This window comes from Saccharothrix sp. CCNWYY140 (assembly GCF_037401995.1).
Classification (GTDB): domain Bacteria; phylum Actinomycetota; class Actinomycetes; order Mycobacteriales; family Pseudonocardiaceae; genus Actinosynnema.
In genome coordinates this window covers 113,822-227,080 of record NZ_JBBEGC010000002.1, presented here as the reverse complement: position 1 = coordinate 227,080, position 113,259 = coordinate 113,822, and the positions used below count along the sequence as shown (strand labels likewise).

General features: G+C 71.6%; 105 protein-coding genes and 2 pseudogenes (2 of these 107 only partly in view). 62 read left to right on the top strand and 45 right to left on the bottom strand.

Translation table 11 applies throughout. The features are described from left to right. The 3 genes in view from WBN91_RS02330 to WBN91_RS02320 are tightly spaced (at most 19 nt apart) and all read right to left on the bottom strand, a layout consistent with a single transcriptional unit that may run on beyond the window. Positions 1-89, bottom strand: the 5' portion of a protein-coding gene (locus WBN91_RS02330; protein ID WP_337722906.1) for a DUF6343 family protein. It extends 145 nt beyond the left edge of the window; only the first 89 of its 234 coding nucleotides appear in the window; the start codon lies at positions 87-89; its stop codon lies beyond the left edge, outside the window. A gap of 19 nt (positions 90-108) precedes the next feature. Then, entirely contained in the window at positions 109-948 is an 840-nt protein-coding gene (gene surE, locus WBN91_RS02325; protein ID WP_337722905.1) for a 5'/3'-nucleotidase SurE, read from the bottom strand. 13 nt (positions 949-961) lie between these two features. Continuing rightward, the gene (locus tag WBN91_RS02320; protein WP_337722904.1) at positions 962-1,690 is read right to left on the bottom strand and encodes a DUF6292 family protein; all 729 of its coding nucleotides are present in this window, start codon (positions 1,688-1,690) and stop codon (positions 962-964) included. 110 nt (positions 1,691-1,800) lie between these two features. Here WBN91_RS02320 and WBN91_RS02315 point away from each other — a divergent pair. The 3 genes and pseudogenes from WBN91_RS02315 to WBN91_RS02305 form a co-directional block, all read left to right on the top strand. After that, positions 1,801-2,211 (top strand): annotated as a pseudogene (locus WBN91_RS02315) (MBL fold metallo-hydrolase); the annotation flags it as partial. Positions 2,212-2,275: 64 nt separating this feature from the next. Beyond that, complete coding sequence (locus tag WBN91_RS02310) at positions 2,276-2,563, top strand: MBL fold metallo-hydrolase (protein WP_337722925.1); 288 nt, start codon at positions 2,276-2,278, stop codon at positions 2,561-2,563. A gap of 151 nt (positions 2,564-2,714) precedes the next feature. Beyond that, a complete protein-coding gene (locus WBN91_RS02305) occupies positions 2,715-3,182 on the top strand; it encodes a PaaI family thioesterase (RefSeq protein WP_337722903.1) in 468 nt (155 codons plus the stop codon). A 141-nt stretch (positions 3,183-3,323) separates the two neighbouring features. Here WBN91_RS02305 and WBN91_RS02300 read toward each other — a convergent pair whose 3' ends face one another. The 4 genes from WBN91_RS02300 to WBN91_RS02285 form a co-directional block, all read right to left on the bottom strand. After that, entirely contained in the window at positions 3,324-7,274 is a 3,951-nt protein-coding gene (locus WBN91_RS02300) for an NPCBM/NEW2 domain-containing protein (RefSeq protein ID WP_337722902.1), read from the bottom strand. Positions 7,275-7,924: 650 nt separating this feature from the next. After that, positions 7,925-8,281: an MmcQ/YjbR family DNA-binding protein gene (locus tag WBN91_RS02295; RefSeq protein WP_337722901.1), complete on the bottom strand. Its 357-nt coding sequence runs from the start codon at positions 8,279-8,281 to the stop codon at positions 7,925-7,927. A gap of 121 nt (positions 8,282-8,402) precedes the next feature. After that, positions 8,403-9,632 (bottom strand): SGNH/GDSL hydrolase family protein, encoded by a 1,230-nt coding sequence (locus tag WBN91_RS02290; RefSeq protein ID WP_337722900.1) that lies wholly within the window; start codon positions 9,630-9,632, stop codon positions 8,403-8,405. Then, on the bottom strand, positions 9,629-10,297 hold the full coding sequence (locus WBN91_RS02285; protein ID WP_337722899.1) for a polysaccharide deacetylase family protein: 669 nt from the start codon (positions 10,295-10,297) through the stop codon (positions 9,629-9,631). The genes WBN91_RS02290 and WBN91_RS02285 overlap by 4 nt, the downstream gene beginning before the upstream one ends. Before the next feature lie 150 nt (positions 10,298-10,447). Between WBN91_RS02285 and WBN91_RS02280 the strand changes: the two genes are divergently transcribed. Together WBN91_RS02280 and WBN91_RS02275 are read left to right on the top strand one after the other, a co-directional pair. Then, complete coding sequence (locus tag WBN91_RS02280) at positions 10,448-11,380, top strand: YihY/virulence factor BrkB family protein (protein WP_337722898.1); 933 nt, start codon at positions 10,448-10,450, stop codon at positions 11,378-11,380. Between the two features lie 60 nt (positions 11,381-11,440). Further along, positions 11,441-11,713: a GlsB/YeaQ/YmgE family stress response membrane protein gene (locus WBN91_RS02275; RefSeq protein ID WP_337722897.1), complete on the top strand. Its 273-nt coding sequence runs from the start codon at positions 11,441-11,443 to the stop codon at positions 11,711-11,713. 78 nt (positions 11,714-11,791) lie between these two features. Here WBN91_RS02275 and WBN91_RS02270 read toward each other — a convergent pair whose 3' ends face one another. Next, complete coding sequence (locus WBN91_RS02270) at positions 11,792-13,504, bottom strand: glycoside hydrolase family 13 protein (RefSeq protein ID WP_337722896.1); 1,713 nt, start codon at positions 13,502-13,504, stop codon at positions 11,792-11,794. An 84-nt stretch (positions 13,505-13,588) separates the two neighbouring features. Between WBN91_RS02270 and WBN91_RS02260 the strand changes: the two are divergent. Beyond that, positions 13,589-14,397, top strand: a pseudogene (locus WBN91_RS02260) (SAM-dependent methyltransferase). Positions 14,398-14,605: 208 nt separating this feature from the next. Here the strand turns inward: WBN91_RS02260 and WBN91_RS02255 are convergent. Then, positions 14,606-15,721, bottom strand: coding sequence for a YbfB/YjiJ family MFS transporter (locus WBN91_RS02255; protein ID WP_337722894.1), 1,116 nt, complete (start codon positions 15,719-15,721; stop codon positions 14,606-14,608). A 74-nt stretch (positions 15,722-15,795) separates the two neighbouring features. Between WBN91_RS02255 and WBN91_RS02250 the strand changes: the two genes are divergently transcribed. The 5 genes from WBN91_RS02250 (at position 15,796) to WBN91_RS02230 (ending at position 20,049) form a co-directional block, all read left to right on the top strand. Further along, positions 15,796-16,374: a TetR/AcrR family transcriptional regulator gene (locus WBN91_RS02250; protein WP_337722893.1), complete on the top strand. Its 579-nt coding sequence runs from the start codon at positions 15,796-15,798 to the stop codon at positions 16,372-16,374. Positions 16,375-16,422: 48 nt separating this feature from the next. Further along, positions 16,423-16,845, top strand: coding sequence for a hypothetical protein (locus WBN91_RS02245; RefSeq protein WP_337722892.1), 423 nt, complete (start codon positions 16,423-16,425; stop codon positions 16,843-16,845). A 151-nt stretch (positions 16,846-16,996) separates the two neighbouring features. Beyond that, complete coding sequence (locus WBN91_RS02240; RefSeq protein ID WP_337722891.1) at positions 16,997-18,406, top strand: hypothetical protein; 1,410 nt, start codon at positions 16,997-16,999, stop codon at positions 18,404-18,406. Beyond that, positions 18,406-19,542, top strand: coding sequence for an ARPP-2 domain-containing protein (locus WBN91_RS02235; RefSeq protein ID WP_337722890.1), 1,137 nt, complete (start codon positions 18,406-18,408; stop codon positions 19,540-19,542). Before WBN91_RS02240 ends, WBN91_RS02235 begins: the two co-directional genes overlap by 1 nt. A gap of 243 nt (positions 19,543-19,785) precedes the next feature. Beyond that, positions 19,786-20,049, top strand: coding sequence for a hypothetical protein (locus tag WBN91_RS02230; protein WP_337729354.1), 264 nt, complete (start codon positions 19,786-19,788; stop codon positions 20,047-20,049). A gap of 588 nt (positions 20,050-20,637) precedes the next feature. Here WBN91_RS02230 and WBN91_RS02225 read toward each other — a convergent pair. Then, positions 20,638-21,894, bottom strand: a complete 1,257-nt coding sequence (locus tag WBN91_RS02225; RefSeq protein WP_337722888.1) for an extracellular catalytic domain type 1 short-chain-length polyhydroxyalkanoate depolymerase — start codon at positions 21,892-21,894, stop codon at positions 20,638-20,640. Between the two features lie 140 nt (positions 21,895-22,034). Between WBN91_RS02225 and WBN91_RS02220 the strand changes: the two genes are divergently transcribed. From WBN91_RS02220 to WBN91_RS02175, 10 genes are all read left to right on the top strand, one after another. Then, positions 22,035-23,282 carry an SGNH/GDSL hydrolase family protein gene (locus tag WBN91_RS02220; protein WP_337722887.1) on the top strand — a complete coding sequence of 416 codons (1,248 nt, stop codon included), beginning with the start codon at positions 22,035-22,037 and terminating at the stop codon, positions 23,280-23,282. Between the two features lie 114 nt (positions 23,283-23,396). Next, positions 23,397-23,774, top strand: a complete 378-nt coding sequence (locus WBN91_RS02215) for an STAS domain-containing protein (RefSeq protein ID WP_337722886.1) — start codon at positions 23,397-23,399, stop codon at positions 23,772-23,774. A 27-nt stretch (positions 23,775-23,801) separates the two neighbouring features. After that, positions 23,802-24,356 (top strand): helix-turn-helix domain-containing protein, encoded by a 555-nt coding sequence (locus WBN91_RS02210; RefSeq protein ID WP_337722885.1) that lies wholly within the window; start codon positions 23,802-23,804, stop codon positions 24,354-24,356. Between the two features lie 62 nt (positions 24,357-24,418). Continuing rightward, a complete protein-coding gene (locus tag WBN91_RS02205) occupies positions 24,419-25,558 on the top strand; it encodes an NAD(P)/FAD-dependent oxidoreductase (protein WP_337722884.1) in 1,140 nt (379 codons plus the stop codon). Next, positions 25,555-25,812: a (2Fe-2S)-binding protein gene (locus tag WBN91_RS02200; RefSeq protein WP_337722883.1), complete on the top strand. Its 258-nt coding sequence runs from the start codon at positions 25,555-25,557 to the stop codon at positions 25,810-25,812. The genes WBN91_RS02205 and WBN91_RS02200 overlap by 4 nt, the downstream gene beginning before the upstream one ends. Further along, on the top strand, positions 25,809-27,179 hold the full coding sequence (locus WBN91_RS02195) for an FAD/NAD(P)-binding oxidoreductase (RefSeq protein ID WP_337722882.1): 1,371 nt from the start codon (positions 25,809-25,811) through the stop codon (positions 27,177-27,179). The genes WBN91_RS02200 and WBN91_RS02195 overlap by 4 nt, the downstream gene beginning before the upstream one ends. 1 nt (position 27,180) lies before the next feature. Then, positions 27,181-28,083: a dihydrodipicolinate synthase family protein gene (locus WBN91_RS02190; protein ID WP_337722881.1), complete on the top strand. Its 903-nt coding sequence runs from the start codon at positions 27,181-27,183 to the stop codon at positions 28,081-28,083. Then, positions 28,080-29,081, top strand: coding sequence for a proline racemase family protein (locus WBN91_RS02185; protein ID WP_337722880.1), 1,002 nt, complete (start codon positions 28,080-28,082; stop codon positions 29,079-29,081). The genes WBN91_RS02190 and WBN91_RS02185 overlap by 4 nt, the downstream gene beginning before the upstream one ends. Beyond that, positions 29,078-30,475, top strand: a complete 1,398-nt coding sequence (locus WBN91_RS02180; protein ID WP_337722878.1) for an aminopeptidase P family protein — start codon at positions 29,078-29,080, stop codon at positions 30,473-30,475. Before WBN91_RS02185 ends, WBN91_RS02180 begins: the two co-directional genes overlap by 4 nt. A 577-nt stretch (positions 30,476-31,052) precedes the next feature. Continuing rightward, entirely contained in the window at positions 31,053-31,937 is an 885-nt protein-coding gene (locus WBN91_RS02175; protein ID WP_337722877.1) for a Gfo/Idh/MocA family protein, read from the top strand. On the opposite strand, the gene WBN91_RS02170 is transcribed toward WBN91_RS02175, so the two are convergent. After that, a complete protein-coding gene (locus WBN91_RS02170) occupies positions 31,934-33,145 on the bottom strand; it encodes a serine/threonine-protein kinase (protein WP_337722876.1) in 1,212 nt (403 codons plus the stop codon). The two genes, WBN91_RS02175 and WBN91_RS02170, sit on opposite strands and share 4 nt — an antisense overlap. A gap of 44 nt (positions 33,146-33,189) precedes the next feature. Continuing rightward, positions 33,190-34,836, bottom strand: a complete 1,647-nt coding sequence (locus WBN91_RS02165) for an acyl-CoA dehydrogenase family protein (RefSeq protein WP_337722875.1) — start codon at positions 34,834-34,836, stop codon at positions 33,190-33,192. An 82-nt stretch (positions 34,837-34,918) separates the two neighbouring features. Here WBN91_RS02165 and WBN91_RS02160 point away from each other — a divergent pair, with 82 nt between their 5' ends. Next, on the top strand, positions 34,919-35,641 hold the full coding sequence (locus WBN91_RS02160; RefSeq protein WP_337722874.1) for a PaaX family transcriptional regulator C-terminal domain-containing protein: 723 nt from the start codon (positions 34,919-34,921) through the stop codon (positions 35,639-35,641). A gap of 30 nt (positions 35,642-35,671) precedes the next feature. Here WBN91_RS02160 and WBN91_RS02155 read toward each other — a convergent pair whose 3' ends face one another. The 5 genes from WBN91_RS02155 to WBN91_RS02135 form a co-directional block, all read right to left on the bottom strand. After that, positions 35,672-37,573 (bottom strand): family 20 glycosylhydrolase, encoded by a 1,902-nt coding sequence (locus WBN91_RS02155; RefSeq protein WP_337722873.1) that lies wholly within the window; start codon positions 37,571-37,573, stop codon positions 35,672-35,674. A gap of 168 nt (positions 37,574-37,741) precedes the next feature. Next, a complete protein-coding gene (locus WBN91_RS02150) occupies positions 37,742-40,006 on the bottom strand; it encodes a heavy metal translocating P-type ATPase (protein ID WP_337722872.1) in 2,265 nt (754 codons plus the stop codon). Beyond that, positions 39,996-40,904, bottom strand: coding sequence for a hypothetical protein (locus WBN91_RS02145; RefSeq protein WP_337722871.1), 909 nt, complete (start codon positions 40,902-40,904; stop codon positions 39,996-39,998). The genes WBN91_RS02150 and WBN91_RS02145 overlap by 11 nt, the downstream gene beginning before the upstream one ends. Positions 40,905-40,929: 25 nt before the next feature. Beyond that, positions 40,930-41,133: a heavy-metal-associated domain-containing protein gene (locus tag WBN91_RS02140; protein WP_337722870.1), complete on the bottom strand. Its 204-nt coding sequence runs from the start codon at positions 41,131-41,133 to the stop codon at positions 40,930-40,932. Positions 41,134-41,150: 17 nt separating this feature from the next. Beyond that, positions 41,151-41,432, bottom strand: a complete 282-nt coding sequence (locus WBN91_RS02135; protein ID WP_337722869.1) for a metal-sensitive transcriptional regulator — start codon at positions 41,430-41,432, stop codon at positions 41,151-41,153. A gap of 149 nt (positions 41,433-41,581) precedes the next feature. Here WBN91_RS02135 and WBN91_RS02130 point away from each other — a divergent pair, with 149 nt between their 5' ends. The 4 genes from WBN91_RS02130 (at position 41,582) to WBN91_RS02115 (ending at position 45,257) form a co-directional block, all read left to right on the top strand. Continuing rightward, the gene (locus tag WBN91_RS02130) at positions 41,582-42,772 is read left to right on the top strand and encodes a cysteine desulfurase-like protein (protein ID WP_337722868.1); all 1,191 of its coding nucleotides are present in this window, start codon (positions 41,582-41,584) and stop codon (positions 42,770-42,772) included. A gap of 138 nt (positions 42,773-42,910) precedes the next feature. Then, positions 42,911-43,930, top strand: a complete 1,020-nt coding sequence (locus WBN91_RS02125; RefSeq protein WP_337722867.1) for a family 2 encapsulin nanocompartment cargo protein polyprenyl transferase — start codon at positions 42,911-42,913, stop codon at positions 43,928-43,930. A gap of 440 nt (positions 43,931-44,370) precedes the next feature. Continuing rightward, a complete protein-coding gene (locus WBN91_RS02120) occupies positions 44,371-44,823 on the top strand; it encodes a DUF4383 domain-containing protein (protein WP_337722866.1) in 453 nt (150 codons plus the stop codon). Positions 44,824-44,924: 101 nt separating this feature from the next. Further along, on the top strand, positions 44,925-45,257 hold the full coding sequence (locus tag WBN91_RS02115) for a helix-turn-helix domain-containing protein (RefSeq protein ID WP_337722865.1): 333 nt from the start codon (positions 44,925-44,927) through the stop codon (positions 45,255-45,257). Positions 45,258-45,466: 209 nt separating this feature from the next. Here WBN91_RS02115 and WBN91_RS02110 read toward each other — a convergent pair whose 3' ends face one another. After that, positions 45,467-45,943 carry an SRPBCC family protein gene (locus WBN91_RS02110; protein ID WP_337722864.1) on the bottom strand — a complete coding sequence of 159 codons (477 nt, stop codon included), beginning with the start codon at positions 45,941-45,943 and terminating at the stop codon, positions 45,467-45,469. Positions 45,944-46,056: 113 nt separating this feature from the next. On the opposite strand from WBN91_RS02110, the gene WBN91_RS02105 reads away from it, so the two are divergent. The 4 genes from WBN91_RS02105 (at position 46,057) to WBN91_RS02090 (ending at position 49,707) form a co-directional block, all read left to right on the top strand. After that, a complete protein-coding gene (locus tag WBN91_RS02105; protein ID WP_337722863.1) occupies positions 46,057-46,866 on the top strand; it encodes a CoA transferase subunit A in 810 nt (269 codons plus the stop codon). Positions 46,867-46,985: 119 nt separating this feature from the next. After that, on the top strand, positions 46,986-47,711 hold the full coding sequence (locus WBN91_RS02100) for a CoA-transferase subunit beta (protein ID WP_337722924.1): 726 nt from the start codon (positions 46,986-46,988) through the stop codon (positions 47,709-47,711). Continuing rightward, positions 47,708-48,883, top strand: coding sequence for a thiolase family protein (locus tag WBN91_RS02095; RefSeq protein ID WP_337722862.1), 1,176 nt, complete (start codon positions 47,708-47,710; stop codon positions 48,881-48,883). The genes WBN91_RS02100 and WBN91_RS02095 overlap by 4 nt, the downstream gene beginning before the upstream one ends. A 32-nt stretch (positions 48,884-48,915) precedes the next feature. After that, entirely contained in the window at positions 48,916-49,707 is a 792-nt protein-coding gene (locus tag WBN91_RS02090) for an IclR family transcriptional regulator domain-containing protein (protein WP_337722861.1), read from the top strand. A gap of 23 nt (positions 49,708-49,730) precedes the next feature. On the opposite strand, the gene WBN91_RS02085 is transcribed toward WBN91_RS02090, so the two are convergent. After that, positions 49,731-50,735 (bottom strand): aldo/keto reductase, encoded by a 1,005-nt coding sequence (locus WBN91_RS02085; RefSeq protein ID WP_337722860.1) that lies wholly within the window; start codon positions 50,733-50,735, stop codon positions 49,731-49,733. A gap of 92 nt (positions 50,736-50,827) precedes the next feature. On the opposite strand from WBN91_RS02085, the gene WBN91_RS02080 reads away from it, so the two are divergent. Continuing rightward, a complete protein-coding gene (locus tag WBN91_RS02080; protein WP_337722859.1) occupies positions 50,828-51,520 on the top strand; it encodes a TetR/AcrR family transcriptional regulator in 693 nt (230 codons plus the stop codon). On the opposite strand, the gene WBN91_RS02075 is transcribed toward WBN91_RS02080, so the two are convergent. The 5 genes from WBN91_RS02075 to WBN91_RS02055 form a co-directional block, all read right to left on the bottom strand. After that, a complete protein-coding gene (locus tag WBN91_RS02075; RefSeq protein WP_337722858.1) occupies positions 51,485-53,929 on the bottom strand; it encodes a DUF2156 domain-containing protein in 2,445 nt (814 codons plus the stop codon). The genes WBN91_RS02080 and WBN91_RS02075 overlap by 36 nt on opposite strands. Beyond that, positions 53,896-55,170: an alpha/beta hydrolase gene (locus WBN91_RS02070; protein WP_337722857.1), complete on the bottom strand. Its 1,275-nt coding sequence runs from the start codon at positions 55,168-55,170 to the stop codon at positions 53,896-53,898. Before WBN91_RS02070 ends, WBN91_RS02075 begins: the two co-directional genes overlap by 34 nt. Positions 55,171-55,304: 134 nt before the next feature. Continuing rightward, positions 55,305-55,745: a group II truncated hemoglobin gene (locus tag WBN91_RS02065; RefSeq protein WP_337722856.1), complete on the bottom strand. Its 441-nt coding sequence runs from the start codon at positions 55,743-55,745 to the stop codon at positions 55,305-55,307. A gap of 59 nt (positions 55,746-55,804) precedes the next feature. Beyond that, positions 55,805-56,950 (bottom strand): alpha/beta hydrolase family protein, encoded by a 1,146-nt coding sequence (locus tag WBN91_RS02060; protein ID WP_337722855.1) that lies wholly within the window; start codon positions 56,948-56,950, stop codon positions 55,805-55,807. A gap of 86 nt (positions 56,951-57,036) precedes the next feature. Next, positions 57,037-57,801 carry a MerR family transcriptional regulator gene (locus WBN91_RS02055; RefSeq protein WP_337722854.1) on the bottom strand — a complete coding sequence of 255 codons (765 nt, stop codon included), beginning with the start codon at positions 57,799-57,801 and terminating at the stop codon, positions 57,037-57,039. Between the two features lie 135 nt (positions 57,802-57,936). Between WBN91_RS02055 and WBN91_RS02050 the strand changes: the two genes are divergently transcribed. Next, positions 57,937-58,257 (top strand): YciI family protein, encoded by a 321-nt coding sequence (locus tag WBN91_RS02050; RefSeq protein ID WP_337722853.1) that lies wholly within the window; start codon positions 57,937-57,939, stop codon positions 58,255-58,257. A gap of 81 nt (positions 58,258-58,338) precedes the next feature. Continuing rightward, positions 58,339-59,541 (top strand): RNA polymerase sigma factor, encoded by a 1,203-nt coding sequence (locus WBN91_RS02045; protein ID WP_337722852.1) that lies wholly within the window; start codon positions 58,339-58,341, stop codon positions 59,539-59,541. Positions 59,542-59,604: 63 nt separating this feature from the next. Here the strand turns inward: WBN91_RS02045 and WBN91_RS02040 are convergent, their stop codons facing one another. Next, the gene (locus tag WBN91_RS02040; protein ID WP_337722851.1) at positions 59,605-60,528 is read right to left on the bottom strand and encodes a helix-turn-helix domain-containing protein; all 924 of its coding nucleotides are present in this window, start codon (positions 60,526-60,528) and stop codon (positions 59,605-59,607) included. A 225-nt stretch (positions 60,529-60,753) separates the two neighbouring features. On the opposite strand from WBN91_RS02040, the gene WBN91_RS02035 reads away from it, so the two are divergent. Beyond that, on the top strand, positions 60,754-61,941 hold the full coding sequence (locus WBN91_RS02035) for a peptidoglycan DD-metalloendopeptidase family protein (RefSeq protein WP_337722850.1): 1,188 nt from the start codon (positions 60,754-60,756) through the stop codon (positions 61,939-61,941). 117 nt (positions 61,942-62,058) lie between these two features. Further along, positions 62,059-62,646 (top strand): TetR/AcrR family transcriptional regulator, encoded by a 588-nt coding sequence (locus tag WBN91_RS02030; protein WP_443217639.1) that lies wholly within the window; start codon positions 62,059-62,061, stop codon positions 62,644-62,646. On the opposite strand, the gene WBN91_RS02025 is transcribed toward WBN91_RS02030, so the two are convergent. After that, positions 62,639-63,778, bottom strand: coding sequence for an MFS transporter (locus tag WBN91_RS02025; RefSeq protein WP_337722922.1), 1,140 nt, complete (start codon positions 63,776-63,778; stop codon positions 62,639-62,641). The genes WBN91_RS02030 and WBN91_RS02025 overlap by 8 nt on opposite strands. A gap of 61 nt (positions 63,779-63,839) precedes the next feature. Between WBN91_RS02025 and WBN91_RS02020 the strand changes: the two genes are divergently transcribed. After that, complete coding sequence (locus WBN91_RS02020; RefSeq protein WP_337722849.1) at positions 63,840-64,211, top strand: MerR family transcriptional regulator; 372 nt, start codon at positions 63,840-63,842, stop codon at positions 64,209-64,211. Between the two features lie 65 nt (positions 64,212-64,276). Here the strand turns inward: WBN91_RS02020 and WBN91_RS02015 are convergent, their stop codons facing one another. The 4 genes from WBN91_RS02015 to cysS form a co-directional block, all read right to left on the bottom strand. Beyond that, the gene (locus tag WBN91_RS02015) at positions 64,277-64,453 is read right to left on the bottom strand and encodes a hypothetical protein (RefSeq protein ID WP_337722848.1); all 177 of its coding nucleotides are present in this window, start codon (positions 64,451-64,453) and stop codon (positions 64,277-64,279) included. 109 nt (positions 64,454-64,562) lie between these two features. Next, positions 64,563-65,468 (bottom strand): NAD-dependent protein deacetylase, encoded by a 906-nt coding sequence (locus WBN91_RS02010; protein ID WP_337722847.1) that lies wholly within the window; start codon positions 65,466-65,468, stop codon positions 64,563-64,565. Positions 65,469-65,528: 60 nt separating this feature from the next. Next, the gene (locus WBN91_RS02005; RefSeq protein WP_337722846.1) at positions 65,529-66,095 is read right to left on the bottom strand and encodes a superoxide dismutase; all 567 of its coding nucleotides are present in this window, start codon (positions 66,093-66,095) and stop codon (positions 65,529-65,531) included. A gap of 104 nt (positions 66,096-66,199) precedes the next feature. Beyond that, positions 66,200-67,573, bottom strand: coding sequence for a cysteine--tRNA ligase (cysS, locus tag WBN91_RS02000; protein ID WP_337722845.1), 1,374 nt, complete (start codon positions 67,571-67,573; stop codon positions 66,200-66,202). 232 nt (positions 67,574-67,805) lie between these two features. Here cysS and WBN91_RS01995 point away from each other — a divergent pair, with 232 nt between their 5' ends. Together WBN91_RS01995 and WBN91_RS01990 are read left to right on the top strand one after the other, a co-directional pair. Further along, the gene (locus WBN91_RS01995) at positions 67,806-70,133 is read left to right on the top strand and encodes an immune inhibitor A domain-containing protein (protein ID WP_337722844.1); all 2,328 of its coding nucleotides are present in this window, start codon (positions 67,806-67,808) and stop codon (positions 70,131-70,133) included. 68 nt (positions 70,134-70,201) lie between these two features. Beyond that, positions 70,202-70,771 carry a hypothetical protein gene (locus WBN91_RS01990; RefSeq protein ID WP_337722843.1) on the top strand — a complete coding sequence of 190 codons (570 nt, stop codon included), beginning with the start codon at positions 70,202-70,204 and terminating at the stop codon, positions 70,769-70,771. A 732-nt stretch (positions 70,772-71,503) separates the two neighbouring features. Here the strand turns inward: WBN91_RS01990 and WBN91_RS01985 are convergent. The 3 genes from WBN91_RS01985 to WBN91_RS01975 form a co-directional block, all read right to left on the bottom strand. Next, positions 71,504-71,665 (bottom strand): hypothetical protein, encoded by a 162-nt coding sequence (locus WBN91_RS01985; protein WP_337722842.1) that lies wholly within the window; start codon positions 71,663-71,665, stop codon positions 71,504-71,506. Positions 71,666-71,730: 65 nt separating this feature from the next. Then, complete coding sequence (locus WBN91_RS01980; RefSeq protein ID WP_337722841.1) at positions 71,731-72,345, bottom strand: cysteine hydrolase; 615 nt, start codon at positions 72,343-72,345, stop codon at positions 71,731-71,733. A gap of 86 nt (positions 72,346-72,431) precedes the next feature. Next, positions 72,432-73,352: an SDR family NAD(P)-dependent oxidoreductase gene (locus tag WBN91_RS01975; RefSeq protein ID WP_337722840.1), complete on the bottom strand. Its 921-nt coding sequence runs from the start codon at positions 73,350-73,352 to the stop codon at positions 72,432-72,434. Between the two features lie 107 nt (positions 73,353-73,459). Here WBN91_RS01975 and WBN91_RS01970 point away from each other — a divergent pair, with 107 nt between their 5' ends. Beyond that, a complete protein-coding gene (locus WBN91_RS01970) occupies positions 73,460-74,035 on the top strand; it encodes a TetR/AcrR family transcriptional regulator (protein ID WP_337722839.1) in 576 nt (191 codons plus the stop codon). Here WBN91_RS01970 and WBN91_RS01965 read toward each other — a convergent pair. Continuing rightward, positions 73,999-74,526, bottom strand: coding sequence for an ArsR/SmtB family transcription factor (locus WBN91_RS01965; protein ID WP_337722838.1), 528 nt, complete (start codon positions 74,524-74,526; stop codon positions 73,999-74,001). The genes WBN91_RS01970 and WBN91_RS01965 overlap by 37 nt on opposite strands. Before the next feature lie 89 nt (positions 74,527-74,615). On the opposite strand from WBN91_RS01965, the gene WBN91_RS01960 reads away from it, so the two are divergent. The 4 genes from WBN91_RS01960 (at position 74,616) to WBN91_RS01945 (ending at position 80,004) form a co-directional block, all read left to right on the top strand. Continuing rightward, positions 74,616-75,959, top strand: coding sequence for a M20/M25/M40 family metallo-hydrolase (locus tag WBN91_RS01960; protein ID WP_337722837.1), 1,344 nt, complete (start codon positions 74,616-74,618; stop codon positions 75,957-75,959). Further along, a complete protein-coding gene (locus WBN91_RS01955) occupies positions 75,956-77,716 on the top strand; it encodes a S9 family peptidase (RefSeq protein WP_337722836.1) in 1,761 nt (586 codons plus the stop codon). The genes WBN91_RS01960 and WBN91_RS01955 overlap by 4 nt, the downstream gene beginning before the upstream one ends. A gap of 163 nt (positions 77,717-77,879) precedes the next feature. Beyond that, positions 77,880-79,535, top strand: a complete 1,656-nt coding sequence (locus tag WBN91_RS01950; protein ID WP_337722835.1) for a peroxidase family protein — start codon at positions 77,880-77,882, stop codon at positions 79,533-79,535. A gap of 1 nt (position 79,536) precedes the next feature. Further along, positions 79,537-80,004: a DoxX family protein gene (locus tag WBN91_RS01945; RefSeq protein ID WP_337722834.1), complete on the top strand. Its 468-nt coding sequence runs from the start codon at positions 79,537-79,539 to the stop codon at positions 80,002-80,004. Between the two features lie 61 nt (positions 80,005-80,065). Here WBN91_RS01945 and WBN91_RS01940 read toward each other — a convergent pair whose 3' ends face one another. Next, the gene (locus WBN91_RS01940) at positions 80,066-80,860 is read right to left on the bottom strand and encodes a DUF3152 domain-containing protein (RefSeq protein WP_337722833.1); all 795 of its coding nucleotides are present in this window, start codon (positions 80,858-80,860) and stop codon (positions 80,066-80,068) included. A gap of 80 nt (positions 80,861-80,940) precedes the next feature. Between WBN91_RS01940 and WBN91_RS01935 the strand changes: the two genes are divergently transcribed. Further along, positions 80,941-81,630: a response regulator transcription factor gene (locus tag WBN91_RS01935; protein WP_337722832.1), complete on the top strand. Its 690-nt coding sequence runs from the start codon at positions 80,941-80,943 to the stop codon at positions 81,628-81,630. Further along, positions 81,630-83,387 (top strand): sensor histidine kinase, encoded by a 1,758-nt coding sequence (locus WBN91_RS01930; RefSeq protein ID WP_337722921.1) that lies wholly within the window; start codon positions 81,630-81,632, stop codon positions 83,385-83,387. The genes WBN91_RS01935 and WBN91_RS01930 overlap by 1 nt, the downstream gene beginning before the upstream one ends. Here the strand turns inward: WBN91_RS01930 and WBN91_RS01925 are convergent. Beyond that, positions 83,384-85,327 (bottom strand): MDR family MFS transporter, encoded by a 1,944-nt coding sequence (locus WBN91_RS01925; RefSeq protein WP_443217645.1) that lies wholly within the window; start codon positions 85,325-85,327, stop codon positions 83,384-83,386. The two genes, WBN91_RS01930 and WBN91_RS01925, sit on opposite strands and share 4 nt — an antisense overlap. A 160-nt stretch (positions 85,328-85,487) precedes the next feature. Between WBN91_RS01925 and WBN91_RS01920 the strand changes: the two genes are divergently transcribed. The 3 genes from WBN91_RS01920 to WBN91_RS01910 all read left to right on the top strand — a co-directional run bounded on the left by WBN91_RS01920 (position 85,488) and on the right by WBN91_RS01910 (position 88,503). Then, positions 85,488-85,769, top strand: coding sequence for a hypothetical protein (locus WBN91_RS01920; RefSeq protein WP_443217644.1), 282 nt, complete (start codon positions 85,488-85,490; stop codon positions 85,767-85,769). An 11-nt stretch (positions 85,770-85,780) separates the two neighbouring features. Beyond that, complete coding sequence (glmS, locus tag WBN91_RS01915) at positions 85,781-87,589, top strand: glutamine--fructose-6-phosphate transaminase (isomerizing) (RefSeq protein ID WP_337722830.1); 1,809 nt, start codon at positions 85,781-85,783, stop codon at positions 87,587-87,589. A 200-nt stretch (positions 87,590-87,789) separates the two neighbouring features. Next, on the top strand, positions 87,790-88,503 hold the full coding sequence (locus WBN91_RS01910; protein ID WP_337722829.1) for an MgtC/SapB family protein: 714 nt from the start codon (positions 87,790-87,792) through the stop codon (positions 88,501-88,503). A gap of 461 nt (positions 88,504-88,964) precedes the next feature. On the opposite strand, the gene WBN91_RS01905 is transcribed toward WBN91_RS01910, so the two are convergent. Next, positions 88,965-90,251 (bottom strand): sensor histidine kinase, encoded by a 1,287-nt coding sequence (locus WBN91_RS01905; protein ID WP_337722828.1) that lies wholly within the window; start codon positions 90,249-90,251, stop codon positions 88,965-88,967. Beyond that, complete coding sequence (locus WBN91_RS01900) at positions 90,248-90,937, bottom strand: response regulator transcription factor (protein ID WP_337722827.1); 690 nt, start codon at positions 90,935-90,937, stop codon at positions 90,248-90,250. Before WBN91_RS01900 ends, WBN91_RS01905 begins: the two co-directional genes overlap by 4 nt. 205 nt (positions 90,938-91,142) lie before the next feature. Between WBN91_RS01900 and WBN91_RS01895 the strand changes: the two genes are divergently transcribed. From WBN91_RS01895 to WBN91_RS01880, 4 genes are read left to right on the top strand one after another with little or no spacing between them, the layout of a single operon-like run. Next, positions 91,143-92,354 carry an ABC transporter ATP-binding protein gene (locus WBN91_RS01895; RefSeq protein WP_337722826.1) on the top strand — a complete coding sequence of 404 codons (1,212 nt, stop codon included), beginning with the start codon at positions 91,143-91,145 and terminating at the stop codon, positions 92,352-92,354. Then, entirely contained in the window at positions 92,351-93,655 is a 1,305-nt protein-coding gene (locus WBN91_RS01890) for an ABC transporter substrate-binding protein (protein WP_337722825.1), read from the top strand. The genes WBN91_RS01895 and WBN91_RS01890 overlap by 4 nt, the downstream gene beginning before the upstream one ends. Before the next feature lie 2 nt (positions 93,656-93,657). Continuing rightward, positions 93,658-95,001, top strand: a complete 1,344-nt coding sequence (locus WBN91_RS01885; protein ID WP_337722824.1) for a carbohydrate ABC transporter permease — start codon at positions 93,658-93,660, stop codon at positions 94,999-95,001. After that, complete coding sequence (locus WBN91_RS01880; RefSeq protein ID WP_337722823.1) at positions 94,998-95,885, top strand: carbohydrate ABC transporter permease; 888 nt, start codon at positions 94,998-95,000, stop codon at positions 95,883-95,885. The genes WBN91_RS01885 and WBN91_RS01880 overlap by 4 nt, the downstream gene beginning before the upstream one ends. 137 nt (positions 95,886-96,022) lie before the next feature. Here WBN91_RS01880 and WBN91_RS01875 read toward each other — a convergent pair whose 3' ends face one another. Then, a complete protein-coding gene (locus WBN91_RS01875; RefSeq protein WP_337729353.1) occupies positions 96,023-96,556 on the bottom strand; it encodes a TetR/AcrR family transcriptional regulator in 534 nt (177 codons plus the stop codon). Between the two features lie 109 nt (positions 96,557-96,665). Between WBN91_RS01875 and WBN91_RS01870 the strand changes: the two genes are divergently transcribed. After that, positions 96,666-97,853, top strand: coding sequence for an FAD-dependent monooxygenase (locus WBN91_RS01870; RefSeq protein WP_337722820.1), 1,188 nt, complete (start codon positions 96,666-96,668; stop codon positions 97,851-97,853). A gap of 150 nt (positions 97,854-98,003) precedes the next feature. Here the strand turns inward: WBN91_RS01870 and WBN91_RS01865 are convergent, their stop codons facing one another. The 3 genes from WBN91_RS01865 to WBN91_RS01855 form a co-directional block, all read right to left on the bottom strand. Next, positions 98,004-99,854, bottom strand: a complete 1,851-nt coding sequence (locus WBN91_RS01865) for a DNA/RNA non-specific endonuclease (protein ID WP_337722819.1) — start codon at positions 99,852-99,854, stop codon at positions 98,004-98,006. A 162-nt stretch (positions 99,855-100,016) separates the two neighbouring features. Next, positions 100,017-100,646, bottom strand: coding sequence for a response regulator transcription factor (locus tag WBN91_RS01860; RefSeq protein ID WP_337722818.1), 630 nt, complete (start codon positions 100,644-100,646; stop codon positions 100,017-100,019). Next, on the bottom strand, positions 100,643-101,689 hold the full coding sequence (locus WBN91_RS01855; protein ID WP_337722817.1) for a sensor histidine kinase: 1,047 nt from the start codon (positions 101,687-101,689) through the stop codon (positions 100,643-100,645). The genes WBN91_RS01860 and WBN91_RS01855 overlap by 4 nt, the downstream gene beginning before the upstream one ends. Before the next feature lie 124 nt (positions 101,690-101,813). On the opposite strand from WBN91_RS01855, the gene WBN91_RS01850 reads away from it, so the two are divergent. From WBN91_RS01850 to WBN91_RS01835, 4 genes are all read left to right on the top strand, one after another. Then, a complete protein-coding gene (locus WBN91_RS01850) occupies positions 101,814-102,404 on the top strand; it encodes a hypothetical protein (RefSeq protein ID WP_337722816.1) in 591 nt (196 codons plus the stop codon). 65 nt (positions 102,405-102,469) lie between these two features. Beyond that, positions 102,470-103,549, top strand: coding sequence for a galactokinase (gene galK / locus WBN91_RS01845; protein ID WP_337722814.1), 1,080 nt, complete (start codon positions 102,470-102,472; stop codon positions 103,547-103,549). A 107-nt stretch (positions 103,550-103,656) separates the two neighbouring features. Then, complete coding sequence (locus tag WBN91_RS01840) at positions 103,657-105,168, top strand: alkaline phosphatase D family protein (RefSeq protein ID WP_337722813.1); 1,512 nt, start codon at positions 103,657-103,659, stop codon at positions 105,166-105,168. Next, on the top strand, positions 105,165-106,358 hold the full coding sequence (locus WBN91_RS01835; RefSeq protein WP_337722812.1) for a hypothetical protein: 1,194 nt from the start codon (positions 105,165-105,167) through the stop codon (positions 106,356-106,358). The genes WBN91_RS01840 and WBN91_RS01835 overlap by 4 nt, the downstream gene beginning before the upstream one ends. 28 nt (positions 106,359-106,386) lie before the next feature. Here WBN91_RS01835 and WBN91_RS01830 read toward each other — a convergent pair whose 3' ends face one another. Continuing rightward, entirely contained in the window at positions 106,387-106,782 is a 396-nt protein-coding gene (locus WBN91_RS01830) for an MmcQ/YjbR family DNA-binding protein (RefSeq protein ID WP_337722811.1), read from the bottom strand. 94 nt (positions 106,783-106,876) lie between these two features. Between WBN91_RS01830 and WBN91_RS01825 the strand changes: the two genes are divergently transcribed. Next, positions 106,877-107,950: an epoxide hydrolase family protein gene (locus WBN91_RS01825; RefSeq protein WP_337722810.1), complete on the top strand. Its 1,074-nt coding sequence runs from the start codon at positions 106,877-106,879 to the stop codon at positions 107,948-107,950. Here WBN91_RS01825 and WBN91_RS01820 read toward each other — a convergent pair. Further along, entirely contained in the window at positions 107,947-108,522 is a 576-nt protein-coding gene (locus WBN91_RS01820; protein ID WP_337722919.1) for a LysE/ArgO family amino acid transporter, read from the bottom strand. The two genes, WBN91_RS01825 and WBN91_RS01820, sit on opposite strands and share 4 nt — an antisense overlap. A 73-nt stretch (positions 108,523-108,595) precedes the next feature. Between WBN91_RS01820 and WBN91_RS01815 the strand changes: the two genes are divergently transcribed. Continuing rightward, on the top strand, positions 108,596-109,450 hold the full coding sequence (locus WBN91_RS01815) for a LysR family transcriptional regulator ArgP (protein ID WP_337722918.1): 855 nt from the start codon (positions 108,596-108,598) through the stop codon (positions 109,448-109,450). A gap of 17 nt (positions 109,451-109,467) precedes the next feature. After that, on the top strand, positions 109,468-110,106 hold the full coding sequence (locus tag WBN91_RS01810; RefSeq protein WP_337722809.1) for a VOC family protein: 639 nt from the start codon (positions 109,468-109,470) through the stop codon (positions 110,104-110,106). 1 nt (position 110,107) lies between these two features. On the opposite strand, the gene WBN91_RS01805 is transcribed toward WBN91_RS01810, so the two are convergent. After that, complete coding sequence (locus tag WBN91_RS01805) at positions 110,108-111,271, bottom strand: saccharopine dehydrogenase family protein (protein ID WP_337722917.1); 1,164 nt, start codon at positions 111,269-111,271, stop codon at positions 110,108-110,110. A gap of 172 nt (positions 111,272-111,443) precedes the next feature. Between WBN91_RS01805 and WBN91_RS01800 the strand changes: the two genes are divergently transcribed. Both WBN91_RS01800 and WBN91_RS01795 read left to right on the top strand, forming a co-directional pair. Then, complete coding sequence (locus tag WBN91_RS01800; RefSeq protein ID WP_337722808.1) at positions 111,444-112,844, top strand: CBM96 family carbohydrate-binding protein; 1,401 nt, start codon at positions 111,444-111,446, stop codon at positions 112,842-112,844. Between the two features lie 69 nt (positions 112,845-112,913). Next, positions 112,914-113,259 carry the 5' end (the start) of an MFS transporter gene (locus tag WBN91_RS01795; RefSeq protein WP_337722807.1) on the top strand. 866 nt of this gene lie beyond the right edge of the window, so only the first 346 of its 1,212 coding nucleotides appear in the window; it begins with the start codon at positions 112,914-112,916; its stop codon lies beyond the right edge, outside the window.

Below are 113,259 nucleotides of genomic sequence, written 5' to 3'. Positions count from 1 at the left end.
CCGAACCCGGCCAGCCACAGGCGCAAGGTCAGCGCGCTGCGGGGCGGGGCCGGTGGGGGCAGTTCGTCCACCTCGACGGGGTTCCCCACCGGCCTCCCGGTAACCGGCTCACAGCTCGATACCGGGGTCTTCGGTCACCGACCGCAGCGGGGTGAGGGTGGCGTGGCCCTGGGCCAGCAGGGCGGCGTCGCTGCCCGGCGGCAGGTCGCCCTCCACGACGACGGCGGTCAGGCGGATCGAGCCGTCGTCGCTCTCCTTGACCCGGCTGCGCACCAGCCCGAACTCGGCCAGCGCGGCCCGGCGCGGAGGACCGGCGTGCGGTCGGTCGGGCACGTTGAGGTTGAGCGTCGAGCCCGGTGGGAGGGCGGCGAGCCGGTCGAACAGCTCGGCGGCCACGGCGACGGCGGTGTCCCAGTGCGGTTCGCCGTTCGGCTCCAGCCCCACGTCCAGGGAGACGGCCATCGCCCGAGCACCGTTGACGGCCGCCGTCAGCGCCGCGCCGACGGTGCCCGAGTGCAGGATCGCCCGTCCGACGTTCGCGCCCCGGTTCACCCCCGAGAGCACGACGTGCGGCGGGTCGCCGAACGCACCTTGCGCCGCCACGAGGGCGATCAGCGCGGGGTGCGCGGCGACAGCGTACGCGGGCACCCCGTCCAACCCCACCAACGACCTCCGCCACACCGCCACCCGCTGCCCGTCCTCGGCGACGGGTTGAGGTGCGGACTCCCGCCCGTCCTCTGCGCGTCGGGGCGTGGACGCCCGCGTGTCCTCGGATCGCGGGGCGGAATCGCTCCCGTCTTCGACGGCGGTCAGGCCGGCGCCCGTGCCACTGGCTTCCCGCGCGGGCGCGGCGACCACGGCCCGCCAGCCGTGCGCCACCGCAGCCCTCGCCAGTGCCGCGAGCCCCGGCGAGTCGATGCCGTCGTCGTTGGTGATCAGCACGTCCACCCAGCCGCCTCCTTCACGCACCCTCGCGCAGCTCCGACGGGCACACGTGCAGCACGAGGTGCGCCCCGGTGGCCTGCAACGGCTTGAGCACCCGGCTCGTCGGCGCCACCACCGTCATCGGCACGTGCGCACGCCGCGCCCGCCGGTCCACGTCCACCAGCACCGCGATCCCCCGCGCGCCGATGAAATCCACGTCCGCGAGGTCCACCACGAACCGCGCCGGCCGGTTCGCCAGCTGCGCCACCAATTCCGCCCGCACCACGTCCGCGGTCGCCGCGTCGATCTCGCCGGAGATCATGGTCACGATCGCGTCCCGCCGCCGGGTGCTGTGCACCGACACCAGCGCGGTCTCGATCCGGTTGGCCTCCCGCAGGCGGGCGAGCAGGCTGGGCCCGTGGCAGTCCGGCGCCGGATCGGGTGGCGGCTGACCGCGCAACAGGCGCGCGGCGAACCGGGCCACCACCTCCGGCCGCGGCACGAGCCCCGGCAACCCGGCCACGACCAGCAGGTCCTCCCCGCACCCGGTCTCCACGGCCACCGACCACCCCTGCCGCTCGTCCCACACCAGGGCGACGTCGCGGTCCGGACGGGACGGCAGCCGGCCTTCCAGGGCCAGGTAGGCGGTGGCGGGCGGGCCGGCGTCACAGCACCAGGACTCGCCGGACAGGTCCAGCGCGTCCCCGATCCGCTCCACGTAGCGCCGCAGCTCCCGGGCCGTCGTGTCGTCGAAGTCCACGTCCACCGCAACCTCCGCACAGCACCGGGACTCACCGCTAGAAGTACCCCTGTGCGGCGTCCGGCGAATCGGCCGAAAGCGGCTGTTCCGATCCAGTGGTCGGGCATCCTGGGGGTATGCGTGGGGTGAGGGTGCTCGGGGGCTGTGGCGCGTACCCGGAACCGGGGCGGGCGTGCAGCGGTTTCCTTGTCGAGTGGGACGGATTCCGACTGGTGCTGGACCTGGGTTACGCGACCCTCCCCCGCTTGCTGCGCCACTGCCCGGACGGAGCCGTGGACGCGGTCGTGGTGACGCACGAACACCCCGACCACTGCGTCGACCTGCACGGCTTGTTCCGCATGCGCCACTACGGCGGCGCGGTCGGCAGGTTGCCGCTGTACTGCCCGCCCGGGGTGCTGACCAGGTTGGGCGCGCTGGAGCCCGAGGTGGCCCTGACCGAGGTGTTCGACGTGCATGACCTCCCAGGCCACCACCGCGTCGGCCCGTTCGAACTGACCGGCGTGCCACTGCCGCACTACGTGCCCAACGCGGGCGTCCGCCTGGAGGCCGAGGGCACCGTCCTCGCCTACACCGGCGACCCCGGACCCGGCGTTGGCGGACCTGGGCCGAGACGCCGACCTCTACATCGTCGAGGCCACCGACCGCGCAGGCGAGACCACCCGCCCGTGCCGCAACCTGCTGACCTCCACCGAAGCCGGCCACTGGGCGACCCAAGCCGGCGCCCGCAAACTCATGCTGACCCACTTCTGGCCGGGCAACGACCGCTCCGCCGCCGTGTCCAACGCCCGCGCCGCCGGGTTCAGCGGCGAGATCCTCACCGCGGAGGAGGACTTGCTGGTCCCCCTAGCAGCCTCTCTCGCACCCTCCCCACCCCGCTAAACCCCTCCCAGCCCGCCGGCACGCCTCCCCGCTCCCCCAGCACGCCGCCCAGCCCGCCGGCACGCCTCCCCGCTCGCCCAGCACGCCTCCCCCGCCCCGCTACCGGACGTCCCAGGCCGATGACGCTGCGACGTCCGCCTACATTGGACCCGTGACCAGCACCGCCCTGATCAGCATCCAGGAACGCCTGTACCCGACCCTGCCGTGCTTCGGCTGCGGCCACGCCAACGAGAAGGGCCTGCGGCTGCGCAGCTACCCGGGCGAGGACGGGGTGGTGACCGCGTCGTTCACGCCGTGGCCCGAGCACGACAACGGCCTGGGATTCCTCAACGGCGGCATCATCTGCACGGTCCTCGACTGCCACAGCGCCGCCGCCGTGATGCTGGAAGCCGAACAGCAGGGCTGGCCACCACTGGGCGACGCGGCCCTGTCGTACGTGACCGCCGGCCTGGACGTGCGCTACCTGCGACCGTCACCGCTCTCGGACGCGGTCGAGTTGCGCGCCGTGGTCAAGGAGGCGACCGAGCCCCAGATCACCGTGGACGTGTCCCTGGTGTGGGAGGGCAAGACCCGCGCCGAAGCCACCGCCGTGTGGAAGCGCTGGCGTCCCCGCGCCTGATCACCACACAAACGATCGTTCTGCGAACGATCGTTTCACATACGATAGTTCCGCGCGCGAACACCCCGCGCCCCGGAGACGAGAACGGGGGCCGCGCGATCCGCGACCCCCGTCATATCTCATATATGATGTACCCAGCGCCTAAGGCGCGCAGGACAGCTTCGCCTCCGCCCAGTCGCCGTGGTCGCTGCCGATGCCGTTGCCGCCGTCCGCGAGGACCAGGTCGAGCACCTTGCCACCGGTGACGTCCACGTCCACGGATACCGTCGCGGAAGTGCCGGTCAGCACGGGCGAGGCGTACTTCTCCACCCCGTCCACCACGACCTTGAACACCACCGAACCGCGGTCGGCCATCTCGTCGTCCACCCCCACCTTCGCGGTGAACTTCGAGCACGTCCCGCCGACGTTGACCTTCACGTCCGACACGGCGTGCGCGCCAAGGCCCTTCGCGTACACGATCCCGTTGAGCGTCAACGGTTTCCCGTCACCCCCGGCACTCTCGTTGTTGCTGCGGTCGCGTTCCACCGGACCCCAGCCGTTGACCGCGTTGATCCACTCCAGGTCACTGACCCACGCCTCACCCTTCGGCGCGGGCGGGAGCGGGCGGTCGTGCACGGTTGCCGCGAAGAAGCCGATCGACGTGCCGGAGGGCAGCTTCACCGCCCGCGCGGTCTTGCCGGGCGTCAGCTCGACGGTGTTGTAGAACATCCGGTAGTCGACGTCGGTGTTGGCCAGACCCGTTGGCGTGTAACGACCCTTGACCGACACGGCGAGCTTCGCACCGCCCGTGCCCGCGTCCTGGAACGACCAGTTGGGCACCTGGAGGCTGTGCCGCGACTCGGTGCCGTCGGTGTAGAGCACGGTGACCGAGCCGGTCGCATTGGTGCTCGCTCCCGAGGCCAGCAACGCCAGGTGGCTGCCCTTGCCGGACACCAGGATCGGCAGGCTGGTGTTCTTGACCATGTTCGGCGTCCCGGACGCGCCGGACGGGAGCGTGAACTCCGCCCCGTTCACGGTGACCTTCGCGCCGGGCGTGAAACCCTTCTCCGCCAACAACTCCGCCGCGAAGCTGTTGCCATCGGGGTCGAACCTGCCGGACGCGAAGGTCGCGGAGTCGGTGATGCCCACGGTGTCCGCCGCCTCGCCCACGGACCCGAAGGGCACCAACGCGCTCGCCACCGCCGTGCTCTCGTACCGCGCGCCCCGGGCGGTGTAGTCGGCCCGCACGCCGATGGTGAACCGGCCGGCCTTGCCGCTCGGCGTGACCGCGATCGTGCGCCGCACGGTCTGCCCCGGCACCGCCCAGGGGAACTTCGCGTCGCCCTGCGCGGTCCAGCCATCGGGGAGGGTCAGGCCGAGGGTAACGTCCCGCATGACGGAGGTGGAGTCGTTGCGGAAGCTCGCGGTGACCTCGGTGGCCTGGCCGGGCGCGTTCCACAGGTCCGGCGCGGACACCTCGGCGACACCGAACGAGTCGGACGCGTGCCCGCCGCCGACCGCGCTCGCGCCGGACAGCACGACCGTGGCCTGCGCGGACGTGGCCACCGGCGCGGTCTTGACCAGGACGACGCCGCCCCGGTCGGACTCGTCGTAGAACCAGCCGGTGTCGGCCGCGTCGTAGTCCTGCTGGGACGCGACCGGCTTGAGCGCCTTGCCGTCGACGACGACCGCGCCGGGCTTGGTGCCGGTGTGCGCGGTCAGCTCGTAGGGGCGTTGGGCCGGCTTGCCCGCGTAGTCGCCCTCGCTGCGGCCGATGCGCACGACGACGTCGCCGCGGCCGGTGGTCGGCGCGGTCACCTCGAACTTCTGGGTGGCCGACGCGCCGTCGCGGTGGGCGCGGGTGACGCGGTCGTCCTCGTACAGCTCGAAGGACGAGCGGCCCTTCGGGTAGACGTCGAGCGTCACGCGGTCGCCGGGCTGCTGCTCGGCGTGCCCGTTGATGCCGTCCCGCCACATCGGCACGACCGCGCCCGCCTTGACGAACAGCGGCAGCCGGTCCAGCGGGGCGTGGTAGCCGTTGAGCGTGGTCGGACCGCGGTGCAGGCGGCCGGTCCAGTAGTCGATCCAGGTGCCCTCGGGCAGGTAGATGCCGTTCTTGACCTCGCTGTCGGTGAAGACCGGCGCGATCAGGAACTCCTTGCCCGCCAGGAACTCGTACTTGGTGGTGTCGTCCCAGGTCTTGGGGTCGCTCGGGTACTCCAGGATCAGCGACCGGTTGATCGGCGCACCGGTGCGGTGCGCTTCGGCCGCGTAGCTGTAGAAGTAGGGCAGGAGCCGTTCGCGCAGCTTGAGGTACTGGCGGTTGATCGCCGTGTACGGCTCGCCGTAGGCCCACGGCTGCTTGAACTTCGGCGTCGACCAGCCCGACATCGTCATCAGGGCGGGGTTGAACGCCTTCCACTGGAGGTCGCGCACGTAGCTGGTGGCGCTGCCGCCGAAGATGCCGTCGATGTCGCCGGCCGCGTAGGCGATGCCGGAGTTGCCGGAGCCGTGGATCGCCGGGATCTGCCACTTGATGTTGTCCAACGTGCCGCTGTGGTCACCGGTCCACTGCACGGCACACCGCTGTGCGCCCGCCCAACCTTCGACCATCCAGCTGTAACCGCGGGCGTCGCTGTGCTGCTCGATGCCGCGGTGGGCGGTGTCGCAGGCGGACAGGGCGTGCCGGTAGCCGGGTCCGACCCAGGCGACGTCGAGCTTGCGCACCCGCACCCCGGCCTGGCCGACCTCCTCGGGCTGCCGGTCCAGCGCGGCTTCGGTCCACAGCCCCATCTGCACGCCCCGCTGCCGCAGGCCTTCGCCGGTGGCCGTGAGGGCGTCGATGTCCCGGGTGCCGACGTACTTCTCCACGCCGCCCTGGTTGGGGTTGGGGATGAAGGCGTCGCGGTCGGCGCTGTAGCCGCAGCCGTAGTCGTCGTTGACGAGCATCCAGCCGCGGGGCATGTCGTGGTCGACGAACTTCTGGGCGACCTTGACCGCGTCCGGCGTGACTTCCTTGTCCGGGTGGTACTTCCAGTCGTTGGCGGGGTCGGGGTCGAGGCCGGGGCGGTAGGGGCCGCGGTTGTAGCAGTCGGAGTCGCCGTACTCCATGCCGTAGAGGGGCGGGAGGAAGGGGCGTCCGGTGAGTTCGGTGTAGCGGTCGAGCGAGGTCTTGAGGTCGCCGACGAAGTAGTAGGCGTCGAAGCGCTTCTCGTCGTGCTTGGTGCTGAGCGGTTCGTTGAACGCGTAGGTGCCCGGGGCGAACGTGTTGCGCAGGACGCCGTAGCCGGCGGTGCTCATGTAGTAGGGCGAGGCGTTGGGGTTGCCGCCGTCGGTCCAGTTGAAGTCGCGCGAGATCCGGATGGTCTGCCCGCGGTGGGAGAACCGCCCGTTCTGCATGCCACCGCCGACGAACTGCTCGTTCGCGGCACGGCTCAGGGTCTGGGTGGTGGCGGTGTCGGTCCAGCTCAGAGGCTTGACCTCCGACCATATGGTCTGACCATCCGGCCGGTGCAGGGAGAACCGCAGCGGGTTCTTCTGCGCCCGGACTTCGGCTTTCGCGGTGCGCAGGGAGTAGTAGGAGCCCTGGTCCGACCACCGCGTGGCAGGCGCGGCGTAGTCCGTCTTGACCACGATGTTCGAGGAGGGCTGGCCCGGGTCGGAGGGCGCGGTGTTAGCCGGGTCGGTGAACGAGCCGTCCGGGGCAAGCCAAATCCGAAAAACGTCGTCGGCAAGAAACGAAACCCGAACCTTGGCCCGCCCAGCATCCAACGTGAAGCCCGAGCCCCCCGCCTCGAACCCCGTAACACCCCCCAACTGCTCCCCCTCAGCCGCCGCCGAGGCCGGCCACAGGGGAGCCAACGAAACCACCAAGGCCGCAGCGACCCCGACCCTCCGCAGCTTTCTGCGCGAGCGACGTTCAGAGTTGCTCACTACAACCCCTTTCTGCGCAACATTGGGCACCACGGCATTCCTACTGCATGCAGCCCTCAAAGTCACCAGCCAACCGCCCCGAACTTCCTCCGCCAGCACCACGCACACAGACCCCGACGGACCCCTTAAGCTGACCCCCGACCACCCCGCACACCGAGGTTGACCAGCCCAAACAGGCATCACCCGATCGTGTGAATGGCAGATTCCGCGACCAACCGCCGACTCGCGCGTCCCGTAAAACAAGGAGCGCGGTCAACGGCCCCCGTGGCGGGTAGGGCTCCAAGGCACCCGGCAAGCCCGCTCGGCAGGAGCGCTCGGTAGGGGATACGACGACGGGCGAAGGCAGCAGCAGCCCGACAACGACACCGCCACCAGCGGCCACCGGCAGCAGCGGCCAGCAGGCCGCCGGGGTCAGGCAGCGGCTGGCAGGCAGCCGGGCAGCGGCGGGCAGGCGGGCGGCGGCAGTAGGCGGCGACAAGCGGGCGGTGGCGGGCCGGTGGCGGGCTGGCGGGCCAGCGGCAGGGGGCGAGCGGCAACCGGGCAGCAGCCGGGCAGCAGCGGGCGAGCGGCAAGCGAGCGGCAGCAGCGGCGGGCGGCGGAAGGCGGGGCGGCCATGCGGCGGCGGGCGGCAGTGCGCGGGGCGAGGCAGCGGAGCGGCGGCGGCGCGCGGGGCGGAGCGGCGGCGGCGGTGGGGCGGAGCGGTGGCTGCGGTGGGGCGTGGGTTTCGTGCGGTGGGGTGGCTCGAAGTCGGCGGGTGTGGCGCGGGTGGCGGAGGGTGGGGGCGGTGAGGGTGGTGGGGGTGGCGGAGGGAGGGTTGGGGGTGTGAGGGGTTAGGGGTGGGCGTGGGCTGGGTCTTGGGCTTCGGATACCAGGTCTTCTGGGGCCGTCAGGCGCCAGGCCTCGAAGACCAGTTCGGTCAGCTCGTCCAGCTCGATTTTGTCCAGGTACACGACGACCCAACCGAACCCGCCGGCCGTGAACTGCTCCTCGAACACGTCCGGCCGCTCGGCCACCAGGGCCAACTGCTCGGACAGCGTCTGCTTCAGCCCGACCGTCTGCGTCCGCGGCCAGTAGTACCCGAACTTCTTGCCCCGCACGCTGAACGAGCTGTAAGTCCCGCTCTCCGACCGCTTGACCTCGCCGAGCCGGTTCACGACCCGGAAGAACTCGTCACTCCGCACGCCCACGCCATCCCCCGCACTGTCCCCGGAGCATCGGAGTATAGGACCCCAGTGCGGGGTCCCGGAAAAGTCCAGGACCCCGCCACGGCACCAGAAGCAACAGCGCCAGAAGCCAACAGCACTAGCGCTAGAACAGGTGCAAAGGCACCGCGCCGGCCATCGCGACCATGCCGGCGTCGTTGGGGTGCAGGTGGTCGCCGCTGTCGTACTCCGCGCGTAGGCGTTGGGGGTCCGCCGGGTCGCGTAGTGCGCGGTCGAAGTCGACTACCCCGTCGTACTCACCCGACGTCCGGATCCAGCGGTTGACGGTCTGCCGCGCCGCCTCGTGCTCGGGGGTGTAGAAGCCGAACGTGTCGCCCTTGAACGGCGTGATGGTCCCGCCCACGATCCGCAGCCCGGCCGCGTGCGCCCTGGCGATGAGCTGCCGGTGCGCGGCGATGATGTCCTCCGCCGTCACCTCCTCCTCCACGGGCGCGACGGTGCCGGGGTGTCCTAGGTCGTTCACGCCCAGCAGGACCACCACGTGCCGCACGCCTGGCTGGGCCAGCACGTCCCGGTCGAAACGCCGCAGTGCCGACTCGCCGAAGTACTCCGCGAACGCCTCCGCCGGGTGCCCCGCGGGTGGATTGGGGTCGTGGAGGAGGCGGTTGCCGCTGATGCCGGCGTTCACCACGCCCAGTCGACCGTGCAAGCGCCGTGCGAGCACGTCCGGCCACCGGCGGTTCGCGCCGCGCGTGGTCTCGGCGCCGTCGGTGATGGAGTCGCCGAACGCCACCACGGTCGCCCTGCCGCCGGACACGCTCACCCCGGTCAGGAAGTGCCACTTGCCCAGCACGCCCGTCGGGGTGATGGTCGGCTGCGCGGTCACGTTGCCCGACGCCACATACCCGTCCTGGTAAGGGAACGCGTGCACAGTTGTCGCCGGGGTCGCCACCGGCAGGTACACGCTGACCACCAGGTCGGAGTCCGCGGTGACACCCAACGGCACCGGGTCGCTCACCACCGGCACCCCCGCAGGCACGGTCACCGAACCCCGCCCGCCGAACGTCAGCCGCCGGTCAGTACCGGGAACCACCGAGGAACCGCCGGCACCCCGCCCGACACGCGCCTCACCGATCACCAACGGCTGCGACCCGAACTCGTTCGACAACCGCACCCGCACCTCGCGCCCACCGGTGGACAGGTGCACGACCTGCCGCAACGTCTGGTCCGCGAACGCCGTGGTGTCCGAAGCGGGCACGCCGGTGGGCGACGTCGCCCACGCCCCGACCCAGGACCGGCCGCCGGACGCGGTCGCCGCGCCCGCCGGGACCAGGAGCAGCAGGACCGCCAGCAGCGCCAACCGGGGGAGCTTCATCGCGCCGGCCGGTCGAAGCGGTAGCCGGAGCGCCGCAGTTCGGGCACGATCCGGTCGACGGCGTCCACGGTGTTGGCACGACTGGCCGGCCCGTCGTGCATCAGCACCACCGCGCCCTCGGTGATGCCGTCGCGCAGCCGCTGCACCAACTCGTCCGTGCTGGGCGGCGGGTCCCAGTCGCCGATGGCGAGTCGCCAGCCCAGCGGCGTCTTGCCCAGCGACGCCGCGACCTCGGGCGTCTGACCCCAGCTGCCGAAGGGCGCGCGGAAGTACCGCACCGGCACCCCGGGCACCGCCCGGTGGATCGCCGCGTCGGTGCGCTCCAGGTCGGCCTTGATCTGCTCGGGCGTCCACGTGCTCATGTCGGCGTGGGACCAGCTGTGGTTGCACAGCAGGTGCCCGCCGGCGACGATCGCCCGCACGACCTCCGGGTACTGCTCGACCCGCTCACCCCACAGGCAGAACGTGGCCTTGATGTGGTGCTTGCGCAGGATCCGCAGCAACCTGGGCGTGTCGACCGGGTTCGGCCCGTCGTCGAAGGTGAAGGCGACCGTGCGCCCGCCGTGCCGGGTCGAGTCCACGATCGCCGCGCCCTCGGCGCCGGCCGTGCCGGTCGTCAGGCCCAGCAGCAACCCCGTGGTCAGCAGGACGGTTCTCCACCGCATCCGTGCACCCCTTCTCGTCGGTCGGGAAACGCGGCCCACTATCCGTCGGCGATTCGACCGCCAGCCAGGGGTTTCGCGGATGTTTCGCGTCTTGACTGGCAGATGCGCGGCACGCGTGTACACCAGGGCCCAGCGGGTAACCCGGCTCGCATGGCGCACGCACCCGACGCTCCGACCGACCTGCCCAAGCGGTCCTGGTGGGCCGTGCTGAAGCGGACGGTCAAGGAGTTCAACGACGACAACCTCACCGACTGGGCCGCCGCGCTCACCTACTACGCGGTGCTGTCGCTGTTCCCCGGCATCCTGCTGCTGACCTCGCTCCTCGGCCTCCTTGGCCCGGACGCGACACAATCCATTAAGGACAGTCTGAACCTGCTGGGTCCGGGGGAGGCCAAGGACCTCATCATCAGCGCCATCGACAACCTCCAGCAGTCCAGCGCCATCGCCGGACCGCTGGCGATCATCGGTCTGGTCACCGCGCTGTGGTCGGCTTCCGGGTACGTGGGCGCGTTCATGCGCGCGGCGAACTCGATCTACGACGTCGAGGAGGGCCGCCCGTTCTGGAAGGTGATCCCGCTGCGGCTCGTCCTGACCGTCGGCGTCGTGGTGCTGCTGGCCCTGACCGGGCTCGGGGTCACGCTCACCGGCGGCGTCGCCGAGTGGCTGGGCGAGGCGCTGGGCGTGGGCTCGACGTTCGTGACGGTGTGGGACATCGCGAAGTGGCCGGTGCTGTTCCTGTTGGCGAGCCTGGCGATCGGGCTGCTGTTCTGGGCCTCGCCGAACGTCCGCCAACCGTCGTGGCTGTGGATCACGCCGGGCGGGGTGCTGGCGGTGCTGGCGTGGGCGGTGGCCTCGACAGGGTTCGCGCTGTACGTGGCCAACGCGGCGTCGTACAACAAGACGTACGGGTCGCTGGCGGGCGTGATCATCTTCCTGGTGTGGCTGTGGATCTCCAACCTGGCCCTGCTGCTCGGCGCGGAACTGGACGCCGAACTGGAGCGGGGCCGCCGGATGCACGCCGGGCAGTCCGACGGGAGTGACCCCGTGGCTCCGCCCCGTGACACCCGGGCGATGGAGGGTTGAACGGACCCCTGACGGGGTACAGGCGGCTGGACACCAACGCTCGGAGGAAGGAGTCGGACCATGACGGTGACCGGGATCATCAGCGCGCTGGTAGTGGGTCTCATCATCGGCGCGCTCGGCAGACTGGTCCTGCCCGGACGGCAGAGCATCCCGATCTGGCTGACCATCCTGGTCGGCATCGTCGCCGCGTTCATCGGCACGTTCATCGCCAACGCGATGGGCGTCGGCAGCACCGCCGGCATCGACTGGATCGAAGTCATCATCCAGGTGGCGCTGGCGGCGGTGGGTGTGAGCATCGTGGCCGGTATGTACGGGCGACGACGAGTGGGCTAACCGCACAGGACTGAACGCGCTGGGCCGTCCCATCAGGGGCGGCCCAGCGCGGCTTTTCATGGACGTCCGGAAGCTGACCTACACCTGAAGTCCATTGTGGACGAGCACGTGCGCTTCCCACGGACCCAGCGTGATCTTCCCGTCCTCACGGCGGAGTTCACCCGTGTTGGACAGCGCCACCTCCGCCTCCGGCCAGTCCAGTTCCGCTGATTGCTCGCTGCCGCACAGGTTCGCCACCACGATCAAGCGCGTTCCGTCCAGTTCCCGTTGGTAAGCATAGATGTGCGGATGCTCGGCGAGAAGCATGCGGAAGTCGCCCAGCGCCACCACGGGCAGGGTGTGGCGCAGCTCGACGAGCCGCCGGTAGTGGTTGAACACCGAGTTCGGGTCGTCGTACTGCGCCTGGGCGTTGAGCCAGGTGTGGTTGGGGTTCACCGCGATCCACGGCGTGCCCGTGGTGAACCCGGCCTGCGGGCTCGCGTCCCACTGGACGGGGGTGCGGGCGTTGTCGCGGCCCATGCGGTGGATGCCGTCGAGGACGACCTCGGGCGGCGTGCCGGCGGCCACCGCGTGGCGGTAGTGGTTGAGCGACTCGACGTCACGCAGGTCGGACAAGTCGGTGAACCCGGCGTTGGTCATGCCGAGCTCTTCCCCTTGGTACACATACGGTGTGCCGCGTTGCAGGTGCAGCACGGTGGCCAGCGCGGTCGCGGACTCGCGCCAGAACCGGCCGTCGTCGCCGAACCTCGACACCACCCGCGCCTGGTCGTGGTTGTTCCAGTACAACGAGTTCCAGCCGACGTCCCGCAACGCGGTCTGCCAGCGGCCCAGCGACGCCTTGAGGTCGCGCAGGTCCAGCGGTTTCGGGTCGAACTTGCCGCCGGGGCCGTGGTCGAGGGACACGTGCTCGAACTGGAACACCATGTCCACCTCGTGCCGCGCCGGGTCGGTGAACAGCCGCGCCTGCTCCCACGTCACGCCCGGCATCTCCCCCACCGTGAGGTACTCGCCGTCGCGGCCCTCGAAGACCTCGCGGTGCATCTCCTGGAGGAAGTCGTGCACGCGCGGCCGGGTCCCGTAGTGCGGGTAGCCGTTGCCCAGGCCGCTGGTGCCGGTGAGCGCGCCATCGGGCAGGTCCGGGTCCTTGGCGATCACGTTGATGACGTCCATGCGGAAGCCGTCGACACCGCGGTCCAGCCACCAGCGCATCATGGCGTACACCGCGTGCCGGACCTCGGGGTTCTCCCAGTTCAGGTCCGGTTGCTTGCGGTCGAACAGGTGCAGGTAGTACTCGCCGGTCGCCTCGTCCAGGGTCCAGGTCGGGCCGGAGAAGAAGGACTCCCAGTTCGTCGGCTCGGCGCCCGGCTCGCCCGCGCGGAACCCCTCGCGCGGCGGACGCCACCAGTACCAGTCGCGCTTCGGGTTGTCCTGGGAGGACCGGGACTCCACGAACCACGGGTGCTCGTCGGAGGTGTGGTTCACGACCAGGTCCATGATCAGCTTCATGCCCCGGGCGTGGACCTGGGACAGCAGCTCGTCGAAGTCGTCCAACGTCCCGAACACCGGGTCGATGGCCTGGTAGTCGGAGATGTCGTAGCCGTTGTCCGCCTGCGGGGACGCGTACACCGGGGACAGCCACACCACGTCCACACCCAGCCGGGCCAGGTGGTCGAGCCGGGAGGTGATCCCGTTCAGGTCGCCGATGCCGTCGCCGTTCGAGTCGGCGAAGCTGCGCGGATATATCTGATATACGACAGCGGAGGTCCACCAGGGCGTCTGGTCAGCAGTCACGGGGTCCAGGATGGCCTTCGGAGCGGGCGTGCGCAGCCGGGCCGCTAGGGTAGTCGCCGCCGTGATCGATCCGAGGGGGACGACGTGACCGACACCAGCACCTGGGTTCCCGCCGAGACCGACACCACCCGGCCCTCGGCCGCTCGGGTGTACGACTTCCTGCTCGGCGGCGGCCACAACTTCGCCGCCGACCGCGCCGCCGCCGCCGCATCGAGCAGGTGCTGCCCAACGCACGCCGGGTGGCCCGCTCCAACCGGGCTTTCCTGCGCCGGGCCGTGCGCTACATGGCGGCGCAGGGCGTCACCCGGTTCCTCGACCTGGGTTCGGGCATCCCCACGGTCGGCAACGTGCACGAGATCGCCCGCGACGCCAACCCCGACAGCCGGGTCGTCTACGTGGACTTCGAGTCGGTCGCGGTCGCGCACAGCCGCCTGCTGCTCGACGGCGACGAGCGGACGGCCGTGGTGGAGGCGGACCTGACCGACCCGGCCACCGTCCTGGCCGACGAGGACGTGCGGGCCCTGCTGGCCACCGACGAACCGGTCGGACTGCTGCTGGTGGCGGTGTTCCACTTCGTGCCGGACCACAAGGACCCGGCGGGCCTGGTCGACCGGTACCTGTCGGCACTGCCCGCGGGCAGCCTGGCGGCGATCTCACACTTGACGGCCGACCACGACGCCGAGGGCATGGCACAGGTCGCCGAGACGATGGCCAACAGCCCGAACCCCATGTTCTTCCGGCCGTTCGAGCAGATCACACCGCTGTTCGCGGGCTTGGACCTGGTCGAGCCGGGCCTGGTGGACGCGGACCTGTGGCGCCCGGAGCCGGGTGTGAGCGACCCGGACGGCCCGGCACGCGGCGTCTACGCGGGCGTCGGCCGGGTCCGCCGCTAACAGCAGGCTCCGGCGCCAACCGCAGGCTCCGGCGCCAACCGCAGTGCTCGACCGGCGGACCAGGCAGATTGTCGTACCCCTCTGGGACAATGGTGACCGGGGGCCGGAGGCCAAAGCCGTGCTGAAGTCGAGTGCACCCGCGGCGGGCTCTGGGCTGGTGGCGGTTCTGGAGCCGGCGGCGGCCCTCGGCTAGCGGTGAAGGTCTGGTCTAGCGGTGAAGGCCTGGGGTGGCGGCTGGCTCGGGAACCGGCGCGGCTACCCGCAGGGCGACCAGCGCGCCCGCCCAGCACAACACGGCCGTCCACAGCACGGTCGCGTCGGTCGACGTCCGGTCCGCGACCAGCCCGGCGAGCCACGGCCCGACCGTCTGCCCCGCCGCGAACAGCGTGGTGAACGCGGCGAGGGTCGCGGTCGGGTCGGCCACGCGCGCCTTGATCAACGCCGTCACCGCCGCCGGCACGCACATGAACGTCAGCCCGTACAGCACAGCCGACGGCACCACCGCCCCGGCCAACGCCACCACGGCACTCCCGCCGAGCAACGCGAGGATCGCCGCCAACGGCCGCCCACCTCGCCACGTCCGCAACGGCCGCTCCCACAACACCGGCGACAACACCACCGCCAGCCCGAGCGCGGTCCACGTCAAGGCGACCTGCACGACCGGCGTGTCGCGGTCGGCGAGGTAGGCGGACAAGAAGGTGATGTAGGTGATGTACCCGACCGCGAACAGCGTGTACGCCACGGCGACCGGTGCCAGCGGACGGATCACGGCCCGGCCCCCGGACCCGCGGGGCAGGTCGTTGGTGCGGGCGGCGGTCCAGGAGATGGCGGTCGCCAGGGCGGCGGCGAGTCCCATGCCGAGCCAGACCGCGCGCCAGTGCCCGCCCAGCGCGGGGATCGTCGCGCCGCTGACCGCGATCCCCAGCCCGGCGCCCGCGAAGTAGACGGTGAGCACGTTCAGCCGCGCCGCGATCACCCCGCCGGTCACGAACACCACCGCACCGGACACCCCGGACGCGGCCCGCACCACGAGCAGCGCGGTGAAGTCGGCGCTGAGGGCGGTGGCCGCGAGGGTGACCGCGGTGACGGCCATGCCCCAGCGGAAGGCGGCGGTCGTGCCCAGGCGGCGGACCAGCGGCGCGGTCGCCAGCGCGCCGACCAGGTAGCCCAGCCCGTTGGCGGTGCTCATCGCGCCGGCTTCGGCCAGGGTCCAGCCGAGGTCGTCGCGCATACCCGGCAACAACAGGCCGTAGGCGAAGCGCGCGAGTCCGAGGGCGGAGGCGGTGCCCAGCGCCAGCCGTGCGGCCACACCGAACCGACGCATGCCACCCCCATGATCGAACCGATCGGTACGATCACGCTAGCAGACACATCGAACCGAGCGGTACGATCTCGTGCGTGCCCGTGGCCAAAGGCTCGACCGTCGACCCGGCCCGCACGCGCGCCGCGATCCTGGGCGCCGCGACCCGGGTGTTCTACGAACGCGGGCTCGACGGCGTCGGCGTCGCCGAGCTGTGCGGCGTGATCGGGGTGTCCAAGGAGACCCTGTACCGGCACTTCGCCACCAAGGACGCCCTGGTCGACGCCGTGCTGGAGCTGCGCAGCGAGCGCGTGACCCGGTGGCTGTCCGACGCCGCCGAGTCCGCGGGCCCCGACCCGGCCGCCCGCCTGGCCGCGGTGTTCGACGCGCTGCGGCAGTGGTACTCCGAGCCCACCTTCCGCGGCTGCGCCCTGGTCAACGCGGCGGCCCAGCACCACGCCCCGCGCGTCCGCGCGATCACGTCCCGGCACCTGGACAAGCACCTGGCGCTGCTCACCGACATCGCCCGCCGCGCCGCGTGCCCGGCCCCGGTGGCCGTGGGCCGTCAACTCCTCATGCTGCTGGAGGGCGCGACGATCGTGGCCGACCAGCACGGCGCCGACGCGGTGGGCGACCACGCCCGCACCGCGGCCCTGGCCCTGCTCACCCGGTCTTGACCCGTTCGGATGGCATGGTCACCCCGTGCGCCGGATACTCCGGTGGTCATGAGCGACCGAGTCGAGCACCGACGCCCGCCGGGGGTGGACGACGCCACGGTGGAAGCCGTCGGCGCGCTGACCGAGGCCCTGGAGACCACCGAACGCGCCCGCGGCCACCTCTTCGACTTCCACCAGCTGACCGGCAGCGCCGACGCCAAGGTGATCAAGGCGGCCAGGCTGCTCCGCGAAGCCGGCCACGGCACGCTGGCCGACGGCCTCGAACAGCACCTGGTGGGCCGCAACGTGCTGCCCGGCCGGTGGACGTTCCAGCTGGTCGAGGACTACGAGGAGACCTACTACTCGGTGTTCCGCGAGTGGGAGCGGAAGGTGCGAGACGACCTGACGGGCGGCGTGGCGCACGTCTTCGAGGCCGAGATGAAGGAGCGCAACGTGACCCCCGGCGAGCCGGGTCACGAGCTCGACCCGTAATCCGGGCGGTGCCGGCGGCGCGCGCTGTTACCGTGTGCGGGCCGACCGCGGGACTCCAGTGCGACTTCCGGAACCCGCCTTTGAAGCGATGCTTCGCTGCTCGCGCTCCCACTCCCCGGTCGGCCCCGAACAACACCGCACCGGAGACGTGATGGACCGCCTGGCCGCCGAAGACATGGTCATGTTCGTCAACGCGGCCACCACGTCCACCGGTCAACGCGAGTTCCACAGCCAGGCCGCCGAGCAGCGCGCGTCGCTGGAGTTCCTGCACGAGTACGTCGCCGGGAACTACCGCGACCTCTACGCCGCCGTCCTGGCCCTGGACATCAACGACCTCAACGCGGCGCTGATCGTCCGCCGCCTGCTGTCCACGTCCGCCGAGGCCACGCCGGAGCAGCGCGCGCTCGAAGGCCGGCTGATCGCCCGCCGCCTGGCCGCCATGCCGCCGCAGCGCGTGTACGACCTGTTCCGCGACCTGCGCCGGGCGGGCGTGAACAACCGGCGCACCCGGGCGATCATCCGCGACTGGGTGGCCGGCCGCCCCGACCAGGCCTTCGACGCCGTCAAGTACCGTCAGGGGCTCAAGCGGGCGCTTCGGCACGCCCACCTCACCCCGTCCCGCGTCGCCCCCGCTCTGCACGACGAGCTGGGCACCTTCCTGTTCCGCACCGCCACCCGCGCCCGCTTCCGCAGCCCGCTGCTGGAGAGCTGGCGGCGGGCGCACTACGAACAGGCCGCGATCTACGCCCTGCCTTACACCGTCGCCGAGGGGTTCGCCGCCAAGCACGGGGTCGACCGGTCGGTGTTCCTGGCCAGGATCAAGCCCAACCTGACCCGGCTGGAGTCGCTGCGGCTGCGCGAGTCCGCGGGCACCGACGCGGACCTGGCCACCATGCCCCTGACCCGGCTGGCGACCTACGTCCTGTCCCTGCCGTTCGCCGACCGCGCCGAGCGGCGGGCGGAGCTGACCGCCGCGCTCCGCTCGTCGGCCCTGCGCACCGCCGGCCGCAACGCCGGTCAGTGGGGCCGCGTGGCCGCCGTCCTGGACGACAGCTTCTCCTCCTACGGTTCCGGGGTGAAGCGGCGACGCCCGCTGGCCGTGGCGGTCGCCGGCCACTACCTGCTGGAGGCCTTGGCCGCGGACTACATTCCACTGTGGACTTCCGGCGCGACCGACCCGCTGATGGCGCAGCCGCGGGGCACGACCCCGTTGGGGCACCGCATCCTGGACGCCCTGTCCCACGAGCCGGACCGGCTGCTGATCGTCTCCGACGGCTGGGACAACTCCCCGCCGGGCCTGGCCGGCGAGGTGCTGCGGGTGTGGCGCACGAGGCTGGACCCGGACCGGCGGGTGAGCGCCACCCACCTGAACCCCGTGTACGACGCCGGGGACTACGACGTCAAGCGCTTGACCCCGGAGGTGCCGTCGATGGGCGTCCGCAACGCCGAGGACCTGCCGGCCCTGGTCGAGTTCGCCCGCTTCACCGAGGGCCGCACCGGTTTCGCGGACCTCAGCGCCCACTTCACCGACCGGGTGACCCGTTTCCTGGAGACGTCCTGATGTCCACCGTGGACCTCACGGGCCTGACCGCGCTGCCCGCCCAGGTGTGGGGTGCGGTCCGCCTGGTGCCACTCGTCCGCGACCGGCCGATCCCCGGCCTGCGCCTGCACGCCCGCTTGTACGGCGACGACCCGTCACTGGTCGTCCTCCCGGACAACACCGCGTACACCGCTTACATCCCGCACGGTTTCGTGGCGACGTGGTCGGACTCCCCCGCCGCCACTTACGGCACCCACCTGACCCCGCCCGATCCGACGTCCACGATCCGCCTGCGCTTCCACCGCCGGATGGCCCGCCGCGAGGAACGCAACCGCCTGCGCTTCCTGCCGCTGCACCTGGCCGTGGAGGGCTACCTGGCCCTGCACTTCAACGGCCCGAACGTGCTGTGGGACGAGTGGTCGCAGCGCGCGATCCGCCGGGGTTTGTCGCCGCGCGCCGAGCAGGCTTACGCCGGTGCCCAGGTCGAGGGCTTGGCCGATGCCCTGAAGATCTTCGAGATCCACCCGGACCAGTGCGGCGTGGCCCTGTACGTGGCCGACGCTCTGGCCGCTGCGTTCGTCGTTCCCCACCCCGACGACTACCGCGCACTGCACTCGACGTTGCTGCTGGACATGTACGGCGAGTTGGTCCACCACTACGCGCTCCTCTCGGCCCCCGTCCCAGCCTTTTCGGCACGCCTGAACGACACCCACGTGCGCTCGTTGGCCGACCTGCGCGCCGCCGCAACCCGCCAGTCGACCGACTGGGCGGCGTTCCACGCCACCACCATGACCGCCGGCCTGCTGGACGCGACCTACGACATCCGCCGCGTGTACCGAGCAGGCCCCTTCACCCTGTCCCGTTTCCTCCCAGGCTTCCGACCGAAGGAGGAGAACCACATCGGCGAGCTGATCACCGACCAACGGGGCCGCACCGCGTACCTGAAGACCTTCCGCCTGTCCGAATCCCAAATCCGCCGAGGCCACCTCCTCAACACCCTGGCCACCCACGACTGGCACCTACCGACAGCAGCGGAATCCCTGGGCACCACCCCCGCCGCCTTCGGCCTACGCCTCGACAAGGCCGGCTTCGGCCACCTACTAAACGACCACGTCCTAGCCAGCTACCGCTCCCGCTCCCGCCGCCCGACCCCCTAACCACCCCCTCCCAACCTCACACCCACACCAGCCCCGCCGCCCACCACACACCCGCACCAGCCCCGCCGCCGCCCACCACACCCGAACCTGCCCCGCCGCTGCCCGCCGACCAACCGCCGCCCGCCGGCCAACCGCAGCGCCAGCTGGCAGGCGAGCGGCAGGCACCAGGCAGCGGCGGGCGCGCAACGGCGACGGGCAGCGGCGGGCGCGAGCGGCGGCGGGCGCGAGCGGCGGCAGGCGGCGATGGGCAGCGGCGGGGCGGCGGGGGCCGCGGTAGGCGGCAGGGGGCGGCGGTATGCAGGCACCCGCAGCAGGCGGCAGGTGACGGCGGGCGAACGCGCGGCAGGCGGCAGCGGCGGTCGGCGGCACGCGGGCGGCGGCGAGCAGGGGTCAGCCAGTGGGGCGGCAGCGACCGGCGGCGGCAGGCGCACGAACGGTGGCGGGCAGCGGCAGCGGGCGGGCGGCGGCGGGCAGGCGGGCAACGGCGGCAACGGCAGGCGGCGGTAGCCAGCGGCGGTGGCGGGCAGCGGCAACGGCGGCACCAGGCAGGCAGCGCGGCGGGCGGGCAGCGGCGGCAGGTGGCGGCGGGCAGTGGCGGCGAGCAGTGGAGGCGGGTGGGCAGGCGGCGGGCGGTTGGGCGTGAGGCGTGTATCCGTGTGGGGCGGTCCGCGGCACCTGGCTGTGCTCGCAGCGGGCACCGGTCAGCCGCCCAGGCGCTGGCCACACGGGCCGGCCACACGGCGCCGGCCTGCCAGCGTGGCCGGCGTAACCTGCCCCACCCCCGTCCGATCACCACCCCGTCCGCGCACGGTCCGGGCCGGCTCCCCGCGTTCCTCTCTCTACGGGACGCGCGAGGGGCCAAAAAGTCGCGAATCCTGCATGTCACTCGATCGGGTGCAACTGGCACACCCGGAACCGGCCGAGGAGCCGGGCCCGCACCTGCCCGGCCCGGCGGACCACCTCAGAGTCCGCCCACAGTCCCACGGCCCGCCCGCCGGAGTGGGACTGTGCTCGGCCGCCGCCGCGACCGCAGCCTGAGGCTGCGGTGCGGCTCGCCCCGGCTACTCGCGGAGCAGCTCAACCCGCGAAGCAGCCTCAGCCCACGGTGCAGCTAGCGCCGTTGAGCGTGAAGGCCGTCGGCTTGCCGGTGTCGCCCGTGTGCGTCGCCTGGAGTCCAATCTGGACAGACGACCCCGCCGGAATCGCGGCGTTGTACGACACGTTCTTCGCGGTCACCGCCCCACTGTTCGGCGCATAAGTGGCACTCCACCCGCCGGTGATCGCCTGCCCCGCTGGCAACGTGAAGCCCAGAGACCAACCGTTCACAGCACTGGTCCCGGTGTTGGCGATCGTGATCGTGGCAGTGAGCCCGGTGTTCCAAGCGTTCACCGCATAAGTCACCCGGCAAGGCCCACCAGGCTGAGGCGAAGTAGTGGTCGTCGTAGTAGTCGTAGGCACACCGGAGTCGAGGCCGAAGAACTGGATCGCCCGCAAAGCCATCCCCGACGACATGACGTTGTGGCTCACCCCCTGCAACGAGATCGCCTCCACCCCACTCCCGTACCGCGTCCTGGTCCACCCGGACTGCGGGTAGTCGGTGGACGTGGGAGTCGTCGACACGCCGTGGACGTTGGTCCACTGGTCGATCTCCTCGCCGAAGTTCGGGTAGCGCAGCGTCTCGTCGTTCGTCCCGTGCCACAGCTGCACCCGCGGCCTCGGACCGGTGTAGCCGGGGTACGCCGAGCGGGCGATGTCGCCCCACTGCTGAGGCGTCTTCAACACAGTGCCGTTGGCGCAGGCGCTGTTCCAACCTGACCCGTCCGTGGTGGCAAAGCACCCGTCCGGGACGCCGGCGAAGGCTGCGCCGGCCTGGAAGACGTCCGGGTAGTTGGCGAGCATGACGTTGGTGGTCATGGCACCCGACGAGATGCCGGTGACGAACACCCGTCCGGCGTCGCCGTTGTGGCGCTGCAACACGTACCGGACCATCGACATCAGCCCGACCGGGTCGCTGCCGCCGTCTCGCCGCAGCGCCTGGGGCGAGGACACGTCGAAGCAGTTGCCGCTGCGCGTGGCCGATGGGTAGATGACGATGAACCCGTACTGGTCGGCCAAGCGGGCGAACTCGGTGCCGGAGTACATCGCCGGGCCGGACCCGGTGCAGTAGTGCACGGCCAGCAGCACGGGCGGCTTGGCCTGGACGCGGTCGGGCACGTACAGGTGCATGCGCAGGTTCGACGGGTTCGTGCCGAAGCCGGTGACCTCGGTCAACGTCGCCGCCGAGGCGCTCGGGGCGAGCAGCACGGCCGTCACGGCGACCAGCGCCGCGAGCAGTGCGCCTAATGTCTTCATGGCTGGAACTATTCGCAATCGATCTTGAAATTCTCAAGATGTTTCGATGCGGTTTCGGGTCTCAAATGGACCTTTCCGGCTTGCCGAAGATCGAAACTTTCTGATCACATGGAGAAACTGTCGATCAGAGAGGCGCACCCGTGAGCCGAACGAAGTCCGTCCTCGCGCTCGCCCTGGCCGCGGTGGCGGTCACGACCTCACCGGCCACCGCCGACAAGCCCCGGCAGTGGACGCACACCTGGACGTCCATGCCGCAGCTCACCGAGCCGCACAACATGCCGCCCGCCCCGTTCACCCAGAACGGTGTCACCCTCAAGGACGCCACGCTGCGTCAAACCGTGCACGTCTCGGTCGGCGGCGAGAAGATCAGACTCCGGTTCTCCAACGCGTTCGGCGGCGCGCCCCTCCCGATCACCTCCGTCACGGTCGCCCTGCCCGCCGACGGCAAAGCCGGGGTCAGCGCGGTCCAGCCCGGCAGCACCCGCCCGGTCACCTTCAACGGCCGCGCCTCCACCGTCGTCCCCGTCGGCGCGCTGGTCGTGTCGGACCCGATCGACTTCCCGCTGAAACCCCAGTCCAACCTGACCGTCACCACCTATCTCGCCGACGGGCAGGCGTCGAACAACATCACCTCCCACCCCGGTTCCCGCACCTCCTCGCACCTGCTGGCGGGCGACCACGTCACCGACGTCGACTTGTCCGGCGCCACCCGCACCGACCACTGGTACTTCCTCAGCGGCGTCGAGGTCCTGTCCCGGGCCACCGCGATGGCGATCGTCGGCGACTCCCTGACCGACGGCCGCGGCTCCACCACCAACGGCAACGACCGCTGGCCGGACCGCCTGCTCGCCCGGCTCCAGCAGCACCCGACCACGGCCCGCACCGCAGTGCTCAACCAGGCCGCCGGCGGCAACCGCGTCCTCAACGACGGACTGGGCCCCAACGTGCTGGCCCGCTTCGACCGGGACGTCCTCGCCACCACCGGCGTCACCTCCGTGCTGGTGTTCGAAGGGGTGAACGACCTGGGCACCGCGCCCGCCACCGAGGCCGCGCAGAAGCAGGTCGCCGACGACCTCATCGCCGCCTACGAGCAGCTCGTCGCCCGCTCGGTGGGCCTGCGCGTCTACGGGGCGACCATCACCCCGTTCGGCGGCAACACCGGCTACGACGACCCGGACGGCCACCGCGAGCGCGCCCGGCAGCGGGTCAACGAGTGGATCCGGACCAGCGGGGTCTTCGCCGAGGTCGTCGACTTCGACCGGGTCGCGCGCGACCCGGCGGACCCGCGCCGGCTCAACCCCGCCTACGACACCGGCGACCACCTGCACTTCAACCCGGCCGGCTACCAGGCGCTGGCCGACGCGGTGCCCGCCCGCTGGTTCCGGTGAACGGTTCGCGCCGGTCGGGGTGACAAGCGGCACGGCGGCTCGTACGCTCCGGTGTGCGGGTTCAACAGGCAGCCTGCTCGACAGCGGTCTCACGGTCGCGATGGAGGACGCCTGATGCTCGACTCAGCTCCGGAGCTCATCCGAGTGCACCGCGACGTCCGCGGCGCCGCTGTGGTGCTGCACGTGTCCGGCGAACTCGACCAGCAGACCTCCGCGGTGCTCGAAGGGCACCTCAGACAAGCCGAAGCCCTGGTCAGACCGCCCGGGCCGGTCGTGGTCGACCTGGGCGGGGTGACCTTCTTCGGCTCGTCCGGGCTGTCGCTGATGCTCACCCACCACCTGCGCTGCGCCGGGCGCGGCACCTGCCTGCGCCTGGTCGCCGGGCACCGCGCGGTGCTGCGGCCGATCGAGGTGACCGACCTGGGCTGCGTGCTGACCGTGCTGCCCTCGGTGGAACGGGCGTTGGAGATCCCGCGGCAGCGCGCCGACTAGCAGCGAGGTAGGGCAGGATCACCGGCCATGAGTGCCGCTCGTGCCGGTGAAGTGCTCGGGGTCAACATCAAGGCGCTGCGCGAGGCGCGCGGCTGGTCGCTGTCCGAGCTGGCCCGCCAGTCGTCGATCGCGAAGGGGACGCTGTCCCAGCTCGAAGCGGGCACCGGCAACCCCACCATCGAGACAGTGTTCAGTTTGTCGAACGCTTTGCAGGTGCCGGTGTCCGAGCTGCTGACCGAGCGGCCGGTGCCCGAGGTGGTGCTGGTGCGGTCGGCGGACCTGGAGGTGCTCAGCAGCAACGCCGTGGACCTGCGCCTGCTGCGCCGCCTGGACCTCGCCGACAAGGTGCTGGAGATCTACGACCAGCGCGTGCGGCCCGGCGAGGTGCAGCGCACCGACGGCCACCCCGGGCTCGAACACGTCGTGGTCACGGCCGGTGTGCTGCGAGTGGGACCGGTCGGCGGGACGTTCGAGCTGGGTCCGGGCGACTACGTCTGCTACCCCGGCGACGTCCCGCACCTCTACGAGACCGTGGGCGGACCGGTGACCTCCGTGCTGATGCTGGAGTACCCCAAGGCTTGACGCTCCGGCGGACCCGAACCTACGCTCAGCAGCGTTCAGTTTAGTGAACGGTGGTGAGCTGCGTGGCACACCCGGACGTCGTGGTCGTCGGTGCGGGGATCGTGGGAGCGGCGTGCGCCGAGGCGCTGACGGCCGCCGGGCTGCGGGTGCTCGTGGTCGACCGCGGTCCGCTCGCCGCCGGCACCACCGCCGCGGGCGAGGGCAACGTCCTGGTGTCGGACAAGGAACCCGGTCCCGAACTGGCCCTCGCGCGGGCCTCCCGCGAGCGCTGGCCCCGGCTGCTGGCCGAGTTGGGCGCGGACGTGGAGTGGGAGGAGAAGGGCGGCCTGGTCGTCGCGACCTCCCCGGACGCCGTCGAGCCGCTGCACCGGTTCGCCTCGGCCCAGCGCGCGGCCGGCGTGGACGCCTGCGTGCTCACCCCCGCCGAGGCCCGCGCCCTCGAACCGCACCTCACGCCGGAGGTCGCGACGGCCGTGCACTACATCGAGGACGCCCAGCTCAACCCCGTCCTGGCGGCGACGACCCTGCTGGCCGCCGTCCGCCGGCGCGGCGGGGAGACCAGGCCGTTCACCGAAGTGTCCGGTGTGGACGGTGAGCGGAAGGTGACGGGGGTGCGCACAGCACAGGGCACGATCCCCTGCCACGCCGTGGTGAACGCGTGCGGCCCGTGGGCGGGCGCGCTGGTAGACCGGGCGCCGCTGGCGATCATGCCCCGACGCGGGATCGTGCTGGTGACCGCTCCCCTGCCGCCCGTGGTGCGGCACAAGGTGTACGACGCGGACTACGTCGGCGCGGTGGCCTCCGGCGACGCCGCCCTTCAGACCTCGGGTGTCGTCGAGTCGACGCGGGCCGGGACGGTGCTGATCGGGTCGAGCCGGCAACGCGTCGGGTTCACCGAGCGGTTCGAGGTGCCGGTGCTGACAGCGTTGGCGCGCAAGGCGATCACGCTGTTCCCGGTGCTCGCCGGGGTGCCGGTGATGCGCGCCTACGGCGGGTTCCGCCCCTACGCGCCCGACCACCTGCCGGTGATCGGCGAGGACCCGCGCCTGCCCGGCCTGTGGCATGCGACCGGGCACGAAGGTGCCGGCATCGGATTGGCCGCCGCGACCGGGCTGCTGGTCGCCGAGCTGCTCACCGGACGCGCGCCGCACGTGGACCCGGCGCCGTTCCGGGTGGACCGACCGGAGGTGATGGCCGCGTGAAGGTCACGGTCGACGGGACCGCCGTCCCCGCCCGCCCGGGGCAGACGGTCGCCGCCGCGCTGCTCGCGGCCGGTCGGACGTCCTGGCGCGACACGCGGGGCGGCGGCCGTCCGCGCGGGCTGTTCTGCGGGATCGGGGTGTGCTTCGACTGCCTGGTGGTGGTCAACGGGGTGCCGGATGTGCGCGCCTGCCAACGCGTCTTGGTCGATGGTGACGACATCCGCACCCAGCACGGGGCGGAGCTGCCGCGATGAGGGTCGTGGTGGTGGGCGCGGGTCCGGCGGGTCTGGCGGCGGCCGGGGCGGCGGCCCGGCAGGGCGCTTCGGTGCTCCTGGTGGACGCCGAGCCGAGCGCGGGCGGCCAGTACCACCGGGGTGAGCACATCGAAGTGCCGCAGGGCGTCGAGCACTTGGCCGACACCACGGTCTGGGCCTTGGAGGGCACCCGCCTTCACCTGCGTACCGGTCCCGCCGACGCTCCGGACCGCGTGGCACGGGTCGTGGACGCCGACACCCTGGTCCTGGCGACCGGTGCGCACGACCGGGCGCTGCCCTTCCCCGGCTGGGACCTGCCCGGCGTGGTCACGGCGGGCGGGGCGCAAGCGATGGCCAAAGCACATGGTGTGACCATCGGAAAACGAGTCGTGGTCGCCGGAACCGGTCCGTTCTTACTTCCCGTTGCAGACTTCATGTGCAGACTGCACGTGCAGGTTGTCGAAGTACTGGAAGCGGGCAGTCCCCTGGCGTGGGCGCGGGAACCGGCGGGTGTGGTCGCCGGACGCGGCAAGCTGGCGGAGATCGTCCGCTACCGGGCCGTCCTCCCTCGCTACCGGACCCGGTCCGCGGTGGTGGCGGCGCACGGCACCGACCGCGTGACCGCGGTGACCGTGGCCAAGCTGGACCGGGAGTGGAAGGTCCGGCCGGGTACTGAACGGCGGATCGAGGTCGACGCCGTGTGCGTCGGCTTCGGCTTCACCCCGCGTCTGGAGCTGGCGGTCGCCGCCGGGTGTCTGGTGCGGGACGGTTTCGTGCGCGTGGACGAGCGGCAGGCCACGTCCGTGCCGAACGTCTACGCCGCCGGCGAGATCACCGGCATCGGCGGCGCGGACCTGGCACGGGCGGAAGGCGAGATCGCCGGCACCTGTGCGGCCAACGGTGTGCCCGCGCCCGCCACGCTGAAGGCCGTCCGCGCGGGGCGCACGTTCGCCGCAGCCCTGGACCGCGTATATCAGATACGACCCGGGTGGCGGACGTGGCTGGACGAGCGGACGCTGGTGTGCCGGTGCGAAGAGGTGGATCTCGCCGCGCTGCGCGCCGCCGTCGAGGATCACGCCGCGCTGGGTCTGCGGTCGCTGAAGTTGACCTGTCGGGTCGGGCTCGGGCTGTGCCAGGGCCGGGTGTGCCTGCGCAACGCCGCCGAACTGGCGGGTTTCCCGTACGACGCCGAGCGGTTCTCCCGCCGGCCGATCGCCGCGCCCCTACGACTGGGCGAACTCGCGGACACACCGCACTCGCCGACCACCACGTTCGCCGACCACCACACCGCCGATCGCCACACCGCCGACCACCGCACGCCGACCACCGCACCGCCGCGAACCGGCAGCCCCGCACTGGAGGAATGACATGACCGAACGGCTGGACGGCGTGGTCGTCGCCACGGCCCTGCCCTACGCACCCGACCCCGGCGCCCCCGCCGGCCTGCGGCCCGACCTCGACCGGTACGCCGAGCACTGCCGGTGGCTGGTGGACAACGGCTGCCGGGGCGTCGGACCGAACGGCTCGCTGGGCGAGTACTCCGCCCTCACCGACGCCGAGCGCCGGGCCGTGGCCAAGACCGCGATCGAGGCGGTGGGCGGTCGGGGCCTGGTCGTGGTCGGTGTGCACGGGCCGGGCGCGCACCAGGCCCGGCACTGGGCGGAACTGGCCGCCGAGGACGGCGCGGACGGCCTGCTGTGCCTGCCGCCGACGATGTACCGGGCGAGCCCGGCGCAGGTCGTGCACCACTTCACCGAGGTGGCGGCGGTCGGTCTGCCGGTCATGGTCTACAACAACCCCATCGACACCAAGGTCGACCTGACGCCGTCGCTGCTGGCGGAGCTGGCGCAGATCGACAACGTCGTGGCGGTGAAGGAGTTCTCCGGTGACGTACGGCGCGTGCTGGAGATCCGGGAGACCGCGCCGGGCCTGGCCGTGATCGCGGGCGCGGACGACGTGCTGCTGGAGAGCGTGCTGATGGGCGCGGAGGGCTGGTTCGCGGGGTTCCCGAACGTCTTCCCGGCCGAGTCGGTGCGGCTGTTCTCGTTGGCGCGGCAGGGGAAGCTCGACGAGGCGCGGGAGCTGTACGAGGCGCTGGTGGCGGTGTTCCGGTGGGATTCGCGGACGGAGTTCGTGCAGGCGATCAAGCACTGCATGGACGCGGTCGGCCGGTACGGCGGTCCGTGCCGCCCGCCGCGCGGTCCGCTCACGCCCGAGCACCGGGCGCGACTGGACGGCGACTTGCGCCGGGCGCTGGAGGTGCTGCGGTGAGGGCGTCGCGGTACTTCAGCGCGGTCGACTCGCACACCGAGGGCATGCCGACCCGGGTGATCACCGGTGGCGTGGGCGTGATCCCGGGCGCGACGATGGCCGAGCGGCGGCTGCACTTCATGGCGCACCTGGACCACCTGCGCGAGTTGCTGATGAACGAGCCGCGCGGGCACTCGGCGATGTCCGGGGCGATCCTCCAGCCGCCGACCCGGCCGGACGCCGACTGGGGCGTGCTCTACATCGAGGTGTCCGGGTGCCTGCCGATGTGCGGGCACGGGACGATCGGCGTGGCGACCGTGCTGGTGGAGACCGGCATGGTGGAGGTCGTGGAGCCGGTGACCACCGTGCGGCTGGACACGCCGGCCGGTCTGGTGCTGGCCGAGGTGGCGGTGCAGGACGGTCGGGCGCTGCACGTGACGATCCGGAACGTGCCCGCGTACTCACACGAACTGGACGCGGTGGTGACCGTGCCGTCACTGGGTGAAGTCCGGTACGACATGGCCTATGGCGGCAACTTCTACGCCATCCTGCCGTTGGAGCAGCTGGGCATCCCGTTCGACCGTGCTCGCAAGGACGACATCCTCCGCGCTGGCTTGTCCATTATGGATGCCATCAACGAGCAGCGGAAACCCGTGCACGTCACGGAACCGGACATCGCGGGGTGCAAGCACGTCCAGTTCACCGCGTCCGGGAAGGACGGTGCGCACTCGCGCAACGCGATGGCGATCCACCCCGGCTGGTTCGACCGTTCTCCTTGCGGCACCGGCACTTGCGCGCGCATGGCGCAGTTGCACGCGCGCGGGGAGCTGGGGTTGGCGGAGGACTTCGTCAACGAGTCTTTCATCGGCACCCGGTTCACCGGCCGTCTGACCGGCGAGACCACCCTCGGGTCCACGACGGCGGTGCTGCCGACGGTGTCCGGGCGGGCGTGGATCACCGGCATGGCACAGTACCTCCTCGATCCGACCGATCCGTTCCCGAAGGGGTTCACGCTGTGACCAGACCCGCCCGCCGCGACCCGAGCAGGCTGACCGAGGCCACCGGTTTCCGCGACTTCGTCCGCGACGGCTGGGGCGCCGGCGACCGCACCGTCCGGCTCGCCCCCGGTGCCGCCGAGGCCGCCGCCCGCCACCGCGAGCAGCTGCGGTCCGTGCTGCCCGGGGTGCGGGTCGCGGTGGCGTCGGGCTGGGCGCCGGTGCGGTCCAACGACACCGACTACGGGTTCCGGCCCGACAGCGACTTCTCGTGGCTGACCGGGTGCAACGCCGAGGGCGCGGTGCTCGTGCTGCACCCCGACGGCGACGCCGAGCTGTACCTGCGCGAACCCGCCGGTCCGGACGACGCGGACTTCTTCGCCAACGCGCGCGACGGCGAGCTGTGGATCGGGCCGGTGCCCGGGTTGGCCGAGTGGTCGGCGGCGCTGGGCGTGCGGTGCCGTCCCATCCAGGAGTTGCCGTCCGCGCTGCGCGGCCGACTGCCCCTGGTGCACGCGACCGGCGGCGTCGACCCGCTGCTGGACGCGCTGGCCGGGCACAGCCAGGAGCTGCGGCGGGTGCTGGCGGAGCTGCGGCGGATCAAGGACGAGTGGGAGATCGGCCAGTTGCAGGCCGCGGTCGACGCGACCGTGCAGGGCTTCGCCGACGTGGCCGCCGAGCTCAAGGCGGCGGTCGCCGGCGGCGGCGAACGCTGGCTCCAGGGCACCTTCGACCGCCGCGCCCGCACCGCCGGCAACGGCCCCGGCTACGCGTCCATCGTGGCCGCCGGCCCACACGCGCCGGTCCTGCACTGGGTCCGCAACGACGGCCCGGTGCCAGAGGACGGCGTGCTGCTCCTGGACGCGGGCGTCGAGCTGAACACCCTGTACACCGCCGACGTCACACGGACGCTGCCGGTGTCGGGCGTGTTCTCCGACGCGCAGCGGCAGGTGCACGACCTGGTCGAACGCGCGACTGAGGCGGCCTTGGCGGAGGTCCGTCCCGGCATGCCGTACCGGGAGTTCCACCGTGCCGCGATGCGGGTGCTGGCCGAGGGTTTGCACGACTGGGGCCTGCTGCCGGTGTCGGTGGACGAGTCCCTGGACGACGACGGCCAGCACCACCGGCGGTACATCGTGTGCGGGATCGGCCACCTGCTGGGGTTGGACGTGCACGACTGCGCGAGCGCTTCGCCCGAGGCGTACCACGAGGGATTGTTGGAGGAGGGCATGGCGCTGACGGTGGAGCCGGGCCTGTACTTCCACCCGCACGACGAGACCGTTCCGCCGGAGCTGCGCGGCATCGGCGTCCGCATCGAGGAGGACCTGGTGGTCACGTCCACCGGCAACCACGTCCTGTCCACGGCCCTGCCCCGCGACGCGGCCGGCCTGGAGTCGTGGGTGTCTTCCCGTCGCTGAAGGGCCTTTTGACCAGGGGATACGGTAAGATCACCGCTCGGGCCGGCAGGCTGCACGCCGGCCCGAGCGGCGATCACCCGATCGTGTGAATGGCGAATATCGCGACCAAACGCCGACTCGCGCGTCCCGTAGAACAAGGAACGCGGACGGCCAGGGCGGCACGGACGCTGAACGACCCTCGCGCACACGGCGGGGCTGGCACACGTGGCGCGGCCAGCGCACAGGGCCGGGCTGGCGCACACGGCGGGGCTGGCACACGTGGCGCGGCCAGCACACAGGGCCGGGCTGGCGCACACGGCGAGGCCACCGGGCATGGCGAGCCCACCGGGGATGGCGGGGCCAGCACACACGGCGAGGCCGGCACACAGGGCTGGGCCGGCACACGTGGCGGGGCCAGCGCACACGGCGAGGCCAGCGCACAGGGCCGGGCTGGCGCACGCGGCGAGGCCGGGCGCGCATGGCGGCCGGGCGCGCATGGCGGGGCTGGCGCGCTGAGGGGGCGGCGGGTCGGCAGGGCCGGCGGCGGGGTTAGGGTGGACCGGTTGCGATTGGTCCAGACCTCTGGAGGTAGGCGGGGATGCTGCCCGTGGGTGTGGTCGGGCTCGGTGACATCGCACGCAAGGCCTACCTCCCGGTCGTGACCGCGCTGCCCGGCTTGGACCTCCACCTGATGACCCGCGACCGGGCCAAGCTGGACCGGCTCGGCGACGCCCACCGCGTCACCCACCGCCACACCACCCTGGACGGCCTGCTCGACGCCGGCGTGCGGGCCGCGTTCGTGCACGCCCCGACCGAGCACCACGCCGAGATCGTCACCCGCCTGCTGGAGGCGGACGTGGACGTGTTCGTCGACAAGCCGTTGTCCTACTCGCTGGCCGAGAGCCGCGCCCTGGTCGACCTCGCCCGCGCTCGCGGTCGGTCGCTCGCGGTCGGGTTCAACCGTCGGTTCGCGCCCGCCTACGTCGACGCGCTCGCGCTGCCCCGTGACCTGGTCGTGCTCCAGAAGGACCGGCACGCCGGGGCGGGCGACGTGCGGACCGCCGTGCTGGACGACTTCATCCACCTGGTCGACACGCTGCGGCTGTTCGTGCCCGACGCCGACGACGTGGACGTGCGCGGCTCGGTGGTGGACGGGGAGTTGCGGCACGTCGTCCTGCGCTTGGCGGCTCGGGGGCGGACCGGGCTGGCGATCATGAACCGGGCCAGTGGGTCCGGTGGCGAGTTGCTCCAGGTCTCCGGTGGCAACCGCCGGCGGGACGTCCACAACCTGACCGACGTCGTCGACCACGACGGCGCGCCCACCACCCGGCGCGGGGACGACTGGACGCCCGTGGCCAAGCGCCGGGGCATGGACGGCATGTGCCGCCACTTCCTCGACGCCGTCCGCTCCGGCACCCGGCTCGACGCCGGCGACGCCCTGGTCACGCACGAACTGTGCGAGCGGATCGTGACGAGCCTCTAACCCCGGCCCTTGCCGGGCTTGCCGCCCTTCTTCTCCTTGCCGGCCGGCGCGGGCGGGGCCGGCTCCGGACGCGTCTCCGCGACGGGCTGGACCCGCGTCGTCTCCGGGACGACCGTGGCCGTGGGCGACACGGGGACGACCTGGACCGGCACCGGGACGACCGTCGTGGTGTCCGGGGACGACGTGGTGGGCGGCGTGAGCCCGACCATCGACCAGGCCAGCCCGCCCAGCCCCAACACCGCCACCAGCGACCCGGAGATCAGCCAGCGGCGCGCGGACTGCGGCGCGTCCGGCACGGCTTCGATGCTCGCCAACGTGTCCGGGTCGTTGTTCACCCGCGTGTCCGGGTCGGATTCGGTCGACGGCGTCAGCCCGACACCCACCGGACGCGCCACCGACACCGGCGGCGGATCACCGTCCCGCAGGACCCGCGCGCACTCCTCCGCCGTCGGCCGCCGCCTCGGCGTCATCGCCGTCATCAGCGAGAACAGCCGCACCAGCTCCGCCGGCAGGTGGCTCGGCACGTGCGGCGGCCGGTGCAGCCGCGCCACCGCCGCCTCCACCCCGCCACCGTCGTACTCGGTCCGCCCCGACAGGCACTCCAACAGCACCAGCCCCAACGCGTAGACGTCGACCGCCGGCCCGATCGCCCCGCCCCGCACCTGCTCGGGCGCCAGGTAGGGAGCCGTGCCCACCACCTGCTGCGACAACGTCACCCGCGCCGCGCCACTCGTCAACGCCAGCCCGAAGTCCGCCAGCAACGGCTCCCGGTCGGCGTCCAGCAGGATGTTCGACGGCTTGAGATCACGGTGGACGACCCCGTGCGCGTGCACGTGGGCCAGCGCGTCGGCGATCGCCGCCCCCAACCGCCGCACCTCGCTCAACGCCAGCGGCCCCCGGTTGATCTCGGCCCGCAGCGTCCGCCCCTCGACCAACCGCATGACGACGAACCGGGTGCCGCCACTGGTGCCGGCGTCGTACACGGCGACGAGACCGGGGTGGGACAGCGCGGCGAGGGTCCGGATCTCGTTCTCGATCCGCCGCTCGGTCACCGCGTCCTCGACCCCGGGGAAGAGCTTGACCGCCACCGGCCGCCGCAGCAACACGTCCCATCCCCGGTGGACCTGGGCCATGCCCCCGGCCCCGACGAGCCCGTCGAGCCGGTATCGATCGGCCAAGAGCCGGCCACGGAAGGCTTGCGCGGTCACGCCACCCGGATGCCCTGCGCCCCACACCCCCAAACGCCGGAAGTCTAGGAAGAAGCGCGGTCCAGGACGGCGGTGAAATCGGTGCCCGCGGGCAGGGTGCCGAAGGCGTACCCACCACCGCCCAACCGGGACGCGCAGAACGCGTCCGCCACCGCGTTGGGGGCGTGCCGGACCAGCAGGGACGCCTGCAACGCCAGCGCCATGCGCTCCACCAGGTGACGAGCCCGGACCTCGACGTCGGCGGGCGAGGCCAGGGCCGCCGCGATGTCGTTCACGGCCGCGTCCAGCCGGGGGTCCACGCCGCCGGCCAGGGACAACTCCGCCAGCAGGGCCTGGGCCGCCGCCGGCTCCCGGCCGAGCACGCGCAGGACGTCCAGGGCGTTGACGTTCCCCGACCCCTCCCAAATGGAGTTCAACGGGGCCTCGCGGTAGAGCCGGGGCATACCCGAGTCCTCCACATAACCGTTCCCACCCAGGCACTCCAACGCCTCGGCGGCGAACATCGGCGCACGCTTGGTCACCCAGTACTTGCCGATGGCGGTCGCGATCCGACGGAAAGCCCGCTCGCCCTCGTCACCCCGGACAGCCCGGTCGGCCGCGCCGGCGAGCCGCAAGGTCAACACGGTCGCCGCCTCGGACTCCAACGCCAGATCAGCCAGCACGTTGCGCATCAACGGCTGATCCACAAGCCTCGCGCCGAACGCGCTGCGGTGACGGGTGTGGTGCAGCGCCTCCACGAACGCCTTGCGCATCAGCGCCGCCGAGCCGGAGACGCAGTCCAGCCGGGTGCAGTTGACCATTTCGATGATGGTCTTGACGCCCCGCCCCTCGGCGCCGACAAGCCAGGCCACCGTGCCGTCGAACTCCGGCTCGGAGGAGGCGTTGGACCGGTTGCCCAGCTTGTCCTTCAACCGCTGGATGCGGAAGGTGTTCCGCGTGCCGTCGGGCAGCACGCGCGGCACCAGGAAGCACGACAAGCCGCCGGGAGCCTGCGCCAGCACCAGGAACACGTCGCACATGGGCGCGGAGGTGAACCACTTGTGGCCGCGCAGGGTGTAGACGCCGTCTTCGCCGGTCGGGGTGGCGACGGTGGTGTTGGTGCGGACGTCCGAGCCGCCTTGTTTCTCCGTCATGCCCATGCCGGCCAGCAGGCCGCGCTTGGACGTGGGCACGCGCAGGCCCGGGTCGTACACGCGGCTGGTCAGCAGCGGCTCGTACATCGCCGCCAACGCGGGCTCGTGGCGCAGCGCCTGCACGGCCGCGTAGGTCATGGCCATCGGGCAGCCGTGGCCGGCCTCGGTGTGACCCCACACCAGCAGCCCGGCGTAGCGGGCGACGTGCGCGCCCGGTCGCGGGTCGGTCCACGCCGACGCGGCGTTGCCCTCGGCCACCGCGACCCTCATGAGGTCGTGCCAGCTGGAGTGGAACTCGACCTCGTCGACCCGGTTGCCGTAACGGTCGTGGGTGCACAGCACCGGCTCGAAGGTGTTGGCCTCCGCCGCCCAGCGCTGGGCCTCCTCGCTGCCCGCGTGCCTGCCGAGCCGGCGCAGGTCGTCCTCGAACCAGCCCGCGCCCTCGCGGCGCAGGCCCTCCAGCAGGGCGGCGTCGGCAGAGGCGTCGTAGGGCGCGAGCGGCGGCGGCTGGTTGGTGACCTCGTGGGTGGCGGACGAGGGCGTCAGCGGCAGGACCATGCCTCAGTATTACGCTCGCAGCACGGCCGCAGCAAGACTGTAATACCGCTAGGATGGCGGACCGGTGGACAGGGAGGCGGGTGTGACGCAGGAGCTCCGGCTGCGACCGCTGACCGCGCGCTCGGTGGTGCTCAGCACCCTGCTCGGCGCGCACCCGCCGGAGCTGCCGGTGCGGGAACTGGTCCGGATCGCCGCCCTGTTCGGGATCAACGACACCGCGCTGCGCGTGGCCCTGACCCGCATGGTCTCCGCCGGCGACCTGCACCGCACGGACGGTACCTACCGGCTCAACGAACGCCTGGTGGACCGCCAGCGCCGCCAGGACGAGGGCGTGGACCCCAGCACCACCGCGTGGGACGGCACATGGGAGATCGTCGCCGTCACCGCCACCGGCCGCAGCCCCGCCGACCGCGCCGCCCTGCGCGCCCGCATGACCGCCCTGCGCCTGGGCGAGCTGCGCGAAGGCCTGTGGCTGCGCCCCACCAACCTGCGCCGCGCGTGGACCCCCGACCCGGGCGTGCAGCGGTTCAGCGCCATGCCGGAAACACCCTCCGCCACCCTGGCCCGCACCCTGTGGGACCTGGACGAGTGGGCCAACCACGGCCGCGCGCTTCTGCACCACTTCCGCGCCGTGGACCAGCCCGTGGACCGGTTCACCACGGCGGCGGCCATCGTGCGCCACCTGCTCGCCGACCCGATCCTGCCCGACCCGCTGCTCCCCCGCCCCTGGCCCGCCGACGAGCTGCGCGTGGCCTACCGCGCCTACCAGCGCGAACTGGCCGCCCTCGCGGCCCTGCCGAGCTGAGGGGGCCGGGGCGGACCCGGCCCCCGGACCTCACGAGCCGTAGACCTCGAACTCGTACAGCGAGTACCCCCACCCGGTGGCCCGAGCCGTGCCCTGCACCCGGACGTACCGACCCGACCCGGACAGCCCGGTCAGGTCGTCCACCCCACCGTCGCCCGCGGTCACGGTCCGCAGGGTCGTCCACGAGACACCGTCCACAGAGGACTGCACGAGGTAACCGCGGCCGTAAGCGGTCTCCCAGGACAGCTTCACCCGCCCGACCTGCCGGGTGACGCCCAGGTCCACGGTGATCCACTCACGATCGGTGTACGCGCTGGACCACCGAGACCCGTAGTCCCCGTCCACCGCGTTGACCCCCGGGAACGCCGGGGTCTCCACGCTCGACACGGTCACCGGCTTGCCGAACGCCAGGTTGCCCGGCTGCGCGACCGACGGCCATGCCGGGTTGCGCCCGATCGCCGCGATGACCGACGTGAACGCCGACCACGTCGACACCAGCTTCGGCGAGCCCCACGTCTGCTGGGCCAGCATCCGCAGCGGGTCCTTGATGCCGGACGCGATCTGCGCCTCGGTCTCCCCCGCCGGGTAGTCGCACCACACGTGGATCTTCGAGCCCAGGTTGCGGTTCTGCGACGCCGTGTTCAGGGTCTGGTTGCCCTGGAAGACGTTGGTGTTCCAGGTTTCGTAGCCCCACGTGGTGTTCGGGCGGCCGACGCTGCCGTTGTAGAGGACGTAGTACGTCGGGTCCCAGCTCTCGTTCGAGATCAGGTGCCCGTTGTCCACGTGCTGCTGCGGCGTGAGCCCGTACTTGTACCAGAACTCGATGATGACGTTGGACTGCACGCGCACCGCCGAACCGCCGTGCAGACCGTCGTTCCACGCGCGGGTGGTCTTGCCCGACGTCCGCACGATCCCGTTGGCCCAGTTGACGAAACCGAGGTAGGTGTCCTTGGCGTTCGCGGTCGAGCCGTAGTTCGCTCGGGCGTAGGTGAGCAGCTGCGGGTAGGCCGCGTAGTCGGTCACGTACTCGTCCGCGCCGATGTGGAAGTACGGACCCGGGAACAGCGGCAGGTACTCGTCGTAGATGTCCTTGATCAGCGTGTACGCGGCCGGCTTGCTGAGGTCGATGAACCCGTGGTTCACCGTCCCGGAACTGCTCACCAGCTTCAGGTCAGGGTGCTTGGCCAGGATGGTGTCCATGTGGCCGGGGGCGTCGAACTCCGGCACCACGGTGATCTTGTACTTGGCGGCCAGCGCGATCAGGTCGCGGACCTGCTGCTTGGTCAGGTGCTGCGCGGAGACGTACTCGGGGTGCTTCTCGCTCTCGATGCGGAACCCGAGGTTGTCGGTCAGGTGCAGGTGAAGGTAGTTCAGCTTGAGGTAGGCCAGTTCCTTCACGTGGTCGGCGAGCCACTGCGGCGTGAAGTACTTGCGGCCGTTGTCCACCATCAGGCCGCGCTCGGGCTTGAGCGGCCAGTCGCGGGCCGTGCCCTGCGGGATGGTGGTGCGCTGCTTGAGCAGTTGCAGCACGGTCCGGGTGCCGTAGAACGCGCCGGCGTCGGTGCGGGCGGTGATGACGACCCGGTCGGTGACGCTGAGCGCGTACCCCTCGGCGCCCAGCGCGGTGTCGGTGGCGCCGAGCCGGAGCACGACGTCCCCGGCCCGCGCGCCGGTCTCCACCTGGGCGACCGGGTGGCCGAACCGGGCGGTGAGGTCGTCGGCGAACACGCCGGCGGTCGTCGCGAGCGCGGGATCGCGGACGATCCGGGACGTGCTGGAGAAGGTGAAGTCACCGGTGCCGCCGGTCCACTCGCGCAGCGCGGGAATGGTCTGCGGCTTGGGGTTCGCGGCCTGGGCGGCGGCCGTGCCGGGTATGGCGGAGGACGCGGCCAGCACGGCCAGTGCCGCGCCGAGGGTGCGGAGACGGAGCATCGAGGTTCCTTCCAGGCACGGAGCTGGTCTGGACCAATTGCGGGCCTCAGTGCACCGATCTGCACACACGCTGTCAAGAGCTGCTCGAAAAGTGGCTCGATCTGCCATCTTCATTAATGCGAATGGCCCGGAGCGGGTCAGCTCCGGGCCATCGTCGAGCGCGATGGGTCAGACCTTCGCGGGCACCCTCTCCGGGCGGGGCGCGGCCGGGGCCGGCGTCTCGCCCACCGTGCCGCGGAACCCGCGCAGGCGCAGGCTGTTGCTCACCACGAACACCGAGGAGAACGCCATCGCCGCCCCGGCGATCATGGGGTTGAGCAGCCCCAGCGCCGCCAACGGCAGGGCGGCCACGTTGTAGGCGAACGCCCAGAACAGGTTGCCCTTGATCGTGGCCAACGTCCGCCGCGACAACCTGATCGCGTCCACCGCCGCCCGCAGGTCACCGCGCACCAGCGTCAGGTCGCTGGCCTCGATCGCGGCGTCGGTCCCGGTGCCCATCGCCAACCCGAGGTCGGCCTTGGCCAACGCGGCGGCGTCGTTCACGCCGTCGCCGACCATCGCCACGACCCGGCCCTCGGCCTGCAACCGGGCGACCACGTCGACCTTGTCCTTGGGCAGCACCTCGGCGAACACCTCGTCGATGCCCACCTCGGCCGCGACCGCCTTCGCCGCCGCCTCGTTGTCCCCGGTCAACAACACCGGGGTGAGTCCGAGGTCCCGCAGCTCCCGGACCGCCTGCGCCGAGGTCGACTTGACCGTGTCGGCCACGACCAGCACCGCCCGGACCTCGCCGTCCCAGGCCACCAGGACCGCGGTGCGGCCCTTGGCCTCGGCGTCGGCCTTGACCTCGGCCAGCGGGCCGTCCAGGTGGATGCTCCACTCGGCCAGCAACCGCTCCCGGCCGACCAGCACCGCGTGCCCGTCCACCACGCCTTGGACGCCCAGGCCCTCCAGGTTCTGGAAGCCCTCGACCTCGGGCAACTCGCCCACCCGCTCGGCCGCACCGGCCGCGATGGCCTTGGCGATCGGGTGTTCGGAGGCGTGCTCCAGGGCTCCCGCCAGCCGCAGCACCTCGTCCTCGGCGACATCGGCGGTGTGCACGGCGACCAGGCTCATCCGGCCGGTGGTGACGGTGCCGGTCTTGTCCAGCACCACCGTGTCCACCCGACGAGTCGACTCCAGCACCTCGGGTCCCTTGATCAGGATCCCCAGCTGAGCACCCCGACCCGTGCCGACCAGCAGCGCGGTGGGCGTGGCCAACCCGAGCGCGCACGGGCAGGCGATGATCAACACCGCGACACCGGCGGTGAACGCCGCCGCCGTGCCGCCGCCCGCGCCGAGCCAGAAGGCCAGCGTGCCCACGGCCAGGGCGATCACGATCGGCACGAACACCCCGGACACCCGGTCGGCCAACCGCTGCACCTCGGCCTTGCCGGTCTGCGCCTCCTCCACCAGCCGCGCCATCTGCGCCAGCTGGGTGTCCGCGCCGACCCGGGTGGCCCGCACGACCAGCCGACCACCGGCGTTGACCGTCGCACCCACGACACTGTCCCCGGGACCGACCTCGACGGGCACCGACTCACCGGTCACCATCGAGGCGTCCACGGCCGAACTGCCCTCGTCGACCACGCCGTCGGTGGCGATCTTCTCGCCGGGCCGGACGACAAACCGGTCGCCGACCTTCAATTCACCGATCGGGATGCGGGTCTCGCGGCCGTCGCGCAGCACGGCGACGTCCTTCGCGCCCAACTCCAGCAGGGCGCGCAGAGCCGCACCGGCCCGCCGCTTGGACCGCGCCTCGAAGTACCGGCCGGCGAGGATGAACGTGGTCACCCCGGCCGCGACTTCCAGGTAGATCGACCCGGTGCCGTCCGTGCGCTCGACGGTCAGCCGGAACGGGTGGGTCATGCCGGGTGTCCCGGCCGTGCCCCACAGCAGCGCGTAGATCGACCAGGCGAACGCCGACAGCGTGCCCAACGACACCAGCGTGTCCATCGTGGCCGCGCCGTGCCGCAGGTTCACCGCCGCCGCACGGTGGAACGGCCACGCGCCCCACACGATCACCGGCGCGGCCAGCGTCAACGAGATCCACTGCCAGAAGTCGAACTGCCACGCCGGGACCATCGCCAACACGATCACCGGCACGGTCAGCAACGCCGAGACGATCAGCCGCTGCCGCAACGACGCCGTGGGGTCGATCTCCTCGACCGGCGCGGCCTCGGGCGTGGGCAGGGTCGCGCCGTACCCGGCGGCCTCGACCGTGGCGACCAGCGTCTGCGGGTCCAGGTCGGCGGGGAAGGTGACCTTGGCCTTCTCGGTGGCGTAGTTGACCGTCGCCGTCACGCCGTCCAGCTTGTTCAGCTTCCGCTCGATCCGGTTGGCGCACGAAGCGCACGTCATGCCCGTGATCGAGAGCTCCAGATCAGTGGCCATGACCCGCCTCCACCGTGAACTCGGCCGTGCGCACGACACCGTCGTGCTGGAAGTCCAGGAACAACCGGTAGCGGTCCTCGCTCGGTACCTGGGCGACGAACGCGATCTCGGGTCCCGGCGCGGTCTTGCCGTCCCCGGGCGAACCCTCGGGGTGGACGTGCAGATAGGCGAGATCGCTCTCGCGCAGGGCCACCAAGTGACCATACGCCGCCAGGTACGGCTGGAGGTCGGTGACCGGCACGCCGCCCTTGCTCACCGAGAGCTTCACCGACGACGCCTGCCCCGGCTTGAGGTCACCGTCCAAACGCACCTGGTAACCGTCCACTTCGGCCACCCGGGTCTCGGCGTGGGGCTGTGGCTGGAAGTCGCCGGCGACCGACACGTCGGCGCCCAGCGTCGTGGCCGGGCCACCGGTCGGCTTGAAGTCCGCGAACACGCGGTAGGTGCCGCCGGTCGGCAGGGTCACCGGGACCGACCAGGTGCCGTCGGCCGCCATCTCGGGGTGCACGTGCCGGTAGCCGGAGGTGTCCCGGCGCACCACGATGAGGTGCATCTTCTTGTCGTGCTCGACCTCGAACGAGGTCACCGCGTGCCCGTCGGGGCCGAGGATGCGGAAGGAGAGCGGAGAGGTGCCCGCGGGCAGGGTCGACGCGGTGGGCGCGAGGGTGTAGCCGCCCCTGGTCGACGAAAGCCCCTTGGGCAGGTCCTGCGCACCCTCCGCGACGGTGCCGCTGTGGGTGTCCCCGTGCCCGGCGTCCTCAGTGCCGTGCGCCTCGCCTTCGGCCTGGGGGGCCTGTTCGGCGGAGAGGGGACCGACAGCGCTGCCGATCGCCCAGGCGCCCGAGGCGACCAGGGCGAGCGCCACACCGTAGGCGGAGAGCTTCGCTGCTGTGTTCATGACTCCAGTCCTGGGGTGGTTCCGGTCAGGCGAGCGCGTAGCCCGCTTCCTCGACGGCGGCGCGCACGTCCGCCTCGGCCACCGGTTCGGCGCTGGTCACCGTGACCGCGCCGGTGGGCAGGTCGACCGCCACATCGGTCACGCCGGAGATCCGGGAGACCTCCTCGGTGACGGACGCCACGCAGTGGCCGCACGTCATGCCGGCGACGGTGTAGGTGGACTCGGCCATTGTTCCTCCTCGGTCGTTCACGAGCGCACCAGGCGGGCGATCGCCTCGCTCGCCTCGCGCACCTTGTCGTCGGCACCTTCGCCGCCCTGCGACAACGCCTCGGCCACGCAGTGCTTGAGGTGCTCGTCGAGCAGGCCGAGCGAGACCGCCTGGAGCGCCTTCGTGGCGGCGGCGATCTGGGTGAGCACGTCGATGCAGTACTCGTCGTTGTCCACCATCCGCTGGATACCCCGGACCTGGCCCTCCACCCGGCGCAGTCGCGCCAGGTAGTCGTCCTTGCCGCTGGTGTAACCCCGCATGTCCCGCTCCTTCCCGCTACACCCGCATTCATACCCCTAGGGGGTACCCCCGTCAACTCGACCGTGAGCGGGGGCACACCCCCAGGGGGTACCGGTATCGGTCCGGAAGAGGCCGGCTGGGCGGCGCCGGGCCGTGCGAGAGTGCCCCCATGAGCTACGACGTCGACTCCGTCCGCGCCCGCTTCCCGTCCCTGGCCGCCGGGACCGCGCACTTCGACGGCCCCGGCGGCTCCCAGGTCCCGGCCGCGGTGGCCGACGCCGTCCGCGACGCCCTGGTGTCCCCGCTGGCCAACCGGGGCCGGGTGACCGCCGCCGAACGCGCCGCCGACGACATCGTCCTGGCCGCGCGGCACGCCCTGGCCGACCTGCTGGGCGCCGACCCGGGCGGTGTCGTGTTCGGCCGCAGCGCCACCCAGCTGACCTACGACTTCGCCCGGACCCTGGCCCGGACGTGGCGGCCGGGCGACGAGGTGGTGGTGACCAGGCTCGACCACGACGCCAACGTGCGGCCGTGGGTGCAGGTGGCGGAGGCGGTCGGGGCCGTGGTGCGGTGGGTGGCGTTCGACCCGGAGACCGGCGAGCTGGACGAGGTGCCGGTGACCGACCGGACCCGGCTGGTCGCGGTGACCGCCGCGTCCAACCTCATCGGCACCCGGCCCGACGTGGCCGCGATCAGCCGGGCGGCGCACGACGTGGAGGCGTTGTGCTACGTCGACGGGGTCCACCTGGCCGCGCACGACCCGGTGGACGTGGAGGCGATGGGCACCGACTTCTTCGTGTGCTCGCCGTACAAGTTCTTCGGTCCGCACTGCGGTGTGCTCGTGGCCCGGCCGGAGCTGTTGGAGGGGTTGCGGCCGGACAAGCTGCTGCCGTCGACGGATGTCGTGCCGGAGCGGTTCGAGCTGGGCACCCTGCCGTACGAGCTGCTGGCCGGGTCGACGGCGGCGGTCGACTTCATCGCCGGCCTGGTGCCGGGCGAGGGCGACCGGCGGTCCCGCGTCACGGCCTCGATGGGGGCGGTCGCCGAGCACGAGGACAAGCTGCGCGTGGAGTTGGAAGCGGGGTTGTTGGCGCTGCCCGGCGTCACCGTGCATTCCAGGGCGAAGCGGCGGACCCCGACCCTGCTGGTCACCTTCGCCGACCACGACCCGGCCGACGCCTACCGATTCCTGGCGACGCGGAACATCAACGCGCCGGCGGGGTCGTTCTACGCCATCGAGACCTCCCGTCACCTCGGGCTCGGCGACCGGGGCGGGTTGCGGCTGGGCTTGGCCCCGTACTCGACGGCCGAGGAGGTGGCCCGCGTGCTCGACGAGCTGACCTCGTTCCTCACCAGTTGACCGCGCGCAAGGGGTAAGCGGTACGCCGGAGTGGTGGACAGACAGCCTTGGCGGTTCGCGGAAGCATGGGTGGGCCGAGGGTGACGGCGTGGTCCCCCGCCCGGCAGCCGCCGTCGTCCCAGCGAGTCTGGAGGAGCGATGACCGTCGCCCCGGCCCGGCCGGCGTCCGCTGTGCTGACCTGGAGTCGTGACCTGGTCCAACCCGCGCTCCGCGACGCCGTGGACCGACTGCCCGCGCCGATGCGCCGCATCGCCGGGTACCACCTCGGGTGGTGGGACCAGTTCGGCCGCCCGGTGGAGGCCGCCGGGGGCAAGGCGGTGCGGCCGGCGTTGGTGCTGCTCGCCGCCGAAGCCTCCGGGGCACGCCCGGACGACGCCGTGCCTGCCGCCGTCGCGATCGAACTGGCGCACAACTTCACACTGCTGCACGACGACGTCCTGGACCGCGACCGCACCCGCCGCCACCGGCCGACGGCGTGGGCGGTGTTCGGGGTGAGCGCGGCCATCCTCGCCGGTGACGCGTTGCTGGCGTTGGCGGCAGACGTGTTGGCCGGTTCCGCGCACCCGGCGGCGGCACGCGTGCTGACCGGGGCGTTGCTGGACCTGGTGGACGGCGAGTACGCCGACCTGGCCTTCGAGCGCAGACCCGAGGTCGGCGTGCGGGAGTGTTTGGAGATGGTCGAACACAAGACCGCCGCCCTACTCGCGGCGGCGTGCGCTTTGGGGGCGACCTTCGCCGGCGCACCACCCGCGACCGTGGCGCACCTGCACGAGTTCGGCCGGCTGCTGGGCATCGCGTACCAGCACGTGGACGACCTGCTCGGCATCTGGGGCGATCCGGCGAAGACCGGCAAACCCGCACACACGGACCTGCGCAGCCGCAAGAAGTCCCTACCCGTGGTGGCCGCACTCGCCTCGGACACCCCTTCCGGCCGCGAACTGTCCACTTTGTACCGAAGGACCGCGCCCCCGAGCCCCGACGACGCCGTCCGCATGGCCGACTTGGTCGAACTGGCCGGCGGCCGGTCGTGGAGCCGCGACGAGTCCCGCCGACTGTTGGACGAGGCCCTGGACCGCCTAGCCGACACCGCCCCCGCCCCTCGCCCGGCCGCCGAACTGGCCGCCCTGGCCCACCTGGTGGTCGACCGCGACCGGTGACCCGACTACGCCCGGCGCAGGGCGGGCGGCGCAGCGCGGCCCAAGGCGGGGCGGCGCGGGGCGGGCGGCGCAGCGCGGCCCAAGGCGGGGCCCAAGGCGGGGCGCAAGGCGGGGCGGCGCGGGGCGTGTGGCTCCGGGCCGGCGCGAGGCTGGCGCGGCCAAGCCGGGCGGCGCGGCCGGGCTTGGCGGGGCGGGGCCGGGGCCGGGGCTGGCGCGGCCAAGCCGGGCGGCGCGGTCGGAGTTGCCGCGCCCGGAGTCGCCGGGGCTGGGCTTGGCGGGGCCGGGCTTGGTGTCGTGGGGTGGCGGCTGGGGGTCTGTGCTGGTCAGAGGGTCGGCTCCGGGGGCGTTCTGGGCGCTCGTGGCCGGGTGTTTCGGGCGGGTTGCCGAGGGTAGTCGGTGGGCAGGCTCGAACACCTTCGCTTCGGGACAGGGAGCTTGACATGAGCACAAGCGGAGCGGTCACGCGGACACCGGTGCAGTCCGCCGCGCTCGCAGTGAGCATCGTGTTCGCGTTGGTCGGGATCGCCGGCTTCATCCCCGGTCTGACCACCAACTACGACACCATGCAGTTCGCGGGCCACGAGTCGCAGGCGCAGCTGCTGGGCGTGTTCAACGTGTCCATCTTGCACAACCTCGTGCACCTGGCGTTCGGCGTGGTGGGCTTCCTGATGGCCCGCTCGGCCGCCGGCGCGACGACCTACCTGGTGGGCGGTGGCGTGGTGTACCTGGTGCTGTGGCTCTACGGTCTGCTCATCGACCACGACAGCGCCGCCAACTTCGTGCCCGTGAACACCGCGGACAACTGGCTGCACCTGGGACTGGGGCTCGGCATGGTCGCGCTGGGCTTCTCCCTGGGCCGGTCGTCCCGGATCGGTCGGCGCGGGGCCGTCTGAGCGGCGTGGAACAGGTCCACGGGGGCGGCTGACCGCGGCGCGACACGCCGACAACGGTCGCACCTGACGTCGGTTGCGCGCTCACAACTAGACTGGGCGGGGTGAGCGAAGATCCCACCACCGCATCGCCCTTGTGGGCCTACATCGAGACCAACCTGGAGAACCGCGGCCTGAGCACCGGCGACCTCTCCCGAGCGACCGGCGTCCACCGCAGCCGGTTCACGGACTGGCGGCGCGGCAAGTCGATCAACATCGACACGGCCCGCGCGATCGCCAAGCTGTTCGAGGTCAGCCCGCTCGAGGTGATGGTCGCCGCCGAACTCATCACCGCCGACGAAGCCCAGCTCAAGCACACCAGGCCCGACCCGGCGGACCTGACCGACGACGAACTGGTGGCCGAACTCCGCCGCCGCCTCAAGCGCCTCCCGAACTGACCCCGCCACCCGCAACCCGCCATCCGCCACGCCGGCCGACCCTCACGGGCACGGCCGGCGGCTGCGTTTTCGGCCCGATTTCGGCACGCGGCTCGGTTTCGGCACACGGCCCGGGCTCGGCACGCAGCCCGGGTTCGGCGCACTGTTCGGTGCGTTGAGGGCTCTGTGCGCTGAGGGCTCAGTGCGTTGAGGGCTCAGTGCGTTGAGGGCTATGCGTCGGGCTTAACTGCGCGCTCGGCGGCCTGCTTGAGACGGGCGAGGGTCGACTCGATGTTGGCCTGGTTGCGGGTGCTGCGGTCGCGGACGCCGGTTGCCAGGATCGTCAGCGGCTTGAACCAGGATGGGCGCAGGTCCCACGTGCTTTCCGTGACGCGGCAGCCGGTGTCGGACGGTTCGATGTCGTACTGCCAGCGTGAGACCGGCATCCCGAGTGAGTGCACGACGAACGCGAACCGCTCCGTGCGCGCGTCGGTCACCGTGGCGACCGTCGTCCACAACCTGATCCCGCGCCGGTTGGTGCCTCGGAAACGTGCGCCGACACCCGGACCGCTCGCGCCGTCCAGCCACCGCCCGCCCGAGTACTCCTGCGCCAGCTCCGCCATTCCCGCCAGGTCGCTGACCAGCGCGTACACCTGCTCGGCGGGTGCGTCGACGTCGACGCTCGCCCGTGCATCCGGATCGCTCACGTTCCGGAATGTAGAGGATCACCGCGCCTTGCCCAAGGGTTGACCGGCCCAACAAGGCCCTCGTAGTGTTCGTATGCAGAACTTGTGTTCGGTATGCGAACATGTGAGGTGACGTGGCCGAGATCGCAACGCTGACGGACGCGGTCGGCGAGCTGGTGGCCGACGGTGACGTGGTCGCGCTGGAGGGCTTCACCCACCTGATCCCCACGGCCGCGGGGCACGAGATCATCCGCCAAGGCCGGCGGGACCTCACCCTGGTGCGGATGACGCCGGACATCGTCTACGACCAGCTCATCGGCGCCGGCTGCGCGCGGAAGCTCGTCTTCTCGTGGGGAGGCAACCCCGGCGTCGGCTCGCTGCACCGGTTTCGGGACGCCGTGGAGAACGGGTGGCCGCTCCCGTTGGAGATCGAGGAGCACAGCCACGCCGGCATGGCCAACCGGTACGTCGCCGGGGCGTCCGGATTGCCGTTCGCGGTGCTGCGCGGGTACGTCGGCACCGACCTGGCCTCGGTCACGGCGTCGATCAAGCCGATCACGTGCCCGTTCACCGGCGAGGTGCTGACCGCTGTGCCCGCGCTGAACCCGGACGTCACGATCGTGCACGCCCAGCGCGCCGACCGGCGCGGCAACGTCCAGCTGTGGGGGTTGCTCGGAGTGCAGAAGGAGGCCGTGCTGGCGGCTCGGCGCAGCCTGGTCACGGTCGAGGAGGTCGTGGACGAGTTGACGCCCGTGCCGGGCGCGATCGTGCTGCCGTCGTGGGCGGTGACGACCGTGGCCGAGGTGCCGGGTGGGGCGCACCCGTCGTACGCGCAGGGGTATTCGGTGCGGGACAACGCCTATTACGCGGCTTGGGATGCGATCAGTCGCGATCGGGCTGAGTTCGGTGCCTGGGTCGAGCAGGTCAGGGAGGCGGCGGCGTGAGTGGGGAGTCGGCCGGACGCGATGGCGGTGGCGCGGTGGAAGGCGAGCGCGGCGGGGTGGCGGGCCGGCACGGCGACGGGGTGGCGGCCGAGGGCTTGGGGTACACCGCCGATGAAGTGATGGCGGTTGCGGCGGCTCGGGCGTTGTCGGGGCGGCAGCGGGTGTTCGTCGGGATCGGGTTGCCGTCCACTGCCGCCAACCTCGCGCGGCGCACGCATGCGCCCGATCTCGTGCTGGTGTACGAGTCGGGGACGCTCGGGTCCAAGCCGGACCGGCTGCCGGCGTCCATCGGTGACGGCATCCTCGCCGAGACGGCGGACGCGGTGATCAGCGTGCCCGAGGTATTCAACTACTGGCTCCAGCCCGGCCGCATCGACATCGGGTTCCTCGGTGCGGCCCAGTTGGACCGGTTCGGCAACATCAACACGACCGTGGTCGGCGACTACGCCCGGCCCAAGGTGCGGCTGCCGGGCGCCGGCGGCGCGCCGGAGATCGCCGCCTCGTGCCGCGAGGTGTACGTCGTGGTGCGGCAGAGCAGGCGCAGTTTCGTGGAGCGGGTCGACTTCGTGACCTCCTTCGGGCACGGCGGCGGACGTGGTGACCGGGAGCGGTTGGGCCTTCGAGGGGCGGGTCCGACGCTGGTGATCACCGACCTGGGGGTGTTCCGGCCGGACGCCGGGACGGCCGAACTCGTGCTCACCGACCTGCACGACGGTGTATCCCTGGACGACGTGCGCGCCGCGACCGGGTGGGACCTCAAGGTCGCCCCCGACCTCGGCCGCACTCCCCCACCCACCGCTGAGGAACTGGCCGCGCTGCGGTCGCTCAAGGAGGCTTCGACGTGACCGACGTGTTCGTGCTCGACGGCGTGCGCACCCCGTTCGGCCGCTACGGCGGCGCCCTGTCCGGTGTGCGCCCCGACGACCTGGCCGCCCACGTCGTGGGCACGCTCGCCCAGCGCTCCGACCTCGACCCGGCGCAGGTCGACGAGGTCGTGCTCGGCGACGCCAACCAGGCGGGCGAGGACAACCGGAACGTGGCCCGCATGGCGGCCCTGCTGGCCGGGTGGCCGACGTCCGTGCCCGGGACAACCGTGAACCGGCTGTGCGGGTCCGGGATGGACGCCGTCATGCAGGCTTCGCGCACCATCGCCGTCGGTGATGCCTCCTTGATCGTCGCGGGCGGGGTCGAGTCGATGAGCCGGGCGCCGTGGGTGATGCAGAAACCGGCCAAGGGCTTCCCCTCCGGGCACGAGACCCTGCACTCCACCACCCTCGGGTGGCGCATGACCAACCCGAAGATGCCCGCCGAGTGGACCGTGTCCCTCGGTGAGTCCACCGAGGCCCTCGCCGAACGCTTCGGCATCGGCCGCGAGGAGCAGGACGCGTTCGCGCTGCGCAGCCACCAGCTCGCCGCCAAGGCGTGGGACAACGGCTTCTACGACGACCACGTGGTTCCCTTGCCGGGCACCGACCTGACCCGCGACGAAGGCATCCGCGCCGACACCAGCCTGGAGAAGCTCGGCACCCTCAAGCCCGCCTTCCGTCCACAGGGGACGGTGACGGCGGGCAACGCCTCACCGTTGAACGACGGCGTGTCGGCGCTACTGCTGGGTTCGCAGGCCGCCGCCGACCGCCTCGGTGTGACGCCGTTGGCCCGCATCGCCGGACGCGGTGCGGCGGGCGTCGACCCGGACGTGTTCGGCATCGGTCCCGTCGAGGCGGCGGAGATCGCCCTGCGCCGAGCCGGGATCGGCTGGGGCGACCTGGCGGCGGTGGAGCTCAACGAGGCGTTCGCCGCACAGTCGCTGGCCTGCCTGAAGTCCTGGTCCTCGCTGGACCCCGAGATCGTCAACGTCAACGGCGGCGCGATCGCCATCGGCCACCCCCTCGGCGCCTCCGGCGGGCGGGTCGTGCTGCAACTGGCCCGCGAGCTTCGTCGGCGCGGCGGCGGGTGGGGCTTGGCGGCGCTGTGCATCGGTGTCGGACAGGGGCTGGCCGTGGTCGTCGAGGCATGACCCTCCCGGGTGGTCGCTAGGGTGTGCGGATCATGGGTGAGTCGGTGGAACGCGGCGCGTACTACGTGCAGTCGTTGGAGCGCGGGTTGGCGGTGGTCCGCGCGTTCAGCGCCGACACGCCGGCGCTGACGTTGACCGACGTCGCCAAGGCCACCGGCCTGACCCGGGCGGCGGCCCGGCGGTTCCTGCTGACCCTGGTCGATCTCGGGTACGTGCGGACCGACGGGAAGTTGTTCTCGTTGACCGCGCGCGTGCTGGAACTCGGGTACGCGTTCCTGTCGAGCATGTCGTTGCCCGAGATCGCCCAACCCCACCTCGAACGGCTGTCCGGCGAGGTGCGCGAGTCGACGTCCGCCTCGGTGCTGGACGGGGCGGATGTCGTGTACGTGGCACGGTTCGCCGTGTCGCGGATCATGGCCGTGTCGATCACCGTCGGCACCCGGTTCCCGGCGTACGCCACGTCGATGGGGCACGTGTTGCTGGCCGGGCTGTCGGCCGGGGAGTTGGAGCGGTACCTGGGTTCCGTGCGGCTGGAGCCGTTGACGTCGCACACGATCACCTCCGTGGAGCGGCTCAGGGACGAGTTGGACAAGGTGCGTGCCCAGGGGTGGGCGCTGGTGGACCAGGAGTTGGAGGAGGGGTTGCGGTCGGTGGCCGCTCCCGTCCGGGATCGGTCGGGACGGGTGGTCGCGGCGGTCAACGTGTCCACCCACGCCAGCCGGACCACGGTGGATCGCATCCGGAAGGACACCGTGCCGCGCCTGTTGGCCACCTGCGCGGCGATCGAGGAGGACTTGGCCGCCGATCCCCGACCACAGGTGTAAGGACCGCTCAGCCAGCCACCGGGTCAGCGTTCGCTGTCCAGGTCGGACATCATGGGTGTGGCGTAGCGGGTGCCGGCGGCGGCGTCGGCGGGGATCGCCTCCGTGATGGTGGCCAGGTCGGCCTCTGTCAGGGTCACGGCGGTGGCGGCCAGGGACTCAGTGAGGCGGGCGCGGGTGCGAGCGCCGACCAACGGGACGATGTCCTCGCCCTGGGCGGCCACCCAGGCGATGGCCACCTGCGCGACTGTGACGTCCTTGGCTGTGGCGATGGCGCGCAGGGACTCCACCAAGGCCAGGTTGTGCTCGACGTTGCCCGGCTGGAAGCGGGGGCTGATGGCGCGGAAGTCCTGGGTGAGGGAGCGGGTCGCCTGCCAGTGGCCGGACAGCAGGCCCCGGGAGAGCACGCCGTACGCCGTGATGCCGATGCCCAGTTCACGCGCCGCCGGGAGGATCTCGTCCTCGATCCCCCGGGAGAGCAGGGAGTACTCGATCTGGAGGTCGGAGATCGGGTGGACGGCGGCGGCCCGGCGAAGCGTGTCCGCACCCACCTCGGACAGGCCGATGTGGCGCACGTGACCGGCCTCCACCAACTCCGCTATGGCGCCGACTGTCTCCTCGATCGGCACGGCCGGGTCGAGGCGGGCCGGGCGGTAGACGTCGATGTGGTCTGTGCCCAGGCGCCGCAGGCTGTAGGCGGCGAAGTTCTTCACCGCCGCCGGGCGGGCGTCGTAGCCCGACCAGCCGCCATCCGGGTCGCGCAGGGCGCCGAACTTGACGCTGATCACCACGTCGTCCCGGGCGCCCGGACGGGCGCGCAAGGCGTCGCGGAGCAGGAGTTCGTTGTGGCCCATGCCGTAGAAGTCGCCGGTGTCGAACAGGGTGACGCCGGCGTCGAGCGCCGCGTGGATGGTGGCGGTGCTCTCGGCCTCGTCGGCGGGGCCGTACAGATCGGACATGCCCATCAGGCCCAGGCCCGGGGACGAGACGGCGGGACCGGTCTTGCCGAGGGTGCGGAACTGCGTGGTCATCGGGGGCTCCAAGGTTGGTATCGGCGCTACGAGAACGACGGTAGCATCGATTCCAGTATCAGTGCTACCCACGATGGGGTTAACATCGATGCATGGGCGAAGAGCGGAGCGTCACCACACGGGAGCGGATCATCCAGGCCGCGGCCGAACTGCTGGCCGACGGTGGGATCGACGCGGTCTCCACCCGGGCGGTCGCCGCCGCCGCGGGCGTGCAGGCACCGGCCCTGTACCGGCTGTTCGGCGACAAGCAGGGGCTGCTGGACGCGGTCACCGCGCACGGCTTCGAGCGGTACCTGGCCGCCAAGAAGACCGTCGCGCCCAGCGACGACCCGGTCGAGGACCTGCGGCGCGGCTGGGACCTGCACGTCGAATTCGGCCTCACCCACCCGGCGTTCTACGTGCTCATGTACGGCGTCCCCCAGCCCGGCCGCCGGCCGACCGCCGCCGACGACGCCTACCGCCTGCTGGTCGGCATCCTGGAACGCGTCGCCGCGCAGGGCCGCCTGAAGGTGCCCGTCGAGACCGCCGCGAGCATCGTGCACGCCACCAACACCGGCGTCACCCTCAGCCTGATCTCGGCCGAGGAGAAGGACCTGGGCGTGTCCACCAGGACCCGGGACATGGTCCTCGCCTCGATCACCACCGACGAGATCCCCCCGGAGGACACCACCCTGTCCACCCACGCCCTGGCCCTGGACTCGACGCTCAACCGCCAGACGCACCCGCTCACCCCGGCGGAAGCGGCGCTGCTACGCGACTGGCTGCGCCGGCTCGCGGCGAACTGACCGCAGCACCCGCCCCGCCAGCCGCACCCCCTGCCGCACGCTCATCCCCGGCAGGTACGCCCGCCCCACGGCGTTCGCGATGCGCGGCAACGCCGCCGGGTCCGGGTAGGCCATGTACAGCGGCCGGTACAAGGGCTGGAACTTGGCCTTGAACGCCAACAGCGACCGGAACCCGTACACCGGCTCCAGCACCCGCCCGGTGAAGTCCAGCACTCGTTGCACCCCGCACGGCCGCGCGCCCCGGTCCAGCCGGGCCAGCGGCGCACCGGACAGGCTCAGGAACGCGAACCCCTCCTCCCGCAACGCCAGCGCCGCCGACGCGATCAGGAACTCCATCGCGCCCGGGAACGCGCTCCCCCGCCGCCGCATGAAGTCCAGCGTCCACCCGACCACCCGGCCGTCCACGTGCACCGGCAGCCAGCTGGTCACCGCGTGCACGGTCCGGTCGGCGTCCACCGCGACCAGGCACCGCACCCCGTCCCCGGACAACTCCGCCAGCCCGCCCAGGGTGAACCCCATCTCCGGCAACCCCTTGTCCGCCACCCACTCCGCCGAGATCGTCCGCACCTGGTCGGTCAGCGCGGGCGGCGCGTCGGCGTAGCGGACCCACTCGGCGGTGATGCCCCGCTTGCCCGCCTTGTTCAACGCCGTCCGCACGTCCTGCCACTTGCGGCCGGTGAACGCCAAGTCCGACAACGGGATGACGGTGTCCTCCGCGACCTGCACCGTGTGCCACCCGCTGGCCGCCACCTCGTCCCGCAGCTCCTCACCGATGCTGTACAGGCAGGGCGTCCAGCCCTCGTGCGCGCAGAACGCCGCGAACCCCCGCACCGCCTCCGCGTGGCTTCCCGGCCGCCCGATCGGATCACCCACGGTCAACGCGATCGTCGCCACCACCCGATAGGCGACCACAGCTTCACCGTCCGGAGTGAACCAATACCGGTTGCCGCGCCAAGTCGTCATGTAGGACAGGGAAGTCCCGCCGTACAGCTGCACCAGCTCCCACGCCCGCGCCGCCGCGTCCCCCAGCTCGACCCGCCGCGCGTGCCACAGCGCCTGCAACAACCCGCCCAGCACGACCAGCCAGAACACCACGCCGGTGTACTCGAACAGCACCGCCGCCACCAGGTCGTCGGGCCGGAACGGCAGCGCCACCAAACCCAGGTAGCCCGGCGGCAGGAACCGCGCGGGCAGGTCCGCCACCAGGTCGCCGAACCCCGGCACGGGCGCGAACTGCTCGCGTACCAAGTACCCGCCGAGCACGTACACCGCGCTCAACGCCAAGAGCCCGCCCGCGGACACCGCCCAGAACCGGCGAACCGGCGTGGGCAAAGGGAAATGCCGCCGGGTGCACAACAACACCACCACGATCGCCAACGGCAACACCAAGGGCAGCGCGAACTCCGCGAACACCGAAGGCGTCAGCACGTCCCCCAGGTCCACCACGTACCAGCCGAACAGCACCGCCATCCCGACGTTGAGCACCAGCGCCGCCCACCACGCGAACCGCCGCCCCCGCCGCAACCCCTCCGCCAGCACCAGCAACAACAACGCGGGCACCACCGACATCAGCAACGCGGGCAACCGGTCGTACCCCGCCTGGGCCTGCGCCGTCCGGCACTGCGACCACGACTCCGGGTCCGCGCACAGCCCCGCCACGGTGTCCGCGTCGGGCTGCGGCACCGCCAACACGTCGGTGAACCACGACAGCGGCCCGTTGGCGTAAGGCGACAGCCACACCACGATCGGCCCCAACGCCGAAGCCGCCAACAGCAACGCCACCAGCACCCTGGTCTCCGACCCCGGCACCCCCGCCGGACGCCGCCGCACCGCCCCCACCAGCAGACCGACGACCCCGCCGCACAGCCTCAGCACGTCCTCCAGGTACCCGGAGTACAACGCCAGCACCAGCAGCCCGAGCACCAGGAACAACCGCACCCGCCGACGCCACAACGGCGGCAGCCGGAAGCTCAACGCCAACGCCAACCCGGCCACCCCCGGCGACAGCCCCACCGCCAGGTCGTACTCCAGCGACGACGGCCAACTCCACCCCGTCGACGCGCCCAGCCGCACCAGCCCGGCCCCCGCGAACACCGCCGCCACCTGACACCCGACGACCAGCGCCAGCGTCCGCCACGGCCCGAATTCCCGCTCCGCGACCGGCCCGAACACCAGCAGCAGCACGCTGGTGCCCAGGTACCCGGCCAGGTTGGCGCACCACAAAGCGGACCCGACCGCCGTCCACAGTGGAGACGACACCCCGAACCCGACCTGGTCCAGCAACTCCTCCGAGGGACCCGACCACAGCGACCCGCTGACCGCGCCCACACCCCACAGCACGACCAGGGACGCCGTGGTGACGGGCGTCCGCCGGATCAGCGGACCAAGCCTGTGCGCCGCGCGAGCCACGGCAGCGAGTCGTACAGCCCCGGCCGCCAGACGTTCCAGTCGTGGCCGCCAGGCAGTTCCGTCCACCGCACGTCCATTCCCGCCCGTTGGCACGCTTCGTACACCTTCCTGTCCTCGTCGCGGTAGTAGACGTCCCCTTGGCCTGCCACGACCACGCCCTCGGTGTCGGGGAACCTCCGGGTCGCGAGGATGTCCAGCGGGTTGACCCGCCGGAACGCCTCACCATCGCCGCCGAACAGCTCCCGGACGGTGTCCGCGCGGGTGCCCAGGGTCGGCTCGGACTGGCCGGAGATGTCGATGAACTTCCCGTAGACGTCGGGCGCGCGGACGGCCAGTTGCAGCGCGCACGTGCCGCCTTGGGAGAACCCGGCGATGGTCCACGCCGTGCGCCGCCGGTCGACGGAGAGCCGCTGCTGGACCCAGTTCGGCACGTCCTTGGCCAGGTAGGTCTCCAGCGCGCCGCGCGGGGAGTCCACGCAGATCGGGTTGGCCATCAGGGAACCGAGTTGGTCGACCATGACGACGATCGGCGCGAGCCCGCGGTGCTGTCTGGCGAACGCGTCCAGGTGGGTGGTGAGTTGGCCGGCGTCCAGCCAGTCGCGGGGCGTGCCCGGCTGGCCCGCCAGCAGCACGACCACAGGCAGCCGAGGGCGTGGCGACACCGCGTAGGCGGGTGGCAGGTACACCCAGGCGTCACGAGGTCGGTAGTCGGTGCTCGCCGGGATCGACGCCGACGACACGGTTCCCTTGTCCGGAACGCTTGCCGGCTGCCACACGTCGGCGAGCACGTGCCCGTCCGGCACCGCGAGCTCACCAGCGGGCCGGGCGGCCTCGTCCAAGTCCACGGTCTCGGCCAGCAACGGCCCCAGGACCGCCCGCAGGGTCGGGTACTGCCCGTAGAAGGTGTTCACCCCGGACAACGCGCCGACCAGCACGATCACCACGGCGAACACGGCGACCAGCCGACGCGAACGCGCCCGCCACCGCACCGCGGCCAACACCACGGCGAGCACGAGAGCGCCCAGGCACACCAGCACTTTCAGCGGCAACGGCTCGGGAAACGGCCGCCACACCATGTTCACGACCAGCCCCACCAAGGCGGCGGACAGCACCCCGGCGAGCACCGCGAACAGGACGATCCGGAAAGGACGGACACCAATGGCCAACAACACCACACCGGCGGCGGCCACCACTGTGACCACCGCCGGGATGGGTCCGTTGATCAGCGAAAGGTCGAGCACCCGGGTTCCCCGTCACATCGTCGGCGCGATGCGTCCAGTGCACCTCGGCGCGCTGCCGGGGCACATCGGACCAACGGCGGGTCCCCGTCCGCCTTACGGCTTGCCGGAAATCAGACCCGGGTCTGACAACCCGATCACTCCCAGTGCCAACGCGGCACGTCGCCCGCGCTGTCCGGGTAGGCCTCGCCCGGCTGCGACACGTCCCGGGCGATGGCGGTGCCCCAGTCGATGTAGCGGCCGAAGCTGTCCTGGAGGCGGTCGTCGGCGGGCAGCACCTCGCGTGCCGACTCCTTCATCAGTTCCGCCCAGCGCGCCCGCTGCGGCTCGCTGATGCCCAGGCCGTGGTGCGCCTGGAGGATGTGCAGGTGCCCGCCCAGCTCCTCCGTGAAGGTGGCCGGGCCGCCGAACACCTCCGCCAGCCACACCGACACGTGCTCCAGGTGCTTGCGCGTGAAGTTCTCGAAGAGCGGCTTCAGCAGCGGATCGTCGAGCACCTTGGCGTAGAACACCTCCACCAGCTCGTCCAGCACCTTGCTGCCGCCGATGGCGTCGTACATCGTTTGCTGCTCGGTCACGTGCCGATGATGGTCGTGCTCTTCACCGCACGCACGTGGTTTCGCGGCGGGCGGACGGTTCAGCGGCGCAGGGTGCGCTGGAAGAACACGCCCACGAGGTCGCGGACGAGCGGGACCGACCGTTCGGCGTGGATCTCGCCGACGAGCTTGACCCGGTCCTGTTCGGTCATCAGGCGGGCGTCGACGAAGGCCTCCGTCATGGGGGCGAAGTCGGTGAACACCCAGTGCGTGGCGTGGTCGACCTGGTGGTGCCGGGTGCGCGGGCCGTGCGCGAGCATCGCCGCCCACGAGGTGCGGTACCGTTCGTCGAGGTAGCCGTCCGTGCCGACCAGGAACAGCGGCCGGTCCACGCCGTCGCGGGCGACCGGGAGCAGTTCGCCGGGCTTGCCGGGTTCGACCGCGTAGTCCAGGTGGCCTTCCAGGTTCACCGCCGCGTCGATGCGCGGGTCCTCGTACATCGCCTGGGCCGCCGTGGTGCCGCCCGCCGAGTGCCCGTACATGCCGATCCGGCGCAGGTCCAACGACCTGGCCAGGTTTCGCGGCAGGTCGCGGCCGGCCGCGTCCGGGTTGCCGCCGGCGGCGAGCAGTTCGAGCTGGTCGAGGACGAACTTCGTGTCGGTGAGCCGGACGGCGATCATGTCCCGGAAGACGGCCGGCTTGACGCGCGGGTCCTCGGGCAGGGCGATGGTGCGCACCCGGCCGTCGGGGAACTCGACCTCGCTGGTCTCACCGGGGTGGTCCATCGACACGACCACGAACCCGCGGCTCGCGAGGTCCTCGGCCAGCGCGGTGTTGATCGTGCGCGGGTCGCCGCCGCCCGTGCTGTACAGCAAGACCGGCCGCCGCCCAGCCAGCGCTGGCGCGTTGGTGTGCGAATGCGTCTTGGTGGCGGCCCAGTCCACTCCCGACTTGGGCAGCTCCGGGTGCCCGTACACCGCGTCCAACTGCCCGAACACCCCGGCGGCCTGCGGCGTCATCTGCGGCGCGACCGGGTAGCCGCGCACGGTCCGCGCCGGGTAGTGCACCGACACCATCAGTTCACGCGGTTTTCCCACGGCGTCCGGCCACGGGTCGGTGCGCTGGTGGTCGACCAGGTGCAGGGTCGTGACGCCCACCTTGTGCGGTCCGGACGGCGCGGGCAGCAGCCCCGCCTCCTGTTCCGCCACGGCGGGCACGGTGCTCATGGCGAGCAACGCGGCCGTCAAGCCGATGATTTTGCGCAACACAACAATCCCCCTTGTATCTCATTCAGTGGCGCCCGGCGGACACCCCCTGCCCGCCGGGCGCCGGTTCACCGCGAGGCCGCGTACATGCGCCCCACGTAGTCCCACAGGCCGTCGCCCAGGTCGGACAGCGACTGGCCGGGCAACACGTCGCGCAGCACGCCGTGGCCGTGCTGCCGGAAGAACGTGCTCATCGACCGCAGGATGTCCGGGTCGTCCCCGGCGAACATGCGGCCGATCTTCGCCAGCCGCCGCCCCTCGGCCTGCACCTCCGGGTCCTCCACCGGGGTGGCGGCGCGGTAGTGGGCGATGATCGCCGACAGCACCTTGGGCCACTCGGCGTCCAGGTGGCGGCGCTCGTCGTCGGTCAGGCGGTCGGCCAGGTCGAACAGCTGCTGCCGCTGGTCGCGGGTCAGCGAGTCGTCGAACACCGTGGTCGAGCCCAGCAGCGCGAGCAGGGCGCCCGGGTCGGGGCGCGGCCCGTCGAGCTGCTCGAGCAGGCCGCGGGTCTGGCGGCGCAGCGTCTCCAGCCGCCACACCTGGTCGTCGAGCTCCTCCAGGTGCGCGGTCAGCAGGTCGCGCAGCCCTGCGGGGTCGGCCAGCGCCTCGCCGATCTCCTCCAGCGACATGCCCAGCTGCCGCAGCAGGCGGATGCGGTAGAGGCGCTGGAGGTCGGGTTCGGTGTAGCGGCGGTGACCGGAGGGCGTGCGCTCACTGGGACGCAGCAGACCCAGCTCGTCGTAGTGGTGCAGCGTGCGCACCGTGAGGCCGGTGACCTTCGCCAGGGCGCCGACGCTCCAGCGCGGCTGCTTCTCGTGTTCGGTTCCGGTCACACATCGACCATAAAACCTCACGTCGGGTCAGGTTCAACACCGTATCGGGTGGTATCGGATCGGAGGGGTTGTCCTCGAGCGAAGGGTCCCGTTCGTCGTAGTGGTGGAATGGCACCGACGACAGGAGTCGACCCCATGAAGTACATGCTGCTGATCTGCGCCTCGCCCGGTGTCGAACCGGACGGCGGTGGCATCACGATCGACCAGTGGCTCGCCGAGGTGGAGGGCAAGCGGCTGGACGGGTCGGAGCTCGCGTCCCGGCGCACCGCGACGACCGTGCGCACCCGCGGTGAGGAGGTGCTGCTGTCGGACGGGCCGTTCGCCGAGACCAAGGAGCACATCGTCGGCTACGACGTGATCGAGTGCGCGGACCTGGACGAGGCGGTCCTCATCGCGTCGCGGCACCCGGTGGCGCGGTTCGGCGCGGTGGAGATCCGGCCGTTCGCGGACGCGTGACGGGTTCGCCGATGGCTGGTGAGGTTCGCCGATGGCTGGTGGGGTTCGCTGATGTCCGGTGAGGCCGAGTGTCGTACCCCGGTGGGAGAATGGAACCGGGGGCCGGAGGCCGCGCCGGACGCGGTCGTCGCCGAGGTGTTCCGGGCCGAGCGGACCCGGATCGTGGCGACGTTGATCCGGGTGACCGGCGACTTCGAGCTGGCCGAGGAGTGCGTGCAGGACGCGTTCGCGCAGGCGCTGGAACGGTGGCCGCGTGAAGGCGTCCCGCACCGCCCCGGAGCCTGGCTGACCACCGCCGCCCGCAACCGGGCCGTGGACCGGGTGCGGCGGGCGGCGGTGGAGGCGGCCAAGCTGCCGCTGACCCTCGCCGACCCGGCCGAGGACGACGGGTTCGGCGACGACGTGCTGCGGCTGGTCTTCACGTGCTGCCACCCGGCGCTGTCGCTGGAGGCGCGGGTCGCCCTGACCCTGCACACGGTGGCGGGCCTGGCGGTCGGGGACATCGCGCGGGCGTTCCTGGTCGCCGAGTCGACGATGGCGAAGCGGCTGGTGCGGGCGCGGGCCAAGATCCGGGCCGCCCGCATCCCGTACCGCGTGCCGCCCGCGCACCTGCTGCCGGAACGGACCGGTGGCGTGCTGGCCGTGCTGTACCTGCTGTTCAACCAGGGGTACTCGGCGGTCGAGCGGTGGGAGCTGTGCGCGGAGGCGATCCGGTTGGCCCGCACGCTCGTGGCGCTGATGCCCGACGAGCCCGAGGCGGTGGGCCTGCTGGCACTGATGCTCCTGCACGACTCGCGCCGCACGGCCCGCGTGTCCGGCGACGACCTGGTGCCGTTCGCCGAGCAGGACCGGTCGACGTGGGACGCCTCGCGCATCGCCGAGGGCACGGCCCTGCTGGACCGGGCGCTGCGGCGCGGGCGGCCGGGTCCGTACCAGGTGCAGGCGGCGATCGCCGCGTGCCACGTGGCCGACGACGGGCCGGACTGGCCGCAGATCGCGCTGCTGTACGGGCGGTTGCAGGCGCTGGTGCCGTCGCCAGTGGTGGCGTTGAACCGGGCGGTGGCGGTGTCCGAGGCGGACGGCCCGGAGGCGGGGTTGGCGCTGGTCGAAGCCCTGGCGGACCAGCTGTCCGACCACCACCTGTGGCACGCTACCCGGGCCGACCTGCTGCGTCGGCTGGGCCGGGCGGGTGCGGCGGAGGCTTACCGGACTGCCGCGGCGTTGGCGCCTGGCGAGGCGGAGCGTCGGTTCCTGGCGCGGCGGGCCGACCGGTGCACGGGATGAGCAGGGCGGTGACGTTGTCGTGGCCGCCGGGCGCGACCGTTCCACCGCATCGGGCACAAGGTGTCATTTCCACTCCCACCCTATCCCGAGCACACCGCGCGGCACGTCCCTCGCGGTCAGGTGGGCCATGCGGCCGGGGGCGAGCACCAGGTCGGCGCCGGGTTCCACCGGGCCGTCGTCGTGTTGGGACAGTGCGAAGCAGCGCACCGGCAGGCGCGGCTCGGTGAAGCGGACGCTCGCCACGTAACTGCCCACCGGGTAGCGGAACGCGCGGCGGTAGTCCACGGCCTCCGTGCCGTCCTCCACGGTGAACGCGTACTCCAGCAGGTGCGTCTGGCCGGCGCGCAGGGCGTGGTCGAGCAGCAGTTCCACCGCGATCACCGGGGCGCGCGGGTGCCGTCGGACCCGGCCCAGGCGGCAGTTCTGCACCGCCTCCGGCGCGATCGCGTCCGGGTCGGTGCCCGGGTCCGCGCAGTACACCGCCAGGTGCCGGTCCGGGTGGCCGTCGACGGCCAGCAGCACCTGCCGGGTGTGCACGCGCCGGATCGTCCCGCACCCGTCGACGGACACCGCGTCGTCCTGGCACCACAGCCGCAGGTTGCCGTCCGACGGCCCGACCAGCGCGTCCACCGTCTCCGCCAGCGATTGCGCGGGTTGCAACATGCTGCCGTACCGGCCGGTCGCCCGCCGTCGCGCCGCCCACCGGCCACGCGGGCGGGGCGGACCCAGCAGCGACTCCAGCGAGTGCCTCGGCAGCCCCAGGATGGCTTCGATGGCCTGCACGGCCCGCAGCGAGTCGGCCCGCTCGGGACGGCTGCGCCCCAGCCGCCAGTAGCTCAGCGTGGCCAGGCTGACGTGGATGCCGCGCCGCGCGAGGCGGTCCCGCAGGCGTTCCAGGGTCAGCCCGCTGCGCTCGATCGCCGCGCGCAGCGCCTCGTGGAACGGGCCGGTGCGCAGCAGCACGTCGACGTCGGGTCCGACGGACACGGCGTGCCCCCTCGACTGTGGAAGAAAACAGTCTAGGAGCCCGGTTCCGCCCGGCATGACCGACGAACGACGGTAGCCGTTCACAGTTTTGGCGCGAGTTCCACAGTAAGGCGCCGCGGGCTCCGGGTGGTCTTGACCACTCGGCGGAGGCGGGGGTGTCATCGGGCGCGCGGCGGTCCTCCCTGCACCGGGCCGCCGGTTCCCTGCAAGTGTCCTGGAGGGCACATGTCCTTTACCCTGCGGCGATTCCTCGCTCTCGGGGCGTCGCTGGTCGCCGGCGCGGCGGTGCTGGTCGGGCCGCCGACCGCCACCGCGCAGCCGGACCTGGCGACGACCGTCCGCTCCGCCGTGCTCGCGAAGCACGGTGCCGCGCTGCAAGAGCAGTGGGGCACCCGGTCGCTGCGCGAGCCGCTGTTCGAACCAACCCGGGTGTCCGGTGACTGGGTGTTCGGCAGCACCACCGTCCCCCTGGCGTACGGGCAGGAACACGGGGCTCCGCTGATGGCCCTGTTCCTGGCGCGGCGCGACCGCGGCTCCTGGAAGGTCGAGTTCGACGGCACTCCCGGGTTCGCTTCGATGGCGCAGGACGCACCCGTCCTCAGCGCCGGCGAGAAAGAGACGTTCCGCAACAACGCCTCCGGCGTCCAGACCCTCGCCGACACCGGCCTCGGCCTGCCGTGGCCGCAGGGCGTGGCGTGGTGGATGGGCGGCGGTCCGCACGGCAACAGCGGCAGCAGCCGGCCGTTCAGTTCCATCGACTTCAACGGCGGCGACGGGCGTGTGCTGTCCGCCGGTGCCGGGCGCGTCTACAAGAGCTGCATCGCGGGTCGTAGTGCGCTCGTGAAAGTCGTGCACGACAACGGTTACAGCACCACGTACTACCATATGTACGACCTGACCACCTTGGCCGACGGCAGTGCCGTGCGCACCGGGACGTACCTCGGGCACATCGGCAACGAACTGCCGTGTGGCGGTTCCAGCACCGGTGCGCACGTGCACTTCTCGCTGTTGAAGGGCAACACGCACATCAGCGTGCACGGGATGATCATCGGCGGCTGGACGTTCTACGAGGGCTCCCAGGCCTACGGCGGCTACGCGCAACGCGGCAGCACCCGCGTGAACGTCGGCGGCAAGGTCACCAACTACGGCGCCGGGACTACCTTGCCGACCGGCACCGTGAACGGCGGCTCGAACAGCTCGGTGAACCTGCGCTCCGGCCCCGGCCTCAGCTACGACACCGTGGGCACGGTCGCGAGCGGCACCGTCGTGTCGATCGCGTGCACCGCGCGCGGTGAGACGGTGCGGGGCGTGTGGGGTCCGACCGACCTGTGGAACCGCCTCCAGGACGGCAAGTGGATCAGCGACGGGTTCGTGGACACGGGCTCCAACGACCCGGTGGCGCCCGCTTGCTGAACCGGGGCCGTGGGCGGGCTCCGGCCTGCACCGAACCCGCCCACGGCCCTGCCGGGTTCGACCAGCGAGAACATGCTCCGATCGTACGGAGGACGGTATTTGGACTACAGTCCGGTTGTGCCCGAGACGGACCACGAACTGCACGTCCTGCGCGGCTCACGGCCGAAGGAGCGGGCTGATGCCGCGCGGAACCGGGTGGCGGTGTTGGAGGCTGCCGCCGGGTTGTTCCGGGAGCACGGGGTGGAGGCCGTGTCGATGGACGCCATCGCTACCGCGGCCGGGGTGGGCAAGGGCACGCTGTTCCGCCGGTTCGGGGACAAGGCCGGGCTGGCCGCCGCGTTGCTGGACGAGCAGGAACGCGCCCTCCAGGAGGCGGTGCTGACCGGTCCGCCGCCGCTGGGACCCGGGGCCGACGCCCGTGCCCGGGTGAGGGCGTTCGTCGCGGCCTACCTCGACTACCTGCTGCCCCACCTGGCCCTGGTCCGCATGTCGGAGACGGCCTCACCGGCCGCTCGCTACCGGATCGGCGCCTACCGCTTCTGGCACCGCCACCTCGCCCTGCTGCTGACCGGCCCCGACCCGGACGCCGACGCGCACACCCTGCTGGCCGCCCTGTCCGCCGAGCACGTGCACGCGGTCCTGCCCGATCTGGGCCCGGACCGCGTGCGCCGCGCCGCCCTGCGCCTCGCCGACGCCCTCAGCTGAGCGCCCGAGGGAACCGGCGCACCACCACGAGCACCGGGACCAGCAGAAGCAGGACACTCCACGGGAACGACGTCGGGCCGGCCGCGTCGAGCAGCACACCACCCACCACACCGCCGCCGGCCATAGCCACGTTCCACAAGGTCACCAGCATGGCCTGCGCGGTGTCGGCCGCCGGACCGCCGGCGTGCGCGACGGCGGTCTGGAGCAAAGTCGGCACGCCACCCCATCCCAAGCCCCACAACGCAACCGCGACGAACACCGCCCCTGGGCTCTCGAACAGCAACCCCGCGGCACCGACGGCCACCAGCAAGGTCGCCACCACCGTCAAGGCCCGTAGCCGCCGGTCGATAGACACGCCCACCAGCCAGATGCTCACGATCGACGCCACCCCGAACACCAGCAGCACGACGTCCACCGAACCGCCCATCCCCACCGCACCCAGGAACGTGGCGATGTAGGTGTAGAGGATGTTGTGCCCCAACACGAAAGCCGCCGTCACGACCAGCACCGCCACCACCCCGGGCATCCGCAGCGCCGCCACCACCTGCCGCCGACCCGCCGCCTCACCGGGGAAGTCGGGCACGGCCACCACGATCCACCCGACCAGCACCACGGCGATCCCGGTCATCACCCAGAACGCCACCCGCCAGCCCACGGCCTGCCCGAGGAACGTCCCCGCCGGAACACCCAGCGACAGCGCCAGCGGGATGCCGGCCATCACCACCGCGATCGCCTTGCCCGCCAACTCGACCGGGGCCACCCGACGGGCGTAACCGGCCAGCAGCGCCCACACCACGCCCGCCGCCACACCGGCCACGAACCGCGCCACCAACGTCACCGCGTAGACCGACGAGACCGCCGTCACCGTGTTGGCCACCGCGAACCCGACCACGGCCACCAACAACAACCGCCTGCGCCGCCACGACGCCGTCGCCGCCACCAGCGGGATGGCCGTGATCGCCGTCCCGATCGCGTACACGGTCACCAGTTGACCCGTCGCCGACTCGCCCACGCCCAGGTCCGCGCTCATCGCGGGCAGGACGCCGGCGGGCAGCGCCTCGGTCAGGACGGTCACGAACGCCGCCGTGGTCAGGGCGAGCAGCGCCCCCAGCGGCAGCCTCACCGATGTCATCACCATGACCCGTATGCTCAAACCCTCACACAGGTGTGAAGGTCAAAGTGAGGGGGAGCACATGCGCATCGGCGAGCTGGCGGAGCGAACGGGGACGTCCCGCCGCCTCCTGCGCTACTACGAGGAACGCGGCCTGATCGTGTCCACCCGCTGCGCCAACGGCTACCGCGCCTACGACGAGCGCCTGGTGGACCGCGTCCTCCAGATCCGAGGCCTGCTCGACGCGGGCCTGCCGACCCGGATCATCAAGCAGATCCTGCCCTGCCTGGACAAGCCGCGCGCCATCTACTTCCCCGACGCCACACCGGAAATGCTCGCGACCCTGGAACGGGAACGCGACCGCATGACCGCGCGGGTGGCGTGCCTGACCCGCAACCGCGACGCGATCTCCGAGTACCTGGACGCGGTCAAGGAGTACAACGGTCGGCGATAGTTGGGGCATAACGGTTTCCGCACCGGCGGGACACCGGACGACGGGTTCCGCCGGTGCGGGCGCGATCACTGGGCGGGGCGCAGCTCGCGGCCGGAGGCGGTGAGGTGCTCCCACGTCCGGCCGCGCTGGCTGGGCGGCGCGGAGCCGTCCGCGTTGCGCAGCGGGTACACCAGCCCGAAGGGCACGGGCTGGTCGAACTCGTCACCGCTGCGGATGTCGATCAGATCCCGGACATGCGCCATCACGACCTCCTCGCGGGGTGGGGTGGCGGCCCCGGGAGGGGGGCCGAGTGGGTGGATGTCTGTCACTTACCCGTTTCCGCGGGATGACAAGCGGGTTTCCGTTGCTGCATCAGGGTGAAGTCGGATTCCCTGCGCGATCACCGTGCCGCAGCACCGAACACAGGTCGGTCAGCGCACGCCCCAGCGGCAGGTCCACCCGGACCGACGCGTGCACGTCACCGCGCGTGCGACCCTGGTTGACGATCACCACCGTCTTCCCCGCCTTCGCCGCGTGCCGCACGAACCGCAGCCCGGACATGACCGTCAGCGAAGACCCCAGCACCACAAGGGACCGGGCCGCGTCCACCAGCCGGAAGCACTCGTCCACGCGCGGCTTGGGCACGTTCTCGCCGAAGAACACCACGTCCGGCTTGAGCACCCCGCCGCAGTCCGCGCACGGCACGACCCGGAAGTCGCGCACGTCCTCCGCCGACAGCTCCACGTCCCCGTCGGGGTTGATGCGCGTGGCGGTGGCCCGGAAGTCGGGGTTGGCCTCGCGCAGCCGGCGGTCGAGGTCCTCGCGGGGCGTGGTGCGGCGGCAGTCCAGGCACAGCACGCGGTCGAGGTTGCCGTGCAGCTCGACGGCGTCCCGCGTGCCCGCCGCGTGGTGCAGGCCGTCGACGTTCTGCGTGATGACACCAGAGACGAAGCCCGCTTCGCGCAACGCGTGGACGGCGTGGTGGCCGTCGTTGGGGCGGGCGCGGGCGATGGTGCGCCAGCCGAGGTGGCTGCGCGCCCAGTACCGGCGGCGGCCGTCGACGCTGCCGACGAACTCGTCGTAGGTCATCGGCGTGTGCCGGCGCAGGCTGCCGGTCGCGCCCCGGTAGTCCGGGATCCCCGACTCGGTGGACAACCCGGCGCCGCTGAGCACCACCGCACCACCCCGCGCGACCACCGGGACGACCTCGTCCAGGCTGGTGGCGCGCGGCAGGGGCGCGGCGGTGTCGGTCCAGCTCAACGTGGGGCGCGTGCGCACGCGCTCCAGCTTACGTCGGCTCGGGGCGCAGCCGGCCGGTTCACCCGGCACGGCCCTCGGCTAGAACTTGACCGTCGCGCAGCCCAGGCGCGGCCCGGCCGTGCCCGCCTTCCCGGGTTCGGTGGCCGTCTTCTGCGCGTGGATCACGACGGAGCCCGCGCGGCGGTCGGTGAACTGCCAGGGCACGGTTGTCGTGATCACCGCGTGGCCGCGGTCGTCGGTGGTGAAGTCCAGCCAGATCTCGTTGGTGGGGTTGGCGTAGGTCGGGTCCACCGAGGGCTGGTTCGGGTCCACCACGTGCTGGTGGTGCGCGCCGGCGTCGGTCGGGGACGGCCCGCACGGCTTCTCGTGCGCGTGCGAGCCGTAGGTGCGGTTGGGCACCAGCCCGTAGACGCTCAGCAGCACCTTCGTGCTGTCCCGTCGCGGCGTGGCGACCACGAGCACCTTGGCGCCCGGCGCGATGAGCGCGGTGTCGTAGGTGAACGCTTTCGTGGCCACGTCCGGGGTCGCGAACCGCGCGACGGTCACCGCGACGCCGTTGCCGCCGCCGGTGTCCTCGGGGGCCGCGGTCGCGGTGCCGGCGGTGACGACGAGCGCCGCGCCGACAAGGGTGAGGAGACGCTTCACGCGAATGCCTTTCCGAATGGTCGGCGGCCGGTTGTCTGCCTGCACCGCGACGCTAGCACGGTGATCTACCACGAATTGGTGAACGAATGCGAAAAACACCCGGCTCACCCGTTTTGGTACCACCACCGGGTGCCGTCGGCCGTGTCCTCGATCGCGATTCCGCGGTCGCGCAGGCCGTCCCGGATCTTGTCCGCCTCGGCGAACCTCCGGGCCGCCCGCAGCTCCCGCCGCCGGGCCAGTTCGGCCGCCACGTAGGCGTCCTCGCCGGCCGGCTGCTCCAGGTCGAAGGCGTCGAACAGGCCGTCCACCTCGCGCAGCAGCGCCAGCGCGGCCGGGCCCGGTGGCTCGCCGGTCCGGTTCTGCTCGCGGACGTACTCGAACAGCGCGGCCATCGCGCCGGGCGTGTCCAGGTCGTCCTCCAGGTGGGCGAAGAACCGCTCCCGCGTCCGCTCGACCAGTTCCAGCGCCGCCGCCGACTCGACGTGCCGCGGGTCCACCAGCCGCGCGAAGTTCTCCACCCGCCGCCGGGCCGCGCGGGCGTGCGCCAGGGTGACGTCGTTGAACTCCATCGACGACCGGTAGTGCTGGCTGAGGAACGCGTACCGGAGGGTGCGGAAGTCGGCCAGCTCCAGCGCCTGCCGGATGGTCAGGAAGTTGCCCGCGCTCTTGGCCATCTTCGCGCCGTCCACGCGCAGCAGCCCGGCGTGCAGCCAGTGCCGCACCAGCGGGACCTTGCCCGACGCCGCCTCCTGCTGGGCGATCTCGGCCTCGTGGTGCGGGAAGATCAGGTCCACCGCGCCGCCGTGCAGGTCGTACTGCGGCCCGAACACGGCCTCGGTGATCGCGGTGTCCTCGATGTGCCAGCCGGGCCGGCCGGGGCCAAGCGGCGTGTCCCAGTACGGCTCGCCGGGCTTGCGCGCCTTCCACAGCGCGAAGTCGCCCGGGTTGCGCTTGCCGGCGTGCTCGTCGATGCGGGCGACGGAGTCCTCCGCCTCGACGTGCGTGCGGCCGGACAGCTTGCCGTAGTCGGGGAAGGTGGACAGGTCGAAGTACCAGCCGTCGTCGAGCCGGTAGGCGTGGCCGCGGTCGATCAGCGCCTGCACCTGGGCGACGATGTCGTCGATGTGGTCGTGGGCGCGCTCGTAGGTGTCGACGGACGTGTTGCGCAGCGCCGCCATGTCCTCCAGGTAGCGCGCCTCGAACCGGGCCGACAGCTCGCGCGGCAGGACGCCCAGCTCGGCCGCCCGCTTGATGATCTTGTCGTCCACGTCGGTGATGTTCTGCGCATACGTGACGTCGAAGCCGCGGTTCTTGAGGAAACGCGCGACGAAGTCGAAATGCGTGTAGGTCTTGGCGTGGCCGATGTGGCTGTAGTCGTAGACGGTCGGGCCGCAGACGAACATCCGGACCACGCCGGGCGTCATCGGCTCGAACGGTTCTTTGCTCTTGGTGAGCGTGTTGAAAAGGCGAACGGACACCGCAAGTTCTCCCTCGGGTGTTTGGAATCGGTGTTTAAGAATTCACCGACGCCCGACACTCGGCCACGACACGGCGCACCGCATCGTCGGAAGAACCGAAGATGACCCACACAAGAACGGAGTGTAGCAGCAACCACGCTCCGTGATCACCCTCCGTCGAACCCGACTTCCGGCCGTGCCCGGCCCACCGACGCCTGCGGCAACGTCACCGGGACCCGAGTGAGGAGGACTCGTGCGAAGACTCTTAACCACCGCCGCGACGCTCGCCCTGCTGACCGCAGGACTGGCGCCCGCGGCCCACGCCGCCCCCGAGACCACCGCCGAACAGCCGCCGCAGGTCACCGACGAGCTGCCGCACCCGTTGGAGGACAAGCGGCGGGCGTTGAAGCAAGAAGCGCTGGCCAAGGTGCTGACCGGCGAGGCCACCGCGGTGCAGCGCGACGGCAGCAAGGTCGTGAAGCTGGGCGGCAAGAACGGCAAGGTCGACCAGTACGTCGAGCTGGAGCGCCAGAAGACCGACAAGGTCTTCGTCGTGCTCGCCGAGTTCGGCGACGAGCGCCACCCGCAGTACCCCGACCAGGACACCGCGCCCGCCACCCCCGGCCCGAAGCGGTTCGACGGCCCGGCGCACAACGCGATCCCCGAGCCCGACCGCGCGGTGGACAACACCACCATCTGGCACCCGGACTTCAGCCGCGCCTACTTCGAGGACCTGTACTTCGCCACCGCGCCCGGCGCGAACTCGGTGGCCACCTACTTCGACAAGCAGTCCTCCGGCCGCTACACCGTCGAGGGCACGGTCACCGACTGGGTGAAGGTCCGCTACAACGAGGCCCGCTACGGCCGGTCCAACGGCTACCCGTGCGGCGGCAACGTCTGCAACAACTCCTACGACCTGGTGCGCGACGCCGTCGCCCAGTGGTTCGCCGACCAGAAGGCCGCGGGCCGTTCCACCGAGGACTTCCGCGCCCAGCTGGCCGAGTACGACACCTGGGACCGCTACGACTTCGACGCCGATGGCGAGTTCTCCGAGTCGGACGGCTACCTCGACCACTTCCAGGTCGTGCACGCGGGCGGCGACCAGGCCGACGGCGACCCGTGGCAGGGCGAGGACGCGATCTGGAGCCACCGCGGGTACGCGTTCAAGAACTACAACTCCGGCCCGGGGAGCAACAAGCTCGGCGGCGCGCCCATCGGCGACACGGGCCTGTGGGTCGGCGACTACACGATGCAGCCGGAGAACGGCGGCGTCAGCGTGTTCGCCCACGAGTACGGCCACGACCTGGGCCTGCCCGACCACTACGACACCAGCGGCGGCGGCACCAACGGCGTCAACTGGTGGTCGCTGATGGGCCAGACCCGCGTCGGCGTCGGCAACGAGCCGCCGGGCACCCGCGCCAACGAGCTGTCCGCGTGGGACAAGCTCCAGCTGGGCTGGCTGGACTACGAGGTCGCCGTGGCGGGCCAGGAGCGGGTGTTCGACCTCGGCCCGCACGAGTACAACAGCGAGCGGGCGCAGGGCCTGGTGGTCGTGCTGCCGGACGTGTCCAAGACCTTCGACTACGGCGACCCGTTCGCGGGCTCGAAGATGTGGTGGAGCGACAAGGGCAACGACCTCGACCACTCGATGACCCGGCCGGTGGACCTGACCGGCAAGTCCACCGCCGAACTGACCCTGAAGGCGCGCTTCGACATCGAGGAGGACTTCGACTACCTCTACGTCGAGGCCGCCAACGCCGACGGCAGCTGGACCCAGCTCGACGGCACCGTGGACGGCAAGCCGTTCGTCCGCGACTCGGGCAACGCGCCGTCGATCAGCGGCACGTCGGGTGGCCGTTGGGTCGATGTCCGCGTCCCGCTGACCACGTACGCGGGCCAGAACACCAAGCTGCGCTTCGCCTACCGGACCGATGGCGGCCTTGCGCTGCAAGGGTTCTTCGCCGACGCGATCACGGTGACCGCGGACGGCGCGCCGGTGCTGGAGGACGGCGCCGAGACCGGTTCCGGCTGGACGCTCAAGGGTTTCCGGGCCACGGCGGGCACCGAGACCAAGGCGTTCGACCAGTTCTACATCGCCTCGAACCGGACCTACGAGTCCTACGGCGCCTACAACCGCACCGGCCCGTACCGCTACAGCTTCCCGGACAAGCCGGACTGGGTGGAGCACTTCCCCTACCAGGACGGCCTGCTGGTGTCGCTCTGGGACACCAGCTTCCTGGACAACAACACCAGCGAGCACCCCGGTGAGGGCCTGATCCTGCCGATCGACGCCAACCCCGCGCCGATCTACCACCTCGAAGGCCGGCCTTGGTCGCCGACCGTGGGCGGTTACGACGCGCCGTTCGGGTTGCAGAAGTCGGACTCGTTCACGCTGCACATCAACGGCAAGGCGTCCTATGTGCGCGGTCAGCCGGCGCGGCCGGTGTTCGACGACACCAAGCAGTTCTGGTACCCGGAGACCCCGACGACCGGCGTCAAGCTGCCCGCGGTCGGCGTCGGTCTACGCGTGTTGACCCAATCCGGCACGTCGATGCGGGTCAAGCTGTTCAGCACCAAGTAGACGGTCGCGGCGCCGGACGTGATCAATTCAGTGTCACGTCCGGCGCCCGTCCGGCGATGTAGACGGACATGGTGAGATCACGCGGCACCGCCGCCGCCCTCGTCGCCTTCCTGTCCCTGACCGGCTGCGCACAACAGCCCGCACCGGCCAGTCCCGCCCAGACCACCACCACCGAGCCGCTGCGGGTCAGCCTGTGCGACGACCCCGGCGACCTGGTGGCGTGGATGCGCGACGAAGGCCTGGCCGTGGACGCCGCCCGCTGCACCGCCGACCCGACCGACCCGCGACCACTGCGGGCCTATGGCAAGTGGGCGTTCCCTCCGGGCGGGCGCGGCACCCCGCACGTGGAATCGGTGGAGATCGCGGTGTTCGCCGACCGCGGCCCGGACGGCGGCAGCGCGTTCGAGGACCTCAAAGCCGCCTACCCGCCGCACGAGCAGCGCACCGTCGCCGGGCACTACGCGAAGGTCGCCACCGGCCGGGGCCGGACCCTGATCGCACTGCCCGAGCTGGCCGAACCGCTGGACATCACCGTCACCACCACGATGACCGGCGCGACGGAGGCCGAGTACGCCCGCATCCGCGCCACGCACCTGGGTGCGTTGGAACAACTCGTGGCGACGCTGGTCCGGTCCTGAATTGCGGTTTTCCGAGTCCTGCGGAAACCCGCGCCGGTCCGGGGCAATAGCTGCTTCCGGTCGGGCGAATTCACCCGGAATCGCCGGCGCGCCGCCCGCCGACCGGGTAGAGGCGCGAACCCGCCGAGTGCGGCGTCGAGCCGTTCGGCGCGACCGGGGTAGCCCAGGAGCGCTCCCGGCACGGCCACCCGGACGTCCGCGTGCGGCGTTCGGCCGAACGCGACCACACCGTTGCGGCTCCCGCGCCCCTCGGCGGCACCGCCGCGGCGCTCGGCGAACAGCGGCGGCGTGGAATATTCTTGCTCCGCGAATCACTTTCCACAATTGGGGCAAGGTCCGCGGGGATACGTACCCAATACAGAACGGACGACCTGACCGAGTGCGCGCGCCATCGCCCAATTCACCCGTTCAGCCGCTTCCCGAATTGGTGCCACGCCGAATACGGTCCTCCCCGGGCCGCCGATCGGGACATCGCGCGGTTCCTCCGGGGGACGGGGGCGTGGGGATTTGTGGGATCTCCTTTTGACGTTTCCGATGCGGAACGCTTCGCACCTTCTCCGGCACAAGGGCACGCAGGCTTCGCGTCAGGCGAGGTCCCCCAGTCCCGCTTGACGCCTGCGGAGGCCGGGGAGTCCGTCCACGGGGCTCCCCGGCCCTTCATCGTCGTCCAGAGCCCGTGATCGCCCTGGGCACGCACGAAAGGCCGAAGTCCACTGTGGAGCAGCCCGGCGGCTAGCGGGCGACGCGGACCTCGTCCGCGCGCACCCGCTTGCGCCGCACGAAGGAGTGGTCGACCGCGCAGCCGGCGAGCAGCGCGCCCGACACCAGGACCAGCGTTTCCCCACCCCGGACTGCGCATGCGCAGACCAGGACGGTCCAAAGCAGCAGCCTCATGACGCAAGGTTAGGGACCTGCGTCACACCCGTCGAAGGATTTGAGAAAAGCTTAGGGTTCGCGTTTCACCGCAGGGCCGCGGTGACCTCCTCGGCCGTCGCCGTCACCGAGAACATCGGGTAGTCGAACTTGATCGCGTTCTCGTGCTCTTCGGCCGAGGTCGCCGCCACGCAGTCGGTCAGGGTGATGACCTTGTAGCCGTTCTCGTAGCCGGTGCGCATGGTCGATTCGACGCAGCAGTTGGTGAGGAACCCACCGAGCACGATGGTGTCGATGCCTTTGCTGCGCAGGATGAAATCGAGGTTGGTGCTGGCGAACGTGTCCAGCCCGCGCTTGCCCTCGACGACGATGTCGCCCTGCTGGGGCGTGAGGTCGTCGACGATCGCCGCGCCCCAGGTGCCCTTCACGAACGCCTTGCCGTCCACGACGCCCTTGAGGATGCCGTAGGGGTGCCGCGAGATCTCGTGGTAGCCCTCGGCGAAGGTGATGGGCGCGTGCATCACGGTGGCTCCGGCCGCGCGGGCCGCCTCCACCAGCGCCACGGTCTTGGGCAGCATGCCCGTGTCCGCCATGACCGGGCTGACGGCGTCGTGCAGGACGCCGCCTTCGCTGGTGAAGTCGTTCTGGTACTCGATGAGCACCACGGCGGTCTTGGCGGGGTCGAGCGTGAGTTCGGTCATCGGGCACTCCCCTGCTTGTCGGCGGCACGGCCGTAGCCGATTCAACGGCCGCCGGCGGGGCGCGGCAATGCAGCGGACGGGTGGCGTCAGACCGTCTCCTCGGAGACCTTCCACAGCCGCGAGGCCGCCTCGGGGTCCAGCGCGTAGGCCGCGACACCGTTCACCAGTCCGCCCTGGTGGGGCAGGGCCTCGTTGGAGTCCTCGAAGTACCGGCCGGTCACGCCCTCGACCAGCGGTGACGCCGCCAGCAGCACCGAGGTCGCCGCGCCCTGCTCGACGGTCTTGACCACGCGGTCGGGCACGGTCGCGATGAGCCGCGCCATCTCCTCGGGGTCGACGTGCCGCTGGAGGTTGGTCGCGATGCTGCCGGGCATGAGGGCGTTGACGGTGATCCCGTCGGCGGCCCACCGCTGCGCCGCCTCGACGGCGAACAGGATGTTGGCGGTCTTGGACTGGCCGTAGGCGGACCACGGCTCGTACGGGCGGTCGTGGAAGTGGATGTCCTCGAACACCACCGGGGACATGAGGTGGGCGCTGGAGCTGACCACGACGACCCGTGCGCCTTCGGCGGCCAGCGCCCGGTGCAGGCCGGTGGTCAGCGTGAAGTGGCCCAGGTGGTTGGTGGCGAACTGGAGTTCCCAGCCTTCCGGCGTGCGGGTCTCCGGGGAGGCCATGACGCCGGCGTTGTCGACCAGGATGTGCAGCGGGCCGTCCCAGTTGGCCGCGAAGGCGGCGGCGGAGGCCTGGTCGGCCAGGTCGAGCGGGGCGACGCGGACCTCCCGGCCGGTGGTGGCCTCGATGTCGGCGGCGGTGCGCCGCCCGGCCTCGACGTTGCGGACGGCGAGGGTGACCTCGGCGCCGGCGGCGGCCAGGGCGCGGGCGGTCTCGACGCCGATGCCGGACGCGCCGCCGGTGACGACGGCGCGCTTCCCGGTCAGGTCGACGCCCGCCACCACCTCGGCGGCGGTGGAGTCGAAGGTGAAGGGCGTGGTGATGCGCTCGGACACGGGTCTGTCTCTCTGTTAGGCTTGAAGCGGAGGTGCCTCCGCTAATTCGACAGTAACCGGAGGTTCCTCCACTTAGCACTGTGACCTGCACCACACCAGGAGTCGCTATGACACGCCCGCTGCGCGCCGATGCCCAGCGCAACCGCGACAAGCTGATCGCGGTGGCCCTGGAGGCGTTCTCCGCCGACGGCGACGTGGCCCTGGAGACGGTGGCCAAGCGGGCCGGAGTCGGCATCGGCACGCTCTACCGCCACTTCCCCACCCGGGAGGCGCTGGTCGAGGCCGTCTACCGCAGCGAGCTGGCGAAGCTGTGCGACTCGGTGCCCGAGCTGCTGGCACAGCTGCCGCCGGAGCGGGCGCTGCGGGCGTGGATGGACAAGTTCGTCGAGTACATGGGCACCAAACGGGGCATGGGCGACGCGCTCAAGGCCGTCATCGCCTCCGGCGGCGACCCGTTCGCGCAGAGCAGGCGGCTGCTGCTGGACGCGGTGACCACCCTGCTGGACGCGGCCGGCGGCCCGCTGCGCGAGCGGGTGCGGCCGATGGACCTGCTGAGCACGCTCGGCGGCGTCGGCCTGGCCGCGATGGAGCCGGCCGACCCCGAACAGGCCGGCCGGATGCTGGACCTGGTGATGGACGGCCTGCGCTACCGGTCCGGCCGCGCCACCAACGACCAGAGGTAGCTCAACGGCTCACCCTCCGGTTCGTCGCGCTCGATGAACTCGGTGAGCAGCTCCAGCAGGCGCGCGTTCAGCTCGGCCTGCGACCCGGGGCCGAGCCTGAGGATCCCGCGCCGCACGTCCCGGCTCGCGTCCGGGCCGGCCTCGATGATCTCGGCGCGGTGCGCGCCCAACATCGCCAGGTCGACCTGCTGCGCCAAGCCCTCACCGTCGTCCACCAAACCGAGCCGCCAGGTGCGTCCGGTCGCACGGTAAGGGCGTTCCAACGCGCCTTTGGCGCCCGTGCGCACCGGTTCGGCGGCCAGGAAACCGGTGCCGACCAGGGCGCGCACGTGCCGCAGGACGGTCGCGGGCGCGACGTCGAGGCGTTCGGCCAGCTCCTGGTTGGTCCACGCGCGGTCGACGCACAGCCGGAGGATGCGCCACCGCAGCGGGTGCGCCAGCGCCTTCAACTCCTCGACCGACGCGGTTCGGGCGGGTGGGTCTGCGGGCACGCGTCGAAGGTTAACGGAAGGGCCCTTGCCGCGCGCGCCAGTGATTTGCTTCACTGCCATCGATTGCACTTTGTGAAATCGGAGGCGTCATGGGGCTGGCGGAACGGGTCGGGGCCTGGGTGCGCGAGCGGGAGCCGGAGCTGGTGGCGGAGCTGGCCGCGTGGATCGCGCAGCCCAGCGTCAGTCGCACCGGCGAGGGCATGTCCGGCGCGGTGGCGCACGGCGTGGAACTGTTGCGCCGCAGCGGGTTGACGCCGGAAGTGGTGGAGACGGGCGGGTGGCCGGCCCTGGTGGGCACCGCGCCGGGACCGCCGGGCGCGCCGCACGTCCTGGTCTACGGCCACTACGACGTCCAGCCCGCCGGGCCGCTGCACGAGTGGGTCACGCCGCCGTTCCAGCCCGACGTCCGCGACGGCCGCATGTACGGGCGCGGCACCGGCGACAACAAGGGCCAACATCTCGCCCAGCTCCTCGGGCTGCGCGCACTGCGGGACCTCGGCGGCCTCCCGTGCCGGGTCACCGTGCTGCTGGACGGCGAGGAGGAGATCGGCAGCCCGAACCTGGCGAAGGCGTTGCGGCAGCTGGAGAAACCGGACCTGGTGGTGTGGAGCGACGGGCCGGTGCACGAGTCGGGGCGGGCGTCGGTCGTCCTCGGCGTGCGCGGTGTGCTGGCCTTCGAGCTGCGAGCGCGAGGCGCGTCGGGCGCACTGCACTCGGGCAACTGGGGCGGGATCGCGCCGAACCCGGCCTGGCGGCTGGTGCACGCGCTGGGCACCATGCGCGCCCCGGACGGCCGGGTGCTGATCGACGGTTTCGCCGACGCCGTGGGCGAACTGAGCCCCGGCGAGCGGTCCGCGCTGGCCGCGCTGCCGGTGGACGTGCCGCAGGTGCTCGCGGAGATCGGCGTGACCGGCATGGAACCGCCCGCCGACCTGGGCTTCTACGAGCGCCTCACCGGCCCCACCTTCACCGTCAACTCGCTGACCTGCGAGGACGCCGGCGAGCACCGAACGGTGATCCCGCACGTGGCGGTCGCGAAGTGCGACATGCGGCTGGTCGGCGGCCAGCGCGCGGCCGACGTGGCCGCCGCGATCCGCGCCCACCTGGACCGGCACGCGCCGGACGTGGAGTTCGTGCCCGGCGCGGCGATGGAGCCGTCCCGGACGCTGCCCGAGACGCCGTGGACCGACGCGGTCCTGCGCGGGGCGCGGGAGGGCCTCGGCGAGGAGCCGCTGCTGGTGCCCGCGCTGGGCGGCAGCCTGCCGATCGCGCCGTTCACCGACGAGCTGGACGTGCCGTGCTACGGCGTGCCGCTGGCCAACGTCGACGAGTGCAACCACGCGCCCAACGAGAACCTGGTGCTGGACTGGTTCCGGCGCGGGATCGTGGCCGCGGCGACGGTGCAGCACGCGATCGCAGAGGTGGCGCGGTGAGCCTGACCGACTTCGAGTGGGTGTCCGGGGCGGAACCCGGGCCGGACGGGCGGATCGCCTACCTCAGCGATGCCACCGGCAAGGTCCAGCCGTTCGTGGACGGGCGGCTGGTGCCCGTGCCGGGGTCGGCGCGGCGGTGCGCATGGCACCCCGACGGCACGAAGTTGCTGGTGCTGACCGATCCCGACGGTGGCGAGGCGCACCGGCTGGCCGAAGTGGACATCGACAGCGGGGAGATCACCTGGTTGGTGGCCGAGGACGGTGTGCGCTGCGAGGTCGGTGTTCCTTATGCCAGTGCCGGGCATCCTTACAGCGCCGATGGAAAGCTGTTGGCGTACGCGAACAACGCACGTAACCCAGAGGTGTTCGACGTGTTCGTGCGTGACGAGCACGGGTCGCGGATGGTGTTGCGCGGCGACGACCGTTACCTGCCGATGGGCTTCTCCCCCGACTCGCGGCTGCTGCTGGTCCTGAAGTTCCACCAGAACGCCGACCACGAACTGTTCGTGGTGGACTTGTCCGAAGACTCCGTCCGACAGATCACGGACTTCGCCGGTCCCGCCAAGTACCTGCCGGTGGCGTGGCTGCCCGACTCGACCGGCATCGTCCTGTGCACCACACAGGGCCGCGACTTCCTCGGTCTGGCCACGCTGTCCCTCGACGGCACGCTGACCTGGCTGCACACGCCGGACGCCGACGTGCCCGGTGCCGCGGTGTCCGGCGCACGGCTGGCGTGGGGCGAGAACGAGCACGGCTGGACCCGCCTGTTCTGGTCCCAGGACGGCGAAGTCCACCCGGTGCGCGGGCTCCCGGACGGGCTCGCGGTCGCCGAATTCGGCTACGACGGCCACGCCCTGCGGTTCACCCCGGACGGCCGCCTGCTGGTCCAGCTGGCCCGCGCGGACGCAGCCACCGAGCTCTACCTGACCGACCTCGACGCCGGCACCGCCGAGCGCATCACCGACTTCGGCGCGGGCCTGCCCGACGACCTCGTCTCCCCCACCGTCGTGCACGCGGTGAGCCGCGACGGCCTGCGCATCCCCTGCCTGCTCTACAAACCGCACAACGCGGTCGCCGCGCCGGTCGTCCTGTCCGTGCACGGCGGCCCGGAGTGGCAGGCCGCCCCGACCTACGACCCGACCGTGCAGACGTTGCTGGCCAACGGGATCGGCGTGCTGGCACCGAACTTCCGGGGCTCATCCGGGTACGGCTTGGCGTTCCAGCGCCTGGTGTACGGGGACTGGGGCGGCGGCGACCTGGAGGACCTGGCCGCTGCCGCCGCGCTGCTCAAGGACGTGGAGTGGGCCGACGAGACCCGCTTGGGCGTGCACGGCGCTTCCTACGGCGGTTTCGCGGCGCTGTCGTGCACCACGCGGCTGCCCGGGACGTTCAAGGCGGCCGTCAGCGAGTGCGGCACCTCGGACCTGCTCACCGACATCCGGGACTGCCCGCCGACGTGGCGCAGGCGCACCAAGGAGTGGATCGGCGACCCGGACGACCCGGCGCAGCGGGCGTCCCTGGTCGAGCGCAGTCCGATCACGCACGCCGAGCAGGTGCAGGCGCCCGTGCTCATGCTGCACGGCGAGAACGACACTCGTGTGAACCCCGAGGAGTCGGAGCGGATGTATGCGCGCTTGAAGGAGCTGGGCAAGCCCGTGCGGCTGGAACTGCACCCCGGCGTGGGTCACGAGGTGCACCGCGAGGGCCTGGCCGACACGGTCGATCTGATCGTCGGGTGGTTCCGTGCGCACTTGTGATCACTCGGACGGCCGAACACCGGTCACCGGACGTGACTGACTTTCACATCAAGAAAATCTGTGTATCCACCGAACGGCGGTCGACACTTGTCTTGTGAAGGCATCGCGCAGGGGGTGCGGTGCCGGAGCCCGGTGATCCCGGGTGAACGGGGGAGACAAGTACATGAAACATCACGGAAGTGACAGCTTCTTCGTGGTCGGCGAGGGCGTGCTGGAGTTCGGTGGAGCTGGGGAGCCCACCGCCCGGCGTCCCCTCACGGTCGAGGAGCTGCGCCGGTTCCGGTTCTCGCGACTGGGACCGGAGGGCGTCCAGCTGGACGAGGCCACGCGTACCGCCCTGGCGACCGCGATGACCGCCGAAGTCCCGCAGCCCGACTCGGAGAACCCCGCCATCCCGGCCGGGTTCACCTACCTGGGCCAGTTCGTCGACCACGACCTGACGATGGACCGCACCGAGTCCCAGCTGGGCGGGGACGTCAACCTGGACGACCTGGTCCAGGGCCGCTCGCCCGCGCTGGACCTGGACTCGGTGTACGGCCGGGGTCCCCTCGACCCCGCCGACCGGGTGTTCTACGCCGACGACAAGGTCAAGCTCAAGGTCGGCAAGACCTCCGCCACCACGTTCCCCGACGAGCGGGTCAACGTGGAGCTGGAGGGTTTCGACCTGCCGCGGGCCGGGTCCGGCGCGACCGGGGCGGAGCGGCGCCGTCCGCTGATCCCGGACCAGCGCAACGACGAGAACCTGGTGATCGCCCAGACCCACCTGGCGTTCATCCGGTTCCACAACCGGGTCGTGGACGAGCTGGCGCTGACCGGCCTGAGCGGGCAGCGGCTGTTCCGCCTGGCCCGCGCCCAGGTCGTGCGGCACTACCAGTGGATGCTGCGCACCGACCACCTGCCGCGGCTCATGGACCCGGCGATCGTGGACGACGTGTTCACCAACGGCCGCCGCTTCTTCGAGGCGCCCGGCCGGGGCTACCGCGGCGCGACGCAGCCGCCGACCATGCCGCTGGAGTTCTCGGTGGCGGCCTACCGGCTCGGGCACAGCATGATCCGGGACGCGTACGAGTGGAACCGGGTGTTCAACAAGAACGGCGGCGGCCTGGGCGGGGAAGCGACGCTGGCGCTGCTGTTCACCTTCACCGGCACCAGCGGCAACTTCCAGCCGGGCACCGACCTCGACGACCCGACGGTCGCCGGGGTGGACACGCTGCCCACCAACTGGATCGCGGACTTCCGCAGGCTGTTCGACTTCACCGAGGCGGGCCGGCCGGACCTGGCGGCGCCACCCAACGGCGGCAACGTCACCAAGAAGATCGACACGCAGCTGGTGAACCCGCTGACGAAGCTGCCGGCGGGCACGTTCGACGGGCGGGGCACGCAGTTCCCGCCGATCCACCGCAACCTGGCGTTCCGCAACCTCACGCGGGCCTTGATGGTCAAGCTCGCGACCGGTCAGCAGATCGCCGAGCTGTTCGGGGTGCAGCCGCTGACGCCCGAGCAGATCCTCAACGGCAACGGCGGTGTCACGCTGGACTCGTTGACCGAGGAGCAGAAGGCCGCGGTGGTGGCGAACACGCCGCTGTGGTTCTACATCCTGCGCGAGGCCGAGTTCGGCAACGGCCTGCTGGGACCGGTCGGCGGCCGGATCGTCGCGGAGGTGTTCCACCGGGCGATGGAGGGCTCGCGGACCTCGATCGTGCGGGAGCCGTCGTGGCGGCCGGTGTTCGGGCCGGACTCGAACACCTTCCGGATGACCGACCTGCTCCTGTTCGCCTTCGAGGGCAAGGCGGACCTGCTCAACCCGCTGGGTGACTGACGTGTCCGCGACCCGGGACTTCGACCTCGAACGGGTCGAAGCGGCCCCACCCCGGCGGTGGGACCGGATCGAGGGTCTCCTCGGGCAGGTCGCGCCGACCGCGTTGCGGGTGTCGATCGGGTTGCTGTTCGTCTGGTTCGGCCTGCTGAAGGTGGTCGGGCGGTCGCCGGTGGCCGATCTCGTGCACGCCACCCTGCCCTGGGTGTCGCGCGACGTCCTGCTGCCGACCCTCGGGGCAGTGGAAGTCGTGCTGGGCATCGCGCTGCTGGTCGGCAAACCGCGCCGGACCACCCTCGTGGTGACCGCGGCGCACTTGGCGGGCACGTTCCTGGTGTTCGCGCAGGCGCCATCGCTGGCGTGGTCGGACGGCAACCCGTTGCTGCTGACCGCGACCGGTGAGTTCGTGCTGAAGAACCTGGTGCTGGTGTGCGCGGTGCTGCTCCTGCTGGGGCTGCGCCGCCGGAGCTAGCCGCGGGTGGCCCGCCGGTGCCCCACGCCGGCGGGCCGCCTCGCGCTGCCGCCTGGCGGCTTCAGCCGGGGAACGGCCACGGGTTGGGTGTGCACGTCTTGCCGTCGGCGGGCACCGCACCCCCGGTCAGGCGCGCGATTTCGTCGTTGGACGTGCCGAAGGTCTGTTGGAGCATCACCGGAGCCGGTGCGCCTTGTGCGGGACAAGGGCTGTGTCCGAGTCCCAACGCGTGTCCGACCTCGTGGTTGACGACGTACCGCCGGTAGCCGGCCAGGTCGCCGTCGTACACGACCGCGCCGCGCACCCACCGTGCCGCGCTGAGCACCACGATCCCTCCGTTGCGGCAGGACACGTCCACGGGTATCTCGAACCCGCACAGCGCCCGTGCGGTGGTCGGTCCGGTCAGCCTGATCCGGATCGCGGGCGACCCGGTGTCGACCCGGCGGAAGGCGACGTCGCCGCCGCCCACCCAACCGCGCGGGTCGGCCAGGATCTCCTGCACCACCAGCCCGAACGCGGATCCGTCCACGTCCAGGCCTTCCTCGACCTCCACGGTGTAGGTGCGGGGCGTGCCCGTGCCGACCGGGTTCGACGTGCCCGGCACGACCTGCCAGACACCCGTACCGGAATCGGGCACCGGTGGCCCGTCGGGCAGGTCGGCGGTGGACGCGTAGACGCGCTTCGCGGTGGTCGGGGTCGTGGTCGGGGTCGCCGGTGCCGGTGCCGGACGGGCCTGCGCCGTGGACGGGGTGGCGGGGGCGGGTTCGTCCGGGGTGGACGGCCGCGTGCTCGACATCGCGAACAACGCACCCAGGACCGCGGCCAGCCCCATCCGCCACGCGCTGCGGGTCGACATGCTCCCGACCCTGGCCGCCGGGTGTGAAGAACCTGTTGTCGTCCCGCTTGCTTCCCGTGACGCTGATCCATACTGCGGTCGTGTGCGCCCACATCCTCGTCGCGGAGGACAACCGGAACCAGGCGGAACTCGTCCGCCGCTACCTGGAGCACGACGGCCACTCGGTGGCGGTCGTGCACGACGGCCGCGCGGCGATCGACGCGGCCCGGCGCGGCCGGCCGGACCTGGTGCTGCTGGACGTGATGATGCCGGTGGTGGACGGGATGGACGTGCTGCGCGTCCTGCGGGCCGAGTCGGACGTGCCGATCGTGCTGGTGACCGCGCGGTCGCTGGAGGACGACGTGCTGCTCGGGTTCGACCTGGGCGCCGACGACTACATCGTGAAACCGTTGCGGCCCAGGCAGATGCTCGCGCGGGTGCGCACGATCCTGCGCCGGGCGGGCCGGTCGGCGTCGGCGAAGGCGCTGACCGTCGGCGAGCTGACCGTGGACGCCGAGCGGCACGAGGTCACGCTGGCCGGCACGCCGGTGGTGTGCACGCCGGCCGAGTTCCGGCTGCTGGCCACGCTCGCCGCGCACCCCTACCGCGTGTTCACCCGGGCGCAACTGCTGGAGGCCTCCCACGGGATCGACGGCTTCATCACCGAGCGGACCGTGGACGTGCACGTCATGAAGCTGCGCCGCAAGGTCGAGCACGACCCGCGCCGCCCGCGCCGGCTGCTGACCGTGTACGGCGTCGGCTACAAGCTCGTCGACCCGGCCGCCGCGTGATGGCGCACAGCCTGTTCGCCCGGTTCTTCGCGCTGTGCACCGCCATCGCGGCCGTGTCGATCGCGGTGACGGCGTGGCTGGCCAGCCAGGCCACGACCGGCAGCATCCGCCAGGAGCAGGGCGAGGCGCTGGCCACCGACGCCACCCTCTACGACCGGCTGCTCGGCTACGCCGCCGACCACCGCGACTGGTCCGGCGTGGCCGACACCGCGCACGCGCTGGCCGCCGAGTCCGGCCGGCGGATCGCCCTGACCAGCCGGGACGGCGTGACCCTGGTGGACACCGGCGGTCCGGCCGCGCCACCGCTCCCGGTGCGCCCCAAGGCGATCGTGGACCCGCTGAACGTGGACCAGGTGCTCAAGCCCGACGCCCCTGCCGACGCGGTGGACCCGCGCGCGATCGGCCCGTTCCGGCTCGCCCCCGACGAGGCGGACCGGTTGCGGCACCTGGCCGACCAGATCGCGGACTGCACGGGCGCGGAGGTCGTGCTGGAGCCCGGTGGCCGGCCGGTGCTCGACCCTCCCGTCGAGCCGAGCGCGAGGTACGCGGAGGACTGCATGGCCCACAGCTCGAAGGTGCTGACCGCGCCCACCGAGACCGAGCAGGCCGCCGCCCGCGAACTGCGCTCGCTCCTGGTCGACTGCCTGCACCGGGTCCGCCCCGACGCCCGCGTCGACGAACGCTGGACCGAGCCCGCCGTCTTGCGCTGGTGGCTGCGCCCGCCCCCGCCGGGGACCGCGTCCGAGGTGGCGCGGTGCCTGGCCGGTGCCCGCCGAGCCCAGCTGGCCCCGCACGTGGCCCCTCCCGCCCTGCTGTTCCTCACCTCCCCCACCGGCGGCGAGCGGCCCGCGGTGGACCTGTCGTCGGCGGGTGCCACCAGGGTCGCGCTGACCGGTTCCGCGGTGCTGGCGCTGGCCGGTTTCGCCAGTTGGTTGGTGGCGTCCCGCCTGGTCCGCCCGATCCGGGCGGTCACCGCGGCGGCGGGGCGCATGGGCGCCGGCGACCGTTCGGCCCGGGTCGACGGACCTTCCCGGGGTGAGCTGGGCGCACTGGCCGACGCCTTCAACACCATGTCCGACCGCTTGGCCGACGCCGAACGCCAACGGCAGGCGCTGGTCAGCGATGTCGCCCACGAGCTGCGCACCCCGCTGGCGACCGTGACCGGGTGGCTGGAGGCCGTGCAGGACGGCGTGGCCGAGGTGGACCCGCAACTGCTGGCCGTGCTGCTGTCGGAATCGCACGTGCTGCGCACCCTGGTGGACGACCTGCACGACCTGGCCCAAGCCGACGCGGGAGCGCTCCGCCTGCACCCGGAGCCGTTGGACGCCGCCGAGATCATCGAGCAGGCGGTCACGGCCCACCAGGTCGACGACGTCTCGCTCGCCGCGCGGACGACGGGTCCGCTGGAGCTGACCGCGGACCCGGTCCGGCTCCGCCAGGCCGTCCGCAACCTGGTCACCAACGCCCTGCGCCACACCCCGCCTGGCGGCGCGGTCACCGTCACCGGGACCCGCTCGGGCACGGACGTCGTGATCGAGGTCGCGGACACCGGCATCGGCATCGCCCCGGCCGACCTGCCCCGGGTGTTCGACCGCTTCTGGCGCGCGGACAAGTCGCGCAGCCGCGCGACCGGCGGCAGCGGCCTGGGGCTGGCGATCACGAAGTACCTGGTGGAGGCGCACGGCGGCACCGTGGAAGTCGAAAGCACGCCCGGCCGGGGCAGCACCTTCCGCCTGCGCCTGCCCACCGGGGACTAGACGCGGGCCGGCTCCCGTTCGCTCAACGCCCGCCCGGTGGTGATCAGGTCCGTGGCCACCCGGTCCACCGCCTCGGTGAATTCCGGGTCGTCGCACCGCCAGTCCACCAGCTTGTCGTGCAGCCACGACCGCCACGCCCCCACCAACCGGGTGAACGCCTCCGTCCCCTCCGCGCTGAGCCGGTAGCGGCCGGAGTCCTCGACCACCAGTCCCTTGGTCATCAGCTGCCGGGCGGTGGGCTCGAAGATCCCTGCCGGGACCTTCGTGTCGCGTGCCAGCCGCTCCAGCGAGGCGTCCCCCTCGTGGACGCTCTGCCGGAACACCTTCACCAGCAGCCAGGCCTGCGCATGGCTCAGCGGCAGGCCGCCCCGGGCCAGGACCTCCGGGGTGGGGTCGCGGTCCTCCTTGCTGACGATGAGCGCGACCAGCTTCTCCAACTCCTGGCTCGACCCCGTCGACTGCGGTACGGCGAAGCTCTCCCCCATACCGTGGTTGCCGGACGCGGCCACGCGGGCCGTGTCCCGCAAAGGCACCTCACGCAGGAACAACGCGACCAGGAACGCCACCGCGGCGACCGGTGCGGCGGCCAGGAACACCCCTTGGAGGGTGTCCGCGTAAGCAGCGGTGATCGGGGCTTTCACCGCATCGGGCAAGGCGTGCAACGCCTGCACGTTGCTCGCCGCGCGCGGATCCACACCCGGCGGTATGGCAGCGGCGAGGTGTTCGGGCAAACGACTCGCATAAATGGTCCCGAACACCGCCACGCCGAACGAACTGCCCATAGTCCTCAGGAACGTCACACCCGAAGTGGCGACCCCGAGGTCTACGTAACTGCTGGTGCTCTGCACGACCACCACGGGCACCGGCATGCACATGCCCACGCCCAACCCCAAAACCAGCATGTACGTCGAGGCCTGCCAGAACGCCGTATCGGTGTCCAATAGGGACAACAAGAGCATTCCGCACACCATCAAGACGCTGCCCACGATGGGAAACACCCTGTACCGGCCGGTCTTGCCGATGACGTTGCCGGTGGTGATGGAGGCGATCAGGATGCCGATCACCAACGGCAGCATCTCCAGCCCGGACTGCGTGGCCGACGCCCCGTGCACGTACTGGAGGTAGGTCGGCAGGAAGGTCACCCCGCCGAGCATCGCGAACCCCACCACGAAACTCAGCACGCTGCACACCGTGAACACCCGGTCGCGGAACAACCGCATCGGCAGCATCGGCTCCGCAGCCCGCCGCTCGGCCCACACGAACAGCACCAGCGCCACCACCGACCCGGCGGCCATCCACAGGATGGTCGGCGACGCCCACTCGTACTCCACGCCACCCCAACTGGTGACCAGCGTCAACCCGGTCGCGGCCAGCGCGATCAGCAGGATGCCCAGGTAGTCGATGCGCGGTTTCCCGCCCGCGCGCGCCCCCGGCAACGCAAGCGCCCCCACCACCAGCACTAGGACGCCCAGCGGCAGGTTGACGTAGAACGCCCACCGCCAGCTCAGGTGGTCCACGAACAACCCGCCCAGCAGCGGACCCACCACAGTGGACACGCCGAACAGGGCGCCGATCAGGCCCTGGTACTTGCCGCGCTCGGACAACGGCACCACGTCGGCGATCACGGCCGAGGACGTCACCAGCAACCCGCCCGCGCCCAAGCCCTGGATCGCCCGCGACACGATCAGCCACGTCATCGAGTTCGACCAGCCGCACAGGAACGACCCGATCATGAACAGGGCGACGCTGGCCAGGAACGCGGGCTTGCGGCCGAACAGGTCCCCGAACTTGCCGATCAGCGCGGTCATGATCGTCTCGGCCAGCAGGTAGGCGGTGACCACCCAGGACAGGTGCCCCGCTCCCCCGAGGTCGCTGACGATGGTGGGCAACGCGGTGGCCACGATCGTCTGGTCCAGCGCCGCCAGCAGCATCCCCAGCATGATCACGGCGACGGTGGCGTTGCGCGCCCGCCGCCCGACCTCGACCCGTTCGACCACGGCGACCTCCCAAGCGGACCATAGGGCCGGCTCCCGGACCCCGCGACTCGCGCGCCTGCCCGAAACCGGGCACGCCGTTTGGCCGGGTGGTTGGCTGGTGACCATGCTGGACGCCGTGGACGACGAAGTGCCGGAAGACCTGCTGCGGCACGTCGTGCGGACGACCGGGATACCGCCGGGCCTCGCGCACCGGCTGGTCTCCGACGTCATGGGCTACTTCGTCGAAACCGCCACCGAATACGTGCGACGACGCCACGCCGAGCTGCAAGCGCAGGGAGAGAAGAACGCCACCATCTGGGACCGCCTCCGCCAGGAGCTGGACACCCGGCCGGTGGCCGCCCCGAAGTTCACCGAGCGCCAGCTGCGCCGGATCGTCTACGGCTGAAGGAGAACCACATGTGCGGAATCGTCGGGTACGTCGGCTCCCGGGACGCGGTGCCCCTCCTGCTGGAGGGCCTGCACCGCCTGGAGTACCGGGGCTACGACTCGGCGGGGGTGGCCGTGGCGGGCGAGGAGCTCCAGGTCGCCAAGACCGCCGGACGGGTCGCCGACCTGCGCCGGGTCGTCCCGGCGGGCATGAGCGGCACCACCGGCATCGCCCACACCCGCTGGGCCACCCACGGCGAGCCGAACGACCGCAACGCCCACCCGCACACCTCCGGCCGCATCGCCATCGTGCACAACGGCGTCTTCGAGAACTCCGACCGGCTGCGCGCCCAGCTCACCGCGCAGGGCGTCACCCTCGCCTCGGACACCGACAGCGAGGTCCTGGCCCACCTGGTCGCCCGCAGCGGCGCGGCCACCCTGGAAGACGCCGTCCGCGAGGCGTTGAGCCAGGTCGAGGGCACCTACGGCGTGATCGTCATGGACGCCGACCGGCCCGGCGAGCTGGTCGCGGCCCGGCGCGGCAGCCCGGTCGTGCTGGGCGTCGGGGAGCACGAGATGCTGGTCGCCTCGGACGTGTCCGCGCTGGTCAGGTTCACCCAGCAGGTCATCTACCTGGACGACGACGAGCTGGCCGCGATCACCGCCGACGGCTACCGCACCAGCACGATGGACGCCCGCTCCACCACCAAGTCGCCCACCTCGATCGACGTCGCCACCTCGGAGTACGAGCTGGGCGAGCACCCGGACTTCATGTACAAGGAGATGTCCGAGCAGCCCGAGGCCGTGGACCGCTGCCTGCGCGGTCGCCTGGACCACCGGTTCCAGTCCGCCCGCCTGGGCGGGGTGAACCTCAGCCCGCAGGACTACCAGCGCATCCGCCGCGTCAAGCTGCTGGGCTGCGGGTCGGCCTACTACGCCGGTCAGGTCGGCGCGGGCCTGATCGAGGAGCTGGCGCGCATCCCCGCCGACGCCGAGCCCGCCTCGGAGTTCCGCTACCGCAACCCCGTGGTGGACCCGGACACGCTGTACGTGGCCATCAGCCAATCCGGTGAAACCCTGGACACGCTCGCCGCCGTGCAGGAGCTCAAGCGCAAGGGCGGGCACGTCATCGGCGTGGTCAACGCGGTCGGCAGCACGATCGCCCGCGAGTGCGGCAGCGGGATCTTCCTGCACGCCGGTCCGGAGGTGTCGGTGGCGGCGACGAAGTCGTTCACCACGATGGCGGTGGCGCTGGCGATGCTCGCCGTGGACCTGGGCCGGGTCCGCGACCTGTCCATCACCGAGGGCCGCCGCGTGGTCACCAGCCTGGCCGAGCTCCCCGCCACGATCGCCAAGATCCTCGGCGCGGAGCCGGAGATCGCCGAGATCGCCCGCAAGTACGCGCAGGCCCGGCACATGTTCTTCCTCGGCCGGGTGCGCGGCTGGCCGGTCGCGCGGGAGGGCGCGCAGAAGCTCAAGGAGATCTCCTACCTGCACGCCGAGGCCTACCAGTCCGCCGAGCTCAAGCACGGCCCGCTGGCGCTGATCAACCCGGAGATGCCGTCGGTGGTGGTCGTCCCGGACGACGAGCTGCTGAGCAAGAACATCTCCACGATCGAGGAGATCAAGGCGCGCGGCGGGCCGGTGATCGCGGTGACCGACGCCGACCTGCCGCCGGGCCTGGCCACCGACGTGATCCGCATCCCCAAGGCGCACGACGCCCTGACGCCGATCACGCTGTCCGTGCCGCTCCAGCTGTTCGCCTACCACCTGGCCCGCGCGCTGGGCCGCGACATCGACCGGCCGCGCAACCTCGCGAAGAGCGTGACCGTGGAGTAGCGTCGCGGGCGGTTTTCAGCGGACCTTTCGGGAGGTGAGTGGCCCATGCCGAGTGACGGACCTCGCGTCGGCGCGCTCATCCCATCGGTGGATTTCGCGCGCTGACCCGTGCTCGTCACGTCGCCTTGCCGCCGTCGTGCGGCAAGGCTTGGTCGCGCTGAACGGACTCCATCGAGGACACACCGGGAGGTGAACGCGGAATGACCACCGTGGACATCCTGCTGCGGATCGGCTCGGGGCTCGGGCTGGGCGCGCTGATCGGGTTCGAGCGCCAGTACCGGGCGCGGATGGCCGGTTTGCGGACCAACGCGCTGGTCGCGGTGGGCGCGACGCTGTTCGTGCTGCTGTCGGCGCACGGTTTCGGCGACGCGCCCGGGTCCGCGGACCCCACCCGGGTGGCGGCGCAGGTCGTGTCGGGGATCGGTTTCCTGGGCGCGGGCGTGATCCTGCGCGACGGGCTGAGCGTGCGGGGGCTCAACACCGCGGCGACCCTGTGGTGCTCGGCGGCGGTCGGATCGCTGGCCGGGGCGGGGCTGCACCTGGTCGCGGCGGTGGGCACGGTCGCGGTGGTGGGGGTGAACGTCGCGCTGCGCTCGCTGGGACGGGCGGTGGACCGGCGCCCGGACAGCGGCGCCGAGGCCCCCACGCACTACACGTTCCTGGCCACGACCCGGGACGACGCCGAGGCCCACGTGCGCGCACTGCTGGTGCAGTCGTTGACCCGCACGGACTTCCGCCTGCTGTCCATCGCGTCCAGCAACCAGCGCGACGGGCTGGTGGAGGTGCGGGCGGAGGTGTCCGGCGGCCGGCGCGACGACCGGCAGATGGAGTCGACCGTGTCGAGGCTGAGCCTGGAGCCGGCGGTGACCAGCGTGCGCTGGCAGGCCAGCGAACAGGCCGCCGACGACGACTGAAGCAAGATCACCCGATCAAGCGACCCCGGGTTTCAGCGGAGTCGGGCTACTCTTGACGCGTGCCCACGACAGACGTCGGGCGCACCTCACCAACAGCCCAGCGATGGGCCGCCAGTCAGGAGTGATCAGCCATGAACCAGCGCTTCCGCCTCGCCCAGAGCACCCGACCGCTCACCTACCGCGCCCGCAGGTCCCCGCGCCCGGATCTCACGGGCCTCACCGGCCGACCGCCGCACGTCAGCCCCGCCGGCGGGCACCCGCAAGCCGGTCGCGCCGACAGCCCTCCGCACACCGGCCCCGCCGGCAGGCCCCGGCAGGTCAGCCCCGCCGACAGCCCTCCGCACGCCTGGGGGCGCGCCACCCCGGCCACCGCCGCGCCCCCGAACCTCCGGCCGCCCGGCGCGCCTCCGGATCCCCAGCCTCCCGCCGTGCCCCCGGATCCCCGGCCGCCCGGCGTGCGCTCAGGCTCGGCCGCGCCACAACCGCCAGGCCCGGGGGCTGGCGGGCGCGTGGTGGCTGTGCGCCTCGCCGAACCGCAGCCGGATGCGCGCCCCGCCGAGCCTTCCCCGCTCGACGTGGATCGTGCCTCCGGTCGCCTCCGCCGCCGCACGCGCGATGTCCAGTCCCAGCCCGGTCGACCCACCGCCCGAGGCGCCCCGGTGCAGCGCGCGTTCCGGGTCGGCGATGCCGGGTCCGCCGTCCTCGACCACGAGGGTCACCCACCCGGCGTGCTTGACCACCGCCACGGTCACCGCCGTGCGCGGCGGGGTGTGGTGGAAGACGTTCTCCAGCAGGGCGTCCACCACCGCACCCAGGGCGTCCGCCGACAGCAGCACGGGCGTGGGCTCGACCGGCAGGTCGACCTCGCACGGCCGCCCCTGGTCCTCCGCGTGCGCGGACCAGAAGCCCATGCGCGCCCCGACCACCTCGGCCACGTCGCAGCTGCCGGGCTCGGCGGCCGTCGCGACCGGGTGCAGGGACTCGATGATCCGGTCCACGTCGTGCTCCAGCGCGGTCACGGCGCTGCGGATGCGGTCGGCCACCGCTCCGGCGCCGATGGCGTCGGCGTCCAGCCGCAGCGCGGTGAGCGGGGTGCGCAGCCGGTGGGAGACGTCGGCGATCATCTCCCGTTCCTTGGCCAGCAGGCGTTCGGTGCGGTCGGCGGCGGCGTTGATGGCGGTGGCCAGCGCGGTCAGCTCGGGTGGGCCGTCGGCCCGGATGCGCACCCTGCCGTCGCCGTGGGCGATCTCGTCGGCGGTGTCGGCCATCGTGCGCACGGCCCGCATCGCCGGGGTGAGCACCCGCCGCCCGAGCGCGACCGCGCCCACCACCGCGACACAGGCCAGCAGCACCAGCGCGGCCAGTCGCGCGACCAGCCCGGTGGTGACCACGGGAGCGGGCGAGGAGACCTCCACGACCGCCCGCCGACCGTCCACAGTGGACACCGGTGTCATGCCCTCGCCGGACGAGGACACCGAGCCGCGGCCCGCGCCGATCGTGGTGCCGTCGGGCAGGTGCACGGCCAACCGGCCCTGCGCTCCGGCGGCCGTCCGGGCCAGCGCGCTGCGCACCGCGTCCGGGTCCGTGGTCACCGACAGCACGGCCGCGACCGTGGTGACCTCGTGCCGGTCGTCCGCGGCGGCCCGGGACCGGTCCACCGCCACCAGCAGCGCCCCCGCGCCCAGCACCAGGAGCACACCCACCAGCGTCGCCGACCACCGCAGCGCACGGGTGAGCAGACTCGTCATCCGGGCGCCACCAGCTTGAACCCGACACCGCGCACGGTGTGCAGGTAGCGCGGCTTCGCGGCGGTCTCCCCGAGTTTGCTGCGCAGCCACGACACGTGGACGTCGATGGTCTTGTCGTCGCCCAGGTACGGCTGCCCCCACACCGCTTGGAACAGCTCACGGCGCGGCACGACCCGACCCGGTCGTTCCGCCAGGTAGGAGAGGAGGTCGAACTCGCGGCGGCTCAGTGACAGCGGCTGGTCGGCACGGAAGGCCTGGCGCTGAGCCAGGTCCACCCGCAGGTCGCCCACGGCCAGCACGTCCCGCTTCTCCGGGCGGGCGCCGGCGGTGGTGCGGCGGAGCAGGGCGTTGATCCGGGCGTTGAGGTGCTCGGCGGAGAACGGCTTGACGATGTAGTCGTCGGCGCCGGCGTTCAGCGAGCCCACGACGGAGCTCTCGGCGCCGCGCGCGGTGGCGATGATCACCGGCACGTCGCTGACCCCGCGCAGCATGCGCAGGGCGGCGACACCGTCGAGGTCGGGCAGGCCGAGGTCCAGGATCACCAGGTCCGGCTCGCGGGTGCCCGCCTCGCGCAGGGCGGCCACCGCCGTGCCCACCGCGCGCACGTCGTGCCCGAGGTCGGTCAGCGCGTGGACCAGCGCCGCCTGGACCACCGGGTCGTCCTCGACCAGCAGCACCTTGGACATGTCAGGCAGGGTAAGGCCTGTCGGTGCCGGGTTGCCGGGGCGTTAGCGGGTTGTTGCGACTTATGGCAACCGTGCCTGGGTCTTAACGATCCCTTAGGGAAGACCGGGCTACTGTCTGCTCCACCGAAATCCAGGGTGCCGCGGATCACACCGCGGTGGGAATTGCAATTGTGCGGTCCCGCGGGACCGCGCACGAGGAGCGGGCGTGGCGGAAGTCGTTCTGAGCGGTCTCGGGAAAGTGTACGTCGACGGCACCCGCGCGGTCGACGACCTGAACCTGGAAATCCGCGACGGGGAATTCCTGGTGCTGGTCGGCCCCTCGGGGTGCGGCAAGACCACGGCGTTGCGGATGATCGCGGGCCTGGAAAGCGTGAGCGAGGGAGCGATCCGGATCGGGGAGAAGGTCGTCAACGAGGTCCCGTCGCGGGACCGGGACGTGGCGATGGTCTTCCAGTCCTACGCGCTCTACCCGCACCTGAACGTGTACGACAACATCGCGTTCGGACTCACCCTGCGGAAGCTGCCCAAGAAGGAGATCGACAAGCGGGTCCGCGAGGTGGCCGAAGTGCTGGAATTGCACGAGCACCTCGACCGGAAACCGCGGAACCTGTCCGGCGGGCAACGCCAGCGGGTCGCGATGGGACGCGCGATCGTGCGCGCTCCGCAGGCGTTCCTGATGGACGAGCCGCTGTCCAACCTGGACGCGAAACTGCGCGTGCAGATGCGTGCGCAGATCGCCCGCATCCAGCGCGACCTCGGCGTCACCACGGTCTACGTCACCCACGACCAGACCGAAGCGATGACCCTGGGCGACCGGGTGGCGGTGATGAAGCGGGGCGTCCTCCAGCAGGTCGGCCCGCCGCAGGAGCTCTACGACCGGCCGGTGAACCTGTTCGTCGCCGGGTTCATCGGGTCGCCGGGCATGAACCTGGTGACCGCGCGGCTGGACCGCGACGACGACGGGCACTACTGGGTGACCGTCGGCTCGGACGCGTTGCTGCTGCCCGAGTCCGTGCTGCTGGCCCGCCCCGTGCTGGCCGACTACGCGGGCCGGGACGTGGTGCTCGGGATCCGGCCCGAGGACATGGAGGACGCGGCCCTGGCCGACGCGCAGGAGGGGTCGATCCTGCACTCGGTGGCCGACCTGGTCGAGGCGATGGGCTCGGACGTGCTGGTGCACTTCCCGGTCGACGCCGCGCCCGTGGTCACCGACGACACCCGCGCGCTGGCCGAGGACGACGGCACCGCCGACCTGCCCAAGGCCGGGGGTGTGGTCCTGGTGGGCCGCTTCTCGCCCCGCACCCACATCTACGAGGGCCAGCCGGTGGCCACGTGGGTGGACACGTCCCGACTGCACTTCTTCGACCCGGCCACCGGGTTGTCGCTGTGGACCGACACGTCAGGAGATACCGAATGAGCCGCTTGAAGGTGACCGCCGCACTGGTCGCGGCGATCGCGACGGTGACCGCGTGCAGTGGTGGCACGACCGCCGGTGGAGGGGGCGGGAAGTCCCTGAGCGGGCAGACCGTCGAGGTGGTCGGCACCTGGTCGGGCGACGAGCAGCTCCGGTTCGAGCAGGTGCTGAGCGCGTTCAAGGAGAAGACCGGCGCCGAAGTGCGCTACACACCGGCCGGTGACGAGCTGCCGACCGTGTTGCAGACCCGGGTGCAGGGCGGGACACCGCCGAACGTGGCGCTGGTGGCCCAGCCGGGCCTGGTGGAGCAGCTGGCCAAGGCCGGTTCGGTCAAGCCGCTGTCGGCCGACGTGGAGAAGCTGGTCTCCGAGCACAACGCCGCGGTGTGGAAGAAGCTCGGCACGTTCGAGGGCAAGCTGTACGGCGTCTACTTCAAGGCCGCCAACAAGTCCACCGTCTGGTACAGCGAGAAGGCGTTCGGCCAGGTGGGCGCCGAGCCGCCGAAGACGTGGGAGGACTTCCTCAAGATCGGCCGCGCGGTGGTGGACACCGGCCAGGCCGCCGTCTCGGTGGGCGGCGCGGACGGCTGGACGCTGACCGACTGGTTCGAGAACGTCTACCTACGCACGGCCGGGCCGGAGAACTACGACAAGCTGGCCAAGCACGAGATCCCGTGGACCGACCCGTCGGTGCGCAAGGCGCTGGAGACCCTGGCGCAGCTGTGGGGCGACCCGCGGCTGGTCGACGGCGGCGGCGCGGGCGCGTTGCAGACCGAGTTCCCCAAGTCCGTGATCAACGTGTTCGGTGAGCCGCCGAAGGCCGCGATGGTGTTCGAGGCGGACTTCGTGGCGTCGGTGATCTCCACCAACACCAAGGCGAAGGTCGGCGAGGACGCGAAGTTCTTCAAGTTCCCGTCGATCGACGGCAGCAAGGACGCCGTGGTCGCCGGTGGTGACGTGGCCGTGCAGCTCAAGGACGACGAGGCCACCAACGAGCTGATGAAGTTCCTCGCCTCGCCCGACGCGGGCAAGGTGTGGGCGCAGCTGGGCGGGTTCCTGTCGCCGAACAAGGACATCCCCGAGGACAACTACCCCGACGACGTGACGCGGGAGCTGGCCAAGCAGCTGGTCGACGCGGGCGACAACGTCCGGTTCGACATGTCCGACCTGGCGCCGGCGGCGTTCGGCGGCACGAAGGGCGCGGGCGAGTGGAAGGCGTTGCAGGACTTCCTGGCCAACCCCGCCGACGTCGACGGGACGCTCCAGCGACTGGAGTCCGAGGCCGCGAAGGCGTACCAGAAGTGACCGTGACCGCACCGCGGTCCCCCGCCGGCTCCCGGGCCGGCGGGGGGCGCCGCAAGCTCGCCGTCGACCCCACTCCCGGGCGTTCGCCGCGCCAGGCGGTGCCGTTCCTGCTGCCCGCGCTGGTGGTGCTGTCCGCGCTGGTGCTCTACCCGCTGGTGTACTCGCTGGTGCGCAGCTTCTTCGACCGCTCCGGCTCGGGCTTCGTGGGCGTGTCGAACTACGTGAACCTGTTCACCGACCCGCGCACGCTCACCGCGTTCAAGAACAACGTGATCTGGGTGGTGGTCGCGCCGGCCGTGGTCACCGGCCTCGGGTTGATCTTCGCCGTGCTGACCGAGCGCATCAAGTGGGCCACCGCGTTCCGGCTGGTGCTGTTCATGCCGATGGCGATCTCGTTGTTCGCCTCGGGCATCATCTTCCGGCTGGTCTACGAGGAGGACCCGAAGCAGGGCGTGGTGAACGCCGTGACGGTCGGGGTGCACGACCTGTTCGCCGACCCGTCGCCCTACCCCGGCGCACGGCCCCGTGACGGGCAGCCGTTCAACCCGGCGGAGGAGGGGTTCACCAGCACGAAGACCTTCACACCGGGCACAGCCGTGTCCGTGCCGCTGGTCGGGTTCCAGCCGGGGCAGATCCCGAAGGAGGCGTCGCCGGCGTCGCAGCCCTCGTCCGACGCGCGCGAACTGCGCGGTGTGGTGTGGCTGGATGTGTCCGTGGGCGGCAAGGCCGGGCAGCTCGACCAGGGCGAACGCGGCATGCCGGGCCTGGTGGTGGAGGCCGTGCGGGACGGGCAGGTCGTCGGGCGGACCGCGACCGGCAACGACGGCCGGTTCACCTTCCCGGACCTGACCTCGGGCGACTACACGCTGCGGCTGCCGGCGACGAACTTCGCGCTGCCGTTCCGGGGCCTGACGTGGCTGGGGCCGTCGCTGATCACACCGGTGATCATCTCGTCGTGGATCTGGATCATGACCGGTTTCGCGATCACGTTCATCGCCGCCGGCTTGTCCGCGATCCCCCGGGACGCGCTGGAGGCGGCGCGGGTGGACGGCGCGACGGAGTGGCAGGTGTTCAAGCGGGTGACCGTGCCGCTGCTGTCGCCGGTGCTGCTGGTGGTGTTCGTGACGCTGGTGATCAACGTGTTGAAGATCTTCGAGTTGGTGTTCGTCATCGCGCCCGGCTCCGTGCAGGAGGAGGCGAACGTGCTGGCGCTCCAGATGTGGCAGGTGTCGTTCGGCGCGGGCGGCGACCAGGGCGTGGGCAGTGCGCTGGCCGTGGTGCTGTTCCTGCTGGTGGCGCCGGCGATGCTGTTCAACATCAGGCGATTCAGGCGGGAGCAGTCGTGACCGTGGTCGAGGTGTCGGTGAGCGGGGCGCCCCGGCGGGGTCTCGCGTCCCGGGTGGTGTCGCGGCTGGGCAGCGGTGTGGTGCAGGTGCTGCTCGCGCTGGTGGCGATCTTCTGGCTGGTGCCGGTGTTCGGCCTGCTGGTGGCGTCGCTGCGGCCGGAGTCGGCGAACACCGCGTCGGGCTGGTGGACGATCTTCACCAAGCCCACCGAGCTGACCCTGGGCAACTACGCCGACCTGGTGGGCAACTCCACGGTGCTGCGGTCGTTCCTGAACACCGTCTACATCGCCGTGCCGTCGACCGTGCTGGTCGTCGTGATCTCCGCGCTGGCCGCCTACGGGCTGGCGTGGATCGAGTTCCCGGGCCGGATCTGGCTGACCACGCTGGTCGTCGGGTTGCTGGTGATGCCGATCCAGGTGGCGCTGATCCCGGTGGCCAAGCTGTTCGGGTCGCTGGGCCTGTTCGGCACGATCGCGGGCGTGGTGCTGTTCCACGTGGCGTTCGGCCTGCCGTTCGCGATCTTCCTGCTGCGCAACTTCTTCGTGGGCATCCCGAAGGACCTCGTGGAGGCGGCGCGGATGGACGGCGCGCGGGAGTGGGTGATCTTCAAGCGGGTGGTGCTGCCGATCGCGAAGCCCGCGATCGCGTCGCTGACGATCTTCCAGTTCCTGTGGGTGTGGAACGACCTGTTGGTGGCGCTGGTGTTCGCCGACCAGGACTCCGCGCCGATCACGGTCGCGCTGCGCGCGCAGCTGAGGCAGTTCGGCACCAACATCGACCTGCTGTCGACGGGCGCGTTCCTGTCGATGATCGTGCCGCTGGCGGTGTTCCTGGCGTTCCAGCGCTACTTCGTCCAGGGCGTGCTGGCCGGGTCGACGAAGTGAGCCGGGAGCCCGTCCACCATTAGAAGCAGACCCAGCCGTGCCCGCTCGTCGTGCGCCCCGACACCCCGGCGCGCGAGAGCGGGCACGGCCGTCGTCGCGACCCTGGTGCCGGACCCCCGCCAGGGGGTCAGCCGGCGTCAGAGCCCGAGGGCACCCATCGCCGCGTCCACGGCCGCGTCGCACAACTCGTCGCGAGGCGCATCGGGGAACGCCATCACCGTGTCGGCGAGTCCGCCCAGAGCCACCACCGCCCGAACGGCACCGTCGAACGTGAGGTGCGGACCGACCAACAGGTGGGCCAGCCGGTGCCGCCAGCCGAGCACCCTTTCCACCAGGCCGAGGTCGTGCAGCGCGGTCAGCTCGCGCACCATCAGCGCCACCACTTCCCGGTGGTGGTAGTGCAGGGCGAAGTACCGCCGCAGCAACTCGCGCGGGTGGAGCCGGTCGTGTTCGGCGGCGAGCACGAAGGCGTCACCATCGGCGATCAGCGGCTCGATGATGCTGCGCACCAGGTCCTCGCGGGACGCGAAGTGGTAGTACAGCGCGGGTTTGGTGACGCCGATCCGGTCGGCGATCTCCTGGAGGCTGGTGCGCTCCATCCCCTGCTTGAGGAACAACTCGCGCGCCACCGCCTGCGCGCGCTCCCTCGTGTCAGACCGCCCTCGGGACATTCCCGCAGCTTACCGACTTAACGATCGGTAAGGCTTGCGACACCACCTCGCCTGACTTACCATCCGTTAAGTAATCTACTTACCGGTTGGTCAGTGACGGGGTGGGGTCATGGGGGTTCTGATCTCCGGTGCGAGTGTCGCCGGGCCGGTGGTGGCGTACTGGCTTGCGCGCCGCGGGGTGGACGTGACGGTGGTGGAGCGGGCGCCGGCGTTGCGGAAGAGCGGTGGGCATGCGGTCGATCTCTTCCGGCCCGCGATGGACATCGCCGAGCGGATGGGGGTCTTGCCGGACGTGCTCGAGCGCGAGACCGGTACCGCCCACATGACCCTGCACTCGCCCGGCGCGCGGCCGGTGGACCTCGACCTGCGCCGCTTCTTCGGCACGCTGTCCGACCGGCACGTCGAGATCATGCGCGACGACCTGAGCGAGGTCTTCCACAACGCCACGCGGGACGACGTCGAGTACGTGTTCGACGACTCGATCACGTCGATCTCCCCGGACGGCGAGGTGACCTTCGAGCACGGCGCACCCCGCCGGTTCGACGTGGTCGTGGGGGCGGACGGCTTGCACTCCAACGTTCGGCGCCTGGTCTTCGGCGACGTGCCGGAGCACTTCATCGGCGCGTACCTGGCGGTGCAGTCGTTGCCGCGCGACTTCGGCCGGGACAACCACACGACGTGCCACGTGCGGCCGGGCAAGATGGCCGCGATCTACACGGCGAACCACCTGGCCGACGCGCGGGCGGTGTTCCTGTTCCGCAGCGAGCAGCTCGACTACCACTACCGCGATACCGACCGGCAGAAGCAGTTGCTGCGGGAGGCGTTCGCGGAGATGCCCGAGGTCGCGCCGTGGCTCGACCAGGACGGGACGTTCTACTTCGACTCCATCACCCAGCTGCGCCTGGACACCTGGTCCCGGGACCGCGTGACCTTGGTCGGCGACGCCGCCTACTGCCCGGGTCCGGCAGTCGGCGGCAGCACCAGCCTCGCGGTGGTCGGCGCGTACGTGTTGGCCAATGAGCTGGCCGCCCACGACAACCCGACCGAGGCGTTCGCCGCTTACGAACGCGAGATCGGCGACTACGTGCGCCGCAGCCGCGAGTTCGCCCTGACCGCGGCCCGCCGCCTGCTGCCCCGCACGAACCGAGCCGTCTGGCTGCTGCGCAACGGCAGCCGCCTGTTCACCCACCTCCCGCCGCCCGTGGGCCGGGCGCTGATGAAGCTCAACGGCAACTCGCTTCGGCTGCACGACGAGGTGGAGGTGAAGAGGTACCCGGACCTCGCCGGAAAGGCCTAGCGACCGGTGGGGTGACGGGCGCAGCGGCAGGCGGTAGGCGCGGGCGTAGCGGCGGGCGTGGGGGGCGGGCGTGGGGGTGCGTGGGGGCGGGGCGCGTGCAGCGCAGGAAGCGGGTTCCCCCGGCCCCGAAAACCGGGGGAACCCGCCGCACTACCACTGGATGGATTCCAGCGAGTCCAGGGGCGGCCGGTCGTCCAGGGACTCCGGCATGGCCAGCGAGTCCGCAGCCTGCAAGGACGGCGGGAAGGTGAAGCCGCAGCGGGTTTCGATGTCGGACAGGCGGACCTGGAAGACGCGGAACTCGTCCAGTTCCAGGGCTTCCAGCTGGTTCAGGTTCTGGGTCAGGATGAACGCCCTCGCCTTGAGCTTGCCCTGCTCCACGAACGCGATGACCTTCCAGTACTCGCGCGGCAGGCGCACGCCGCGGAACACCCGGTCATCCGCCTGGAACACCGGGCCGCCGTAGACGCTGACGCGCAGGTCCTCCACGTCGACGTCGGCCAGCACCGCGTCCTCCAACCTGCCCCACAGGCCGCGTTTCGCGCTCTGGTTGAAGTCGTCCATCTGCGGGGTGATGTTGGTGAAGAAGAACGAGTCGACGTTGGCCTGCTCCGCCTCGTCCAGCGATCCCCACAGCAGGTCCGCGCGCCGGGCGATGTGGCCGCGGTCGAGGCGGTTGCCCTTGTAGAGGTCGTCGCCGACCTGGAACTCCGGGGGGATGCGGGAGTCGAGGATGAACGGGATGCCGCTGCGGTTCAATGTCTTCAGCGTCTTGCCGTCGATGTTCCACGCCACCCAGAACGCGAACCGGCGCGACTTGCTCATCGCGAGCGAGAAGTGCGTGTAGTCCACGACCTCGCTGCCGCCCAGCAGGACCGCGTCCGCCTGGGCCGTCGCGCCCAGGGTCGGCAGGCCGGTGGGGACGCTGAGGAAGTCGGGCGCGAAACCCTTCTGGGGCCGCGCGGGCTTCTTCGGCGGCTTGACGGTGACGCCGAGTTTCTCGAACACCGACTGCGGCAGGCACGCCAGCGCGTGCTCGTCGGTGCTGCCGTTGGTCTCGCCGCCGAAGTGCAGGCCCGCCATCGTCCGGGTGACCTTGCCGTTGGCGGCCTTGAACAACCAGGCCGCGCCGGAGTCGCCGGGCATGCTGATCTCGCCGCCGGGCGCGGGTTTGGCCGGGTCGGGGCCGATCTCGAAGCAGCCGATCTCCTTCTCGCCGATCGTGCCGCCGTAGTTGATCTTGACCAGCGCGTCGACGCGGCGCACCACGCCGTGCGTGACGCCGGTGGTCCGGCCGCTCTTGACGACCTTGTCGCCCAGTTCCGGCTCGCCGATCTTCTCGACGGTGACGCCGAGGTCCACGACCTCCGTGCCGAACCGGCGGTCCTCGATGCTGGCGATGGCGCAGTCGCCAGCCGCGCCCAGGTGCGAGCGGACGAGGCGGCCGAGCCGGTTGAGGTCGGTGCGGTTGTCGTCGTGCGGGCCCGGCTGGACGATCGCGTCCCCCAACGCGCCGTTCGGGCCGTGCAGCACGTGCCAGCACGACAGCACGTAAGGCGTGCCGTCGACGCGGTCGTAGACGATCGTGCCGACCGTGCCCGCGGGCACCGACGGGTGCGAGGCGCTGACGCCGGGCACCACCGGGTCGATGCGGGACTTCCGCTCGCCCGAGGTGCGTTCGGCGACGACCTGGAAGTTGGCCTTGTAGTCGCGCTGGAGCACGTCGGTGGGCACTTCGACGCCGTCGACGACGATGCACTTGGGCAGCGGCTCCGTGCCCAGCGCTTCCAGCGCCGACTCCTCCGCCTTCTGCTTGACGGTGAACTGGATGGCGATCTCGTCGGTCGGCTTGCCGTCCTCGACCTTGTAGCCGATGCCGATCGAGGACACGTTGCCGTCGCGCAGGTAGTCGGCGCCCTTGGTGCGCACGAACTGCCGCAGCGCCGCCATCAGCGCGTCGTTCTTCTTCTTGGCCATGAGCGCGACCCCCTGTGTGCGCACGTCGGTGGCCTTGGTGTCGACGTGCTCCTACCCCTTGTTAGCCATTCGGCCGCGCGTTCACCCGTTCAGCCCAGCGCGCACCGCCGAACGTCCTCAACCACAACGCTGCCAAGGGAACATGACCGTTGGACGAACGTGCGGTAGCGCAAGATCCTAAGTCAGCTAAAGGAGTCCGTGATCACGGGCGTACAGCGCGGCCTGCGTGCGGTCGCGCAGGCCCAATCGGCCCAGCACGCGGGAGATGTGGTTCTTCACCGTGCCTTCGGCCAGGTGCAGGCGGCGGCCGATTTCCCGGTTGGTGCTGCCCGCCGCGACCAGCCGCAGCACCTCGATTTCGCGCTCTGTAAGCGAATGGTCACCGACAGCTCGGGGTCGCACGGCGTTCGCCAGCCGGCTCGCCGCCGCCGGGTCGAACTGGGCGATGCCGTCGTGCGCGAGCCGCACCGCCGCCGCCAGCTCGCGCGCGGGCCGGTCCTTGAGCAGGTAGCCGCTCGCTCCGCCGCGCAGCGCCCGCACGACGTAGTCCTCGTCGTCGAACGTCGTCAGCATCACCACCCGGCACGACGGCAGCCGCGCCCGCAGCTCGCCCAAGGCCTCGATGCCGTCCATCACCGGCATGCGGACGTCCATCAGCACGACGTCCGGCGTCAAGGACACCGCCACGTCCACCGCCTCGCGCCCGTCGCCGGCCGTGCCGACGACTGCAATGCCGTCTTGGATGTCCAGCAGTGACGCGATGCTGTCCCGGATCAGCCGTTGGTCGTCCACCACCAGCACGCGCACGTCGGTCACCGCGGCACCCGCACCGTCAGCCGGGTGCCCTCACCGGGCGCGCTGCGCACGTCGACCGCGCCACCCACGGCCGCGACCCGCTCGCGCATGCCGGACAACCCGAAACCCTCCTCGGCCACCGAGAACCCCCGCCCGTCGTCGGCCACGACCAACTCCGCCCCCAGATGTCCACAATGGACCTTCACGGACACCGTGCGGGCGTCGGCGTGCCGCAGAGCGTTGGTGATGCCCTCCTGCGCCGCCCGGTACACCGCCAGCAGCACGGCCGGGTCGTACCCGTTCTCGTCGCCGGCGCACTCCACGTCGACCTTCAACCCCTGGGCCAGCTCCGCCAACGCCGACGACAACCGGAACGGTTCACGCAACGCCCGCACGGACCGCCGCACGTCCTCCAACGCCCGCCGGGCCGACTCACGGGCGTCGTCCAACGCCTTGTCGGCCACCGAAGGGTCGAGGTCCCGGAACGCCGACGCCTTCTCCAGCAACACCGACACCGCGGTGAGGTGGTGCCCCAACCCGTCGTGAACGTCCCGAGCGAGCCGGTTGCGCTCGGCGGCGGCGGACAACTCCGCGAGCCTGACCCGCCCGCGCTGCTCCTCCACCGCCACCGCGGCCATCGCGAGGGTCAACACCAGCCCCACGGCGAACATCAGCAGGTCCGACACGCGCTCCACGTCGTGCGTCCAGCCCGGCGCGGTCACGCTGAACGACACCACGACCAGCCCGACGCACCCCACCCCGAGCACGACCGCCACCACCCGGCCGAAGGCGAAGTACGCGCCGAAAGGCAGCAGCAACAACAACACCCGCGCCATGCCCGACCCGTCGGACGCCGCCACGAGCACCACCAACGCCGCCCGCACCACCAGGAACGGCACCGGTTTCGCGTACCGGGGCTCGGCCAGGTCCAGCACGACCAGCGCCGCCAACCCGCCGACGAACCAGCCGAACCGGGTCTCCCCCAGCCCGGCCAGGCCCGCGTACCCGCCCGCGAGCAGCACCGCGCCGTAGAGCAGGGGCGACAACCAGGGAACCGGACGCACGACCGCAGGCTACTTCCGTTCCGCCGCCACGCCGAGGTGCCGATCGGCACCTTTCCGGCACCGCCGGACCACGGGCCGGTCGGCACTCCCGGCCGTGACGCGCGCACACCTAGCGTCACCGGCCATGAGCTTCCTGTTGCGGTTCGGCGCCGTCTGCGGCGCGCTGTCCGGTCTGTTCATCGCCGTCCCCGGCGCGCTGGAGGCGTTCACCGGGGAAACCCTCGCCACCAGCCTGGTGATCGGCGTGTCCCCCGCCCTGTCCCTCCCCCTGCTCACCGCCCTGCACCTCGCGCAACGCCACACCGCCGGCCGCCTGGCCACCAGCGGGTACGCGGTCAACGTCGTCGGGCTCGGCCTGTTCGGCGCGGCGGCGTACGCGTTGAACGTCGTGCTGTTCCCGCTCGGCGTCACGCCCGCCGCGCCGACCCGGGTCGCGCTGCTGGCCAGCGCCGCGGTGTTCGCCGTGGGGTGCGTGTGGTTCGCGGCGGGCATGCTGCGGGCGGGCGTCCACCCGCGGGTGCCGGTGTGGATCTACCTGGTCGTCCTGCCGGTGTTCACCCTCGCCGCCCGCCTGCCCGACACCCCGTTGATCAGCGCCCTGCACGTGCTCGTGGGCGGCGCGCTGGTCTGGTTGGCGGTGTCGGTCTACCCGAAGGCGGCCACCGCCGATCCGGCACCGAGCAGCACGGGATACAACGTTGGCACAACGTTGTAAAAACCCGGTCCGCCCATTACGCTCCCCCGCGTCGAGGACGCCCGAGCGAGAGCAGGAGAGCCCCGTTGGCTGATGTGTGGGTCGCGCCGGGCCGGATCAACCTCATCGGCGAGCACACCGACTACAACGACGGCTTCGTGCTGCCGATCGCCCTGCCCCACGCCGTGCGGATCACCGCAGCACGCCGGGACGACGGCGTGCTGCGCGTGCGGTCGCGCCAGGCCCCTGGGGTGACGGAGGTGCCGGTGGCGGACCTCGCGCCGGGCGTGGTCACGGGATGGGCCGCGTACGTGGCCGGCGTGGTGTGGGTGCTGCGCGAGGCGGGGTACGACATCGGCGGGTTCGACCTGCTGGTGGACGGCAACGTGCCGCTGGGCGCGGGTCTGTCGTCGTCGGCGGCGTTGGAGAGCGCCACCGCGTTGGCCGTCACGGAGTTGTCCAATGTGGACGTCGACCGTTTCGCCTTGGCGCGGTTGGCGCAGCGGGCCGAGAACGACTTCGTCGGCATGCCGTGCGGTATCATGGACCAGGCCGCTTCGCTGCTCGCGCAGGAGGGGCACGCGTTGCTGTTGGACACGCGGACCCTCGGCACGGCCCACATCCCCTTCGACTTGGCGGCCCAAGGACTGCGGTTGCTGGTCGTGGACACCCGCGCGCCGCACCGGTTGGTGGACGGCGAGTACGCGGCGCGGCGAGCCTCCTGCCACAAGGCCGCCGAGATGCTGGGAGTACCGGCGCTGCGGGACGTGACCGAGGTGCCGGAAGGACTGCCGGAGGAGTTGCTGCGGCGGGTGCGGCACATCGTCACCGAGAACCAGCGGGTGTTGGACGTGGTGGAGTTGTTGCGGGCCGGGGAGTTCCGCGCGACCGGTCCACTGCTGACCGCGTCCCACGTGTCGTTGCGGGACGACTACGAGGTCACCGTGCCCGAGTTGGACGTGGCCGTGGAGGCGCTGCTGGATGCCGGCGCCCTGGGTGCCCGCATGACCGGCGGCGGGTTCGGCGGCTGCGTGATCGCCCTGGTGGACGCGGAGAAGGTGGCCGGTTGTGAAACGGCCGTCCGGAAGGCGTTCACGCACAACGACTTCACCGCGCCCGAGTTCTTCACCGCGACCGCATCGGCCGGGGCACGAGCGGAGGGCTAGACCACCGAGGTCCGAGCCGGCCGGGTTTCCCGTCGGACACCTGGCCGACACCTGGGCTTAGAAGTCAAGGATGGTCCTCGCTCACCTTGCCGGTGTACGCACTGTGTATGTCCCCACTGACACGGCGAACCCTGATCGCCGGCGGCATCGCCAGTGCCGGCGTCACGGTCCTCGCCCCCACCTCCGCCAACGCCATCGCCTACCCGTTCACCCTGGGTGTCGCGTCCGGTGAGCCCGCGCCGGACGGCTTCGTGATCTGGACCAGACTGGCCCCCAGCCCGCTCAACACCGACGGCCTCGGTGGCATGTCCAGCGCGAACGTCGCCGTGGACTGGCAGGTCGCCACCGACAACCGGTTCAGCCAGGTGGTGCGCTCCGGGACGTTCACCGCCACCCAGTCCTGGGCGCACAGCGTGCACGTCGTGGTCACCGGCCTGGAGCCGGGCCGCGAGTACTTCTACCGGTTCCGGGCGCTGGGCTACCTCTCCCAGGTCGGCCGCGCGGTCACCGCGCCCGCCGTGGGCACCTCCCCCGCGCTGACCATGCTGTTCACCTCGTGCTCGCACTTCGAGGCAGGCTACTTCACCGCCTACCGGCGCATGGCCGAGGAGAACCCGCACCTGATCCTGCACCTGGGCGACTACATCTACGAAGGCGCGGCGTCCACCACGAACGTCCGCAAGCACGCCCCCACGGTCGAGATCGACGACCTCGCCGACTACCGCGTGCGGCACGCGCAGTACAAGGGCGACCCGGACCTCCAGGCCGCGCACGCCGCCGCGCCCTGGCTGGTCGTATGGGATGACCACGAGGTGGAGAACAACTACGCCAACCTCATCCGCAACGACTCCTCCCCCGCCGGTGACTTCCGGGCGCGGCGGGCGGCGGCGTACAAGGCGTACTACGAGCACATGCCGCTGCGGCCCGCCCAAGCGCCGGTGGCGGAGAACATGCAGCTGTACCGGCGGGTCCGGTGGGGCAGCCTGGCCACGTTCCACATGCTCGACACCCGCCAGTACCGCGACGACCAGGCCTGCGGCGACGGCACCAAGGTGTGCCCGGAGGCCGACGACCCGGCACGCACGCTGACCGGCACGGCGCAGGAGACCTGGCTGCTCGACGGCATGCGGCAGAAGCTGGCCACATGGGACTTCCTGGGCCAGCAGGTGTTCTTCGCGCAGAAGCTGGCCTCCGCCGACGGCGCCAAGTCGATGGACTCGTGGGACGGCTACACCGCCAACCGGGACCGGTTGCAGCGCGGGTGGGACGCGGCCGGGCTGCGGAACACCGTAGTGCTGACCGGTGACGTGCACCGGTCGTGGGCGAGCAACCTGATGCTCAACTACAACACCCAGGACAAGATCATCGGCACCGAGCTGGTGACCACGTCGGTGACGTCCGGCGGCGACGGCAACGCGGCCGACACCGGGCTGTCCAGCCTCAACCCGCACGTGAAGTTCTACAAGAACCTGCGCGGGTACGTCCGCACCGTCACCACGTCCAGCCAGATGGCGGTGGACTTCCGCTGCGTGGACAGGGTGACCGCGCGCGACTACCCCGTCAAGACCGTCCAGAGCTACGTCGTCCAAGCGGGCAACCCCGGATTGCAGGCGCCATGAAGAAGATCCTCGCTCTGACCGCCGCTCTCATGCTGGCGGTGACCGGCACCGCGTCCGCCGCCGTCATGTGGTCCACCGCGAACAGCACGTCCACCGGCGACCAGGACAACGCGGCCGTGTCGGCGGTGCGCAACGGCTGGACCGCCGTGGTGTGGGAGGACGACCGCGACACCGCGACCCCCACCGACCCCGTGCACAGCGACGTGTGGATCAGGCTGTTCAAGGACGGCGTGTCCCGCTACGAGAAGAAGTTGTCCGCCGGTGGCACCGGGAACTGGCGGCACGTCCAGCCCGACGTGGCCCTGCACGACGACGGCAGCGCGGTCGTGGTGTGGGCGGAAGACCCGGACGGCAACGGGTTCTACAACATCGCCGTGCGCGTGGTGCGGACCGACGGGACGATCGCCGGTTCCGCGACCGCGAACGCGTCCTCGGACGGCCAGCAGCTCAACCCAGCCGTGGCCGCCGACCCCGACACCGCCGGGTTCGCCGTGGTGTGGGAGGACAAGCAGTCCACCACGAACCCGACCGTGCGCATCTCCGGTTTCGCGTCGGTGACCTCCAAGACGTACGAGGCTCAGGTGCACACCGCCGGCGGCACGCACCAGCGCCCGGACGTGGCGATGGGCGCGGCGGGCAACGCCGTCGTCGTGTGGGAGGAGGACGGTGACGGCAACGGGTTCTTCAACGTGGGCCGCAAGATCTTCACCCCGTCCGGCGGGGTGAAGCTGGCGCAGGGCGTGGCCAACGCGTCCGGCGGCGGGCAGCAGCGCCGGCCGGTGGTGGCGGCGAACTTCAACGGCGACCACGCGGTGGCCTGGGAGACCGACCACACCGGCACGGCGGAGGTGGCGGTGCGCTCGTTCCTGGCGTCCGGCGCCGCTTCGTCCACTGTGGACACGATGCTGGCGGGCGCCGATCCGCAGGTGGGCATCGACGACCAGCGCGGCGTGGTGGTCACGTCGGTGGTGGCGTCGGACGTGTGGACGCAGGGCTTCAACCCCGACGGTTCCACCGCGGGCCGCCTGGCCCGCCAGTCCACCAACCAGACGGTGACCGGCCGCCAGGACGAGCCCGCGCTGGGCGTGGACGCGTGGGGCCTGATCACCATCGCCTACACCGACGACAACGACGGCAACGGCTTCGACCAGGCCTACCTGGGCACCGGCTGGCAGAACAGCACCTGGTGACCCCTCGGTGACGGCGGCGCGCCCCCCGCTACGGGAGCGCGCCGTCCTGGTACTGCTTGGCCAGCCGCTTGGGCGCGCGGCACAGCCACGCCTCGGTGATCAGCTCGGCGAGTTCCTCTTGACCGATCCGTTCCAGCCGGACCAGCACGCCCGGGAACCCGTCGAAGTGCGGGATGGTGAAGTAGACGTCCGGGTCGTCGGCCAGCAGCGCTTCCTTGACGCCCTCGTCGGCCACCCGAGCACCGAGGATCGGACCTTCGGGCACGACACCGCCCAGGTCCTGGTGGTCGCGCTTGCGCAGCGGCCGGTCCCACACGAACGCCTTGTCCTTCACCCGCCAGGCGGGCAGCCCGTCGTAGGAGGGGTGCTCGTCGGTCTCCGGCAGCGCCAGGGCGATCCGGCGCACGTCGTCCCAAGTGGCCATGCCGCACCCTAACCCCGACATCGATCGTTGGCATGACCAACGTCTGGTGCTATCGTTGGCGTCACCAACATTGGATAGACCAACGGAGTACCTCGTGATCGAGCCCTTCAAGCTGGACGTCCCCCAGGCCGACCTCGACGACCTCATGAACCGCCTCGCCCGTACCCGCTGGACCGACGAGCTGCCCGAGGCCGGCGGCGACTACGGCATCCCCGTCGCCCGCGTCCGGGGCCTGGTCGAGCGCTGGAAGTCCTTCGACTGGCGGGCCGTCGAGGCCAAGCTCAACGCCTATCCGCAGTTCACCACCACCATCGACGACCAGAACGTGCACTTCCTGCACGTGCGCTCCGACCGCGAGGACGCCCTGCCGCTGGTCCTCACCCACGGGTGGCCCAGCTCGGTGCTGGACTTCCTCGACGTCGTCGAGCTCCTGCGCCGGGACTTCCACCTGGTCGTCCCGTCCATCCCCGGCTTCGGCCCCTCCGGACCCACTCGCGAGCGCGGCTGGACCATCGAACGCGTCGGCCGGGCGTGGGCCGAGCTGATGGACCGGCTCGGCTACGACCGGTACGGCGCTCAAGGCGGCGACTTCGGCTCGGGCATCTCCCAGGCGGTCGCGGCGGCGGCGCCGGACAAGGTGGTCGGCGTGCACCTCAACTACCTGCCGACCCCGCCGCCGGCGAGCACCGAGGGCCTGTCCGAGACCGACCTCGCACGCGTCGAGCACATCAAGCGGTTCATGGCGCAGCGGCCCGGCTACCAGGTCATGCACATGACCAAGCCGCAGGTCGTCGCGTACGGGATCACCGACTCCCCGGTCGGCTTGCTGGGATGGGTGGCGGACAAGTTCTTCGAATGGCTCGACCCGAACTCCGACGTCGACGACGACCGGCTGCTGGAGGTCGTGACCCTCTACTGGCTCACCGGCACCGCCGGCTCCGCGCTGCGCCTGGCGAAGGAAGGCCCTGGTAGCGCGATCCCGTGCCCCGTTCCGGTGGGTATGGCGGTGTTCCCGGCCGACATCATCCTGGCCGTGCGCGGAGTGGCGGAGCGGCGGCTGGACGTGCGGCGGTGGACCGAGTTCGACCGCGGCGGCCACTTCCCGGCCCTGGAGGTGCCCGACCTGCTGGCGGAGGACATCAGGACGTTCTTCGCCGACCTGCGCTAGACGACCAGCGACACACCGGTCGCCGTCACGATCACGGCGACCGCCCCGTCCAGCACGCGCCACGCCGAGGCCCGCGCGAACACCCCCGACAACCACCGCGCGCCGAACCCCAGGCAGCAGAACCACAGCACGCTGGCGGCCATCGCGCCCACGCCGAACCACCACCGCTGGTCGGCGAACCCGGTGGATGCGGTGCCCAGCAGCAGCACGGTGTCCAGGTAGACGTGCGGGTTGAGCCAGGTCAGCGCCAGGCACGTGAGGATCGTCCCGCCCGCGCCGCCGACCAGCACGCCGGGCTTCAGCATCCGCCGCACCGCCAGCACCCCGTACCCGATCAGGAACGCCGCGCCGAACCAGCGCACCACCTCCAGCACCACCGGCCACGCCGACAGCACCGTCCCCACTCCGCCCACGCCGACCGCGATCAGCACCGCGTCCGAGGCGGCGCAGATCGCCACGATGGCCACGACCCGTTGGCGCAGAACGCCTTGCCGCAGCACCAAGGCGTTCTGCGCTCCGATGACGGCGATCAACGACAACCCCATGCCGAGTCCGGCCAGCAACGCGTGCATCACGTCCACCGACGCTAAGAACCCATCAAGGATTAGGCCAGCTAAAGTTCCTTAAGTATCATTAGCAGCCGTGATGCTGGATCCGGACGCCGTCAAGACCCTCCTCGCCGTCGTGGACGAGGGCACCTTCGACGCCGCCGCCAAAGCCCTGCACGTCACGCCCAGCGCGGTCAGCCAGCGCATCAAAGCGCTGGAACAGCGCACCGGCCGGGTCCTGCTGGTCCGCGCCAAGCCCGCCAAGCTGACCGAGTCCGGCCAGGTGATCGCCCGCTACGGCCGCCAACTGGCGTTGCTGGAACAGGACACCGCCACCGGCCTGGGCCTGACCGAACGACCCACGGCGATCCAGGTGGCCGTCAACGCCGACTCGCTCAACACGTGGTTCCGGGACGTGGTCCGCGAACTGGCCACCGACGACGACCTCGTGCTCGGCGTCCTGCGCGACGACCAGGACCACACCGCCGAAGCCCTGCGCCAGGGCCTGGTCGTCGCGGCCGTCACGTCCTCGCCGCAACCCGTGCAGGGGTGCAGCGTCCGCCCGCTGGGCAGCATGCGCTACCACGCGGTGGCCAACAAGACCTTCGCCAAACGCTGGCGGGGCAAGGACTTGTCCACCGTGCCGGTGGTCGTGTTCGACGACAAGGACGACCTCCAGGACGCCTTCTGCCGCCGCATCACCGGCAAGGAAGCCTCGACCCACCGCCACTACCTGCCCGACGGCCCGGTCTTCGAAGACGCCGTGGTCGCGGGCGCCGGGTGGGCGTTGCTGAGCGAACACCAGATCAAACGGCACCGCGGCCTGGTCCACCTCTACCCGGACGACCCTGTGGACGTCCCCCTGCACTGGCAGCAGTGGAAACTCGACTCCCCGCCGCTGCAACGGGTCGCGGACGCCGTTTTCCGCGCCGCACGGGCAGATCTGCACTGACGGACTACGCTGCCGGCATGGGCGAACCGCTCGCACCCCCGGAGTTCACCGCACCCGACTGGCGCGTGCTCGGCGAGGGCGCGTGCGCGTTCTTCCTGACCGCGTCCTTCGCCGACGCCGCCCGCCTGGTCGCGGCCATCGCCGAGGTGGACCGCCACCCCGACGTGGACATCCGGCCGGACGGCGTGCTGGTCCGGCTGCTCACCACCACCCCCGACCACTGCGGCCTGACCACCGACGACCTCGACGCCGCCCACCGCATCTCGGCGTCGGCCGCCGCGCTGGGCCTGCGCGCCGATCCCTCCGCGCTCCAGACCGTCCAGGTGACCATCGACGCGATGGACATCCCGGCGGTGATGCGGTTCTGGCGTGCCGTGCTCGACTACACCCCGCGCCTCGACAACCCCGACGAAGACCTGGTCGACCCGCGCGGCCGTGGAACTTCGTTGTGGTTCCAGCAGATGGACACGCCCAGGGTGCAGCGCAATCGCTTGCACTTCGACGTGTGGGTGCCGTTCGAGCACGCACACCGGCGCATCGCGGCGGCCATCGACGCCGGCGGACGGCTGGTCACCGACCGGCACGCGCCGGCCTGGTGGGTACTGAAAGACCCCGAGGGCAACGAAGTCTGCATAGCCACCATCCGAGGCCGCTGAGTCAGCGCACGCGGAACGTGATGCCCGCTTTCACCAGCCGCTCGGTCAGCGCGTCGCCCATCGCCACCGCCGTGGTCACCTGACCGGACGTCTCCGGCAGCGAGTCGAAAGCCAGGCACAGCGCGGACTCGCTGAGCATCTTCGCCGTCTCCCCGTACCCGGGATCGCCGCCGGAGACCTCGGTGACCACCCGCTCCCCGCCGCCCTCGCCGTAGAAGAGCACCTTGAACCACGACCGCGCCCGCTGCTCCGGGCTCGGACCCGACCCGGGCTTGCGCCGGTCCAGCAGCCACCGCCGCACGGGCGGCACCTGGGCCAGCCCCATCAACGCGCCCACGCCGCCGACCACACCCACCGCCACGGGCAGCCGCCGCACCGCGATGTGGTGGCTGTAGGTGAACTCCGGCCCGTACCGGTCCAGCGCGGCGGCCGAGCGCAGCACCACCTGCGGGTCGATGGTCGGCGCGGGCAGGACCCACGCGCCCACCCGCCGGTCGTACCGCGGCGCGCTCACCTTGCCGCGCACGACCCGCCCGGACGGCCTGCCCTCGACCTGCCTGCGCCGCCGCGCGACCTCCGCCATCGACCGCCAGCGGGAGAACGCGGTGACCGCCGAGTGGAACGTCCCGCCCGAGAACGTCCCCGACGCGGTGACGAAACCCTCCACGGTGAGCGGCACGCCCTCGGGCAGGCGGCCGACCGTGAAGTGCACGCCCAGGTCGTAGGGGACCGAATCGAACCCGCATGCGTGCACCAGCCGCGCCCCGGACTCCACCGCGGTCGCGTGGTGGCGCAGGTAGGTCCGGTCGACGAACTCGGGTTCGCCGGTCAGGTCCACGTAGTCCGTCCCGGCCCGCGCGCACGCGGCCACGAGCCCGTCCCCGTAGTGGATGTACGGCCCGACGGTCGTGATCACCACTCGTGTGGACTCGGCGACCGCACGCAGAGAACCTGGATCGGTCGAGTCGGCGACCAGCACGTCCGGTTCGCTCACCGACACGTCCGGGCTGCTCACGCCGGACAGGGACGATCGCACCGCGTCGAGCTTGCCCCGGTCCCGTCCCGCCAGTGCCCAGCGCGCCCCGGCGGGCAGGCGCCCCGCCAGGTACTCGGCGGTGAGCCGGCCGGTGAAACCGGTGGCGCCGAACAGCACGAGGTCGTACATCCGCAAGCCCTCCCGAAGGTCTTTCACAACGACAACGACGTCATTGTCGGCGGGTGACGGCGTTATCGCGCAGTTCACCATCCCGCCGCCGGACGCTCACGCCACCGTGCTCACACGTCCCTACCGTTCCCGAGGCCCTTGTCCGGTAGATCAGGAAGCGAAGGGTTTCGGCATGCAGGGTCGCAAGGCCAGGCTCCCCCTCGCGGTCGTCGCCGTCGGCGTCGTCACCGCGACCACCCTCACCGTCATCGCCACCTCCGACCAGCTCCCGGCCGCGTCGGCGGCCACGTCCACGTTCACCCCGACGGCGGACACGTACGTCGACAGCACCGCAACCGGCACCAACTACGGCACCTCCGGCCAGCTCGGCGTGGACAACTCGCCGATCAAGCGGATGTTCCTGAAGTTCGTGGTGTCCAACGTGTCCGGCACGGTCACCAGCGCGAAGCTGCGCATCCACACCGACAACGTCAGCGGGGCCAACAGCCCCAACGGCGGCACGTTCAAGTCGATGACCAACACCACGTGGTCGGAGACCGGCGTCACCTACAACAACCAGCCCGCCATCGACGGCGCCACGCTGGGCTCCCTGGGCTCGGTGTCGCAGAACGCCTGGTACGAGGTCGACGTGACCTCCTACGTCAAGGGCAACGGCACCTTCAGCATCGGCGTCACCTCCTCCAGCAGCGACGGTGCCGACTACGACTCCCGCGAGTCCGGCTCGACCACCGCTCCGCAGCTCGTGGTCACCACCGGCACCACCACCACGACCACCCCGCCGCCCAGCGGTGACCCGGTGCTCGTCGGCGCGGGCGACATCTCCAACTCCGGCTCCGGCGACAGCGCCACCGCCGCCCTGCTGGACAACATCCAGGGCACGGTGTTCACCACCGGCGACAACGTCTACAACGACGGCACCGCCGCGGAGTTCGCCAACTACTACGACCCGACGTGGGGCCGGCACAAGGCGCGCACGCGGCCGTCGCCGGGCAACCACGACTACCACACCTCGGGCGCGACCGGGTACTACAACTACTTCGGCACGCAGGCCGGTCCGTCGGGTCGGGGCTACTACTCCTACGACCTGGGCAACTGGCACATCATCTCGTTGAACTCCAACATCAGCATGTCCGCGGGCTCGGCGCAGGAAACCTGGCTGCGCACCGACCTGGCGAACAACACCAAGCCGTGCACGGCGGCCTACTGGCACCACCCGCTGTTCACCTCGGGCGCCAACCACGCCCCGTCCACGGCGACGCGCCCGCTGTTCCAGGCGCTGTACGACTACAACGCGGACGTGGTGATCTTCGGCCACAACCACCAGTACGAGCGGTTCGCGCCGCAGAACCCCAGCGGCGGCCTGGACACCTCGCGCGGCATCCGCACGTTCGTCGCGGGCATGGGCGGCGCCAGCCACTACAGCTTCGGCACCATCAAGCCCAACAGCGAGGCGCGCAACAGCGACACCTACGGCGTGTTGAAGCTGACCCTGCACAGCAACAGCTTCGACTGGCAGTTCGTGCCGCAGTCGGGCCGGACCTACTCCGACAGCGGCACGCAGTCCTGCCACTAGTCGCACCCCGCCGCACCCGGTCCGGTTCGCGGGCCGGGTGCGGCACCCCTCGGGTTGGAGGCAACCGCCGTGTACCTGTCCACGATCGACCGCCCCAAGACCGCGGGCTGGAAGGGCCTGAGCGGCAACGTGTTCGCGCTCGGCGCGGTCAGCCTGGTCACCGACGTCTCGTCGGAGATGGTCACCGCCGTCCTGCCGCTCTACCTCGTCATCGGTCTCCAGCTCAGCCCCGCTGCGTACGGCCTGGTCGACGGCCTGTACACGGGCGCGACGACGGTGCTGCGGCTGGTCGGCGGCTACCTTGCCGACCGTACGACCAAGCGCAAGGCCGTGGCGGGCTTCGGGTACGGCCTGTCCGCGGTGGCCAAGCTCGGGTTGCTGTTCGCCGGCACGTCCACGGCCCTGTTGGGCGCGG

What these genes read in the sequence shown, in the direction of transcription:
- WBN91_RS02300 (WP_337722902.1), bottom strand. Translation starts at nt 7,274, where the DNA reads ATGCCTGTTTGGGCTGGTCAACCTCGGTGTGCGGGGTGGTCGGGGGTC.
- WBN91_RS02290 (WP_337722900.1), bottom strand. Translation starts at nt 9,632, where the DNA reads ATGAAGCTCCCCCGGTTGGCGCTGCTGGCGGTCCTGCTGCTCCTGGTC.
- WBN91_RS02285 (WP_337722899.1), bottom strand. Translation starts at nt 10,297, where the DNA reads ATGCGGTGGAGAACCGTCCTGCTGACCACGGGGTTGCTGCTGGGCCTG.
- WBN91_RS02280 (WP_337722898.1), top strand. Translation starts at nt 10,448, where the DNA reads ATGGCGCACGCACCCGACGCTCCGACCGACCTGCCCAAGCGGTCCTGG.
- WBN91_RS02275 (WP_337722897.1), top strand. Translation starts at nt 11,441, where the DNA reads ATGACGGTGACCGGGATCATCAGCGCGCTGGTAGTGGGTCTCATCATC.
- WBN91_RS02255 (WP_337722894.1), bottom strand. Translation starts at nt 15,721, where the DNA reads ATGCGTCGGTTCGGTGTGGCCGCACGGCTGGCGCTGGGCACCGCCTCC.
- WBN91_RS02245 (WP_337722892.1), top strand. Translation starts at nt 16,423, where the DNA reads ATGAGCGACCGAGTCGAGCACCGACGCCCGCCGGGGGTGGACGACGCC.
- WBN91_RS02240 (WP_337722891.1), top strand. Translation starts at nt 16,997, where the DNA reads ATGGACCGCCTGGCCGCCGAAGACATGGTCATGTTCGTCAACGCGGCC.
- WBN91_RS02235 (WP_337722890.1), top strand. Translation starts at nt 18,406, where the DNA reads ATGTCCACCGTGGACCTCACGGGCCTGACCGCGCTGCCCGCCCAGGTG.
- WBN91_RS02230 (WP_337729354.1), top strand. Translation starts at nt 19,786, where the DNA reads ATGGGCAGCGGCGGGGCGGCGGGGGCCGCGGTAGGCGGCAGGGGGCGG.
- WBN91_RS02225 (WP_337722888.1), bottom strand. Translation starts at nt 21,894, where the DNA reads ATGAAGACATTAGGCGCACTGCTCGCGGCGCTGGTCGCCGTGACGGCC.
- WBN91_RS02215 (WP_337722886.1), top strand. Translation starts at nt 23,397, where the DNA reads ATGCTCGACTCAGCTCCGGAGCTCATCCGAGTGCACCGCGACGTCCGC.
- WBN91_RS02210 (WP_337722885.1), top strand. Translation starts at nt 23,802, where the DNA reads ATGAGTGCCGCTCGTGCCGGTGAAGTGCTCGGGGTCAACATCAAGGCG.
- WBN91_RS02195 (WP_337722882.1), top strand. Translation starts at nt 25,809, where the DNA reads ATGAGGGTCGTGGTGGTGGGCGCGGGTCCGGCGGGTCTGGCGGCGGCC.
- WBN91_RS02190 (WP_337722881.1), top strand. Translation starts at nt 27,181, where the DNA reads ATGACCGAACGGCTGGACGGCGTGGTCGTCGCCACGGCCCTGCCCTAC.
- WBN91_RS02175 (WP_337722877.1), top strand. Translation starts at nt 31,053, where the DNA reads ATGCTGCCCGTGGGTGTGGTCGGGCTCGGTGACATCGCACGCAAGGCC.
- WBN91_RS02165 (WP_337722875.1), bottom strand. Translation starts at nt 34,836, where the DNA reads ATGGTCCTGCCGCTGACGCCCTCGTCCGCCACCCACGAGGTCACCAAC.
- WBN91_RS02155 (WP_337722873.1), bottom strand. Translation starts at nt 37,573, where the DNA reads ATGCTCCGTCTCCGCACCCTCGGCGCGGCACTGGCCGTGCTGGCCGCG.
- WBN91_RS02150 (WP_337722872.1), bottom strand. Translation starts at nt 40,006, where the DNA reads ATGGCCACTGATCTGGAGCTCTCGATCACGGGCATGACGTGCGCTTCG.
- WBN91_RS02145 (WP_337722871.1), bottom strand. Translation starts at nt 40,904, where the DNA reads ATGAACACAGCAGCGAAGCTCTCCGCCTACGGTGTGGCGCTCGCCCTG.
- WBN91_RS02140 (WP_337722870.1), bottom strand. Translation starts at nt 41,133, where the DNA reads ATGGCCGAGTCCACCTACACCGTCGCCGGCATGACGTGCGGCCACTGC.
- WBN91_RS02135 (WP_337722869.1), bottom strand. Translation starts at nt 41,432, where the DNA reads ATGCGGGGTTACACCAGCGGCAAGGACGACTACCTGGCGCGACTGCGC.
- WBN91_RS02130 (WP_337722868.1), top strand. Translation starts at nt 41,582, where the DNA reads ATGAGCTACGACGTCGACTCCGTCCGCGCCCGCTTCCCGTCCCTGGCC.
- WBN91_RS02125 (WP_337722867.1), top strand. Translation starts at nt 42,911, where the DNA reads ATGACCGTCGCCCCGGCCCGGCCGGCGTCCGCTGTGCTGACCTGGAGT.
- WBN91_RS02120 (WP_337722866.1), top strand. Translation starts at nt 44,371, where the DNA reads ATGAGCACAAGCGGAGCGGTCACGCGGACACCGGTGCAGTCCGCCGCG.
- WBN91_RS02100 (WP_337722924.1), top strand. Translation starts at nt 46,986, where the DNA reads ATGGCGGTTGCGGCGGCTCGGGCGTTGTCGGGGCGGCAGCGGGTGTTC.
- WBN91_RS02090 (WP_337722861.1), top strand. Translation starts at nt 48,916, where the DNA reads ATGGGTGAGTCGGTGGAACGCGGCGCGTACTACGTGCAGTCGTTGGAG.
- WBN91_RS02085 (WP_337722860.1), bottom strand. Translation starts at nt 50,735, where the DNA reads ATGACCACGCAGTTCCGCACCCTCGGCAAGACCGGTCCCGCCGTCTCG.
- WBN91_RS02080 (WP_337722859.1), top strand. Translation starts at nt 50,828, where the DNA reads ATGGGCGAAGAGCGGAGCGTCACCACACGGGAGCGGATCATCCAGGCC.
- WBN91_RS02050 (WP_337722853.1), top strand. Translation starts at nt 57,937, where the DNA reads ATGAAGTACATGCTGCTGATCTGCGCCTCGCCCGGTGTCGAACCGGAC.
- WBN91_RS02035 (WP_337722850.1), top strand. Translation starts at nt 60,754, where the DNA reads ATGTCCTTTACCCTGCGGCGATTCCTCGCTCTCGGGGCGTCGCTGGTC.
- WBN91_RS02025 (WP_337722922.1), bottom strand. Translation starts at nt 63,778, where the DNA reads ATGACATCGGTGAGGCTGCCGCTGGGGGCGCTGCTCGCCCTGACCACG.
- WBN91_RS02020 (WP_337722849.1), top strand. Translation starts at nt 63,840, where the DNA reads ATGCGCATCGGCGAGCTGGCGGAGCGAACGGGGACGTCCCGCCGCCTC.
- WBN91_RS02015 (WP_337722848.1), bottom strand. Translation starts at nt 64,453, where the DNA reads ATGGCGCATGTCCGGGATCTGATCGACATCCGCAGCGGTGACGAGTTC.
- WBN91_RS01990 (WP_337722843.1), top strand. Translation starts at nt 70,202, where the DNA reads ATGGTGAGATCACGCGGCACCGCCGCCGCCCTCGTCGCCTTCCTGTCC.
- WBN91_RS01985 (WP_337722842.1), bottom strand. Translation starts at nt 71,665, where the DNA reads ATGAGGCTGCTGCTTTGGACCGTCCTGGTCTGCGCATGCGCAGTCCGG.
- WBN91_RS01980 (WP_337722841.1), bottom strand. Translation starts at nt 72,345, where the DNA reads ATGACCGAACTCACGCTCGACCCCGCCAAGACCGCCGTGGTGCTCATC.
- WBN91_RS01970 (WP_337722839.1), top strand. Translation starts at nt 73,460, where the DNA reads ATGACACGCCCGCTGCGCGCCGATGCCCAGCGCAACCGCGACAAGCTG.
- WBN91_RS01960 (WP_337722837.1), top strand. Translation starts at nt 74,616, where the DNA reads ATGGGGCTGGCGGAACGGGTCGGGGCCTGGGTGCGCGAGCGGGAGCCG.
- WBN91_RS01950 (WP_337722835.1), top strand. Translation starts at nt 77,880, where the DNA reads ATGAAACATCACGGAAGTGACAGCTTCTTCGTGGTCGGCGAGGGCGTG.
- WBN91_RS01940 (WP_337722833.1), bottom strand. Translation starts at nt 80,860, where the DNA reads ATGTCGACCCGCAGCGCGTGGCGGATGGGGCTGGCCGCGGTCCTGGGT.
- WBN91_RS01930 (WP_337722921.1), top strand. Translation starts at nt 81,630, where the DNA reads ATGGCGCACAGCCTGTTCGCCCGGTTCTTCGCGCTGTGCACCGCCATC.
- WBN91_RS01925 (WP_443217645.1), bottom strand. Translation starts at nt 85,327, where the DNA reads ATGCTGGGGATGCTGCTGGCGGCGCTGGACCAGACGATCGTGGCCACC.
- WBN91_RS01920 (WP_443217644.1), top strand. Translation starts at nt 85,488, where the DNA reads ATGCTGGACGCCGTGGACGACGAAGTGCCGGAAGACCTGCTGCGGCAC.
- glmS (WP_337722830.1), top strand. Translation starts at nt 85,781, where the DNA reads ATGTGCGGAATCGTCGGGTACGTCGGCTCCCGGGACGCGGTGCCCCTC.
- WBN91_RS01910 (WP_337722829.1), top strand. Translation starts at nt 87,790, where the DNA reads ATGACCACCGTGGACATCCTGCTGCGGATCGGCTCGGGGCTCGGGCTG.
- WBN91_RS01905 (WP_337722828.1), bottom strand. Translation starts at nt 90,251, where the DNA reads ATGACGAGTCTGCTCACCCGTGCGCTGCGGTGGTCGGCGACGCTGGTG.
- WBN91_RS01900 (WP_337722827.1), bottom strand. Translation starts at nt 90,937, where the DNA reads ATGTCCAAGGTGCTGCTGGTCGAGGACGACCCGGTGGTCCAGGCGGCG.
- WBN91_RS01890 (WP_337722825.1), top strand. Translation starts at nt 92,351, where the DNA reads ATGAGCCGCTTGAAGGTGACCGCCGCACTGGTCGCGGCGATCGCGACG.
- WBN91_RS01875 (WP_337729353.1), bottom strand. Translation starts at nt 96,556, where the DNA reads ATGTCCCGAGGGCGGTCTGACACGAGGGAGCGCGCGCAGGCGGTGGCG.
- WBN91_RS01870 (WP_337722820.1), top strand. Translation starts at nt 96,666, where the DNA reads ATGGGGGTTCTGATCTCCGGTGCGAGTGTCGCCGGGCCGGTGGTGGCG.
- WBN91_RS01850 (WP_337722816.1), top strand. Translation starts at nt 101,814, where the DNA reads ATGAGCTTCCTGTTGCGGTTCGGCGCCGTCTGCGGCGCGCTGTCCGGT.
- WBN91_RS01840 (WP_337722813.1), top strand. Translation starts at nt 103,657, where the DNA reads ATGTCCCCACTGACACGGCGAACCCTGATCGCCGGCGGCATCGCCAGT.
- WBN91_RS01835 (WP_337722812.1), top strand. Translation starts at nt 105,165, where the DNA reads ATGAAGAAGATCCTCGCTCTGACCGCCGCTCTCATGCTGGCGGTGACC.
- WBN91_RS01830 (WP_337722811.1), bottom strand. Translation starts at nt 106,782, where the DNA reads ATGGCCACTTGGGACGACGTGCGCCGGATCGCCCTGGCGCTGCCGGAG.
- WBN91_RS01820 (WP_337722919.1), bottom strand. Translation starts at nt 108,522, where the DNA reads ATGCACGCGTTGCTGGCCGGACTCGGCATGGGGTTGTCGTTGATCGCC.
- WBN91_RS01815 (WP_337722918.1), top strand. Translation starts at nt 108,596, where the DNA reads ATGCTGGATCCGGACGCCGTCAAGACCCTCCTCGCCGTCGTGGACGAG.
- WBN91_RS01810 (WP_337722809.1), top strand. Translation starts at nt 109,468, where the DNA reads ATGGGCGAACCGCTCGCACCCCCGGAGTTCACCGCACCCGACTGGCGC.
- WBN91_RS01805 (WP_337722917.1), bottom strand. Translation starts at nt 111,271, where the DNA reads ATGTACGACCTCGTGCTGTTCGGCGCCACCGGTTTCACCGGCCGGCTC.
- WBN91_RS01800 (WP_337722808.1), top strand. Translation starts at nt 111,444, where the DNA reads ATGCAGGGTCGCAAGGCCAGGCTCCCCCTCGCGGTCGTCGCCGTCGGC.